General features: G+C 32.4%; 125 protein-coding genes (2 of these 125 cut by a window edge). 29 read left to right on the top strand and 96 right to left on the bottom strand.

Annotated features, from left to right (window positions below; all coding sequences use genetic code 11):
• From rfbD to JC605_RS19335, 36 genes are all read right to left on the bottom strand, one after another.
• Window positions 1-116: the beginning of a dTDP-4-dehydrorhamnose reductase gene (rfbD, locus tag JC605_RS19160; protein WP_198857738.1), read on the bottom strand. 730 nt of this gene lie to the left of the window's left edge; the window shows 116 of its 846 coding nt (coding positions 1-116); it begins with the start codon at window positions 114-116; the stop codon falls past the left edge of the window.
• Window positions 116-664 (bottom strand): dTDP-4-dehydrorhamnose 3,5-epimerase, encoded by a 549-nt coding sequence (gene rfbC, locus JC605_RS19165; RefSeq protein ID WP_198857739.1) that lies wholly within the window; start codon window positions 662-664, stop codon window positions 116-118. The genes rfbD and rfbC overlap by 1 nt, the downstream gene beginning before the upstream one ends.
• 22 nt (window positions 665-686) lie before the next feature.
• Window positions 687-1,811: a DegT/DnrJ/EryC1/StrS aminotransferase family protein gene (locus JC605_RS19170; protein ID WP_198857740.1), complete on the bottom strand. Its 1,125-nt coding sequence runs from the start codon at window positions 1,809-1,811 to the stop codon at window positions 687-689.
• Window positions 1,804-2,229 (bottom strand): WxcM-like domain-containing protein, encoded by a 426-nt coding sequence (locus JC605_RS19175; RefSeq protein ID WP_198857741.1) that lies wholly within the window; start codon window positions 2,227-2,229, stop codon window positions 1,804-1,806. The genes JC605_RS19170 and JC605_RS19175 overlap by 8 nt, the downstream gene beginning before the upstream one ends.
• The gene (locus JC605_RS19180) at window positions 2,226-3,191 is read right to left on the bottom strand and encodes a glycosyltransferase family 4 protein (RefSeq protein WP_198857742.1); all 966 of its coding nucleotides are present in this window, start codon (window positions 3,189-3,191) and stop codon (window positions 2,226-2,228) included. The genes JC605_RS19175 and JC605_RS19180 overlap by 4 nt, the downstream gene beginning before the upstream one ends.
• Entirely contained in the window at window positions 3,191-4,087 is an 897-nt protein-coding gene (locus tag JC605_RS19185; RefSeq protein ID WP_198857743.1) for an NAD-dependent epimerase/dehydratase family protein, read from the bottom strand. Before JC605_RS19185 ends, JC605_RS19180 begins: the two co-directional genes overlap by 1 nt.
• Window positions 4,088-4,089: 2 nt before the next feature.
• Window positions 4,090-4,923, bottom strand: coding sequence for a glycosyltransferase (locus tag JC605_RS19190; RefSeq protein WP_370569068.1), 834 nt, complete (start codon window positions 4,921-4,923; stop codon window positions 4,090-4,092).
• A 49-nt stretch (window positions 4,924-4,972) separates the two neighbouring features.
• Window positions 4,973-5,719: a glycosyltransferase family 2 protein gene (locus JC605_RS19195; RefSeq protein WP_198857745.1), complete on the bottom strand. Its 747-nt coding sequence runs from the start codon at window positions 5,717-5,719 to the stop codon at window positions 4,973-4,975.
• A gap of 32 nt (window positions 5,720-5,751) precedes the next feature.
• A complete protein-coding gene (locus JC605_RS19200) occupies window positions 5,752-6,639 on the bottom strand; it encodes a glycosyltransferase family A protein (RefSeq protein ID WP_198857746.1) in 888 nt (295 codons plus the stop codon).
• Between the two features lie 14 nt (window positions 6,640-6,653).
• On the bottom strand, window positions 6,654-7,973 hold the full coding sequence (locus JC605_RS19205) for a hypothetical protein (protein WP_198857747.1): 1,320 nt from the start codon (window positions 7,971-7,973) through the stop codon (window positions 6,654-6,656).
• Between the two features lie 58 nt (window positions 7,974-8,031).
• Window positions 8,032-9,054, bottom strand: coding sequence for a glycosyltransferase (locus JC605_RS19210; RefSeq protein WP_198857748.1), 1,023 nt, complete (start codon window positions 9,052-9,054; stop codon window positions 8,032-8,034).
• A 36-nt stretch (window positions 9,055-9,090) separates the two neighbouring features.
• Window positions 9,091-10,119 (bottom strand): hypothetical protein, encoded by a 1,029-nt coding sequence (locus JC605_RS19215; RefSeq protein ID WP_198857749.1) that lies wholly within the window; start codon window positions 10,117-10,119, stop codon window positions 9,091-9,093.
• Window positions 10,116-11,522: a lipopolysaccharide biosynthesis protein gene (locus tag JC605_RS19220; protein WP_198857750.1), complete on the bottom strand. Its 1,407-nt coding sequence runs from the start codon at window positions 11,520-11,522 to the stop codon at window positions 10,116-10,118. The genes JC605_RS19215 and JC605_RS19220 overlap by 4 nt, the downstream gene beginning before the upstream one ends.
• A 739-nt stretch (window positions 11,523-12,261) precedes the next feature.
• Window positions 12,262-13,293: an exo-alpha-sialidase gene (locus JC605_RS19225; RefSeq protein WP_198857751.1), complete on the bottom strand. Its 1,032-nt coding sequence runs from the start codon at window positions 13,291-13,293 to the stop codon at window positions 12,262-12,264.
• Window positions 13,294-13,302: 9 nt separating this feature from the next.
• On the bottom strand, window positions 13,303-14,343 hold the full coding sequence (pseI, locus tag JC605_RS19230; protein WP_198857752.1) for a pseudaminic acid synthase: 1,041 nt from the start codon (window positions 14,341-14,343) through the stop codon (window positions 13,303-13,305).
• Window positions 14,344-14,527: 184 nt separating this feature from the next.
• On the bottom strand, window positions 14,528-14,761 hold the full coding sequence (locus JC605_RS19235) for an acyl carrier protein (RefSeq protein ID WP_198857753.1): 234 nt from the start codon (window positions 14,759-14,761) through the stop codon (window positions 14,528-14,530).
• Window positions 14,762-14,778: 17 nt separating this feature from the next.
• The gene (locus JC605_RS19240) at window positions 14,779-15,801 is read right to left on the bottom strand and encodes a 3-oxoacyl-ACP synthase III family protein (protein ID WP_198857754.1); all 1,023 of its coding nucleotides are present in this window, start codon (window positions 15,799-15,801) and stop codon (window positions 14,779-14,781) included.
• A 101-nt stretch (window positions 15,802-15,902) separates the two neighbouring features.
• A complete protein-coding gene (pseH, locus tag JC605_RS19245) occupies window positions 15,903-16,469 on the bottom strand; it encodes a UDP-4-amino-4,6-dideoxy-N-acetyl-beta-L-altrosamine N-acetyltransferase (protein WP_198857755.1) in 567 nt (188 codons plus the stop codon).
• Window positions 16,469-17,026, bottom strand: coding sequence for a GNAT family N-acetyltransferase (locus tag JC605_RS19250; protein WP_198857756.1), 558 nt, complete (start codon window positions 17,024-17,026; stop codon window positions 16,469-16,471). The genes pseH and JC605_RS19250 overlap by 1 nt, the downstream gene beginning before the upstream one ends.
• Window positions 17,013-17,675, bottom strand: coding sequence for an SGNH/GDSL hydrolase family protein (locus tag JC605_RS19255; protein WP_198857757.1), 663 nt, complete (start codon window positions 17,673-17,675; stop codon window positions 17,013-17,015). The genes JC605_RS19250 and JC605_RS19255 overlap by 14 nt, the downstream gene beginning before the upstream one ends.
• 19 nt (window positions 17,676-17,694) lie before the next feature.
• On the bottom strand, window positions 17,695-18,159 hold the full coding sequence (locus JC605_RS19260) for a YhcH/YjgK/YiaL family protein (protein ID WP_198857758.1): 465 nt from the start codon (window positions 18,157-18,159) through the stop codon (window positions 17,695-17,697).
• Between the two features lie 3 nt (window positions 18,160-18,162).
• The gene (locus tag JC605_RS19265) at window positions 18,163-19,929 is read right to left on the bottom strand and encodes a cytidylyltransferase domain-containing protein (protein WP_198857759.1); all 1,767 of its coding nucleotides are present in this window, start codon (window positions 19,927-19,929) and stop codon (window positions 18,163-18,165) included.
• A 6-nt stretch (window positions 19,930-19,935) separates the two neighbouring features.
• Window positions 19,936-21,093 (bottom strand): UDP-4-amino-4,6-dideoxy-N-acetyl-beta-L-altrosamine transaminase, encoded by a 1,158-nt coding sequence (pseC, locus tag JC605_RS19270; RefSeq protein ID WP_198857760.1) that lies wholly within the window; start codon window positions 21,091-21,093, stop codon window positions 19,936-19,938.
• A complete protein-coding gene (gene pseB, locus JC605_RS19275) occupies window positions 21,093-22,103 on the bottom strand; it encodes a UDP-N-acetylglucosamine 4,6-dehydratase (inverting) (RefSeq protein ID WP_198857761.1) in 1,011 nt (336 codons plus the stop codon). The genes pseC and pseB overlap by 1 nt, the downstream gene beginning before the upstream one ends.
• Before the next feature lie 33 nt (window positions 22,104-22,136).
• On the bottom strand, window positions 22,137-23,198 hold the full coding sequence (locus tag JC605_RS19280) for a lipopolysaccharide biosynthesis protein (protein ID WP_198857762.1): 1,062 nt from the start codon (window positions 23,196-23,198) through the stop codon (window positions 22,137-22,139).
• 7 nt (window positions 23,199-23,205) lie between these two features.
• Entirely contained in the window at window positions 23,206-25,629 is a 2,424-nt protein-coding gene (locus JC605_RS19285) for an SLBB domain-containing protein (protein WP_198857763.1), read from the bottom strand.
• A gap of 50 nt (window positions 25,630-25,679) precedes the next feature.
• Window positions 25,680-26,726 (bottom strand): dTDP-glucose 4,6-dehydratase, encoded by a 1,047-nt coding sequence (gene rfbB, locus JC605_RS19290; protein ID WP_198857764.1) that lies wholly within the window; start codon window positions 26,724-26,726, stop codon window positions 25,680-25,682.
• Window positions 26,727-26,744: 18 nt separating this feature from the next.
• Window positions 26,745-27,752 (bottom strand): mannose-1-phosphate guanylyltransferase, encoded by a 1,008-nt coding sequence (locus tag JC605_RS19295; protein ID WP_198857765.1) that lies wholly within the window; start codon window positions 27,750-27,752, stop codon window positions 26,745-26,747.
• A 27-nt stretch (window positions 27,753-27,779) separates the two neighbouring features.
• On the bottom strand, window positions 27,780-29,063 hold the full coding sequence (locus tag JC605_RS19300; RefSeq protein ID WP_370569071.1) for a nucleotide sugar dehydrogenase: 1,284 nt from the start codon (window positions 29,061-29,063) through the stop codon (window positions 27,780-27,782).
• Window positions 29,064-29,347: 284 nt separating this feature from the next.
• Window positions 29,348-29,812 carry a UpxY family transcription antiterminator gene (locus JC605_RS19305; protein WP_198857767.1) on the bottom strand — a complete coding sequence of 155 codons (465 nt, stop codon included), beginning with the start codon at window positions 29,810-29,812 and terminating at the stop codon, window positions 29,348-29,350.
• A gap of 61 nt (window positions 29,813-29,873) precedes the next feature.
• On the bottom strand, window positions 29,874-31,265 hold the full coding sequence (locus tag JC605_RS19310) for a UDP-glucose 6-dehydrogenase (RefSeq protein WP_198857768.1): 1,392 nt from the start codon (window positions 31,263-31,265) through the stop codon (window positions 29,874-29,876).
• 27 nt (window positions 31,266-31,292) lie between these two features.
• Entirely contained in the window at window positions 31,293-32,276 is a 984-nt protein-coding gene (locus tag JC605_RS19315) for an SDR family oxidoreductase (protein WP_198857769.1), read from the bottom strand.
• 10 nt (window positions 32,277-32,286) lie between these two features.
• A complete protein-coding gene (locus JC605_RS19320; RefSeq protein WP_198857770.1) occupies window positions 32,287-34,734 on the bottom strand; it encodes a polysaccharide biosynthesis tyrosine autokinase in 2,448 nt (815 codons plus the stop codon).
• A gap of 15 nt (window positions 34,735-34,749) precedes the next feature.
• Window positions 34,750-35,541: a polysaccharide biosynthesis/export family protein gene (locus JC605_RS19325; RefSeq protein WP_198857771.1), complete on the bottom strand. Its 792-nt coding sequence runs from the start codon at window positions 35,539-35,541 to the stop codon at window positions 34,750-34,752.
• 72 nt (window positions 35,542-35,613) lie between these two features.
• Complete coding sequence (gene recR / locus JC605_RS19330) at window positions 35,614-36,234, bottom strand: recombination mediator RecR (RefSeq protein WP_198857772.1); 621 nt, start codon at window positions 36,232-36,234, stop codon at window positions 35,614-35,616.
• Window positions 36,235-36,364: 130 nt separating this feature from the next.
• Window positions 36,365-36,730 carry a CoA-binding protein gene (locus tag JC605_RS19335; RefSeq protein ID WP_198857773.1) on the bottom strand — a complete coding sequence of 122 codons (366 nt, stop codon included), beginning with the start codon at window positions 36,728-36,730 and terminating at the stop codon, window positions 36,365-36,367.
• 152 nt (window positions 36,731-36,882) lie between these two features.
• Between JC605_RS19335 and JC605_RS19340 the strand changes: the two genes are divergently transcribed.
• On the top strand, window positions 36,883-37,509 hold the full coding sequence (locus JC605_RS19340) for a MarC family NAAT transporter (protein WP_198857774.1): 627 nt from the start codon (window positions 36,883-36,885) through the stop codon (window positions 37,507-37,509).
• A gap of 77 nt (window positions 37,510-37,586) precedes the next feature.
• On the opposite strand, the gene ctlX is transcribed toward JC605_RS19340, so the two are convergent.
• The 37 genes from ctlX to rpsL form a co-directional block, all read right to left on the bottom strand.
• A complete protein-coding gene (gene ctlX, locus JC605_RS19345) occupies window positions 37,587-38,522 on the bottom strand; it encodes a citrulline utilization hydrolase CtlX (protein ID WP_198857775.1) in 936 nt (311 codons plus the stop codon).
• A gap of 70 nt (window positions 38,523-38,592) precedes the next feature.
• The gene (locus tag JC605_RS19350) at window positions 38,593-39,507 is read right to left on the bottom strand and encodes a dimethylarginine dimethylaminohydrolase family protein (protein WP_198857776.1); all 915 of its coding nucleotides are present in this window, start codon (window positions 39,505-39,507) and stop codon (window positions 38,593-38,595) included.
• 62 nt (window positions 39,508-39,569) lie between these two features.
• Window positions 39,570-40,847: a citrate synthase gene (locus tag JC605_RS19355; protein ID WP_111379752.1), complete on the bottom strand. Its 1,278-nt coding sequence runs from the start codon at window positions 40,845-40,847 to the stop codon at window positions 39,570-39,572.
• 153 nt (window positions 40,848-41,000) lie between these two features.
• Window positions 41,001-42,293 carry a phosphopyruvate hydratase gene (gene eno, locus JC605_RS19360; RefSeq protein WP_198857777.1) on the bottom strand — a complete coding sequence of 431 codons (1,293 nt, stop codon included), beginning with the start codon at window positions 42,291-42,293 and terminating at the stop codon, window positions 41,001-41,003.
• 111 nt (window positions 42,294-42,404) lie between these two features.
• Window positions 42,405-43,514 (bottom strand): glutamine-hydrolyzing carbamoyl-phosphate synthase small subunit, encoded by a 1,110-nt coding sequence (gene carA / locus JC605_RS19365; RefSeq protein WP_198857778.1) that lies wholly within the window; start codon window positions 43,512-43,514, stop codon window positions 42,405-42,407.
• 247 nt (window positions 43,515-43,761) lie between these two features.
• Window positions 43,762-44,253 carry a 50S ribosomal protein L17 gene (rplQ, locus tag JC605_RS19370; RefSeq protein WP_198857779.1) on the bottom strand — a complete coding sequence of 164 codons (492 nt, stop codon included), beginning with the start codon at window positions 44,251-44,253 and terminating at the stop codon, window positions 43,762-43,764.
• A 62-nt stretch (window positions 44,254-44,315) separates the two neighbouring features.
• Entirely contained in the window at window positions 44,316-45,308 is a 993-nt protein-coding gene (locus JC605_RS19375; RefSeq protein ID WP_008464329.1) for a DNA-directed RNA polymerase subunit alpha, read from the bottom strand.
• A gap of 21 nt (window positions 45,309-45,329) precedes the next feature.
• Window positions 45,330-45,935: a 30S ribosomal protein S4 gene (rpsD, locus tag JC605_RS19380; RefSeq protein ID WP_008464326.1), complete on the bottom strand. Its 606-nt coding sequence runs from the start codon at window positions 45,933-45,935 to the stop codon at window positions 45,330-45,332.
• A gap of 91 nt (window positions 45,936-46,026) precedes the next feature.
• The gene (gene rpsK, locus JC605_RS19385; protein ID WP_026727866.1) at window positions 46,027-46,410 is read right to left on the bottom strand and encodes a 30S ribosomal protein S11; all 384 of its coding nucleotides are present in this window, start codon (window positions 46,408-46,410) and stop codon (window positions 46,027-46,029) included.
• Window positions 46,411-46,418: 8 nt separating this feature from the next.
• The gene (gene rpsM, locus JC605_RS19390) at window positions 46,419-46,793 is read right to left on the bottom strand and encodes a 30S ribosomal protein S13 (protein WP_008464322.1); all 375 of its coding nucleotides are present in this window, start codon (window positions 46,791-46,793) and stop codon (window positions 46,419-46,421) included.
• Between the two features lie 2 nt (window positions 46,794-46,795).
• Window positions 46,796-46,912: a type B 50S ribosomal protein L36 gene (ykgO, locus tag JC605_RS19395; RefSeq protein WP_002987490.1), complete on the bottom strand. Its 117-nt coding sequence runs from the start codon at window positions 46,910-46,912 to the stop codon at window positions 46,796-46,798.
• A gap of 12 nt (window positions 46,913-46,924) precedes the next feature.
• The gene (infA, locus tag JC605_RS19400) at window positions 46,925-47,140 is read right to left on the bottom strand and encodes a translation initiation factor IF-1 (protein ID WP_007136545.1); all 216 of its coding nucleotides are present in this window, start codon (window positions 47,138-47,140) and stop codon (window positions 46,925-46,927) included.
• A gap of 7 nt (window positions 47,141-47,147) precedes the next feature.
• On the bottom strand, window positions 47,148-48,494 hold the full coding sequence (gene secY / locus JC605_RS19405; RefSeq protein ID WP_008464318.1) for a preprotein translocase subunit SecY: 1,347 nt from the start codon (window positions 48,492-48,494) through the stop codon (window positions 47,148-47,150).
• A gap of 13 nt (window positions 48,495-48,507) precedes the next feature.
• Window positions 48,508-48,960 (bottom strand): 50S ribosomal protein L15, encoded by a 453-nt coding sequence (gene rplO, locus JC605_RS19410; protein ID WP_179002200.1) that lies wholly within the window; start codon window positions 48,958-48,960, stop codon window positions 48,508-48,510.
• 11 nt (window positions 48,961-48,971) lie between these two features.
• Window positions 48,972-49,154: a 50S ribosomal protein L30 gene (gene rpmD, locus JC605_RS19415; protein ID WP_008464315.1), complete on the bottom strand. Its 183-nt coding sequence runs from the start codon at window positions 49,152-49,154 to the stop codon at window positions 48,972-48,974.
• Between the two features lie 10 nt (window positions 49,155-49,164).
• Window positions 49,165-49,689 (bottom strand): 30S ribosomal protein S5, encoded by a 525-nt coding sequence (gene rpsE / locus JC605_RS19420; protein ID WP_085949269.1) that lies wholly within the window; start codon window positions 49,687-49,689, stop codon window positions 49,165-49,167.
• Window positions 49,690-49,692: 3 nt separating this feature from the next.
• Window positions 49,693-50,043, bottom strand: coding sequence for a 50S ribosomal protein L18 (gene rplR, locus JC605_RS19425; RefSeq protein ID WP_035650451.1), 351 nt, complete (start codon window positions 50,041-50,043; stop codon window positions 49,693-49,695).
• A gap of 11 nt (window positions 50,044-50,054) precedes the next feature.
• The gene (gene rplF, locus JC605_RS19430) at window positions 50,055-50,597 is read right to left on the bottom strand and encodes a 50S ribosomal protein L6 (protein WP_198857780.1); all 543 of its coding nucleotides are present in this window, start codon (window positions 50,595-50,597) and stop codon (window positions 50,055-50,057) included.
• Window positions 50,598-50,615: 18 nt separating this feature from the next.
• The gene (gene rpsH, locus JC605_RS19435) at window positions 50,616-51,014 is read right to left on the bottom strand and encodes a 30S ribosomal protein S8 (RefSeq protein WP_008464306.1); all 399 of its coding nucleotides are present in this window, start codon (window positions 51,012-51,014) and stop codon (window positions 50,616-50,618) included.
• Between the two features lie 105 nt (window positions 51,015-51,119).
• Window positions 51,120-51,389 (bottom strand): 30S ribosomal protein S14, encoded by a 270-nt coding sequence (gene rpsN, locus JC605_RS19440; protein ID WP_008464305.1) that lies wholly within the window; start codon window positions 51,387-51,389, stop codon window positions 51,120-51,122.
• Between the two features lie 3 nt (window positions 51,390-51,392).
• Entirely contained in the window at window positions 51,393-51,944 is a 552-nt protein-coding gene (rplE, locus tag JC605_RS19445; RefSeq protein WP_017495015.1) for a 50S ribosomal protein L5, read from the bottom strand.
• Between the two features lie 2 nt (window positions 51,945-51,946).
• A complete protein-coding gene (gene rplX / locus JC605_RS19450) occupies window positions 51,947-52,261 on the bottom strand; it encodes a 50S ribosomal protein L24 (protein ID WP_008464300.1) in 315 nt (104 codons plus the stop codon).
• Window positions 52,262-52,272: 11 nt separating this feature from the next.
• Window positions 52,273-52,641 (bottom strand): 50S ribosomal protein L14, encoded by a 369-nt coding sequence (gene rplN, locus JC605_RS19455; protein WP_007803649.1) that lies wholly within the window; start codon window positions 52,639-52,641, stop codon window positions 52,273-52,275.
• Between the two features lie 2 nt (window positions 52,642-52,643).
• Complete coding sequence (rpsQ, locus tag JC605_RS19460) at window positions 52,644-52,904, bottom strand: 30S ribosomal protein S17 (RefSeq protein WP_008464298.1); 261 nt, start codon at window positions 52,902-52,904, stop codon at window positions 52,644-52,646.
• A 17-nt stretch (window positions 52,905-52,921) separates the two neighbouring features.
• Window positions 52,922-53,113 carry a 50S ribosomal protein L29 gene (gene rpmC, locus JC605_RS19465; protein ID WP_008464297.1) on the bottom strand — a complete coding sequence of 64 codons (192 nt, stop codon included), beginning with the start codon at window positions 53,111-53,113 and terminating at the stop codon, window positions 52,922-52,924.
• A 12-nt stretch (window positions 53,114-53,125) separates the two neighbouring features.
• On the bottom strand, window positions 53,126-53,551 hold the full coding sequence (gene rplP / locus JC605_RS19470; protein ID WP_008464295.1) for a 50S ribosomal protein L16: 426 nt from the start codon (window positions 53,549-53,551) through the stop codon (window positions 53,126-53,128).
• 19 nt (window positions 53,552-53,570) lie between these two features.
• Entirely contained in the window at window positions 53,571-54,329 is a 759-nt protein-coding gene (gene rpsC / locus JC605_RS19475) for a 30S ribosomal protein S3 (protein WP_008464292.1), read from the bottom strand.
• 5 nt (window positions 54,330-54,334) lie between these two features.
• Window positions 54,335-54,748, bottom strand: a complete 414-nt coding sequence (gene rplV, locus JC605_RS19480; RefSeq protein ID WP_007803631.1) for a 50S ribosomal protein L22 — start codon at window positions 54,746-54,748, stop codon at window positions 54,335-54,337.
• A 6-nt stretch (window positions 54,749-54,754) separates the two neighbouring features.
• Window positions 54,755-55,033, bottom strand: coding sequence for a 30S ribosomal protein S19 (gene rpsS / locus JC605_RS19485; RefSeq protein ID WP_008464288.1), 279 nt, complete (start codon window positions 55,031-55,033; stop codon window positions 54,755-54,757).
• A 6-nt stretch (window positions 55,034-55,039) separates the two neighbouring features.
• Window positions 55,040-55,864, bottom strand: coding sequence for a 50S ribosomal protein L2 (gene rplB, locus JC605_RS19490; protein ID WP_008464287.1), 825 nt, complete (start codon window positions 55,862-55,864; stop codon window positions 55,040-55,042).
• A gap of 9 nt (window positions 55,865-55,873) precedes the next feature.
• Entirely contained in the window at window positions 55,874-56,164 is a 291-nt protein-coding gene (gene rplW, locus JC605_RS19495; RefSeq protein WP_198857781.1) for a 50S ribosomal protein L23, read from the bottom strand.
• Between the two features lie 7 nt (window positions 56,165-56,171).
• A complete protein-coding gene (gene rplD / locus JC605_RS19500; RefSeq protein ID WP_198857782.1) occupies window positions 56,172-56,801 on the bottom strand; it encodes a 50S ribosomal protein L4 in 630 nt (209 codons plus the stop codon).
• Window positions 56,801-57,418 carry a 50S ribosomal protein L3 gene (gene rplC, locus JC605_RS19505; protein WP_144217592.1) on the bottom strand — a complete coding sequence of 206 codons (618 nt, stop codon included), beginning with the start codon at window positions 57,416-57,418 and terminating at the stop codon, window positions 56,801-56,803. Before rplC ends, rplD begins: the two co-directional genes overlap by 1 nt.
• A gap of 406 nt (window positions 57,419-57,824) precedes the next feature.
• Window positions 57,825-58,130, bottom strand: coding sequence for a 30S ribosomal protein S10 (gene rpsJ / locus JC605_RS19510; RefSeq protein ID WP_007803605.1), 306 nt, complete (start codon window positions 58,128-58,130; stop codon window positions 57,825-57,827).
• A gap of 10 nt (window positions 58,131-58,140) precedes the next feature.
• The gene (fusA, locus tag JC605_RS19515; RefSeq protein WP_111364460.1) at window positions 58,141-60,297 is read right to left on the bottom strand and encodes an elongation factor G; all 2,157 of its coding nucleotides are present in this window, start codon (window positions 60,295-60,297) and stop codon (window positions 58,141-58,143) included.
• An 11-nt stretch (window positions 60,298-60,308) separates the two neighbouring features.
• Window positions 60,309-60,785, bottom strand: a complete 477-nt coding sequence (gene rpsG / locus JC605_RS19520; protein WP_026727879.1) for a 30S ribosomal protein S7 — start codon at window positions 60,783-60,785, stop codon at window positions 60,309-60,311.
• Window positions 60,786-60,809: 24 nt separating this feature from the next.
• A complete protein-coding gene (rpsL, locus tag JC605_RS19525) occupies window positions 60,810-61,193 on the bottom strand; it encodes a 30S ribosomal protein S12 (RefSeq protein WP_007136570.1) in 384 nt (127 codons plus the stop codon).
• Between the two features lie 183 nt (window positions 61,194-61,376).
• Here rpsL and JC605_RS19530 point away from each other — a divergent pair, with 183 nt between their 5' ends.
• The 6 genes from JC605_RS19530 to JC605_RS19555 all read left to right on the top strand — a co-directional run bounded on the left by JC605_RS19530 (window position 61,377) and on the right by JC605_RS19555 (window position 70,800).
• Window positions 61,377-63,077: a hypothetical protein gene (locus JC605_RS19530; RefSeq protein WP_233074174.1), complete on the top strand. Its 1,701-nt coding sequence runs from the start codon at window positions 61,377-61,379 to the stop codon at window positions 63,075-63,077.
• 84 nt (window positions 63,078-63,161) lie between these two features.
• A complete protein-coding gene (locus tag JC605_RS19535) occupies window positions 63,162-66,416 on the top strand; it encodes a SusC/RagA family TonB-linked outer membrane protein (RefSeq protein WP_198857783.1) in 3,255 nt (1,084 codons plus the stop codon).
• 3 nt (window positions 66,417-66,419) lie between these two features.
• The gene (locus JC605_RS19540; RefSeq protein ID WP_198857784.1) at window positions 66,420-67,886 is read left to right on the top strand and encodes a SusD/RagB family nutrient-binding outer membrane lipoprotein; all 1,467 of its coding nucleotides are present in this window, start codon (window positions 66,420-66,422) and stop codon (window positions 67,884-67,886) included.
• Window positions 67,887-67,908: 22 nt separating this feature from the next.
• Complete coding sequence (locus JC605_RS19545) at window positions 67,909-69,129, top strand: hypothetical protein (protein ID WP_198857785.1); 1,221 nt, start codon at window positions 67,909-67,911, stop codon at window positions 69,127-69,129.
• A 79-nt stretch (window positions 69,130-69,208) separates the two neighbouring features.
• Window positions 69,209-69,943, top strand: coding sequence for a 23S rRNA (guanosine(2251)-2'-O)-methyltransferase RlmB (rlmB, locus tag JC605_RS19550; RefSeq protein WP_198857786.1), 735 nt, complete (start codon window positions 69,209-69,211; stop codon window positions 69,941-69,943).
• 53 nt (window positions 69,944-69,996) lie between these two features.
• The gene (locus JC605_RS19555) at window positions 69,997-70,800 is read left to right on the top strand and encodes a DUF2490 domain-containing protein (RefSeq protein ID WP_198857787.1); all 804 of its coding nucleotides are present in this window, start codon (window positions 69,997-69,999) and stop codon (window positions 70,798-70,800) included.
• 2 nt (window positions 70,801-70,802) lie between these two features.
• Here JC605_RS19555 and JC605_RS19560 read toward each other — a convergent pair whose 3' ends face one another.
• Together JC605_RS19560 and JC605_RS19565 are read right to left on the bottom strand one after the other, a co-directional pair.
• On the bottom strand, window positions 70,803-71,300 hold the full coding sequence (locus tag JC605_RS19560) for a hypothetical protein (RefSeq protein ID WP_198857854.1): 498 nt from the start codon (window positions 71,298-71,300) through the stop codon (window positions 70,803-70,805).
• A gap of 62 nt (window positions 71,301-71,362) precedes the next feature.
• A complete protein-coding gene (locus JC605_RS19565) occupies window positions 71,363-72,130 on the bottom strand; it encodes a rhomboid family intramembrane serine protease (protein WP_198857788.1) in 768 nt (255 codons plus the stop codon).
• 173 nt (window positions 72,131-72,303) lie between these two features.
• On the opposite strand from JC605_RS19565, the gene JC605_RS19570 reads away from it, so the two are divergent.
• Entirely contained in the window at window positions 72,304-73,581 is a 1,278-nt protein-coding gene (locus JC605_RS19570; protein WP_198857789.1) for a replication-associated recombination protein A, read from the top strand.
• Window positions 73,582-73,595: 14 nt separating this feature from the next.
• Here JC605_RS19570 and JC605_RS19575 read toward each other — a convergent pair whose 3' ends face one another.
• The 3 genes from JC605_RS19575 to radC are packed head-to-tail and all read right to left on the bottom strand — an operon-like array spanning window position 73,596 to window position 75,769.
• Complete coding sequence (locus JC605_RS19575; RefSeq protein ID WP_198857790.1) at window positions 73,596-74,387, bottom strand: hypothetical protein; 792 nt, start codon at window positions 74,385-74,387, stop codon at window positions 73,596-73,598.
• Between the two features lie 2 nt (window positions 74,388-74,389).
• Entirely contained in the window at window positions 74,390-75,076 is a 687-nt protein-coding gene (locus tag JC605_RS19580; RefSeq protein ID WP_198857791.1) for a YjjG family noncanonical pyrimidine nucleotidase, read from the bottom strand.
• A gap of 3 nt (window positions 75,077-75,079) precedes the next feature.
• On the bottom strand, window positions 75,080-75,769 hold the full coding sequence (gene radC, locus JC605_RS19585) for a DNA repair protein RadC (protein WP_198857792.1): 690 nt from the start codon (window positions 75,767-75,769) through the stop codon (window positions 75,080-75,082).
• 108 nt (window positions 75,770-75,877) lie between these two features.
• Between radC and JC605_RS19590 the strand changes: the two genes are divergently transcribed.
• Window positions 75,878-76,507, top strand: a complete 630-nt coding sequence (locus JC605_RS19590) for a DUF1287 domain-containing protein (protein ID WP_198857793.1) — start codon at window positions 75,878-75,880, stop codon at window positions 76,505-76,507.
• 74 nt (window positions 76,508-76,581) lie between these two features.
• Here the strand turns inward: JC605_RS19590 and murC are convergent, their stop codons facing one another.
• The 7 genes from murC to hpt all read right to left on the bottom strand — a co-directional run bounded on the left by murC (window position 76,582) and on the right by hpt (window position 85,083).
• Window positions 76,582-77,937: a UDP-N-acetylmuramate--L-alanine ligase gene (gene murC, locus JC605_RS19595; protein ID WP_198857794.1), complete on the bottom strand. Its 1,356-nt coding sequence runs from the start codon at window positions 77,935-77,937 to the stop codon at window positions 76,582-76,584.
• 14 nt (window positions 77,938-77,951) lie between these two features.
• Complete coding sequence (locus tag JC605_RS19600; RefSeq protein WP_198857795.1) at window positions 77,952-78,638, bottom strand: lipopolysaccharide assembly protein LapB; 687 nt, start codon at window positions 78,636-78,638, stop codon at window positions 77,952-77,954.
• Between the two features lie 375 nt (window positions 78,639-79,013).
• Window positions 79,014-81,158, bottom strand: a complete 2,145-nt coding sequence (locus JC605_RS19605; RefSeq protein ID WP_198857796.1) for a S46 family peptidase — start codon at window positions 81,156-81,158, stop codon at window positions 79,014-79,016.
• Between the two features lie 174 nt (window positions 81,159-81,332).
• The gene (gene obgE / locus JC605_RS19610) at window positions 81,333-82,334 is read right to left on the bottom strand and encodes a GTPase ObgE (protein ID WP_198857797.1); all 1,002 of its coding nucleotides are present in this window, start codon (window positions 82,332-82,334) and stop codon (window positions 81,333-81,335) included.
• 102 nt (window positions 82,335-82,436) lie between these two features.
• Entirely contained in the window at window positions 82,437-83,711 is a 1,275-nt protein-coding gene (locus JC605_RS19615; protein WP_198857798.1) for a hemolysin family protein, read from the bottom strand.
• Between the two features lie 202 nt (window positions 83,712-83,913).
• Window positions 83,914-84,486 (bottom strand): adenylate kinase, encoded by a 573-nt coding sequence (locus JC605_RS23785; RefSeq protein ID WP_233074176.1) that lies wholly within the window; start codon window positions 84,484-84,486, stop codon window positions 83,914-83,916.
• A gap of 66 nt (window positions 84,487-84,552) precedes the next feature.
• Window positions 84,553-85,083 carry a hypoxanthine phosphoribosyltransferase gene (gene hpt, locus JC605_RS23790; protein WP_233074177.1) on the bottom strand — a complete coding sequence of 177 codons (531 nt, stop codon included), beginning with the start codon at window positions 85,081-85,083 and terminating at the stop codon, window positions 84,553-84,555.
• A gap of 187 nt (window positions 85,084-85,270) precedes the next feature.
• On the opposite strand from hpt, the gene JC605_RS19625 reads away from it, so the two are divergent.
• The 7 genes from JC605_RS19625 (at window position 85,271) to JC605_RS19655 (ending at window position 94,302) form a co-directional block, all read left to right on the top strand.
• Window positions 85,271-86,554 carry a sorbosone dehydrogenase family protein gene (locus tag JC605_RS19625; protein WP_198857799.1) on the top strand — a complete coding sequence of 428 codons (1,284 nt, stop codon included), beginning with the start codon at window positions 85,271-85,273 and terminating at the stop codon, window positions 86,552-86,554.
• Window positions 86,555-86,766: 212 nt separating this feature from the next.
• Window positions 86,767-88,866, top strand: a complete 2,100-nt coding sequence (locus tag JC605_RS19630; RefSeq protein WP_198857800.1) for a TonB-dependent receptor — start codon at window positions 86,767-86,769, stop codon at window positions 88,864-88,866.
• A 23-nt stretch (window positions 88,867-88,889) separates the two neighbouring features.
• Window positions 88,890-89,441: a hypothetical protein gene (locus JC605_RS19635; RefSeq protein WP_198857801.1), complete on the top strand. Its 552-nt coding sequence runs from the start codon at window positions 88,890-88,892 to the stop codon at window positions 89,439-89,441.
• A gap of 190 nt (window positions 89,442-89,631) precedes the next feature.
• Window positions 89,632-90,780, top strand: a complete 1,149-nt coding sequence (locus tag JC605_RS19640; protein WP_198857802.1) for a 5-(carboxyamino)imidazole ribonucleotide synthase — start codon at window positions 89,632-89,634, stop codon at window positions 90,778-90,780.
• Window positions 90,781-90,864: 84 nt separating this feature from the next.
• Window positions 90,865-91,350, top strand: a complete 486-nt coding sequence (gene purE, locus JC605_RS19645) for a 5-(carboxyamino)imidazole ribonucleotide mutase (protein ID WP_198857803.1) — start codon at window positions 90,865-90,867, stop codon at window positions 91,348-91,350.
• Window positions 91,351-91,471: 121 nt separating this feature from the next.
• Window positions 91,472-93,499: a M3 family metallopeptidase gene (locus tag JC605_RS19650; protein WP_198857804.1), complete on the top strand. Its 2,028-nt coding sequence runs from the start codon at window positions 91,472-91,474 to the stop codon at window positions 93,497-93,499.
• 143 nt (window positions 93,500-93,642) lie between these two features.
• Window positions 93,643-94,302 carry a vancomycin high temperature exclusion protein gene (locus JC605_RS19655; RefSeq protein WP_198857805.1) on the top strand — a complete coding sequence of 220 codons (660 nt, stop codon included), beginning with the start codon at window positions 93,643-93,645 and terminating at the stop codon, window positions 94,300-94,302.
• 10 nt (window positions 94,303-94,312) lie between these two features.
• On the opposite strand, the gene JC605_RS19660 is transcribed toward JC605_RS19655, so the two are convergent.
• From JC605_RS19660 to JC605_RS19690, 8 genes are all read right to left on the bottom strand, one after another.
• Window positions 94,313-95,035 carry a hypothetical protein gene (locus JC605_RS19660; protein WP_198857806.1) on the bottom strand — a complete coding sequence of 241 codons (723 nt, stop codon included), beginning with the start codon at window positions 95,033-95,035 and terminating at the stop codon, window positions 94,313-94,315.
• Between the two features lie 109 nt (window positions 95,036-95,144).
• Window positions 95,145-95,855 carry a hypothetical protein gene (locus JC605_RS19665; protein ID WP_198857807.1) on the bottom strand — a complete coding sequence of 237 codons (711 nt, stop codon included), beginning with the start codon at window positions 95,853-95,855 and terminating at the stop codon, window positions 95,145-95,147.
• A 114-nt stretch (window positions 95,856-95,969) separates the two neighbouring features.
• The gene (locus tag JC605_RS19670; protein ID WP_198857808.1) at window positions 95,970-96,188 is read right to left on the bottom strand and encodes a hypothetical protein; all 219 of its coding nucleotides are present in this window, start codon (window positions 96,186-96,188) and stop codon (window positions 95,970-95,972) included.
• Between the two features lie 379 nt (window positions 96,189-96,567).
• Window positions 96,568-97,215, bottom strand: coding sequence for an AraC family transcriptional regulator (locus JC605_RS19675; protein ID WP_198857809.1), 648 nt, complete (start codon window positions 97,213-97,215; stop codon window positions 96,568-96,570).
• Between the two features lie 41 nt (window positions 97,216-97,256).
• A complete protein-coding gene (locus JC605_RS23850) occupies window positions 97,257-97,388 on the bottom strand; it encodes a hypothetical protein (protein WP_255562401.1) in 132 nt (43 codons plus the stop codon).
• A gap of 246 nt (window positions 97,389-97,634) precedes the next feature.
• Entirely contained in the window at window positions 97,635-98,897 is a 1,263-nt protein-coding gene (locus tag JC605_RS19680) for a sodium:proton antiporter (RefSeq protein WP_198857810.1), read from the bottom strand.
• 198 nt (window positions 98,898-99,095) lie between these two features.
• Window positions 99,096-100,583 carry a hypothetical protein gene (locus JC605_RS19685; protein ID WP_198857811.1) on the bottom strand — a complete coding sequence of 496 codons (1,488 nt, stop codon included), beginning with the start codon at window positions 100,581-100,583 and terminating at the stop codon, window positions 99,096-99,098.
• A 150-nt stretch (window positions 100,584-100,733) separates the two neighbouring features.
• Entirely contained in the window at window positions 100,734-101,147 is a 414-nt protein-coding gene (locus tag JC605_RS19690; RefSeq protein WP_198857812.1) for a DUF1842 domain-containing protein, read from the bottom strand.
• 329 nt (window positions 101,148-101,476) lie between these two features.
• Between JC605_RS19690 and JC605_RS19695 the strand changes: the two genes are divergently transcribed.
• The 7 genes from JC605_RS19695 to JC605_RS19725 all read left to right on the top strand — a co-directional run bounded on the left by JC605_RS19695 (window position 101,477) and on the right by JC605_RS19725 (window position 105,628).
• Window positions 101,477-101,980, top strand: a complete 504-nt coding sequence (locus JC605_RS19695; protein ID WP_177211992.1) for a GbsR/MarR family transcriptional regulator — start codon at window positions 101,477-101,479, stop codon at window positions 101,978-101,980.
• A 60-nt stretch (window positions 101,981-102,040) separates the two neighbouring features.
• A complete protein-coding gene (locus tag JC605_RS19700; RefSeq protein WP_198857813.1) occupies window positions 102,041-102,778 on the top strand; it encodes a YqjF family protein in 738 nt (245 codons plus the stop codon).
• Between the two features lie 19 nt (window positions 102,779-102,797).
• The gene (locus JC605_RS19705; RefSeq protein WP_198857814.1) at window positions 102,798-103,151 is read left to right on the top strand and encodes a hypothetical protein; all 354 of its coding nucleotides are present in this window, start codon (window positions 102,798-102,800) and stop codon (window positions 103,149-103,151) included.
• 12 nt (window positions 103,152-103,163) lie between these two features.
• Window positions 103,164-103,550, top strand: a complete 387-nt coding sequence (locus JC605_RS19710; RefSeq protein WP_066033505.1) for a hypothetical protein — start codon at window positions 103,164-103,166, stop codon at window positions 103,548-103,550.
• A 109-nt stretch (window positions 103,551-103,659) separates the two neighbouring features.
• Entirely contained in the window at window positions 103,660-104,568 is a 909-nt protein-coding gene (locus JC605_RS19715) for a TIGR01777 family oxidoreductase (RefSeq protein ID WP_198857815.1), read from the top strand.
• Window positions 104,569-104,711: 143 nt separating this feature from the next.
• Entirely contained in the window at window positions 104,712-105,167 is a 456-nt protein-coding gene (locus JC605_RS19720; protein WP_198857816.1) for an SRPBCC family protein, read from the top strand.
• A gap of 65 nt (window positions 105,168-105,232) precedes the next feature.
• Complete coding sequence (locus tag JC605_RS19725; RefSeq protein ID WP_198857817.1) at window positions 105,233-105,628, top strand: DUF1090 family protein; 396 nt, start codon at window positions 105,233-105,235, stop codon at window positions 105,626-105,628.
• 361 nt (window positions 105,629-105,989) lie between these two features.
• On the opposite strand, the gene JC605_RS19730 is transcribed toward JC605_RS19725, so the two are convergent.
• Window positions 105,990-106,802: a hypothetical protein gene (locus JC605_RS19730; protein ID WP_177211985.1), complete on the bottom strand. Its 813-nt coding sequence runs from the start codon at window positions 106,800-106,802 to the stop codon at window positions 105,990-105,992.
• Between the two features lie 196 nt (window positions 106,803-106,998).
• Here JC605_RS19730 and gcvP point away from each other — a divergent pair, with 196 nt between their 5' ends.
• The 6 genes from gcvP to JC605_RS19760 all read left to right on the top strand — a co-directional run bounded on the left by gcvP (window position 106,999) and on the right by JC605_RS19760 (window position 114,514).
• On the top strand, window positions 106,999-109,848 hold the full coding sequence (gcvP, locus tag JC605_RS19735) for an aminomethyl-transferring glycine dehydrogenase (RefSeq protein ID WP_198857818.1): 2,850 nt from the start codon (window positions 106,999-107,001) through the stop codon (window positions 109,846-109,848).
• Window positions 109,849-110,262: 414 nt separating this feature from the next.
• Window positions 110,263-111,321, top strand: coding sequence for a 3-oxoacyl-ACP synthase III family protein (locus tag JC605_RS19740; RefSeq protein ID WP_198857819.1), 1,059 nt, complete (start codon window positions 110,263-110,265; stop codon window positions 111,319-111,321).
• Window positions 111,322-111,462: 141 nt separating this feature from the next.
• A complete protein-coding gene (locus JC605_RS19745; RefSeq protein WP_198857820.1) occupies window positions 111,463-111,984 on the top strand; it encodes a methyltransferase in 522 nt (173 codons plus the stop codon).
• 94 nt (window positions 111,985-112,078) lie between these two features.
• Window positions 112,079-112,927 carry a glycosyltransferase family 2 protein gene (locus JC605_RS19750; RefSeq protein WP_198857821.1) on the top strand — a complete coding sequence of 283 codons (849 nt, stop codon included), beginning with the start codon at window positions 112,079-112,081 and terminating at the stop codon, window positions 112,925-112,927.
• A 79-nt stretch (window positions 112,928-113,006) separates the two neighbouring features.
• Window positions 113,007-113,753 carry an ABC transporter permease gene (locus tag JC605_RS19755; protein WP_198857822.1) on the top strand — a complete coding sequence of 249 codons (747 nt, stop codon included), beginning with the start codon at window positions 113,007-113,009 and terminating at the stop codon, window positions 113,751-113,753.
• Window positions 113,753-114,514, top strand: coding sequence for an ABC transporter ATP-binding protein (locus tag JC605_RS19760; protein ID WP_198857823.1), 762 nt, complete (start codon window positions 113,753-113,755; stop codon window positions 114,512-114,514). Before JC605_RS19755 ends, JC605_RS19760 begins: the two co-directional genes overlap by 1 nt.
• Window positions 114,515-114,585: 71 nt before the next feature.
• Here the strand turns inward: JC605_RS19760 and JC605_RS19765 are convergent, their stop codons facing one another.
• Complete coding sequence (locus JC605_RS19765; protein ID WP_198857824.1) at window positions 114,586-115,122, bottom strand: hypothetical protein; 537 nt, start codon at window positions 115,120-115,122, stop codon at window positions 114,586-114,588.
• 15 nt (window positions 115,123-115,137) lie between these two features.
• Window positions 115,138-115,343, bottom strand: the 3' end of a protein-coding gene (locus JC605_RS19770; protein ID WP_198857825.1) for a SprT-like domain-containing protein. 397 nt of this gene lie beyond the right edge of the window; 206 of the gene's 603 nt are visible here — the last part of the coding sequence; its start codon lies off the right edge, out of view — the gene reads right to left on this strand; it ends in the stop codon at window positions 115,138-115,140.

Below are 115,343 nucleotides of genomic sequence, written 5' to 3' on the forward strand. Positions count from 1 at the left end.
AATGTAATTTTTGTTCTATCGGCAAAAACCCATTCATATTCTGGATATTTTGATGATAAAACTGAAAGTTCTGATCCTAATTGACCATTTGCACCCGTTACAAGAATTTTTTTCATTAAAATAAGCTATTACAGTTTTCAATAAACGGCAAAATCTGATCTTTATCAGAAACGATTGCATTGTTCAAATCCATTCCCCAATCAATATTTAAAGATGGATCATCATATTTGATTCCTCCTTCAGAAGCTTTATTATAAAATTGATCACATTTATACATTACTGATGCGGTTTCGCTAATAACCGAAAATCCATGGGCAAATCCTTGAGGAACTAACAATTGCTTTTTATTTTCAGATGAAAGTAAAATACTAAAAGATTTTCCGTAAGTAGGTGAATCTTTTCTTAAATCTACAGCAACATCAATAATTTCACCTTCTAAAACACGCACTAATTTCGTTTGTGCAAAAGGCGGATTTTGATAATGTAAGCCTCTTAATGTACCATATTTTGAAAATGACTGGTTATCTTGAACAAAATCAATATTAATACCTAAATCTTCAAATTTCGTTTTACTGTAAGATTCAAAAAAATAACCTCTTTCGTCTCCGAAAACAGTTGGTTCAATAATAACTAAATCTTTAATATAGGTTTCTTCAACTTTCATATAAATTGGGTAAATGTTTTTTTTAATTATGAAAAAAAGCGTTGATTACTTCTTTTATTCTTTGTTTATTTTTAATTGTTAAATCTGCTCCAGATGGAAGACATAATCCATTTTCAAATATCTTTTCTGATATTTTATTGCCGTAATAAGGATAGCTTTCAAAAATTGGTTGCAAATGCATTGGTTTCCAAATAGGACGTGTCTCAATGTTTGCTTCCTCAAAGGCTTGCAATAAATCATTCTTAACTTCGCTTGATTTTAGCAAAATCGTGTTCAGCCAATAATTTGAAAAATAATCTTCATTTTTTACCTCAAAAAGCTCTACCTCTTCAATACTTGAAAAAAGCTCTTGATAAAACATATGATTATTCCTTCTTGAATCTATTTTTTTCTGAAAAATTTTCATTTGTCCTAAACCAATCCCAGCGCAAATATTGCTCATTCTGTAATTATATCCAATTTCGCTATGTTGATAATGAATCGCATTATCTTTTGACTGAGTGGCATAAAAAATGGCTTTTTCCTTTACTTCTTTTGAATTAGATATTAGGGCACCGCCACTCGAGGTCGTAATTATTTTATTGCCATTAAATGATAATACTCCAAATTCACCAAAAGTACCGCATTTTTTTTCCTTATAACAACTTCCTAATGCTTCGGCGCTATCTTCGATAATAGGAATTCTATAGCGATCAGCTATAGCATGAATATCATCTACTTTATATGGCATACCATACAAATGAACTGCAATTATTGCTTTAGGTTTATTACCTCTTTTAATTCGGTCTTTTATCGCTATTTCAAGATTATCAGGGCATATATTCCAAGTTTCAGGTTCACTATCAACAAAAATAGGAGTAGCGCCTTGATATAAAATCGGATTCGCAGATGCTGAAAATGTCAAACTTTGACAAATAACCTCATCTCCTGGTTTTACTCCTAATAAAATTAATGACAAATGAATTGCAGATGTTCCTGAATTTAACGCTGCAACGAATGAATCTTCTCCGAAATAATTCTGAAGTTCAATTTCAAAATCATTTACATTTGGTCCTCCCGAGGTAATCCAGTTAGATTGTAATGCTTTCTCAATATATTCTATTTCAAAACCACTTTGTTGCGATAAGGATAAATAAATTCTACCCATTTAAATTCCAATAATCAGCAGGATATCGTGCATCATCTTCTTTTACATTTGATAATGGCAAAGTAGAAAATGATATTAATTTTGAATCTTTTTCTAAGGATTCTACTGCATTTGCATAACCTGCAGGAACATGAACAATTTTACTGTCAAACTCAGAAACTTCAACTGTTTCAATCGTCAAATCTTTAGAAGGATTCTCCCAATTATCAATTTTTACAAAATGAATTTTAAAAGATCCGCTTACGCAATAAAAATTCTTTGAATCTAATTTATGTCCCTGCCAAGCACGAATAGGGTTTTCTTCCGAATTAGTTATGATATAAAATCTTTCAATATCATTAAAACTAAAATCATTAACATATGAAATAGTACCTCGATGATCTGAAAAATTTCCTCCCTGAATTACTTCTGGACTCATACTTGTAATTTTAAGTTGCTTTTATTTATTAAATAAAATTTTAAAGAATATACTAAAAGCAATGGAACAATTATAATCGCAAATAATATATAATCGCTTATTTTTTGATAAAGTGATACTACTAAAATAGAAACTCCAATTTGTGCCAATGCATAATATAACGAAACTAATCTATGCTGTATTTTGTATTCATTGCTAAGAATTTGATACAAATGTAAACGATGTGCTTCGAATATATTTTGTTTTAAATAAAGCCTATGCAAAATGGTACAAACTGCATCAACACCATAAACAGCTAAAAACAAAAGCCAAATAACCGAGTTTGTACTTAAAATTAATTTTAAAACTAAATAAATAATCCAAAATGCAATTGCAATACTACCAACATCGCCTGCAAAACATTTTGCTTTTTTTCTATAATTAAAAAACAAAAAGACAAGACTTGCAATCATTCCATATTTTATGAAACTGCCATCTGTAAATAGTTGAATTTTGGCATTAACATATAATAAAGATCCAAGTACAGCCAAAGTATAGAGTCCTGTTATTCCGTTAATACCGTCCATGAAATTGTAAGCGTTTATTAATCCAATTGCAAGCACATAAGATATAACAACTCCCCAAATTGGCATAAGAGTAAACAAGTTGAGATCTAAGAAGATCAATGTGATAGCAAGAAAATGAATTGAAATTCTAATCTTATTTGAAAGACTTTGAATATCATCCCAAAAGCTTACTAAACTTACCAATGTAATTCCTGCAAAGAAAAAATAATTGCTTTCGATATGCTGAAAAAAATAAAGCAAAGCTGAAAACCAAAAAATTATACCACCTCCTCGAAGTGTTATTTCTGTATGTGAACTTCGCTGATTTGGTTTATCGATAATATTAAAACGATCCGCAACTTTGAAATAAAGAAGCATTAAGATCATTAAAATGAAACCTAATATTGTGTATTGCATTATTTTATAAAACTTTTTATTGTTTTTTCCAATCCTTCTTTTGTCGTATTTGGTAATTTTTCAATTCCAATTGCTTTTTTTATCTTCTCATTTGAAACTCTATAATTTTCCGTTAGTTTTTGAATTGTTTCAGAATTTAGTGGGAATTTAATAACATCCCCTACTCTAGCTATGCCGTTTATAACAGGCTTAGGAACAGAAATATTTAAATTAGTTTTATCTAAAACGGTAGATATAATCTTCACGAGTTCATTTGTAGAAAGTACATCATCGTCTGAAAAATTATACACTCCTGATTTTATCTTTTTATTTTGAAGAATTTCCTTAATCATAAAATTAAGATTATCAATTCCTAAAAAAGATCTTTCATTATGAAATGCTCCTAATGGATAAGGAACTCTTTTTTTTACGACATTATAAAGCAAATTTAAGTTTCCTTTATTCCCTGGACCATGAATCATACAAGGTCTAATAATAAACACTCGTTTTCCTTCAGGAATTTTCTTTGATAAAATATATTCTTCTGCTTTTAATTTTGATTGTCCATAAGGAGTCTTTGGATTCGCTATAACATCTTCATTTAAAATATCATCAACCATGTCTGCAACAGCCTTTACACTACTAAAATAGATAAAATCGTTAATCTCACTTTCTAAAAAAGCATCAAATAATTCTTTTGTTAAATCAGTATTAATTTTAAAATACTCAGATGCGTTGCTTATATTTTTTGTGTCATGAGCTTTTCCTGCAAGATGAATAATTGCATCTCCATTCAAATTTGTTTTCCAAGCTGAATTACGTAATGTTAAGCTAAAAGGATCAAAAGAATTAAATACCAAATAATCTAACAAATTTTTACCAACAAAACCTGAAGCACCAGTTATGAGAAGTTTCATAATTAATTATTATTTCTTAAAACTTTAAAATAAATTAATTTATATAAGCTAAATGGTAAAACTCGCAAAGGAATCTTAAAACAAACAACTTTAAAAAATTCAAAATAACTGAAAAATCCTAAATTTAGAAACTTCCTGTACAATTTCATTTCATTCTTGGCATAATCAAGCCCCCACCTTCTTCTAATTGCTTTTGAACGATCAGCACCTAATCTAAACCACAAAAGATTGTCATCCACATTTCCAAATTTAAACCCTTCTAAATATGCACGAACAAAAAAATCATAATCCTCTGGAAAAATTTGACTGTCATAACCATTTAAAACAGAATAAACCTCTTTACGGAATAAAATAGTAGGATGCGAGAATGGGCTTCTTACTTTCATAAACTTGACCATTTCATTATGCTCAAGAGGAACTTTTCGTACAGAAACTATATCGTTTATGTCATTTCCAAATTCAATTATTTGAGCTCCTATTATATCTAAATTTTCTTTTACAATAAATTCAATTTGTTTCTCAAACCTGTTTTTAAAACAGATATCATCAGAATCCATTCTTGCCACAAACTCATAAGAAGCTTTGGAAATACCAATATTTAAAGCATTTGCTAACCCCTTATTTTGTTCTAATCTAATAATCTTAAAAATTTCATTATTTTCATATTGACTCAATAAGTTTTCAATCTCTAAACTAACAACTCCATCAACAACGATTATAATTTCAGATGGAAGATAACTTTGTTGCAAAAGACTGTCGATCGCATCTTCAAAAAATGAAATACTATCATTTTTATAAACAGACATTACAACGCTAATTTTATGTTCTTTTATCACTATTTAGCTTTATTTATTAGTACAATTAATCTGTATAGACTAATAATACTCATTTTTTTATTTTCTTTGAAATTATTCTTTTTGATACTTGAAAAAAAAGTTCCATTCTATATTGAATTCTAAATAGCAATGAATTAGTACTCTTGCCTTCAGCAAAAGACGAGTTTTTAAGATGCCTACGATACTGAACTAATTTGTCGTCAATAAATTTAACATTCCCAAAGCTTTCTGCTAGTACACCTATCCAAGTATCATGAAGTATCATCTGAGTTGGAAAAGGCAAAGCGATATTTAATACATCTCTATTAAAAGCCATACAACAACCATGATAAACTGGTTTACTAATATTTTGAAATAATCCTCTAGGTAATTTTATTGGTTTAAAAAATGAATTTGAAACCATTTCGTCCATTTCATTTATAACACTGCAATTGCTCATAACAGCAGAATGTTTATTCATATATGGCATCATTATCTCAATTTTATTATTCTCCCATATATCATCCTGATCAGCTAAAAAAATAAACTGTCCTTTACTATGTTTTAATGCATTTTCATAATTTGCTGATACAAGATAGTGTGGATAGGTTTTTTTTCTTCTGCTTTCATTTTTTTGATGTCTTAGAAGAACAATTCTTACATCTTTAAAAGATTCTATTATTTCAATAGTATCATCAATTGAGCCATCGTCTGAAATAATTAGCTCATCATTTTCTCCCAATTGCTTCAAAATTGAAGAAATTTGTCTTTTTATATATTTACCTCCATTATAAGAAGCCATACATACAGAAATCATCCTACTATCGTTTAGTTTAATATTTACAATGACTATTTTCTCAAAATTTTTCGAGCTACGCTAATCAACTTTAATTTTTTTAATGACATTTTTATAAATTCACGCACTTTACGTTTCTTCATGAAAAATTCATATTGTTTTATCTCAGAATCGTATTTTACTGGGTTTTCATACAATATTTTCTTTAACACTCTATAAAATTCGTCACTATATGATAATGATTCTGTTTCATTATCAAGCAAACTCCTCCCGTGAACTCTAATAAGTCCGTAAGCCCTATCATCATCTAGATACTGAAATTTGGCATCTTCTAATATGCATCTCATCCAGAAATTCCAATCTTCTTTTTGTTTCAAATTTTCGTTAAAAAACCCAACTTTTTCAATTAAACTCGATCTCACAATCGGAGCCAAAACGGTAATCCTATTATCATTTAAAAAAATCGGAAACATTTTTTTAAGTCCCCCATTTAATGTAAATACCGTTCCGTTATTATTTAATTTCCGTGATAAATATCTTTTATTGGTATTTCCATCTAAAAAGAAAAAACATTTAGAATAAGAAATTTGAATATCTGGAGTATTAGTAAAATGCTCTAAATGCAGATTCATTTTTTCGGGAGAAATAATATCATCAGCATCAAGGAACAGTAGAAATTCACCTTTCGCTTTTTTTAAACCAGTGTTTCGAGTTGCAGGTAGTCCTTTATTAATATCATGTCTCTCGTAAATCAAACGAGATTCGTCTTTCATTAATGATTCTACAACAGTTTTTGTTTCATCAGATGAACAATCGTCTATTACAATTGCCTCCCATTTTTGATAAAAAGAAGATTGGAGACTTCTAATAGTTTCTGTTATAAACCTAGCGTAATTATAACTAGGAATTATGACTGATACTAATCCTTTTTCTTTATTCATTTTTACAATAATTTTCAGTTATCATCTATGATTACCGATTGTTTATTTAACACAACATTAAATTTTTGATTCAACCAAAATCCACCGAAAAGCACATTTAAAAAAATCAAATCGGTAAGACCTTTAAAATTCAAAATAAGAATGAATACAAATACAGACATTACAAACAAGAATTTTATTCTTTTATTGGTAAAAGAAATTGCACATTTATATAAAACCATAAATTGCAATAAAAAGAAAAGAAGGCTTCCAACTATTCCAAAATAATACAGCAAACGCAAAAAACCAATATCTGTTCCCATATAATATCCTTCTGCATCATTCATTTGGTTATTATAAAATTTTCCATCTCCTAATAAATATGTTATTGTAGACTCAGGAAGTTTATACATCTCTTTCATTTGTTCTGTTGAATCTGTAGTTATATTACCATCATCAAGGTAATTGTAAAACATTTCAAAACCAAATTCAGATGCTACTTTTAAAGTATCAATTACTTTTTGATCAATCACAAAAAAAAGTGGTACAATCAATATTGGTATAATAATAAAATAAGATAGAAATGATCTTATTTTTGCAGAACAATTTAAGCCAAATCTAGAAGGCAAAAATAATAAAATGAGTGCGACAGCTCCTCCTAACATTGTCGTCCTAGACATCATCATTCCTAAAAGGAGTATCAATAAAAAAGAGAATGAAAGTAATCTTAATTGAGCTTTATTTTTACAATAAGGAATTAAAAAAGGAATTAAAATTAATGTGTAGCCACAGATTATTCCTGCTCCAAAATAATAACTGGCAAACCCTACTAATCTGAATTCTCTAAAAGCTTCTCCCGTTGGAGGGTCGTTTAAATTTATACTCGTAAATAAGTCATGTACTGGTGGCGAAATAAACATTAAAAACGCAATTATGACTTGTAATACTACACTAGCAACAATATAAATTGATACATTTTGAAATTTAACTTCACCATAAATGCGTCGTTGCATTACAGTAATAACATACCCTCCTCCTAACCATTGAAATACAAAAAATGGATACTTTACAAATTCCAAATCCCTTGTATGTCTTACCAAAATTATGAAGAGAGAAAAGACAGCCATAAAAAAACAGAGCGAAATTACTTGTAAAAAATTTTTCGATAAAAAGACCCTTCTTTTCAAGAGTACTTCTGAAATAAAATTTAAAAGTAAAATACCAATCCCAATTCCGCTTATTAATACCCTCGTGCCTGCTGGCATTCCTGGAAATAAAACTGAATAAATATAGAAGAAGACAAGAAAAAATGTAGTCATTTTCTCTGCAAATCTATTTTTTAAAAAATGACGCATAAACAATCTATCCTTTCAAAAATTTCGAGCTAATAATTTAAAGTAGCAATATCAAAAATTAGCTTAATTTATTAAAAAAATGTTCAAGAGTACGAATTGGTTTAATTTTTAATAAGTTTAGAAAAGCTAAAAATTTAATTCTTTTTCTATTCTTATTTTTTATAACACAAAGCATTGTTAACGCATAATAAGAATCAAAAACTTTTCTAAAAACATTTAATTTTCCAATAAAATTATCTTCTAATGATTTTTTCCATAAAGAAAAGCTCTTTAATTCTTTTTCAGAATAATTCCACTCACTTAATATCATTTTAAGGTGTAATTCTTTATACTCCTGCACAAAACCACATTTAAGATTTTTTGAAATTGCAAGATTAACTGATCCTCTTTTAAGATCTTTACCCACAATACTTATATTTTCACCATGCCATCTATATTTCAACAAAGGTTCTGGTAAATTTACAATTTGCCCATTTAAAGATATTCTTAACCAAAGTTCATAATCTTCTATATTGATCATTTTTTCATCATATTTACCAAGATTCTGAATTTTCTCTTTTCTAAAGAGAACAGTAGGATGACCAATTGGACAGGTAAACAAAAGTGCTCGAGCAATTTCTTCAGAATTTAAAGGAATTATTACTTTTCTTTGAATTTCATTTCCTTCTCCGTCTATTATGGAGTAATTTGTACCGCATAAATCAACTTCAGGATGAGAAATCATATAATCAATTTGTTTTTCTATTCTCTCAGGCAAAGAAATGTCATCAGCATCCATTCTAGCTATAAAGCTTCCTTTTGCTTCATCTATTCCTTTATTTAAAGTTTTTATTAGCTTTAAATTTTCCTCATTTCGAATTATTCTTACACGTTTATCTTCTTCTGCAAGCATTGATAAAATTGAAGATGTACCATCAGTAGAACAATCGTCTAGCAACAAAATTTCTAAATTTGAATAGGTTTGATTTATTATTGAACGCACAGCTTCTTCCACATATAATTCAGCATTATAACATGGTAGTACTACTGTTACTAAAGGTTTTTCATCTAAACTTTTTCTTTCAAAAAATTCTGTTGGCATTTTTACTTTTCTTTTTTGTTCTTTATTAATATTATTTTATGTAATTAATGAATGGTATAGTTCTTCACTTGTTTGAATATAATCGAATCCGAATAGATTGTTCAAATAATTATTATTCTCATTGGTTAAAACATCTCCATTTAGAATTGCAAATAAAACATCCTGAATTAGATCATATTCATCCCAATGTTTTCCAATTTCAACCATGGCTAATTTATTCTCATTACTTTCTTCACCATTTTCATCACGTAAAATTGTTTTTTGACGAAATAATTCGACTCTTTTATTTAAATATAATCCATAAGCGATATAAGATCCAACACAGTTTGAAATTATATAATCTGACAACTCTATTATTGATTTTAATCTATTCAAAAAACATGCATCATTAATATGTCCCGCCGTAGTAACCTTATAACCTTTCGCAATATATTCATCAGCTCTCCCCAATTGAATATCTTTAAAGTAAAGACAGACAATTACAGAATCAAATCCTTTTCTTTTCTTTTCAATAATTTCGAGAAATTCTTTAGTGTCAAAATCACTCAAAACCCCATCAATTGAATGAAAGGGAAAAACTAACAAAGTTTTACCTAATTTTTCCTTTAAGTTCTTATGATCTTTTTCATTTAAGATGTTTTGAGCATAATGTATATAGGGTCCTATTTTTATAGCCTTCTTTAAGGGATATTGATTAGTAATAAATTTTTCTCGATAATCACTAAATGTTAAAATTTTTTCAGCACTAGTAAAATGTTTATGAACAAAACTTGAAAAAATAAAACCGTGTTCTTGGGCAATATTACTTGGCAAACGCCTTTTATTAATGTATTGTAGCAATATATGATAAAATCCATACAATTGAATATCCCCATTCGGATGAAAGTATCCATTTGGAATATTCTCGGACAATTTTTCAAATTCAAATATTGAGAGATTTTTACGACGAGTACTTTCCTTTAAAAGAAAATTATTCTTGTCTAAATTTTTGCGCTTGATTAAAGAATACAAAATTTCTCTTGTTCCTCTATAACTCAATAATTTACTCATTAAAATATCTTTCATGTGAATTTGAAATTAGTTCTTTTAAAAAAATAAAATGGTAAAGCTACTATATAACAGAAAGTAATTAAAATTTTATAGATAACGGACAAATCAACTACAAATAGTACAATTACAAATGACACTACTGTAAATATGAACCATATTTTTGGCCTAAATTCTGCTACTGCAACTTCTTTATAATCTTTTAGAAAAAATGTTCCGTATCCCATAATTAAATAGCAGAAAAACAGCACAAAAGCAGGGCTTTTAATTCCATAAATCGGTATTAACAAAATATTAAGTAAAACACATACCAAACCAGCGCCAAAAGTTACTTTCCACAAATTGCGTGTTCTTTCTCTATAAAATAAAATGGTTGCAACACCAAAATACATAGGTCTATAGTTATGGGCCATAATGAAAATGGCAGCTAAAAAATAAGTTGATTTAAGTTCCTCATTTTTTACCATAATTTCAAAAATTTCCTTTAGCCAAAAACATGCGAGAGAAGATAAAATCACCAAAACAAACTGTAATGCCCAAGTTAATTTTCTAAGTGAATCATAGTTTTTCAATTTTATTTGCTCAGAAAGAATGGGTGAAGCTGCTGTATTCATAGCCCCGACAGCCATTGCCATTAGACCTCCAAAAGATGCAGCAAATCCATAATATCCAATTTGAGATGTACTTATCAAAAAAAATTTTAATAATAAAGTATCTGACGAACTCAATAAGTAACTACCATAAAAATGAGGAAGCATTGGTAATGAAACCGAAAGTCCTCTTCTTATTACTACTTTTTTAAACTTGTAAATTGGTCTAATTTTTAAAATGAATCTCAGTGGATACCAATACGAAAAATGCAATAGTAACATTGAAATACAGTTTGCTATAAACCAACCCATGTAATGAAGATCTAAAATAACAATTGTATAGTAATTCAAAATAATTGTTATAAATGAAATTAAAATTGTTCTTGTTACTATCTGTTTTGGTTTTTGATTGAGTTGATAATATAATTGCCCAATAGTATCTGCAGGACCAAAACAAACAATAGGTACAATATTTAATAAAATAATCCAATATAGATTTTCACTTGCTTCTTTTGGAATAATAAAATAGATTATTATTGCCAGTAAAAAAGAATAGAAAATCATCCAAATATTTAAAAACCCATAAAATTGTCCCCACCTTTTTTTAAAGTGATTTGTATGCTGAAAAAAAACGTTTGTCAATGGTAATTGAAGTCCTAGCATTGATAAAACACTTATTAGTCCTAAACTGGAATTCATTATTGATTGTACCCCATAATCTTCTGGTGTTAATACTCTCGTAAAGATTGGTAACATCAAAAGAGCAATAATTTTAGGTACAAAAGGTCCTAGCCCATAAATTAGACTATGGGATATTAATTTTTTAAACATAAAGTTTTATAATTTAGGGCTTAGGCGGTACAATCTAATAGATATTAAAAACAACTACCACCTTATTTTTATATCCAATACTTATGTAAATCTTCTAAATTAATTTACTTATTTATTAAGTTTGGACTTACTCCAAAGCTGATAGAGTAACTTGGAAAATTGCAATCTCTAACATATTTATCGGCAGATATTATAACGTTATCATCTATTATCGAATCAACTATAGCTTTGCTATTTGACGACATAAAAACTTGGCTTTCAAATTTTGGAGAAAACACCTTTATTGTTTCCAACAGTACATGTTGACTAAAAAAGTGCTTTTTAAAATTTTCCACTTTCTATCATTGGAGAAAGTGGATGATCTAAACTAAATATCTCAGGTAATTCGACTTCATTAAAAAAAGCAAGAGTTAAAATCTTATTAAGGCAATAAATTTTTCGCAAACTATTCTTTTTTCATTTGCCGGTTTAAATATTGCATGGCATAAAATAATATAAAAAATACATCATTATTCTTAGTAATACGGATTAAAAAATCCCTGTTCATCTTTATGTAATACTTATTTTTATTACATATATTACTAAAACAATATTCTTTTCTTAATGCTCAATTATGTTCCTTCTTCTTGTTTAATCGATTTAAAGATTTTTGACTGTAAACGATAAATCTAAAATGTATTAATCAAAATCACATAATAACATAGATCATCGAGTTTCATAGATAATAATAGCTGTTTTTTTAATTGAGGTTCAGTTTCGCCAAATTAATCTTGGAAAGATAAATTGACGTCCCTATTTTATTCCCATGTGCAGAATAATAACTCATCCATAAATACCCGTCTTTAATAACCATTCCTGGATATGAACAATCACCACTACTCTTTATAGTCATTAGTTTTTTATAAGTATTTGTTTTAAAATTATAATAACTCAAAATTAGCTTAAAAGATTCCCTACCGCCAACAAGAATACCATCTTTATAAAATACAAATTCTGGTCCTCCAAAATCTACAACAGGAATCGTACCAAACCAGTCCCATGAATTTCCTGAATCTGTAGATTTACCAATCATTCCATTTGAAGAGTTTCTTCTTACAACTGCATAAAAAGTACCTGTACTATCTACTTTCATAGATGTTTCTGATGGGTCTCCATCAAGTTTCTGTGCTGAATTTGTGATATTAAAGTTCGATCCATCAGAACTTTTGTAGAAATCAAAAAGACCATCCAAACCATAAGCAAAAGTATAAGCTTTATTTTTATACCAAGTAATTTTCCAAGGCCAAGCCTCATTACCAGTTATTTTTGCCGTATAACCAATCTTTTTATCTAATACAACATCTTCTAAATTTTGCCATCCCCCCGTATTTCCATTAAAAACAGATTTATAGTCCGTGAAAGCTACTAAATTTTTATTAACATATTTAGAAGCATGAACATATGCCATCAATTTGTTTTTATTGATTGTAAAAGAAGCATTTCGCAAATCAAGTCCTTCGATACTAAATTCTTTAATAAGATCCCATTTTACACCATCAGTGCTATTTAAAATTTTTACAACTCCATCCTTTCCTAACCCGTGTCTATCTGATTCTCGATAAGATAAAAACCATTGATTTTCAAAAAAAATCAAATCGGTAAAAGCATTATTCAAACCTTCATTGAATGTAATCCTTTGAGTAATAATTTTATCTGTATCATCTTCATCTTGTGCTGTACAAGAAAAACAAAAAGTCAAAACAAGTAAAAAATTCAGTAGTTTTAATTTCATATAATTCAATTATTTAACAATATAATCCTCTTTTAATGCGTCACCTTTTTCTAAATTAACATTAATTTTTTTACCCAAAATAGCATTAAAATGTTTAGGGTGCATTCCAAAACCTGGTCGTATCGATCTTACGTTTTCTTCAGTAATTATCTCACCTGCTTTTATATCTTTTACTACGTACAAAGATCTTGAAAAATCTTTTCCCTTAGCTTGTTTATCTGTTAAGGAATAATCAACAATACCAATCGCACTTTCTGCTTCTCTAACGGCTTTTACCATAGCGCCGAATTCTTCTTCATTCATAGAAAAAGAGGCATCTGGTCCTCCTATTGCTCGATCAAGGATAAAATGTTTCTCGATTATTTTAGCACCAAAAGCTGTAGCAACTATAGGTACTGTTGCCCCCATAGTATGATCAGATAATCCACTAATAATATTGTATCTTTCTGCTAAATCTTTTACCATACTCATATTTGCTTCTTCTATAGGAGCAGGATAACTAGAAGTACATTTTAATAATGCTATATCATTATTTCCCATTCTTCGACAAGCATCTAATGCCAACTCTATATCTTCTTGTTCTGCAATACCAGTCGAAATGATAATGGGCTTACCTTTAGAAGCCGCATATTCAATTAATGGAATATCTGTTATTTCAAACGAAGCAATTTTATAAGCAGGCGTATTTAGACTTTCTAAAAATTCTATTGAAGATTTATCAAAAGGTGATGAAAAACAAATTAATCCTTCTTTTTCTGCTTCTTCAAAAATAGTTTTATGCCACTCCCAAGGTGTATAAGCTTCTTTATATAAATCATGCAAATTCTTTCCATCCCATATTGATCCTTTAATCATAAAATCATCTTTTTGGGAATCAAGAGTTATAGTATCTGCGGTATATGTTTGTAACTTTATACAATCTGCACCTGCTCTTTTCGCGGCTCTTACAGTTTCTAAAGCTACTTCTAAACTTCCATTATGATTTGCTGATAATTCAGCAATTATAAATACTGGCGAATTTGCATTTATAGAAATGTTCTTAATTTTCATTCTCTTAATTTTTAATTATTACATCATCAGCTGATAAACCAACTCCAAATCCTAGTAATAAAATTTTACAGTGTTCTCTTTATCTTACTATTTCCTATTAATTTACAAAGACACCTTTATATCAATTCACAAAACAGAAAAAATTATTATAAATCAGTTATTTACAATAAAATCGCAAGAATAATTATTGTGTTTTTAACAATACATAATCATACAGTTCTTGCACAGTTTTCTTTGCTCGGTAATCGCTTTCAGAAATATCAACACCGTACTCATCCTTAATCATAACCATTATAGTCATTCCTGTCAATGAATCGTAGCTATCTAATTGTCTAAATTCAGTAGACATTTCTAAAACAATATCATCAGCATCAACAAATTGTTGTTTAACATTTGAAACAAAAATTTCTTTTTCCATATTTTTATATTTTAAATTTAGCAAATTTCAATTACTACTCCTGCCATTGACAAACCCACTCCAAAACCACAGAGCAAGACTTGCTGATTTGTTTTAAATCTATTTTCTTTTATTACTCGACTAAGCGCAATAGGAATTGTTGAAGAAACGGTATTACCTATATCACTCATTGAAACATAGAATTTATCTGAATCAATACCGCATCTTTTTCTAATGAAATCAAGCATAAAAGCATTTGCTTGGTGAAAAATTACCATATCAATTTCTGACAAAGAAAGACAATTCGTTTCTAGTGTCTCAACAACTAATTTTGGAACTTCGAATGCTGTAAAATTAAAAATTTCTTTACCATTCATATAAAGATAATCATCGTTGGATACAAAATTTTCTTCTTCGTCATAGAAATCTTTTTGCTTTTCCCTATCTATCTTAATTCCACTATTTTTTACGATCAAATGGTCAAATCCACTACCATCGGTTCCGTATTTAAAGTTTTTGATTTTTGCCGAAAAAAAATCATTATTAGGCTCCGATGTAATCAATGTAGCCGTTGCGCCATCTCCAAAAATTGTTCGGTTAGACTTATCTTTTGGATGAATAATCTTTGAATACATTTCAGAAGTAAGCAAAATCACATTTTTAGCTTGCCCAGTAGAAACAAGACCTTTTGCAAGACCCAAACCGTATATATATCCAGAACAACCCAAATTGACATCTATTGCACCACATTTCTTTGATAATCCAGCTTTATCTTGAATGATACAAGCGGTTGTTGGAAGGAGGTAATCTGGTGTTTGAGTACAAAGAATAAGATAATCTATTCTTGATTTATCAAAATTATAATCATGTATAAAATTCTCTAGGGCCTTTATTGCCATATCGCTTGATGATTCATCTTCATCTGCTATATGCCTACTAACTATTCCCGTTTTTTGGGAAATTTTTTCAACTGACCACTCAGGAAACATAGAAGAAAGCTCTGAATTATCCAAAACTTTTTCTGGCAAATAATGCGAAATTCCATTTATAAATGCTTCCATATATTTATTTATTTTTTCTAAAGACAATAAAATAATGTACTCGTAAAAATCTTAAATTACTAAATACGTTAGTAAAAAAATCACAAACGCTTTAATTAACATTAAATTATTGAATTTACTGTTAATTCTAAAAGTCTTTCAATTTTTTTATTTTTTATAACTTTTTCCCTCCAAACATTTTCAGTTAGTTCTCTGAAAAAATATTCATCATCACTATTTTCCGAACTTTTGAACTCCGATATTACTTTTGAGAAACTAAAAAGATCACTAAATGAGTTTGCTGATTTATTAGCAGTTAGAGCATATCCTTTTAAAGTTTTCATTTTTAGATTCAGATAAATATATTCTAATACATAATAATAAAATTCAACACCAATATTCTTGTGATGATAATCTGGAGCTATATAATACCCCCACTCGGCTTCATCATCTTCTATTGCGGTTAATGAAAAAGTACCAACTGGCAGATTATTTCTTTTTACTAGGAAGTACAATTTAGATTTGTCTGTTTTTAATCTTTCAACAAAATTAAAATGATTATCTAACTCAACTAAATCAGTACTATACATCCATCTTCTTACTTCATAATTATTTCTCCAATTAAATACCAATAATAATTCTTCATTATTTAAATCGGTAAAATTTACATAAGTATATTTACATCCCATCACAATTTATTAAATTTACTATGTATAATAACATCTTTAAAATTTCCATAATAGAAACAATGATTCTTTAATACTGCCTCTTTAAAAAAATTAGATTGCTCAAGTATTGGATAAAGCTGTGGCCTCACGTCAAAAGCGTACGTGTAAATTTTAAATAAATCTAAATCACTAAATGCAACTTTTTCAATTAAACTTAGAAAATTCAACAGAAAAGAACTATAAAATTCCTTTTCTAAACTTGTGTTCATTAAAAATGATATCTCAGCATTTTTATCAATCCAATTAATATGGACCAACCCTCCATAACCAACAAACTCTTCATTTCTTAAAAAAGAAAATAAAATTTGGTTTGGTTTTTCTTGCTCAAAAAGCTTAGACACGATATTATTGAAATAATTTTCCTGACTTTCAACTGTTAATGGTTTATCTTGACGCAAATGATAAATTTGTTCATTACGCCATTTCATTATAAGCAAACGATCTTCATAACGAATTGGCACAATTGAAAAATCTTGGTTTGTAAAAACTTGCTGGTTTAATACTTTATAGTTTCCCATTTATCTTAGACTTAGAATTTAGATGATCTAAAATCACATTTTCTAATTTTACAAAAATTAACTGATGTCCTTTTTCATTTAAATGATGAAAATCTGAAATTATTCCATCTAAAGGGAAATCATCATTTTCTATAAATTTTGTATGTGATTTTAATATCTGATTGTATTCATGGGCATTTTTTTTAATGCCTGGGATTAACTTTTCATATTGTTCTGCTATTTGCAAAATTCCGAGTGAATACAACGGAATACTTTCAAAATCACTTTTAATTCTTAACAAAGAATCTAAAAATACTTCTTTTGGAGTATATGTACAGTTCCTAATCTTTCTTAATTTTTTCTCAAATAATTTTGTAACTTTTCGAAGCCGAAATTTATCAATTAATAGTTTTTCCATTAAACTAAAAGATCTCGGTGCACAATCTACAATCCCACATTGTAAAAAAACTAAATCAGGTTTAAATTGTTTATAATAAAAACATTGCCCCAATAGGTCAGAAATCTTGGCTCCTCCGATAGCTATATCAACAATCAATAATTCAGGAAATCTATTTCGAAGCATAAAAAGATAAGTATCTTCATACGTTACTTCGCCAGAATCGAATTTCCGTGGTAGAGACAGAGAATCTGTTAAAAATAAAATTCTCATTATAATTTGTATGATTTTTTTAGAGACATTCTTTACTAGATACCGACATTTTAACCACTACTTTCTTCACATCTGAATGCCCCTCATACAATGCCATATGTGCAAAATTATTAGGAATGATACAAAAATAGCCTTTTGGGATTGAAAACTTCTTTATATAATCTGATGTATAAAGCGCAAAATCATTCAACTCATCATAAGCCTGATACTCTTTTACTTCACTAAAAACATCTGCAAATGCAACTATATCTTCTCCTTCCAAAGAAATATGGATATCCATTAATTGTTTGTGAGCTTCTAGAATATTTCTATTAAAAGAAGGAGATATCTCTTTACTATATATTGGAATTAAAGTAATACTTTCAGAAGATATCTTTTCATTTAAAACATTTAAATCTTTATTTTTTAAGAGATTAAGCACCCTATCAATTTCAGGATATAACTTAGAATAATTTACTAAATTTTCAAATTTATCAATTATCATTTATTAACTAATTTTTGTTTTACTATTCAGAGTATCAATTAATACTTGATCTGTTTTATATTTTAATTGAATGTGATTATTTATTTCAGGAAGTTCAGGTTTTTTGTCTAGCAGATCAAAAATATCACTAATAGTATAATCTGGATTAGTTTTAAAATTATCTACAATTTTATTAAATAAAATTATATCTTCATTATAATCCAAAGTTAATCTATAATTTCTAACAAGATTTTTAGGTAAGTCTACCAAATTAACTCTAAAATATTCTAAATTATTCATAAAATACCATGTCATGTATTCTGAATATTCTGCAGATGGAAAATGTTTTTTTACTTTTTCTAATGCTTGAACATTTATAATTTCTAAGTTAGTACCTACTGCTACATCTCTTGCAGTTGTATAATCAGCCCCATACTCGAAATGAGATTTAAGTAAAATTTTTAAAATTTCATTATCAATGAAAGGACAATCTGCTGTAACTCTAATAACAATATCCACTTTAAGTTTTCTTGCTATGTCCAAATATCTCTGAATTACATCTTCCGGGTCACCTTGATGAAAAATGACTGATTCATTATAAGTAAAGTCCTTAAGTGGCAAATCAGATTCTAAATCTGAGGTAGCTAAAATTACATTATTGACATTTTCAAATTTACATGCATTTTTAATACATAACTCAACCGAAGTAAGATCTCCAATTTTTAATAGTGCTTTTTCTTTAAGTCTGGTTGATTTCAATCTACAAGCAATAATTGTTGCAATATTTGCTTTCTTAAAATCTTCTCTTTGTAGTGTTTCCCCTTTATTTTTAGAAACTGAAAGAATATGAAAATCGGAAATCAAATCTTTAATTTGTTTTGAGTTTAATCCATTTTTTCCTGATCTCTTAAATTCAAAATCTTCTTCTATTGATAAGTACTCACCCTTTTCTTTAGCTCCTTTCAATATAGGCTTCATAATAGATTTTTCTAAATATAAAAGCTCTCTATTATTAATAAATTCAGCATTTAAAAGTTCTTCATAATTATTAACAATTTCAATCATTTTTGTAAACTGAGTAACTCCTAGACTAGAGTACATATCATATTTAGTTTCAGCATTTTCAAGTAATACATGCTTCTCGACTATGTCTGCTCCTGATGCGATTGCCAAGGCAGGTAACCATACTGCATAATCCGACTCACGATCAATATGATCAGCAAAAACTATTCTTTTAGAAAATGCATTTTTAACTTTATTAATTTTTGAAATCCCTGAATCTTGCAATAATGTAGGATATCCTTGAAATCCAACTTCAATCAAGATTTCTTCAGGATTTAAACTTTCCTCATATTTCTTTAAAAAATACGCTATTTCGTCTAAATCAAGAGAGGCTACATTAATTATAAGTTTCTTATTTGAAAGATCAACTTTAGATAAGGCATTTAATACGGCATAATTAAATAGTACTGAAACCTGCAATTTAATGCCATAAACTTTAGAATGATTCTCTTCTAAGATCTGTACTCCATATTCATCAAATATATCTAGCCATACATCTTTGGTTTCTTTAGCCAGATTAATAATCTCATCCCATTCAAGTGAATCAAATAATAATTCTTGATAAACTGAATACCACTCAAAATCTTTTGTTGCTAATTTATCTGGATGTAATGGCTGAAATTTAATTCCAAAATTATCTTTAAAAGATGAAAATTGTGAAATTAACTCCTTAACATATTTTATATTTCCTCCATGAGTATTTGCTACTTCAATTATTGTATATGCCATAAAAATTTATACGTTTTTAGAATGAAATAAATTAACTTTTTCGATTACAAATTCTTGTTCTTCGATAGTTAATGTTGGGTACATAGGTAAACTAATACATTTTGAATAATACTCCTCAGCATTTGACAAATCGATATAATTGTCCCCTAATTCCTTATAATAAGGCAGTTGATGAACTGGGATGTAATGAATTTGAGCATAAATCTTATTTTGATGCAAATAATCATACAAGTCTTTTCTATCATCAACTTCAATTACGAAAAGATGGTGTGCATTTAAAAAGTTTTCTGGTAAAGTTTGATATTTTAACTTTCCTCTAAAAGCCTTTTTGTATCTTTCTGCTATTTCATTTCTTTTTTCAACTCCTTTTTCGTTTCTTGCTAATTGAGATATGCCTAAAGCTGCTTGAAAATCTGTTATTCGATAATTAAATCCTAAAGTTTGCATTTCATAAAACCAACCTCCATGATTTTCTGACATATTTTCTTTCGTTATTCCATGAGAACGCAATAACAACAGTTCTTTATAGATTTTTTCAGAATTGGTAGTAACCATCCCTCCTTCTCCACAAGCAATATGTTTTACAGGATGAAATGAAAAGACAGCTGCATCGGCATATATTCCATTTCCGCAAAACTGCTTTTCCTTTTTCGAATCAACAAAGTATCCGCCAGGTGCATGACAAGCATCCTCTAAAATCCAAAGATCATGCTCACTTGCTAGTTTTCTAAAATCTTCTAAATTCACAGGCAATCCGGCAAAATCTACAGGAATTATTCCTTTAAAAAAACCTTTAGGCTTACTTTCAATTAACTCTTTTGTTTTTTCAAGAGATAATATATAGGTATCTCGGTCAATATCTGCAAACCAGACTTCAGCACCTACAAATCTTGCGCAATTTGCAGACGCGGCAAAAGTAATTGGAGTAGTAATTACTCTATCTCCTTCTTTTAATCCAAGGGCCATAGCTGCGATATGAAGTCCCGCCGTTGCATTATTGACAGCTACAGCATACTTCGCGCCAACAGATTCAGAAAATTTTTCTTCAAATTCCTTTACTTTTGGGCCTTGAGTTAAAAAATCTGATTTTAAAGTTTCAATTACAGAATTAATATCTTCTTCTGTAATATCCTGTCTTCCATAAGGAATAATTTTATTTTCCATTATACTTCAAAATTTGCATCAACATGTTCTTTTATCAAACCTCTCAAACTATCAACAGTCTCCCAATCGTCATTTGTACCAGAATTATAATAGAACCCTTCCTTAACTTTTTTTGCTTCAAAATGATTTAAATAATCATCAAGTTTAAAATTAGGGATCGATGGTAAAATCGTATAGTACTTACCTAGGTCATATGTATAAAAAGAATCTGATGCAGTAATCATTTCCTCATGTATCTTTTCACCTGGTCTAATTCCTACTATTTCAATTGGACAGTTTGGAGCTACCGCTTCTGCTACATCTGTAATTTTATATGAAGGAATTTTAGGTATGAAAATTTCACCTCCCCACGCATGTTCCATCGCATGCATCACCATATCTACACCTCCTTGAAGCGAAATATTAAATCGTGTCATTGCAATATCTGTGATAGGTAATTTTCCTTCTTTCTTTTTATTAATAAAAAAAGGAATTACAGAACCATTAGACCCCATCACATTACCATATCTTACAACTGAAAATTTAATTGGGTTAAATCCTTTAATATTATTTGCCGCTACAAATAATTTATCTGAAGTTAGTTTTGTTGCTCCATAAAGATTAATTGGTGCACATGCTTTGTCGGTAGACAATGCAACAACATTTTGAACATTTGTTTGCATTGCAGCGTGAATAACATTTTGTGCACCTCCAATATTCGTTTTAATACATTCATCTGGATTATATTCAGCTAAATGCACATGTTTCATTGCCGCAGCATGTATTACATAATCAACCCCTTGAAAAGCTCTTATTAATCTTTGTTCATCCCTAACATCGCCCAAAAAAAATCTAATTTGAGGATATTTATCTAATGGATATTCTTGAGCCATTTGAAATTGCTTTTGCTCATCACGAGAAAAAATAATTAGCTTCTTAATTGTCGGATAAATTTCAAATATATGTTTAGTCAGTGCCTTTCCTAATGACCCCGTTCCTCCAGTAATTAATATTGTTTTATTATTTAACATAATTGTTATTATTGATGTTTACTATAAAATTTTTTAAACTAATTGTTTAATGATGCGTTTAACGATTAAGAAAGCAATGGCAAGAAAACCAAATAAAAAACCACCTAAAATAATTCCTTTTAACTTGCCAAATCTTTCTTTTTCTAATGGCAAAATTGGCTTATCTATAACTTGAATTAAAGGAGTTTCTCTTCTTAACGTAACTTTTGCAAGCTCAGTCTGTTTCACTAATTCAGTTAATATAGCAGTATTTGCCTGCACATCTACCTGTCTACGAACCGATGGAGCTCGTCGGACATTTAAAGCAGGATTCAAATTAAAAGTATTATCATTAGCAGCAGCGACACCAGTTATTGCACCATTAAGCTCATTTCGAATGGAATCTGTTTGATGTTCCAAAATATCCATATTCATTCTTGCCTTCTTGCTTTTTGTATCGACATAAAATTTTCCTACTTGTTTCGCTAAAGCTTCACAGAAATATTTAGAAAATAATTCATTCGTCGAAGAGACTTCCATTGTAATTATTGATACTTTTTTGTCTTTAACAGCTACAATTAAACCTGATTTTGAAAGCTTTGTATAAATAGATCCTAAAATGCTATCCTGCACCCTAGTAAATTTTTCTCGTTGTTGATTTGGCAAAAACTGTACGTTTTTCAAATTAGGTTTTTCATTCCACTTTTCTCTCCATTTATTATTTTGAATATACATCTCGGCCAAAGAAATTGTTTTACCATCTATTATAACAGGACTCAACAATGTTTTTTCAACCATAGATCTTGACTTAAAAAGTTCCGTTAAATTAGCTCCTGTAAATATTCCTCCTGCGTTCCCTCCTAAATCAATCCCTAATGTACTCGCAAGTCCTAATGCACCACCTAATCCTCCACCTTTTTCATCTTCTAAAGCAAAAGATAATGTGGCCTTGTATATAGGCTTTTTAGTTATAGAATACACTATCCCTAAAGAAGCACCAATAATTCCTGATACTAAAATAATTTTCCATTTAGAGAGCAAATAAGCATACCATTCTGAAGCGCTTGCTAGTAATTCTTTTAGCGAAATTTCGTCGTTGGCTATAGTTTTATTCATTATAAAATTATTTAAAAGCAGTTACAATCAATAATGCCAAACTAGTCAATACACTTCCTATACTAACCCATTCCCCTGTACTCATCTTTTTAGTTTCAGGTTTTTCAGGAACAACTATCTGCGAATCTGGTTCTACATTTGGATAAAATCTAAAAAATAAAAATGATTTAGTGACATCAGCTTTTCCATTTGGATAAATAATATATGCTTTTTTCTTCCAACCTTTACTATCAACTCCTCCAACAGAATTAATATAATATTTAAAGCCTTTTCCACTTCGATATGGAATTTCAGATGTTAACAATACGTTTCCTGTTACTTTTACCCCTTCATTATAAACTGCAACCTCAATTTCATCACCAGGGAATAGTGTCACGTTGGAATAATGATTTTTATTCTTTACTATTTTTTCCCAGTTAATTGGAATTGTCGAAAACTTTAATTCATTTTCAAGTTTATTTATTAATTTATTATTTAGGGTATCCGTTTTTAAATTCAAATCAACACTTTTTAATTTTTCAATTTGATCTTCCTTAATTGGTCTAAGAATTTTCATCCCCTCCAAATTGGCCACAGAGGTAAGTCCGCCAGCTCTCATTACAACATTATAAACAGTTTCTTTTTTATTTGCTAAAACATATTTCCCAGGATATGTAACAGCTCCTTTTATAACTACCATTTGCGGTTTTTCATAAACAGCTATTCTTCGAATATTAACTACATCAAAAGGTTTTAAAATAAAATTCTTGGCTTGTTCATTATTATCTGCGGTAATTTCAAATTGGACTAATTCAATACGTTTTGGATCTGAATCATCGATAAAGTCAGACTTTATCATTCTAGCAATTTCAACTCTTTTAGATGCTGACCCTGTCAAACCGCCAACTTGCACAATTAAATCGTTAAGAGTCAAATTTTCTAAATAATCATATTCTCCTGGATTTTTTACTTCTCCATCAATAGTAACTTTATATTCTTCTCTAAAATCTAAAATAGAATAAACAGTAACTATGTCTTCTCTTTTTAATTCAATATCTGCATTTAAATCGCCAGACAATGCAGAATCTAGATCTACATTAATAATCTCTGTCGTTAGGTCATTTTTTAGACGAACTATTCTTGCTCTTTTACTATAGGCATCTTCTTTCAGTCCCTCAGCTCTAGTAATAAGATCAGACACTCGCATCCCCTCAGTAAAAGAATAATAATCTGGTCTAAAAACAGCACCTTCTATTTTAATTCTATTTTCAAAACGATTTAAAATTTTTGTAATCCTGAAAACATCTCCTGATTGAGGAAGATATGAATTATATTCGCTTTCATTTATATCATGCACTTTAAATTCTTTGCCCGTTTTTTGTAATACATTTACTGAAGCTGTATAAGCAAATTCATTGAAACCTGAAGCAAAATTTAATAAATCGGAAAAAGTTTCTCCTTTCTTCATTTCAAAAATACCGGGACGCTTAACTTCTCCTTCTACAGTAACTCGCTGACTATATGCTGGAATTCTTATTACATCATTTTCTTTTAGAGTAACATTGTCAGATTGATCTCCTTTTACTAAAAATCTATAGATATCAATATTCTTATATACTTTATTATTTCTAATTAATTCAATATTTCTATAACTTCCATTTTTTCCTGGACCACCCGCTAAATGTAGAGCGTTATAAACTGTAGCTAGAGAAGAAATTGAGTAATTTCCAGGTTGTTTACCTCCTACTATAGTTATTTTGATTGTTCTTATTTGACTTAAGCTAACGCTTACCTGAGATTGCCCAGAACGAACAGTACTATATACTTTTGCAATAGCAGCTTTTATTTTTTGGGTAGCAGCTTCAATAGACATTCCAGATACTGAAATCTGTCCCACATATTGAATAGCAACTTTCCCTTCAAGAGAGACTGGTATTGACGCATTGTACTCTTGAACACCATAAACACTCACTTGCAATTCGTCGCCTGGTCCTAATACATAATTTACAGGAGTTGCCATTTTTAAATCAGGCTCAAAATTTAACGTAGGATTATCAAACAATTCGGAACCAAAAATTAAAACATTTGCAGAGTCTTTAACCTTTTCATTTTTAATTTTATCTTGTTTTCTTCCAAATTCAACCTTATCTTCTTGTTTTTTTGGTTTTTCGTCAGTACCCTTGTTTTGTTTTGCTAAATACTCGTTAAGTTTGGTTTTCAATTTATCGTATTCAGTCTGGCTCATTCCTCTTGATAGGGCCATTGGCTCAACTTGTTCTATTGTAGTATTGTTACTTTTAAGTTGTGCACTAATTTTAGACAAGTCATCATCAGATAAATAATCAACTTTAATTGTACTTAAGTCTTTACTTTTTAAAATATCTTGTGCTTTAACATTATATGAAAATAGAAAAGTAAAAAACAAAATAAGAACGTATATTATTTTTTTCATGTTGATTTTATTTAATCTTAAAAAATAAATTTAAGTAAGAATAATTTAATTTATGAGTATTGTTTTTTGTAGTATTCTTTATATGTGCCAGATGTAACATTCTGTAACCATTCTTCATTATTTAAGTACCAATTGATTGTTCTTTCTAAGCCTTCTTCAAAAGTTACAGATGGTTTCCATCCAAGTTCTTTATTTATTTTAGAAGCATCAATAGCATATCTCAAATCATGACCTGGTCTGTCTTTTACATAGGTAATCAATTCCCTAGAAGTACCTTTGGCTCTTCCTAATTTTTCATCCATAATTTGACAAAGTAATTTTACCAAATCTATATTTTTCCATTCGTTGAAACCGCCAATATTATATGTTTCATGATTTTTTCCCTTATGAAAAACTAAATCTATTGCAGCAGCATGATCTTCAACAAATAACCAATCTCTTGTATAATTACCATCGCCATAAACAGGTAAAGGCTTATTGTTTATAATGTTATTTATAAATAAGGGAATTAATTTTTCTGGAAAATGATAAGATCCATAATTATTTGAGCAGTTAGTTAAAACATATGGCAATCCATAAGTTTCACCATAAGCTCTAACAAAATGATCTGAACTTGCCTTTGAAGCAGAATAAGGAGAATTAGGATTGTAAGGTGTTGTTTCTGTAAATAATCCTTCTTCTCCTAAAGTTCCGTAAACTTCATCTGTACTAATATGATAGAATCTTTTATTTGCGAAGTTATTTTTCCATTGATTTTTAGCTGCATTTAACAAATTCATTGTGCCAATAACGTTTGTTTTTACAAATGCTAAGGGATCTTCTATTGAACGATCTACATGAGATTCTGCCGCTAAATGTAAAACGCCATCAAAATTATGTAGAGAAAATAGTTCGTTTATAAAAGCTTCATCTACAATATCTCCCTTAATAAAATTATAGTTAGGCTTATTTTCAATATCTTTAATGTTTTCCAGATTTCCAGCATATGTCAAGGCATCCAAATTATAAATTTGATATTCTGGATATTTATTTACAAAACGTCTCACTACATGTGATCCTATAAATCCTGCACCGCCAGTTATAAGAATTTTTTTCATTTTATATTTTTGATTTCTTTATTTTAATAATTCCGAATTTTGTCTTTCTAATTCGTTGTATATATCTTTTACATCTTGCGAATTTTCTTTTTGCAAAATTAAATTAGCAGATTCTGTATGCACAAAAATGGTATTTCTTAATCCTAAGAAAGTAGTATGGCTGTCACATCCAATAACCATATTTCCGTTTGAATCTATTGGATGACCTTTTGAAACAAGATATTCATATACTGACTCAAAAGAGCCCAAATCCGACCATGAAAAAGAAGCTGGCACTACTTTTATTTTTTTGCTTCGTTCCATTACAGCATAATCAATACTTATAGATGGAATTTGCAATGATAAATCTAAATCCAAAAATCCTTCTTTAGATGCCTCCCAAACTATTTTAGATTTTTCATAAACATCCGGCTGAAATTGTTTTAATTCATTCAACAAAACATCTGCTTTAAAACAAAACATTCCACTGTTCCAAAGGAAATTACCTCTTGAGATAAACTCCTTCGCCGTGGTTTCATTTGGTTTTTCACGAAATGATAATACTTCATCACCTTTGGATTCTATATAACCATAGCCTGTTTCTGGTTTTGTTGGAATGATTCCAAAAGTAACTATAAATCCGTCATTAGCTTTTGAAATTGCTTCTTGAATTGCTGCATTATAATCCTCCATTTTATCAATAATATGATCAGAAGGGGTAATAATTAGTATATCGTCTGGCTTTGAAGCAAAGGCAGCAAAGGCAATAGCTGCAGCAGTATTTCTTGGTGTTGCTTCTACAATATTAATGTACGAAGTTTTAGTTTTTTCCATTACTTTACCGCTTAAATGATGATTGTCAACGTTACCAACAACCATTACTTTATCTGCCAAGTGACTATTACGTTCAACAGTCATTTCAAATAAAGATTTACCTTCAAATATTTCTAGATATTGTTTAGGCTGGCTTTTACGTGAAAGTGGCCATAATCTGCTACCTACACCTCCTGTTAAAACCACATGTACTATTGAATTTTTTGTTTCCATTTTCTCTAAAATAAAAAAAGGTTAGACCTATAATCTATTATCAGCTATAGTCCCTAAAACTCCTTTAACATCATATAATAAACTATTCTTTTTTTGCAGTTTAGCAAAATCTAATTCTAAAAATTCAGAATGTGAAACTCCTAGAACTATAGCGTCAAATTTATTATCTGGAATAGAGTTAAATGTTACTAAATTGTATTCTTTTATTACATCATGTGCATTTGCAAGGGGATCAAATATACTCACCAATATTCCGTATTCTTTCAAAGCTCTTACCACGTCAACAATTTTAGTATTTCTTACATCTGGGCAATTCTCTTTAAAAGTAATGCCCAGCATTAATAATTCAGCGCCATTAACAGAAATACCTTTTTTTATCATCAACTTTACGATTTGCGAAGCGACATATTCCCCCATGCTATCGTTTAAACGTCTTCCTGCTAAAATTATTTCAGGATGATAACCAAATTCTTGCGCTCTCTGTGCTAAATAGTAAGGATCAACACCAATACAGTGTCCACCTACAAGTCCTGGCTTAAAAGGCAAAAAATTCCATTTTGTCGATGCCGCTGCAAGTACCTCTTGGGTATCAATATTCATTAAATTGAATATTTTAGCCAATTCATTAACAAAAGCAATATTAATATCACGCTGAGAGTTTTCAATAACTTTTGCTGCTTCTGCAACTTTTATTGTAGGTGCCAAATGTGTCCCTGCCGTAATTACAGACTTATATAGTTCATCGACTTTTAAACCTATTTCAGGAGTTGAGCCCGAAGTAACTTTTAATATCTTTTCGACTGTGTGTTCTTTGTCACCAGGATTTATCCTTTCTGGAGAATATCCTGCAAAAAAGTCTTCGTTAAATTTTAAGCCTGAAACTTTTTCTAAAACGGGAACACATTGCTCTTCTGTTACTCCCGGATAGACAGTCGATTCATAAATAACGACATCTCCTTTTTTCAAAACTTTTCCAACCGTTTCACTTGATTTATACAAGGGAGTCAAATCAGGTCTATTATTTTTATCGACAGGGGTTGGAACAGTGATTATATAATAATTACATTCTTTAATATCATCTATTGATGTAGTACAATACAATCCTTTTTCTCCATCTAAACTATCTACTAAAACTTCATTTAAGACATCATCTTCTACTTCTAAAGTACTATCTGTTCCAGATCTTAAAGACTCTACTCGTGATTCATTTATATCAAATCCCACTACTGGGTATTTTGTAGCAAATAATCGAGCTAATGGTAGTCCCACATAACCTAAACCTATAACTGCAATTTTTACTTTAGCTTTCAAATTCATATTTTTTAATTTATTTCTGGTCAATAAAACTCATGGCTTCGCCGTTCTCAGTCACAAAATTCTGACTCAGATACCTAAATTAATCATTTTCGGCAAATATAACATAATAAGTCTAGTTATTCAATACGGTTTCCCGTAATACTTACAAAACGAATTACTAAAAAAAAACTAATTTTTCCAACAATCTATTAATCAGACTGTAAATAAATACATAATAAAAAACAGAAGAAAAAAATCATAAAATGACTTTCTCTTCTGTTGCATCTTAATTTTTTAAATCATTTATACTTTATCTTCAAAACACATCCTAATGTTTCTAGCACTAGCACATAATAATTACTAGATACCTGCTGAACTATTGCATTCTGATTGCTAAATACGCCTGATTCTAATTTGATTTTATCTCCAACCTGAATACTAGAAATTGAAATATCACTTAGGTTTGGAGCCGTTAAACTCTTTTTAATAATTTCAATCTCTTGATCTTTTACAATTGCGGGTTTTCCCAACCAAAATAGGTACCTAACTACTCCCTGAACTTGAAAGACTAAATTACGATCTGAATCAGCTAATTGAACAAAAACATAGGAACTAAAAAGAGGTGTTTCAACTTTTTTCTTACGATCTGACCATTGCTTTACTTGTGTTACTAATGGACAATAACACTCTATTCCCTGTTGAATAAGTCTATCTGCAACTTTCTTTTCCCATTTAGGTTTTGTATAAACTACGTACCAATTCATTTTTTTTATTTATGATGACGCAGTTTTTACTACTTCATTTTACAATAATCACAAAACCAATTTATGATCCTATACCATTATAAACGAATCCAATTGATTCTAATTGTTTAGCATTTAAAATATTTCTTCCATCGAATATAAAAGCTGGTTTATGCATCGAATCATAAATCTTCTTCCAATCGTACATCGTAAATTCATCCCATTCAGTTAAAATTGCAATTGCATGCGCATCTTTACATGCTTCATAGGCATTATCAAACACATTTAATGCACTTCTATTTTCTTCACCTGTTCTTGTTTCTAAATAATCTAAATCACTTAACATCTTGTTTTTAGAAACTTTAGGATCGTAAACTGAAATTTTTGCTTGCTCGTTTATTAAATCGTCAGCAACATAAATTGCTGCAGATTCTCTTGTATCGTTTGTATCTTTTTTGAAGGCCCAACCCAAAAAGGCAATTTTCTTATCAGCTACTGTATTATATAATGTCTGAACAATTTTATTTGAAAATCTTCTTTTTTGATGATCGTTCATAATAATTACTTGTTCCCAATAATCTGCAACTTCATTTAATCCATATGATTTTGCGATATAAACTAAATTTAGAATGTCTTTTTGAAAACAAGAACCTCCAAATCCTACAGAAGCTTTTAAGAATTTTGGCCCTATTCTGCTATCCATACCAATTGCTTTCGCAACTTCATTTACGTCTGCACCTGTTTTCTCACAAAGCTCTGACATTGCATTGATTGAAGAAATTCGTTGTGCTAAAAATGCATTTGCTGTAAGTTTAGATAATTCTGAAGACCAAACATTTGTTGTCAAAATTCTATCTTTACTTACCCAATTTGCATAGACATCAACTAATGAATTAATTGCTTCTTCTCCTTCTTGATTTGTGTCTCCACCAATTAAAATTCGATCTGGATTTAACAAATCGGCGACCGCAGTTCCTTCTGCCAAAAATTCTGGATTAGATAAAATTTGAAATTGAACACCATTCCCTGTATTATCCAATATACTTTTAATTGCTTCAGCCGTTCTAACAGGCAAAGTCGATTTTTCAACTACAATTTTATTTTGTTTGGCAACTCTTGCAATTTGCCTTGCACACAATTCAATATACTTTAAATCAGCAGCCATCCCTTTTCCTTTTCCATAAGTCTTAGTTGGAGTATTTACTGAAATAAATATCATTTGAGCCTCATCTATTGCTTTATCAACATCAGTAGAGAAAAATAGATTTCTACCTCTTGCTTCAGATACAATTTCAGAAAGACCAGGTTCATATATTGGAATATTTTCAGGGTTCGGATCGTTCCAATCTGCTATCCTTTGTTCATTTAAATCAACAACTGTAACCTGAATATGTGGACATTTTTGAGCAATAACCGCCATTGTAGGTCCACCAACATATCCTGCACCAATGCAGCAAATTTTTGTAATTTTCATTTGATCTATTTTATCTTGATCTTAAGTTTATTTTAAATTATGCCAATACCATTCAACAGCTTCTTTTAATCCGTCTTGCAAAGAATATTTTGGATTATAACCCAGATTTCTTTTTGCTTTTTCGATGCTTGCTAAAGAATGAGGGATATCTCCCGCTCTATTTTCGCCGTAAATAACTGGCACATCCTTTATTTTTGGATCAAAGTCTGATAAAAACTTTTTTAAATAGCCAACTAAGTCATTTAATGTATTTCTATCTCCAAATGCTGTATTATAAACAGTATTAACAGCCTCTGGATTTTGACAAGTCATAGCCAACTCATTCATTTGTATAACATTATCGATATAAGTAAAATCGCGTGAATAATTTCCATCGCCGTTAATTACGGGACTTTCATGATTCATAAATTGTTTTACAAACTTTGGAATTACAGCTGCATATGCTCCGTTAGGATCTTGTTTTCTTCCAAAAACATTAAAATAACGAAGTCCGATTGTTTCTAACCCATATGTTTTACTAAAAATCTCTGCGTACAATTCGTTTACATATTTTGTAATTGCATAAGGAGACAATGGTTTTCCTATAACATTTTCTACCTTTGGCAATCCTTGAGAATCTCCGTAAGTCGACGAACTTGCTGCATATACAAATCGTTTTACTTTAGCATCTCGTGCAGCAGTAAGCATATTTAAAAACCCAGAAACATTTACATCATTTGTAGTAATCGGATCTTTGATTGATCGAGGCACAGAACCTAAAGCTGCCTGATGTAAAACGTAATCTACTCCTTGAACCGCCAAATTACAATCTGTTAAACTTCTAATATCAGCCTCAATTAATTTAAAATCAGGATTATCTAAAAAATCTTTTAAATTATGACGATGACCTGTAGAAAAATTGTCTAGACAAACAATCTTATAACCTAAGTCTAAAAAATACTCAGTCAAATTTGAGCCAATAAATCCAGCTCCTCCTGTAATCAAGATCGTACTTTTTATCTCATTTTTCATTTGTCAAAATTTAGCTTTTTCTAATTCGATTTACAAACGCTTTCCAAAATCCTTCTTTGATCTCTTCCTCATGATAACCATTCGAATATGCTCCATAACCGTAACCATATCCATAACCTGTACCATATTTTGCCTTATTTTCATAACCATTCAACACAATACTCACGTTACTTAACTCTCCGCGTTTAAGTCTTGTATTCAACAACGTTATCATATCTTTCTTAGTATAATTCTGTCTCACAATATACAATGTCACATCTGCAAATTGAACCAATTCTAATGAATCTGCGACCAAACCAACAGGTGGAGTATCCAAAACTATATAATCATATTTCTGCTTCAATTCGTCAATCAATTCCCTCATACCATCGCTTAAAATTAACTCTGAAGGATTTGGAGGTATTGGACCCGAGAGGATTACATCTAAATTTGGAATAGCTGTCGAATTGGTAATTTCTTCTAAACTATTTTGTTTTATTAGATAGTTGACAACTCCTAAAGGGTTTTTTAATTGAAATTCATCTGCCAACCTTGGTTTTCTTAAATCTAGACCTACAATTACTGTTTTCTTTTCACTTAAAGCAAAAACAGTCGCTATATTTATAGAACAGAAAGTTTTTCCTTCCCCACTAATTGAAGAAGTAATCATTAAAGTTTTTGATCCGGTAAGCTGTTGTTTTTTATATAAAAACTGAAGCGAAGAACGTATTCCTCTAAAAGATTCAGAAAGTGCTGATTTTGGTTTCTCAAAAACCGCCAAACTGCTCGAATTCACATTAAGACCAATTACTCCTAATAAAGGAATTTGAGTTAATTTAGTTATATCCTCAGTATTCTGAATCGAATTATTAATAAAAAAAATCACAAGGATAAAAAGCAAGGGAATTAAAATCCCAATAAACAATGCCAGTATATAATTCATTGAGGTTTTGGGCCCGATCAATCCTCCTCCAATATCTTTTGCGGGATCAATAAAATGAATATCAGATAAATTAGATGCCCTTACAATTTCTGCTTCATTTCTTTTTTGAAGAAATTCAGTATAGATATTGTCATTCAAATCATATTTTCTTTTAATCTTCAATAATTCTTGCTGTTCGGCTGGAAGTTTTTTAACAGTACTTTCGGCTTGACCAATTTTCGCGTTTAATAGCGATAAATCATATATTAAAGCTGCTTTTGCGGTAACAATATTCTCTTGAAGAACATTTTTTACTGCAGCCATTTGATTGTCAAAATCTTTAAATATTTTTTCACTTTTTACTGCATAAGCCATTTCAGATCTTTGTGTAGAAAGTGCAATAAGTTTTGACACATTTGCAACAACATTCGGATCTTCAATTCCTGCAACAGAAGGGGCTGGTAATCTAGAATAATCATCACTACTATTTAAATATGATCTTAATGAATTATAATAAGCTATTTTTCTTGTAACTTGATCTTTTTCAACATCAAAATTCATTATTTTCTCTGAAACTCTAGAACCTCCATCTTCTATTTCATAAATCTTTTTATCTTTTTGGAAAGATTTTAATTCGTTACCGGTTTGCTTAAGTTGTGATTCCATTGCTACTAGTGTACTATCAATAAATCTGATAGTATTCGTAGCAAATTGATTTTTTCCATCAAGTTGTATCTTAATAAGCATTCTAACAGTTGCGTTCAAATAATCAACCATTCTTGCCTTATTAGTACCCTGCATAGACAAAGTCAATAATGATCCACTACTTTTTCCTGAATCTACATTTACACCTCTATAACGAGAGACTGTTCCATCAAAATCATTAAATCTAATAAAGTATTCTTTTCCTTTATAAAAACCTGGATTATCTGTTATTTGAATTTTCCAATTTAAAAATGGAAGATTAACACGTTCTCCTACTTTATATTTTTTAACAAACATTATAGGTTGTACTGACGTATTATTATAAGAATTATTGCTGTAAGTTATTAACGAAACAGAATTAACCTCAAATGGAATCCTTATTTCATACTCGTTTTCATTTAAAAATTTTACACTAATTAATGTATTTACAAGCTGTCCTTTTGTTTTATCAATATCGACATAAAATGGCACAACTCCATAAGAATCTATTAAATTATACTTTCCTTGTTCTAAATAATCAATATAAAATTGAAGTTTATCAACAACCAACTCATTATGAGACCTTGATTGAAGAATTGTAGAAATACCATTTACTTGATCAGAAACCCCTCCCCAATTGAAAACCAAACTTGTATTTGAGGTAAAAAAAGGATTACTTTCTTCTTTAATAGAAATCATTGTCTGCATTCCGTAAATTTTTTCTTTACGAACGTTTATCTGATAAGCAATTGTAAATGTAATAATCAAACTTATAAGAAACCATTTCCAGTATCCCACAATTTTCAACAGAAACCCTTTAAAATCAAAATGAGAATGATTTTCAAAAATGGCGAAGTCTTTAATGTCTAACATTTTAAAAATCTATTTTTACTTTATAATTAGGTAAACTGTTGTTGCCAAAGATAATAATGTAATTATTGTTCCTATAGATTGTATCCCTGTTTGGCCCGTTCCCCAAGTTTTTTGTCTTAAGGGTTTTACATAGATGTAATCATTTGGCTGTAAATAATAATAAGGTGACTTCATTACATTCACATCAGTAAGATCAATATCATGCATTTGTACACCTGTTGGTGTCTGACGAATTATGGTTACTTCTTTTCTATTACCAACCGTAGTAATATCTCCTGCATTTGCAACAGCATCCAAAATAGTTACATTATCCTTAAATAGTGTTTTTGTTCCTGTCATTCCAACCTCTCCATTAATAGTATATCTAAAACCAGCTAATTTAACTGTAACAAAAATATTGGCTTCGCTCTTAAAATATTCTTCAAGTAATTTCTTTTCAATTTTCACACGAACCTCTTCAAGAGTATAGCCAATTACATTTATTTCTCCCAAAATTGGCATCCTAATATTACCATGATCATCAATTGTAAATCCATCAAAGTATAAACTGGATTCAGTTTTTCCTGCCTGACTACTTTCACCTTCTGTTGTATTAAAAATAGAAACCAATTTTGAATCAATAGCTTTTATATTGATTTTTAAAACATCGTTTACTTGCAATCTATAGGGTTTTGCTTCTACCGCTGCAATTGCTGTTTGTTCTCCTGAATTATTTTTATCTTGAAGGTAAACCAAATCTTTAATTGGAATACATGAGGTAAATAATGCTGAAATTAATAAGAATAGAAAAAAACTTTTTTTTGTCATTCGTTCAATTTTATCGCAAATATGGCTTTTCCTTTAATGTTCGGAAAAACCTAACTTTTATTTGGGGTTAAGTTAATTATTTTTAAATGTTTTTTCAAAAGGTACTCTATGCAAGATGCTTCGTCCTAGTGTTATTTCATCTGCATACTCTAATTCATCTCCTACTGATATCCCTCTAGCAATTGTCGAAATTATAATCTTAGTGTCTGCAATCTGTTTATATATATAAAAATTTGTCGTATCCCCTTCCATTGTTGAGCTTAATGCAAAAATAATCTCTGACACATTTCCAGATTTCACTTTTGTTACCAAACTAGAAATATTCAACTGATTAGGACCAACTCCTTCAATAGGCGAAATTTTCCCACCAAGCACATGATATATCCCTTTGAACTGGCCCGTATTTTCAATTGCCATAACATCTCGAATATCTTCTACAATACATATTGTTTCATGATTTCTAACTGGATTAGCGCAAATCTCGCAAATCTTAGTATCAGAAATATTATGGCAACTTTCACAAAACTTAATATCCTCACGCATATTCATCAATGCTTGAGATAAAAAAGCAGTCTGTTCTTTCGGTTGTTTTAGCAAATGAAGAACTAGCCGAAGTGCTGTACGTTTACCTATACCAGGTAATTGCGACATTTCGCCTACTGCTTTTTCAATTAATTTTGATGAAAATTCCATGACGACAAAAGTAATACTTTTAATGGTTTAGCCTACATTACAGCCATTAAATTCAAAGCTTTATGCTATTGCTGTTTTATTACGAAACCCCTTTCTTTTCGAGACTAAAAGAAAAGTAACAAACAATAATTTAGTATTGATTTGTAGTCAACAAAACTAATGTACAAGCTACTTCAACTTGAATATCATTAAGCTCTAATAATTGATACAATTCAGGATTTTCTGTCCCAGGATTAAAGATTACTCTTTTAGGATGCGATTCAATAATGTAATTATAATAATCTCTCTGACGAACAGGATTTAAATATAGAGTAATAGTATCAATATTTTTAACTGGTATTGCTTTAGTTTGAATTTTTACTCCAGCAACTTCGCCAGCTTTTTGACCGATTGCTAATACAGAATGTCCTTTTCCTACCAACATATTTACCGCTTTATAAGAATAACGCTCTGGATTTGTCGACGCTCCTATAACCAATGTTTTTTTACTTTTCATAGTTTTAATTTAGATTGCAAAAGTAATCAAAAAGAACGATTTAACTTAATGCCTTATAAGCCAGAATTGACACCAATAAAAATATTATTATAACATAATTTCACCTAAAAGCATCAAAAAATAACTACATTTACTTCACGAACCAATACAACATGGAATTATTTATTTACTTATTTGCCGCTTTATTCTCGGTACTTAATCCAATCGGAACTGTACCAATTTTTGTTGGACTAACTCAACATGACTCTCAAAAAGAAAGATCCCGAATCTCACTTTGGACAGCCATCAATGTTTTTATCATACTATTGGTTTCTTATTTTATTGGCCAATATGTTCTAACTTTTTTCGGAATTAGCATTGACGCCTTAAGAATTGCTGGCGGAATTGTAATTGTAAACTCTGGCTTTTCTTTGCTTTCTGGTAAGTTCAACAAGAAAAGAGGAATCAACAAAAAAATTGAAAATGAAGCCCAGCATAGAAACGATATTGCCCTCACTCCGCTTGCAATTCCAATGCTTGCTGGACCTGGATCAATGTCTCTTTTAATTGCTTTTTACCAAGAGCACCACGAATTAAACGAAATCATAATTTCTTCGTTAGCTATTTTTGCAATTGCAGTAGCTATTTTTGCTATTCTAAAAAGTGCACATTATTTAGCTAGAATATTAGGTGCCTCAGGAATTGTTGCAATTTCTAGAATTGTTGGCTTTATAGTTATTTCGATTGGTATTCAGTATATTGTAAGTGCCATTATAAATATTATTAAAGGAAATTTTTAATTCTGATATTATTTTCTAAAAAGAAAGGGATGAAATTTAAATAATTTCATCCCTTTCTTTTCATCTATTCATTTTATTTAAGCCCTTGGCAAGAAAACTTCTGCCATCATACATCTGGCACTTCCTCCACCGCAAGCTTCAATTGTATCTAAACTCGAACTTAAAATTTCAGCGTGATTTTCTAATTGCGAAATTTGTTTCGGAGTTAAGCTTTGATGTGCCGATGCGCTCATTACAATGTATCTCTTATCATCTTTTCCTCTAACCTCCAGCATATTTCCCGCAAAATTATTCACTTGATCTTCTGTAATTAAAATAATTTCTTTTTTGTCATCTTTTAAGTTATCCAAAACCATTTTGCGTTCTTTTTTATCATCAATAGAATCTGCGCATATTACGGCAAAGGTTTCACCTAAACACATCATTACATTAGTGTGATAAATTAACTTACGTTCTCCATCTACTGTTTGAAAAGCTTCAAAAATTACAGGTGCATAGTCAAAATCTTCACAGAACTCTATAAACAATTCTTCATCTGCTCTTGGCGATAATGCACAATACGCTTTTCCGTTTGCTCTATCTAATAATAAACTTCCTGTTCCTTCTAAGAAAATGCCATCTTCTTCAGCAGAAGTATAATCCATGATATTTGCAATTTCGAATCCTTTTTCTTCCAAAGTATCCAAAATATCTTCACGACGTTCTTGACGGCGATTTTCAGCAAACATCGGATAAAGCGCAACGTCTCCATTTTCATGAAATGAAACCCAATTGTTCGGAAAAATACTATCCGGAGTATCAGTCTCTAAATTGTCGTCGACAACCGTTACATCTACTCCAACCGCTCTAAGTTTTTCTACAAAAGCATCAAATTCTTGTTGCGCTTTTGCATTTACGGTACTTGGTAAAAGTCCGTCCAATACTTTTTGATAATAATTATTTACAGCCGTCTGTTCATTCATTCTGAATGCAACTGGGCGAATCATCACGATAGCATTAGTAGTTTGTTTCATTTTTTATTTTTTTGTTTCAAGTTTCAGGTTTCAAGTTTTTCTAGAAGCCTGAAATTTAAAATTGTTTTTTTTAGTCTCTAATTAATGGAAGCGTCGAACATCTTAACAAACCTTCTTGCTTTGAAATTTCAGCATATGGAATTTCTTCAACGATAAAACCATTTTCACGAAGCCAGTTATTTAATCTCGTGAAATTCTTTTCAGAAACTACCACATTTTCATCAATTGAAAACACATTCGAAAACATATTATACATTTCGTTTCTTTCGATATGAAATAGATTTTCTTTCCCAAAAAGTTTCACTAAATAAAGATAATCTGCTTCTTCACGGAAACCTCTTTTATAGATAATTCCTTTGTCTTTTCCTACAGGCTGAAAACAGCAGTCTAGATGTAAAGCATTGTCTCTTGCTTCCAATTTAGATTTTACTAAATCAAATTCCTTTACAATCTTATTAGGGAATAATGATTTAATATAGTTTACACCATGCATATTTGTTCTTGCAGTAATATAATCTTTGTAATCGCTTCCTTTATAAGTTCCGATAAAAATATGATCATTCCAAAGCATCACATCTCCTCCTTCGATATGAACTTCTTCTGGAGGACGAACTACTTTTAATGGATCAATCTGATCAATTACATATTGAATAGCATCTAATTCACGTTCTCTATCTGGAAGAATATTCGATTTTACAAAGATATCATCAATTACAAACCCAATATCCCTAGCAAAAATCTGATTGTAATTTTCAATCATCTCTGGACGATAAACAGTTACATCATATTTCTGAAAAACAGAATTAAAAGCTTCCATTTCAGCAACCATATCTTTTTCTACAGGGTAAGTTCCTGCTTTAATATGTTCCAATGATTTAGGATCATAAGCCTCATCTATAGTTGGAGTCGGTCCATTATGAACAGCAGAACCCAGAACTACAGCACGAAGTCGAGACGTTTCGTTCTTTACATTTAATTGCAACATAACTCTATTGTATTTTGAGCAAATATAAAAAAAGCTTCACAGTTAAGTGAAGCTTTCGTTTTTTATTTATTAGACTTAAACTCTCGTAAAGGATGTCCTGTATAAATTTGTCGTGGTCTTCCAATTGGTTCTTTGTTTTCACGCATTTCTTTCCACTGTGCAATCCAACCTGGTAATCTTCCAATTGCAAACATAACAGTAAACATATCTGTTGGAATTCCTAAAGCTCTGTAAATAATTCCAGAATAGAAATCAACGTTTGGATATAAGTTTCTTGATTTGAAGTACTCATCTTCAAGAGCTGCTTTTTCTAATTTTCTTGCAATATCTAAAATCGGATCTTCAACACCTAAAGTCTCTAATACTTCTGTTGCAGCTTTTTTGATGATTTTAGCTCTTGGGTCAAAGTTTTTGTAAACTCTGTGTCCGAATCCCATTAAACGGAATGGATCATTTTTATCTTTCGCTTTCGCTAAGAACTTATCTGTATCACCACCGTCTTTATTGATTTCTTCAAGCATTTCAAGTACTGCTTGGTTAGCTCCACCATGAAGTGGTCCCCATAAAGCAGAAACTCCTGCAGAAACTGAAGCAAATAAACCTGCATGAGAAGAACCTACCATTCTTACAGTTGAAGTAGAACAGTTTTGCTCGTGATCTGCATGAAGAATGAATAATTTATCTAAGGCATTTACAATTACAGGATTTGCAGCGTAAGGTCCTGTAGGCAATTTAAACATTAATTGCATAAAGCTTTCTACATAACCCTTTGTATTATCGTAGTAATTTAAAGGATAACCCATAGATTTTCTGTAAGTCCATGTAGCAATCACTAAAAATTTCGCCATTGTTTTACAAATAGCTTCGTACATTTCTTTTTCGTTATCAACATTAACCGCTTTAGGATTAAAAGCTGTTAAAGCGCTCGTTAAAGCAGATAACACTCCCATTGGATGAGCCGTTTTAGGGAAACCGTCAATGATATTTTTCATTTCTTCGTTTACCAAAGAATGTTTTTTGATACCATTTTCAAAATCTTCTAATTGTTTAGCTGTAGGTAATTCACCGAAAATCAAAAGATATGATACTTCTAAGAAACTGGCTTTTTCAGCAAGGTCTTCAATAGAATATCCTCTGTAACGTAAAATTCCTTCTTCTCCGTCTAGGAAAGTGATTTCACTTGTACAAGATCCTGAATTTTTATAACCTGGATCAAGGGTAATATAACCTGTTAAATCACGTAATTTGTTGATATCGATAGCTGATTCGTTTTCACTCCCTGTGATTACCGGAAGTTCAACCTTTTTACCATCTATTTCTAATGTAGCTATTTTTGACATAATATACTGGAAATAATTCTTTAAATAATAATTTATCAAATCTAATGAATTTAAGACTAATTTAAAAAAGAATACTGCTATGAATTTGTTAAAAGTCCAAAAAAAAACCATCCGCCGCGGCGGATGGTTTTTTCCAATATATAATTTCAGAAATTATTTGATTTTAAAAGCATTTAAACCAGGAAAATAAGCAGTATTTCCAAGCTCTTCTTCAATTCTCAATAATTGGTTGTATTTAGCCATACGATCTGAACGAGAAGCAGAACCAGTTTTAATTTGACCACAGTTTAAAGCCACAGCTAAGTCTGCAATTGTATTATCTTCAGTTTCTCCAGAACGGTGAGACATTACAGATGTATAACCAGCATTTTTCGCCATGTTTACAGCAGCAATAGTTTCAGTTAAAGTACCAATTTGGTTTACTTTTACTAAGATTGAGTTAGCAATTCCTTTTTCGATACCAGTTGATAAACGAGCAACGTTAGTTACAAACAAATCATCTCCTACTAATTGTACTTTATCTCCGATTTTTTCAGTTAAAGCTTTCCATCCATCCCAATCATCTTCGTACATACCGTCTTCGATAGAGATAATTGGATATTTAGCAGCAAGTTCAGCTAAGTATTGAGCTTGTTCTTCAGAAGTTCTGATTTTTCCAGTTTCTCCTTCAAATTTAGTGTAATCGTATTTTCCGTTTACATAAAACTCAGAAGCAGCACAGTCAAGAGCGATCATAATTTCGTCTCCGAAAGAATATCCAGCTTTTTCAACAGCTAATTTTATAGTATCTAAAGCGTCCTCAGTTCCACCAGCTAAATTTGGAGCAAAACCTCCTTCATCACCAACAGCAGTACTTAAACCTCTATCATGTAATACTTTTTTCAAGTTGTGGAAAATTTCAGTTCCCATTTGCATTGCATGTGTAAAAGAAGTCGCTTTTACTGGGAAAATCATAAACTCTTGGAATGCGATCGGCGCATCAGAGTGAGAACCTCCATTGATGATGTTCATCATTGGAACCGGTAACGTATTAGCAGAAACACCACCTACGTATCTGTATAATGGCAAGCCAAGTTCATTAGCAGCAGCTTTAGCAGCAGCCAAAGAAACCCCTAAAATAGCATTAGCTCCTAATTTAGATTTATTTGGAGTACCATCTAAATCAATCATTAATTGGTCAATTGTGTTTTGTTCGAAAACAGAAGTCCCAACTAATTCTTCAGCAATAATAGTATTTACATTATTCACTGCATTCAAAACACCTTTACCTAGGTAAGCTTTACCTCCATCACGTAATTCAACAGCTTCGTGCTCTCCTGTAGATGCTCCAGATGGAACAGCAGCTCTACCTAAAACTCCATTTTCAGTTACTACATCAACTTCAATAGTTGGGTTACCTCTAGAATCAAGAATTTGTCTTGCGTGAACTTTAATTATAATACTCATTATTTTTGTTTTTTATTAATAAATTATATTTTTTTTTCGAAATTATAAAAATATTTAATACTATAAACGCATTTTAGACATTAAACACCTTTATTTATTAACTACATCGTTTTAGACCTTACTGCTTTTAATATTCTCTACGAATTGGTCAAACAAATATGACGAATCGTGTGGTCCTGGACTAGCCTCTGGGTGATATTGAACTGAAAAACAATTTTTATTCTTCATTCTCATTCCCGCAACAGTTCCATCATTTAAGTGAACATGAGTTATTTCAAGCTCTGGATGATTCTCTAATTGTTCTCTCTTAACAGCAAATCCGTGATTTTGAGAAGTTATTTCGCCTTTACCTGTGATGATATTTTTAACAGGGTGATTAATTCCACGGTGTCCATTAAACATCTTATAGGTTTCAACACCATTTGCCAAACCGATTACCTGATGTCCTAAACAGATTCCGAACAAAGGCTTGTTATCTGCTAATATCTCCTTTGCTACTTGAATCGCTCCAAACAATGGATCTGGATCCCCTGGCCCATTTGACAAGAAATATCCATCTGGATTAAATTCAGACATATCTTTGTAGGTTGAATCAAATGGATATACTTTAATATAACAATCTCTTTTAGCAAGGTTTCTTAAAATGTTCTTTTTAATTCCAAGATCTAAAGCTGAGATTTTGTAAGTAGCACTTTCATCTCCAAAGAAATATGGTTCTTTAGTAGAAACCTTAGAAGCTAATTCTAAACCTTCCATATTTGGAACATTCGCCAATTCTTTCTTTAAATCTTCAACTGGAGTTCCATCTGTGCAAATTACAGCATTCATCGCTCCATTGTCACGAATGTAACTTACAAGTGCACGAGTATCAACATCAGAAATACAGATTAAATTTTGTTTAGCAAAATAATCTTCCAAGCTTCCTGAAGCATTCTCTCTAGAATAATTAAAACTAAAGTTTTTACAAACTAAACCGGCAATTTTAATACTATCAGATTCAACTTCAGAATCATTAACACCATAGTTTCCGATATGTGTATTTGTAGCAACCATAATTTGACCGAAATAAGAAGGATCAGTAAAAATTTCCTGATACCCTGTCATTCCAGTATTAAAACAAACTTCACCGAAAGTTTTACCGCTAATTCCGATAGATTTTCCGTGAAAGATTGTTCCATCACTAAGTAATAAAATGGCGCTTTGTCGTGTTGTGTATTTCATTATTTAATTTGAATTGTTTTTTTAATCAAGATATAAAACCAATATAAAGGTTTTAAGTGTAATTAGATATTTTGCAAATTTACTTCTTTAAAATAGCCCTTCCAAGATTTTTTAAAACTTTCATTCGTAAAAATAAAACCTATCATTTTAAATAAGTTACATTTCTTCCGTTTCAAAAAAATCAAAAAAAAAGGATAAACTAAAAATTAGTTTATCCTTGATTTCTATAGAATGATTACTTTCATAATTATTCAGAAGCTTCAGTAGTCGTTTCTGTTTCAGCAGCAGGAGCTTCTGGAGCAGCAGTTTCAGCTTTTTTAGCTTTACCACCACGACGGCTTTTAGCTTTTTTAACTTCTTTTTTACCTCCGTTGTAAAGTTCATTGAAGTCAACAAGTTCGATCATCGCCATATCAGCGTTATCTCCCAAACGATTTCCAACTTTAATGATACGAGTGTATCCTCCTGGACGGTCACCTACTTTAGCAGCCACATCTCTGAACAAATCAGTTACAGCGTATTTGTTACGTAAGTAAGCAAAAACAATACGACGATTGTGAGTCGTATCTTCTTTTGATTTAGTGATTAAAGGCTCAACGAATTGTTTAAGCGCTTTAGCTTTAGCAACAGTAGTGTTAATACGTTTGTGCTCGATAAGAGAACAAGCCATATTAGCCAACATAGCTTTTCTATGTCCAGTCTGTCTGCTTAAGTGGTTGAATTTTTTTCCGTGTCTCATGACGTGTTTTTTTTATCTTCATCTTGCTACAATCCACTATGGAGAGCAAAATATGAAGTAAATTATTCTTTATCTAATTTGTATTTAGCTAAATCCATTCCGAAAGTCAAATTTTTAACTGCAACAAGTTCATCAAGTTCAGTTAAAGATTTTTTACCGAAATTACGGAATTTCATTAGGTCATTTTTATTGAACGATACTAAATCACCAAGTGTATCAACTTCAGCCGCTTTCAAGCAATTTAATGCTCTCACAGATAAATCCATATCAACAAGCTTAGTTTTAAGCAATTGTCTCATATGCAATGACTCTTCATCATACGATTCTGTTTGTGCAATTTCGTCAGCCTCAAGTGTAATTCTTTCGTCAGAAAACAACATGAAATGGTGAATTAAAACTTTAGCAGCTTCAGTAAGAGCATCTTTAGGATTAATAGATCCATCAGTTTTAATTTCAAAAACTAATTTTTCATAATCTGTTTTTTGCTCTACACGGAAATTTTCGATTGCATATTTTACATTTTTTACCGGAGTAAAAATAGAATCTGTAAAAATTGTTCCAATTGCAGCATTCTGTTTTTTGTTCTCTTCAGCAGGAACGTATCCTCTACCTTTCTCGATTGTTAAATCGAAGTTCAATTTGATTTTAGAATCTAAATTACAGATAACAAGGTCTGGATTCAAAACTTGAAAACCTGAGATAAATTTTTGAAAATCACCTGCTGTTAGTTGATCTTTACCAGAAACAGAAATAGTAACTGATTCATTATCTATATCTTCGATCTGACGTTTGAAACGTACTTGTTTTAGATTAAGGATAATTTCGGTAACATCCTCTACAACACCTGAAATAGTAGAAAACTCATGATCTACACCTTCGATACGAACAGATGTAATTGCATAACCTTCTAACGCTGAAAGCAAAACTCTTCTAAGTGCATTACCAACTGTCAATCCGTAACCAGGTTCTAAAGGTCTAAACTCAAATTTACCTTCAAAATCGGTTGAATCGATCATGATAACTTTATCGGGCTTTTGAAAATTAAATATTGCCATAAATTTCGACTAAGTCAATTATTATTTGTTGTACAACTCTACGATTAATTGTTCTTTAATGTTTTCTGGAATTTGAAGTCTTGCAGGAACAGAAACAAAAGTTCCTTCTTTAAGATCATTGTTCCAAGTAATCCATTCATAAACATGACTTGAATTTGATAAAGAACGTTCGATAGCTTCTAAAGATTTAGATTTTTCACGAACTGCAACTTTATCACCAGGCTTAAGGTGGTAAGAAGGAATATTAACAACCTCTCCATTTACAGTAATGTGTCTGTGAGAAACGATTTGACGCGCACCTCTTCTAGATGGAGCAATTCCCATTCTAAAAACAACATTATCTAATCTTGCTTCGCATAATTGTAATAAAACTTCACCAGTAACCCCTTTAGTTGCTGATGCTTTTTCGAATAAATTTCTGAATTGTTTTTCTAAAATTCCATAAGAATATTTAGCTTTTTGCTTTTCCATTAATTGAACAGCGTACTCAGATTTTTTTCCTCTTTTTTTAGCCATCCCGTGTTGTCCAGGTGGGTAATTTCTTTTTTCGAAAGATTTATCATCTCCGAAGATTGCCTCGCCAAATTTACGAGCGATTTTGGTTTTAGGACCAGTATATCTTGCCATTTTAAAAAAAATTTAAGGTAGAAATTATGAATTCAGGTCTAATCCTTCGATAATCTATGTTCTACCTTGGTTATACTATAAAAATAAAAAATTAAACTCTACGTCTTTTTGGAGGACGACATCCGTTGTGTGGCATTGGAGTAACATCAATAATTTCAGTAACTTCAATTCCACCGTTATGAATAGAACGGATAGCAGACTCACGTCCGTTACCTGGTCCTTTTACATAAACTTTCACTTTTTTAAGTCCTGCCTCAAGTGCTACTTTAGCGCAATCTTCCGCTGCCATTTGAGCTGCATAAGGAGTGTTCTTTTTAGAACCTCTGAAACCCATTTTACCAGCTGAAGACCAAGAGATAACTTCACCTTTCTTATTAGTCAAAGAAATAATAATGTTATTAAAAGTGGCAGAAATATGAGCCTCACCCGTTGATTCAACGATAACTTTACGTTTTTTTGCAGTTGCTTTAGCCATATTACTTATTATTTAGTTGCTTTTTTCTTGTTAGCAACAGTTTTTCTTTTACCTTTTCTTGTTCTTGAGTTGTTTTTAGTTCTTTGTCCTCTTAATGGAAGACCAGATCTATGACGAATACCTCTGTAACATCCAATATCCATTAAACGCTTAATGTTTAAAGAAATTTCAGAACGTAATTCTCCTTCAATTTTGTAAAATGAAACAGCTTCACGAATCGCTCCGATCTCATCATCATTCCAATCTTGAACTTTTTTATCTTGGCTAACTTGAGCTTTTTCTAAAATCTCAATAGCTCTACTTTTTCCTAATCCGAAAATATAGGTAAGTGCGATAACACCTCTTTTGTTTTTTGGGATATCTACCCCTGCTATTCTTGCCATAATTATCCTTGTCTTTGTTTAAATCTAGGATTCTTTTTGTTTATTACGTACAGTCTCCCTTTTCTACGCACGATAATGCACTCGGCACTTCTCTTTTTTACTGATGCTCTAACTTTCATAGTGAATATCCTTTAATATCGATAAGTAATTCTTGCTTTTGACAAATCATAAGGACTCATTTCTAGTTTCACTTTATCACCAGGTAATAACTTGATGTAATGCATTCGCATTTTTCCAGAAATATGAGCAATTACAATATGTCCATTTTCTAACTCTACACGGAACATCGCATTTGACAATGCTTCAATGATTGATCCGTCTTGTTCTATTGCTGATTGTTTTGCCATAAATATATTAAGCTACCGCTTTTCTATTTTTACCAGTCTTCATTAAACCATCATAATGTTTATTTAACAAGTATGAATTGATCTGCTGAATAGTATCTATTGCAACACCAACCATAATTATTAATGAGGTACCTCCAAAAAACATTGCCCAAGATTGTTGTACATCCATAATACTTACAACAATAGCTGGGAACACAGCAATCAAAGCAAGGAATAAAGATCCTGGGAAAGTTATTAAAGACATCACTTTATCAAGGAAATCAGAAGTTTCTGCTCCTGGACGTACGCCTGGAATAAAACCACCGCTTCTTTTTAAATCATCAGCCATTTTGTTAGTAGGAACGGTGATTGCAGTATAAAAGAATGTAAATACAATAATTAAAGTTGCAAAAACAAAATTATACCAGAAACCAAACATATTACTAAATGCACCAACAATAGATTGTGATGTATCTGATTTAGACAATCCAGCCACTGCTGCAGGGATAAACATAATTGCTTGCGCAAAAATAATTGGCATTACTCCAGAAGCATTAAGCTTTAGAGGAATCCATTGTCTATTACCTCCTGCCAAATCTTGTTCGTAATCTCCAGTTGTTGTACGACGAGCGTATTGTACTGGAATTTTACGTACTGCCATTGTAAGCAATACACAAGAAATGATAACTAATAGCCACACAATAATTTCAATAACTAATAACATTGGACCTCCATTGTTATTGGTAACACGTGTTGTAAACTCTTGAATAAAAGCTTGCGGTAAACGTGCTAAAATACCAACCATAATTAACAATGAAATACCATTTCCAATACCTTTATCTGTAATTTTCTCACCAAGCCACATAGCAAAAATTGTACCTGTAACTAAAATGATAACTGACGAGAACAAAAATTCAGGTGAATTAAAGCCTAGCAAAAATGCATTACTAGGCAATGTTCTGTATAAATTATAGATATAAGTTGGACCTTGAACCAATGTGATAGCGATTGTCAACCAACGAGTGATTTGATTAATCTTTTTTCTACCACTTTCCCCATCATTTTGAAGTTTTTGTAAATATGGAATCGCAATTCCCATTAACTGAACAACAATAGACGCAGAAATATAAGGCATGATACCTAAAGCAAATACTGAAGCCTTAGAGAAAGCACCCCCGGTGAACATGTCTAGAATAGATCCTAGACCATTTTTAGTTTGTCCCGCTAAACCAGTCAATTGCGTTGCGTCAATTCCAGGAAGCGTAACGTGTGCTCCAAAACGATATACTAAAAGTAATCCTAATGTAATTAAGATTCTATTCTTTAGTTCTTCGATTTTCCAAACATTACTTATTGATTCAATAAATTTCTTCATCTTAATAGATAAGTTATATAGTTACAGCTTCTCCACCAGCAGCTTCAATAGCAGCTTTTGCAGTAGCAGTAAATTTGTGGGCAGTTACTTTTAATTTTGCTTTCAATTCTCCTCTACCTAAAATCTTAACGATTTCATTTTTAGTAGCTAGACGATTTGCTACGAATTCTGCCATAGAAACAGAATCAGTAATTGCACCGTTATCAACTAATAATTGAAGAGTATCTAAATTAACACCTTCGTATTCTTTACGATTGATGTTTTTGAAACCAAACTTAGGTACACGTCTTTGAAGTGGCATCTGCCCTCCTTCAAAACCAATCTTTTTAGAATAACCAGAACGAGATTTTGCTCCTTTGTGTCCACGTGCAGCGGTACCACCTTTTCCAGAACCTTCTCCTCTACCTAATCTTTTATTTTGATTGTGTGTAGATCCCTCAGCAGGTTGTAAGTTACTTAAATTCATAACAGTATTTGTTATTTAGCTTCTTCAACAGAAACTAAGTGTTTAACTTTGTTTATCATCCCAAGGATAGCAGGATTTGACTCATGCTCCACAACTTGTCCAATTTTACGTAGACCTAAAGCTTCCAAACCTCTCTTTTGAGAAAGAGGGCAGTTGATTTTGCTTCTTACTTGTTTTACTAATAATTTAGCCATAATTTCCTAATTAACCTTTAAAAACTTTCTCTAAAGAAACACCTCTTTGTTTTGCAACAGTATGAGCGCTTCTCATTTGCAATAAAGCATCAAAAGTTGCTTTTACTACGTTATGTGGATTTGACGATCCTTGAGATTTAGACAATACATCGTGAATACCTACTGACTCAAGAACTGAACGAACAGCTCCACCAGCAATAACCCCAGTACCATGAGAGGCTGGAATTAAGAATACACGTGCACCACCAAATTTACCTTTTTGTTCGTGAGGAACAGATTGTCCATTCAAAGGAATTCTAACTAAATTTTTCTTAGCATCTTCTACTGCTTTCGCAATTGCTTCAGAAACGTCTTTAGATTTTCCTAATCCGTGACCAACTACTCCATTTTCATCACCTACAACTACAATAGCAGAAAAACCAAAAGCTCTACCTCCTTTTGTAACTTTAGTAACACGATTAACACTAACTAGACGATCTTTTAATTCAAGACCACTAGGTTTTACCAATTCTACATTTTTGTATTTAGACATAATATATTAGAATTTAAGTCCAGCGGCTCTTGCGCCTTCTGCTAATGATTTAATACGACCGTGATACAAATACCCACCTCTATCGAAAGTGATAGTATCAATCCCGGCTTTTAACGCTTTCTCCGCAACTAGTTTTCCAACAGCAGCAGCTACTTCAACGTTAGTACCTTTTCCTATTTCTTTTTCTCTAGAAGATGCAGCTAAGATAGTAACTCCATTTACATCATCAATGATTTGAGCGTAAATTTCTTTATTACTTCTAAATACAGAAAGTCTTGGTCTTGCAGCAGAACCACTAACCGATTTTCTAATTCTGAATTTAATTCTCTGTCTTCTTTCAGATTTTGTTAATGACATAATCTTATATTTTAAGCTGATTTACCTGCTTTTCTTCTTAATACTTCACCCACAAATTTAACACCTTTTCCTTTGTATGGCTCTGGCTTACGGAATCCTCTGATTTTCGCAGCAACTTGACCTAAAAGTTGTTTATCAAATGATGTTAATTTTACGATAGGGTTCTTACCTTTTTCAGATATTGTTTCTAAACTTACTTCAGGAGCAATTTCTAAAACAATATTGTGAGAATATCCAAGAGCTAAATCTAATTTTTGACCTTGGTTTGAAGCTCTATAACCAACTCCAACTAATTCTAGTTCTTTTGTGAAACCTTCAGAAACACCAACAATCATATTATTGATCAAAGATCTAAATAATCCGTGTTTTGCTCTATGGTCTTTATGATCAGACGATCTTTCAACTAAAACTTGATCGCCTTCAACTTTTACAGCTACGTCCGAAAACTCCTGAACTAGTTGACCTTTTTTTCCTTTTACTGTAATAATACCGTCTTTAACTTCAACAGTTACACCAGCAGGGATTACAATTGGGCTTTTACCTATTCTTGACATCTTATCTAGTGTTTAAAATTAGTATACGTAACAAATTACCTCACCACCTACATTTAATTGCTTAGCTTGTTTTCCAGTCATCAAACCTTTTGATGTAGAAACAATAGCAATTCCTAATCCGTTAAGGATTCTAGGTAATTTGGCAGCACCTGCGTACTTACGTAAACCAGGTTTACTAATTCTTTGGATATCTTTGATTACAGGCTCTTTAGTATCTTTATCATACTTCAAAGCAATTTTGATAGAACCTTGTACTGTGTTCTGCTCAAATTTGTAACTTAAGATGTAACCTTGATCAAATAAGATCTTAGTTATCTCTTTTTTTAGATTAGAAGCTGGAATTTCAACAACTTTGTGGTTTGCAGCCACAGCGTTACGAACTCTAGTCAAATAATCTGCAATAGGATCTGTATACATATGTATTTGATTGCGATTATGGTTTTCGGGAAACACTCGTTTCCCGAACCTTTAATCAATTAAAAATTATTTTTTGGTTTGCAAAAGTAATAACTTATTGCGAGATTACCAAGAAGCCTTTTTAACTCCTGGAATTAACCCATTGTTAGCCATTTCACGGAAAGTTACACGTGAAATACCGAATTGACGGATATAACCTCTAGGTCTACCTGTTAATTTACAACGGTTGTGTAAACGAACTGGTGAAGCATTTTTAGGCAATCTTTGTAAACCTTCGTAGTCTCCAGCTTCTAATAAAGCTTTTCTCTTCTCAGCATACTTAGCTACCGTTTTCTCTCTTTTCACCTCGCGGGCTTTCATTGATTCTTTAGCCATGTCTTAATTCTTTTTAAAAGGTAATCCTAATTCAGCCAATAATGACTTTGCTTCCTTATCAGTTTTTGCAGTAGTAACAAAAGTAATATCCATTCCTGAAATTTTGTTTACTTTATCAATATCAATTTCTGGGAAAATGATTTGCTCTAAAACTCCAAGATTGTAGTTACCTCTTCCGTCGAAACCAGTAGCTTTAATACCGCTGAAATCTCTAACACGTGGCAAAGCTGAAGTAATAAGTCTATCTAAAAACTCATACATTCTTTCTCCGCGTAAAGTAACTTTTGCTCCAATAGGCATTCCTTTTCTCAATTTAAAAGACGCAACGTCTTTCTTAGAGATTGTAGAAACTGCTTTTTGTCCAGTGATCTTTGTTAACTCATCAACCGCATAGTCAATAAGTTTTTTATCAGATACAGCTGCACCAACTCCACGGCTCAAAACGATTTTTTCAAGTTTTGGAACTTGCATTACGTTTGTATATCCGAACTCTTCTTTAAGAGCAGAGATTACTCTACTCTTATATTCTTCTTTTAGTCTAGGTGTATATGCCATTACTATAGTACTTGATTAGATTTTTTTGAAAATCTTACTTTCTTATCTCCTTCTACTCTAATACCTACTCTAGTTGTCTCCTTAGTTTTAGGATCAATTAAAGCAATGTTAGAAATTTGAATAGAAGCCTCTTTCTTAACGATACCACCTTGAGGGTTTTTAGCACTTGGTTTAGTGTGTTTTGAAACCAAGTTCACACCTTCAACTATCGCTTTGTTTTTTTCACGGTAAACACGTAAAACTTTACCTTCAGCACCTTTATGGTCTCCAGCAATAACTCTTACGATATCTCCTGATTTTATTTTTAGCTTTATCATCTTAAAACGAATTAAAGCACTTCTGGTGCTAATGATACAATTTTCATGAATTGTTTTTCACGAAGTTCTCTTGCTACCGGACCAAAAACACGAGTTCCTCTCATTTCCCCTGCAGCATTCAAAAGAACACATGCATTGTCATCGAAACGGATATAAGAACCATCGGCTCTTCTCACTTCTTTTTTAGTACGCACAACAACTGCAGTTGAAACAGCTCCTTTCTTAACGTTTCCGTTTGGAGTTGCATCTTTGATAGAAACTACAATTTTGTCACCAACAGAGGCATATCTTCTTTTAGTACCTCCTAAAACACGAATAGTTAAAACTTCTTTAGCTCCCGTGTTATCTGCTACTTTTAGTCTTGATTCTTGTTGTACCATAATTATTTAGCTCTTTCTAAGATTTCAACTAATCTCCAACATTTTGTTTTACTTAAAGGACGCGTCTCGCTAATTCTTACAGTATCACCAATGTTACAGTCGTTTTTTTCGTCGTGTGCAACATATTTTTTTGTTTTCAACACGAACTTACCGTATAATGGGTGTTTTACTTTTCTTACTTCAGAAATAACGATAGATTTATCCATCTTATTTGAAGTAACAACACCTATTCTTTCTTTTCTTAAATTTCTTTTTTCTTCCATCTTTCAGCAGAATACAATTATTGTAACTCTCTTTTAGTTAACTCTGTAGCTAATCTTGCAACTGTTCTTCTAACGCTTCTAATTTGAAGTGGGTTAGCAATTGGAGAGATAGCATGAGCCATTTTTAGGTCAGCATATACTTTCTTAGTTTGACTAAGCTTTTCTTGCAACTCCGCTGCAGAAAGATCTTTTATTTCTGATTGTTTCATAATAAATATAAATTATGCTTCGAAATCTCTAGCAACGACGAACTTAGTTTTTACTGGAAGCTTTTGAGCTGCAAGACGTAACGCCTCTTTTGCAACTGACAAAGGAACTCCTCCAACTTCAAACATAATTCTTCCTGGTTTAACAACAGCAGCCCAATACTCAACTGCTCCTTTACCTTTACCCATACGTACTTCAAGAGGTTTCTTAGTAATAGGTTTGTCTGGGAAAATTTTAATCCATAATTGTCCCTCTCTTTTCATGTAACGAGTTGCAGCGATACGTGCAGCTTCGATTTGACGAGAAGTTAAGAACATTCCATCTTCATGTACAGATTTAATACCAAACATTCCATTTGAAAGCTCATGCCCTCTTTGAGAGTTACCTTTCATTCTACCTTTTTGTACCTTACGGTATTTTGTTCTTTTAGGCTGTAACATTTTTCTTTAGTTTAAAAATTTACTTTCTTTTACGAGCGTCTGGTTTTCCACCTTTGTTAAAGTTAGATTTGCCTCTAGGAGCATCTCCACCTTTTCCACCACCTGTACCAGATTGTTTTTTATCCATTCCAGCAAGTGGAGAAAGTTCTCTCTTACCGTAAACTTCACCTTTCATGATCCATACTTTAATCCCCATTCTACCATAAGTAGTGTGAGCTTCAGCAAGAGCATAATCAATGTCAGCTCTGAAAGTTGATAGAGGAATTCTACCTTCTTTGAAACCTTCCGAACGCGCCATCTCAGCTCCATTCAAACGACCAGAAATCAAAACTTTGATACCTTCAGCGTTCATACGCATAGAAGCAGCAATAGCCATTTTGATTGCACGTCTGTAAGAAATACGGCTTTCGATTTGACGAGCGATGCTTGTCGCCACAAGATAAGCATCTAACTCAGGTCTTTTGATTTCAAAGATGTTGATTTGAACCTCTTTGTCTGTAACTTTCTTAAGTTCTTCTTTTAACTTGTCTACCTCTTGTCCACCTTTTCCGATAATGATACCAGGTCTAGCAGTAGTGATAGTAACGGTTACAAGTTTCAAAGTTCTCTCGATGATTACTTTTGATACACTAGCTTTTGATAAACGAGCATGGATATACTTTCTGATTTTGTGATCTTCGGCTAATTTATCACCGTAATCATTTCCACCATACCAGTTTGAGTCCCATCCTCTGATGATACCAAGTCTATTTCCAATTGGATTTGTCTTTTGTCCCATGCTGCTTAAGAATTGCTTTGTGTGTTATTGATAGCTCCAAGCACGATTGTTACGTGATTAGAACGTTTTCTGATTCTGTGTGCACGACCTTGTGGAGCTGGACGAAGTCTTTTTAACATCATTCCACCATCTACTCTGATCTCTTTAACAAATAATCCAGCTTCTTCTAAATTACCTTCACTATTTTTTTGCTCCCAGTTATTGATTGCAGATAATAATAGTTTTTCTAATTTTCTTGAAGCTTCTTTAGAACTGAATCTTAAAATGTTAAGTGCTCTTTCTACCTTCTGACCTCTTACCAAGTCCGCTACTAAGCGCATTTTTCTAGGTGAAGTAGGGCAGTTATTCAATTTTGCGAAAGCGATAGACTTATTAGCCTCTTTTCTCGCATCTGCTGTTTCTCTTTTACGAACTCCCATTGCTTCTTATTTTTTACCTTTATTTTTTGCTCCAGCATGACCTCTAAAAGATCTAGTTGGTGAAAACTCTCCTAATTTGTGACCTACCATGTTTTCTGTTACGTAAACTGGTACAAATTGACGGCCGTTATGAACTGCGATAGTTTGTCCAACGAAATCTGGAGTAATCATTGAAGCTCTAGACCAAGTCTTAACAACTGCATTTTTACCACTTTCTACGTTTTCTTGAACTTTCTTGTCTAATTTATAATGAACGAAAGGTCCTTTTTTTAATGAACGTGCCATATCTTATTATTTCTTTCTACGTTCTACGATATACTTGTTACTCGGGTTTTTCTTAGAACGAGTTCTGTAACCTTTAGCTGGCAATCCGTTTCTTGAACGTGGGTGCCCTCCAGAAGAACGTCCTTCACCACCTCCCATAGGGTGATCAACTGGGTTCATCGCTACTGGTCTAGTTCTAGGTCTTCTTCCTAACCATCTTGTTCTACCTGCTTTTCCAGATACAACTAATTGGTGGTCAGAATTAGAAACAGCTCCAATTGTAGCCGAACAAGTTAACAAGATTAATCTTGTCTCACCAGATGGCATTTTAATTGTTGCATATTTCCCGTCTCTTGCCATTAACTGAGCAAAAGTTCCAGCTGAACGAGCAATAACAGCTCCTTGTCCTGGACGTAACTCAATACAAGATATAACAGTTCCAAGAGGAATTCTGCTTAAAGGTAATGTATTACCAATCTCTGGTTGAGATTCTGGTCCAGAAACTAATTTCTGACCAACTTTCAATCCATTTTGAGCGATAATATAAGTTTTCTCTCCATCAGCATAAGCTAACAAAGCGATGAACGCAGTACGATTTGGATCGTATTCGATTGATTTCACTGTAGCTGGAATTCCATCTTTAGTTCTTTTGAAATCGATGATACGATATCTCTGCTTGTGACCACCACCCGTATAACGCATGGTCATCTTTCCTTGACTATTTCTACCTCCAGAGTTTTTTATCGGCGCTATCAAAGAGCGTTCCGGCTTATCAGTTGTAATGGCGTCATAACCATTCACAACTCTAAATCGCTGACCTGGGGTAATAGGTTTTAATTTTCTTACTGACATTTTTCTATCTTAGATATTGTTGTAAAAATCAATTGTTTCTCCTTCTTGTACTTGTACAATTGCTTTTTTATAAGCATTTGTCTTTCCACTGATTAAACCACTTTTAGTGTATTTAGTAGATCTATCTGGTCTCACATTCATTGTGTTAACAGAAACGATAGTTACTCCATAAGCAGCCTCAACAGCTTTCTTAATCTCAACTTTGTTTGCTTTTTTGTTAACAACGAATCCGAAGCGGTTTAGAACTTCACTTTCTTTGGTTACTTTTTCCGTTACTATAGGCTTAATAATGATGCTCATATTCCTATTATTTACTTAAATTTTCTTCAATTAACTCTAAAGAACCCTCTAAAAGCACCAAATTATTAGCGTTTAATATTGCGTAAGTGCTTAATTCTGAGCTAGTTACAACATTTGAAGCCTTTAAATTACGTGACGACAAATATACGTTTTTATTTGACTCACCCAACACAAATAGAGATTTTTTACTCTCTAACCCTAAAGCTTTCAAAACGTTAATGAAATTTTTAGTGTTTGGCGTTTCAAAATTAAAGTCTTCTAAAACTACAATATTTGACTCTTTTGCTTTGATTGAGAAAGCTGATTTTCTAGCCAATCTCTTCAATCCCTTATTCAATTTGAATGAATAACTTCTTGGTCTTGGTCCGAAAACTGTTCCACCACCTTTAAACAATGGATTCTTAACACTTCCTGCACGAGCAGTACCAGTTCCTTTTTGTTTTTTAATCTTACGCGTACTTCCAGTTACTTCAGCTCTTTCTTTAGCTTTATGAGTACCTTGTCTTTGATTAGCAAGATATTGCTTAACATCAAGATATACAGCGTGATTGTTTGGCTCAATTGCGAATACTGAATCAGAAAGTTGAACTTTTCTTCCAGTATCTTTTCCGTTGAAATCTAATACTTTTACTTCCATTACTTCTGAATGATTACATAAGAGTTTTTGTGCCCAGGAATACATCCTTTAACAACAAGTAGATTCTTTTCAGCAACTACTTTTAAAACTCTAAGGTTTTGAACTTTTACATTTTCTCCTCCCATTCTTCCAGCCATACGCATTCCTTTGAATACTCTAGATGGATAAGAAGAAGCTCCTACAGAACCTGGCGCTCTTAAACGGTTGTGCTGACCATGAGTAGCTTGTCCAACACCACCAAAACCGTGACGTTTAACAACACCTTGGAAACCTTTACCTTTAGACACACCTTGTACATCTACAAATTCTCCTTCTTCAAAAATAGTAACATCAATAAGATCTCCTAATTTTTGTTCAGTTGCAAAATCTTGGAATTCAACGACTTTTTTCTTAGCAACAGTTCCAGCTTTTTTAAAGTGACCTAAAGCCGCTTTAGTAGAATGTTTCTCGTTTTTGTCATCGAAACCAAGTTGCAACGCTTCATACCCGTCAACCTCGTTGGTTCTGACTTGGGTAACAACGCATGGCCCAGCTTCGATTACTGTACAAGGAATGTTTTTCCCGTTTTCGTCGAAAATACTAGTCATGCCGATTTTCTTACCAATTAACCCAGACATAAATATTAATTATTAATTACTAAAATTCCCTTCAATTTGAAAATAACAGAAATTTCCAAACAGGGAGTGCAAAAGTAGACATTAAAATTGAATATACCAAACAGTTACAAAAATTAAATCGCTCATAATCAAAATCCAAGCTCAAAAGCAACACTAAAAACAACTTAGATTATTCAAAATTTCAACCTATTTTTTCCAACACACAAACAAACTACACTTAACAATTAACCAACAAAATCATAACAAAAAAATCCTGCATCACTTTAAAACAAAGGCCTTTAAAGAAATTCATTAGAAAAATTCAAAACTAAAACTTCACAAAACCAACCAACTAAAGGCATTTTTAAAAACAAAAAAAAGCGAGACATTTCTGACTCGCTTTTTATATAAAAAAATATAAAAAAAATTATACTTTTATCTCTACTTCAACACCACTTGGCAATTCAAGTTTCATTAAAGCATCAATTGTTTTAGATGAAGATGAATAAATATCAATCAATCTCTTGTATGACATTACTTCAAATTGCTCTCTCGCTTTTTTGTTAACGTGCGGAGAACGCAATACAGTGAAAAGTTTTTTGTGAGTTGGCAACGGAATTGGACCTGTTACAACCGCTCCAGTAGTTTTTACTGTTTTTACGATCTTTTCAGCAGATTTATCTACTAACATGTGATCGTAAGATTTTAGTTTTATTCTGATTTTTTGACTCATTTTCTTAAAATTAAGCGTTACCTTTTGCTTTTTTGATTACCTCTTCTGAAATATTAGAAGGTGTTTCTGCATAGTGAGAGAACTCCATTGTTGAAGTAGCTCTACCAGAAGATAATGTTCTTAATGTAGTTACATAACCAAACATTTCTGATAAAGGCACATCAGCTTTGATAGTCTTAGCACCATTTCTATCACCCATGTCATTAACCTGACCTCTACGACGGTTCAAGTCACCTACGATATCACCCATGTTTTCTTCAGGAGTAATAACTTCGATTTTCATGATTGGCTCAAGAATAACAGCTCCAGCAGCACGTCCAGATTCTTTATAACCCATTCTAGCAGCTAATTCAAAAGAAAGAGCATCAGAATCCACAGGGTGGAATGATCCGTCTAATAAAGTTACTTTTAAACTATCAACAGCATATCCAGCTAACGGACCTGTTTTCATAGCCTCACGGAAACCTTTTTCAACAGCAGGGATATATTCTTTAGGAACGTTACCACCTTTTACTTCATTTACGAACTGTAATCCAACTGGAACTTTACCATCAACTTCATCAGCAGGCTCGATTCTAAATACGATATCACCGAATTTACCACGACCTCCAGATTGTTTTTTGTAAGTTTCTCTATGCTGAGCAGATTTAGTAAACGCCTCTTTGTATTCTACTTGTGGCTCACCTTGGTTAACCTCTACTTTAAACTCACGTTTCATACGATCAACTAAGATATCTAAGTGAAGCTCACCCATACCAGAAATAATAGTTTGACCTGAAGCCTCATCAGTTCTTACAGTAAACGTTGGATCCTCTTCAGCCAATTTAGCCAAAGCCATACCCATTTTATCAACGTCAGCTTTAGTTTTAGGCTCAATAGCAATACCAATTACTGGCTCTGGGAATTTCATAGATTCCAAGATAATTGGACTCTTTTCATCACACAAAGTATCTCCAGTTTTGATATCTTTAAATCCTACAGCAGCTCCAATATCTCCAGCCTCAATAAATTCGATTGGATTTTGTTTGTTAGCGTGCATTTGGTAAATACGAGAAATTCTCTCTTTGTTACCAGAACGAGTATTTAAAACATAAGAACCAGCATCTAAACGTCCAGAATAAGCACGGAAGAAAGCTAAACGACCTACGAATGGGTCAGTAGCAATTTTAAATGCTAAAGCAGCAAACGGCTCTTTTACATCTGGGCGACGTAAGATTTTAGTTTGATCCTCTTCTAATAATTCAGCATCGTCAGGGTGAATTCCTTCAATACCTTCTTTATCTAATGGAGATGGTAAATACTTACAAACAGCATCTAACATAAATTGAACTCCTTTGTTTTTGAAAGAAGAACCAGCAAGCATAGGAATGATTGCCATATCGATAGTTGCAGCTCTTAACGCATTGTTGATTTCTTCCTCTGTAATAGAGTTTTCATCTTCCATGTATTTATCCAAAAGATTCTCGTCGTAAGTTGCGATCTCTTCGATAAGGATAGAACGGTAGTGTTTTACATCATCAACCATATCAGCTGGGATATCAACGATATCAAAAGTAGCTCCCTGAGTTTCATCATGCCATACAATAGCTTGATTTTTCACTAAGTCAACAATACCTTTAAAATCTGCTTCATCACCAATAGGTAAAGTAATTGCAACCGCATTCGATTTCAACATATCTTTAACCTGTCCGCATACAGCTAAAAAGTTAGCACCTTGACGGTCCATTTTATTTACGAATCCCATACGAGGAACTCTATATTGATCAGCAAGTCTCCAGTTAGTTTCTGATTGAGGCTCAACACCATCAACAGCACTAAATAAGAAAACTAAACCATCAAGTACACGTAAAGAACGGTTCACCTCTACAGTAAAGTCAACGTGTCCAGGAGTATCAATAATATTAAAGTGGTATGGTAATGATTCTGGAATAACTTTACCTTGTACAGTTGGAAAGTTCCAAGTACAAGTTGTAGCAGCAGAAGTAATTGTAATACCTCTTTCTTGCTCTTGAGCCATCCAGTCCATTGTTGCAGCACCATCGTGCACCTCACCAATTTTGTGTGACTTTCCAGTATAAAAAAGAATACGCTCAGTTGTTGTTGTTTTACCAGCATCAATGTGAGCAGCGATTCCGATATTTCTTGTATATTTTAAATCTCTAGCCATTTCTTTACGAATTAAAATCTAAAGTGAGAGAATGCTTTATTAGCTTCTGCCATTTTGTGAGTATCCATTCTTTTCTTAACCGCAGCACCTTCTTCTTTAGCAGCAGCTAAACACTCAGAAGCTAAACGTTGTGCCATAGATTTTTCATTTCTTCTTCTAGAATAAAGTATTAACCACTTCATTGCCATAGAAATTTTTCTGTCTGGACGAATTTGCATTGGGATTTGGAATGTAGCTCCACCAACTCTACGGCTACGTACTTCTACGTGAGGCATAACGTTAGTTAAAGCATCTTTCCAGATCTCTAATGAAGTTTTCTCATCATTTTGCTTTTTAGTTTCGATGATATCAATTGCATCATAAAATACTTTAAAAGCTGTAGATTTCTTACCATCCCACATTAAGTTGTTCACAAAACGTGTAACTAATTGGTCATTAAACCTTGGATCCGGTAAAAGTGGTCTTTTCTTTGCCGCTCTTTTTCTCATGTCTTTTTCTTAAAAGTTTTTAAATTACTTTTTTGCTTCTTTTGGGCGTTTAGCACCGTACTTAGATCTTCTTTGCGTTCTTCCTGCAACTCCTGACGTGTCAAGCGCTCCACGAACGATATGATATCTAACACCTGGTAAATCTTTTACCCTTCCACCTCGCACTAATACTATCGAGTGCTCTTGTAGATTATGTCCTTCTCCTGGGATGTAAGCATTCACCTCATTACCATTTGTCAAACGTACACGCGCAACTTTACGCATTGCAGAGTTTGGTTTTTTTGGTGTAGTAGTGTAAACACGCGTACAAACCCCTCTTCTTTGAGGACAAGAATCTAAAGCAACCGATTTACTCTTCTTAGTGATCTGAGTTCTTCCTGTTCTTACTAATTGTTGAATTGTTGGCATAATTAATACTAAAAATTATTATGTTTATTAAATTCCCGCTTTTTACGGGGTTGCAAATGTATAAAATATTTTTCAGTATACAAACGTTAAATCATTAATTTTCAACAACATTATTTATATCTATGATTTAACAAAGAAACATTAGATATTTGCTTTACATTTAACTAACAAAACAATTGCTTTTTGAAACAATTTTATTACATACTCATTTTTCTCTTATCGGCTAATTGTTTTGCGCAATCTTTCTACCTTAATATAAACGGAATTAATAAAAAACAGAATCAAACCATTGACTCGATTTCTTACACAAAAAAACATCCAAATATTAAATCAATAAACAGCGAAATTACGACAGTAATAAACAGACTTGCAAAACAAGGCTATATTGACTCTAAAGTACTGGAAAACAAAAGAACAAACGACACCATATATAACGTTTTAATAGATCTAAAAAACAGAATAAAAGAAGTACATATATATATAGGTATAAATAATTTTTCTCATGAGTCAAAAAAAACAGAAAATGACAGCATAATTATACCTTATTCAGAACTTGAAAATTTCTTAAATCAAGAAATATCAGAGAATGAAAAAGCAGGTTTTGCATTTTCTAAAATCAAACTACAAAATATCAAAAAAAAGAATTCGATAATTTACGCTGACTTAAATTTTAATTCCGAAAAAAAACGAACCCTAAATTCCATTATTATAAATTATACCAATCCTGCTTTAAAAGATTATTTTCCGAAAGGAGCAGTAAAACAACTAAACAAAAAATACCTAAACAAAACTTTCAATCAAGAAACTGTCAAAAAACTTCATGATGACATCAATAGCTTTGAGTTTGTTTCTCAACCTAAATACCCAGAAATTTTATTTACACCAGACTCAACCAAAGTCTATACCTATCTTGACAAAAGGAAAGCAAACAATTTTGATGGCTATATTGGTTTTTCTAATGACGAAAACAAAAAGCTAATATTAAATGGCTACCTAGATATTTCATTAACCAATATACTTCGAGCTGGCGAAAAATTTTCCTTATACTGGAAAAGCGACGGAAATCAACAAAAAACTTTCAACACAAAGCTTGAGATTCCATATCTATTTCAATCACCACTTGGAATAAAGGCACAATTAAACATTTTTAAACAAGACAGTACTTTTCAGAATACAAAAACAGATATTAATCTCGGCTATTATTTAAACTACAATTCTAAAATCTATCTTGGTTATCAGTCAACCGAATCGAGCGATATTCAAAACGCCAACAATTCTACAATTAGCGATTTCAATAACTCCTATCTGACATCCACATATGAATACAAAAGAATAGATCCAAATAATAACTTAATGCCTGGAAAAGCTTTTTTAAGCACAATCGTAGGTTTTGGAAAACGAGAAACAAATAATGATCCTGAGACCGCAGATCCAAGCAAACAATTCTACCTAAATTTAAATGCAACATATAATTTTGAACTAAATAGCAAAAATTACATTAACATAAATTCTCAAAATTTTTACTTAGACAGTAAAAATTACATTTCGAACGAATTATTTCGATTTGGCGGAATGAACTCAATTAGAGGATTTTCAGAAAATAGTCTTCAAGCAAACTTTTATTCAGCAATTCTTACAGAATATCGATATATGTTTTCAAAAAGCGCATACATTCATTCAATTACGGATTACGCTATATATCAAGACTTAACCAATATTTCAAATCCTAAAAAAATTAAGAATTTAATAGGAATCGGGATAGGTGCAGGAATACAAACAAAAAACGGAATTTTACGAATTATTCTCACGAATGGTCAGGAAAATCAGCAAGAAATACAATTATATAACACTATCGTAAACATATGTTATAATGTTAAATTTTAAAGTTTACCAAAAAAAGATTTTTATTTATTAGGAAAGTTAACAAATTATTAAGAGTTTTGCGATACTAATTCAAAATATTTAAAAATGAAACTAAAGTTCAATGGATTCTTAGTGCTTTTATTAGTACTAGTTGCGCAACTTTCTTTTGCGCAAGAAAGAGCTGTTTCGGGAACAGTTTCTGACAATGCAGGGATGCCTCTACCAGGTGTTAGTGTATTAGTTAAAGGAACCAAAGCTGGAACGCAAACCGATTTTGATGGTAAATATACTATCAAAGCATCATCAAGCCAAGTATTGGTATTTAGCTACATTGGGATGAAAACTCAAGAAATAGCTGCAACTTCATCAACAGTTAACGTAAAATTGGCTGGAGATGCTCAAGAACTTGAAAGCGTTGTAGTAACAACAGCTTTAGGTGTTAAAAGAGAGAAAAAATCTCTTGGTTATGCAACACAAGAGGTAAAAGGAGGAGATTTAAGAAATGGTACTTCTAGTGGTAACTTCTTAAACGAACTTTCTGGTAAAGTTGCCGGTGTTAACATTACAAGAAACACTAACTTTGGAGGTTCTACAAGTGCAATTTCTAGAGGGGTTAAAGCTATTGGTCAAAGTAATGAGATGTTAATCGTTATTGATGGTATGCCAATCAACAACGCTAACAACACAAACGACGGAACAACAGCTCAATCATCAGGATCTAGAGGATTTGACTACGGTAATAACGCGATGGACATTAATCCAGAAGATATCGAAAGTGTGAACGTATTAAAAGGTGCTGCGGCTTCTGCATTATACGGATACTTAGCTGGTAACGGGGTTTTAATGATTACAACTAAAAAAGGTAAAGCTAGAAAAGGATTAGGAATCACTGTTTCTTCTGAAGTAGTAACTGGTAGTCCTGACAAAAGCACTTTCGTTAAATACCAAAAAAATTATGGAGCTGGATACGGTGCTTCTTTTGACACTACACAAGATATTAATGGTGACGGTGTAAATGATAGAGTAGTTCTTATGGGAGATGATGCTTCTGTAGGTAACCGTTTTGATCCTTCATTGAATGTTTACCAATGGGATGCATTCTCTGCATACCCAGGAAATGCTAACTACGGAAAAGCAACTCCATGGCAAGCTGCTGCAAACGATCCTTTCACTTTCTTCAAAAACTCACTTTCTTTAGTGAACAGTATCTCTTTTGAAGATGGAAATGAAAAAACAAATGTTGTATTTAACTATACAAATACTGACCAAACTGGTGTTTTAATTAATAGTGAATTAAGAAAAAATAACTTCAGTTTAAAATTAAACCACCAATTTACAGACAGATTGTCTTTAAGTACTTTTGCTAACTTTTCTGCACAACAAACAGTTGGTAGAAACATGACAGGATACAGCGACAACTTAGTTTCTGGTTTCCGTCAATGGTGGCAAACAAACGTTGATATTAAACAATTACAACAAGCATACAACAATTCAGGCGGACAAAACATCACTTGGAACAGAACTTCTGTTGACGATGGATCTCCTGCATACTGGAACAACCCTTACTTTGAGCGTTACCAAAACTACCAAAACGATAGTAGAAATCGTTTTATCGGTTATGCAAACTTAACGTACAAAATTACAGACTGGCTTTCTGCAACTGGAAAAATCTCTACAGATACTTATTCTGAGATTCGTGAAGAAAGAGTTGCTGTAGGATCTGTTGCAAAAACTTTTGGTATCAATGCTCTTGACGAGACTTCAGGATACCAACGTTACAATGGTAACTTCTCTGAACAAAACTATGACTTGATTCTTACTTACAACAAAAAATTCGGAGAAGATTTTAGTTTAAGTGGAGTAGCTGGGGGAACAATAAGAAACACTTATTTCAACCAAATTACAGCTTCTACTCAAGGAGGTTTAATTATCCCTGGTATTTACAGTTTATCAAACTCTAAAGCTGCAAGCCCATACCCATACGAAAGAGAAACTAAAGCTTCTGTTAACAGTTACTACATTTCAGCTTCTTTAGGATATTTAGATACATATTTCATCGATGCAACTGCTCGTAGAGATGCTTTCTCAAACTTGCCTGCAAGCGACAATAGCATCCCAAGTTATTCTGTTTCTGGTAGCTGGGTTTTCTCTAAAAACATTGATGCTAGCTGGTTAAGTTTTGGTAAATTAAGAGGAGGTTACTCTGAAAGCCCACTAGGAACACCTGCATTAGCATTGGTTGATACTTATACAAAATACGATCCGTTCAACAATAACCAAATGTATTCTGTAAACTCTATTAAAAACAATCCAGATCTTAAACCTATTAAAACTAATACACAAGAGATCGGTCTTGAGATGCAATTCTTAAACAGAAGAGTTGGATTTGACGTGAGTTTATACAAAAACGTGAATGACGGAGAAGCTGTAAGAGTACCTTACTCAACTGCTACAGGTTACACTTCTAAATATGTTAACGCTGCTACAGTAGAAAACAAAGGTATCGAGGTTCAATTCAACGTTACTCCTATTAAAACAAACAGTTTTTCTTGGGATGTTAATGTGAACTGGTCTAAAAACGAAAACATGGTTACAGCTTTGGCTGATGGTGTAAGTAACTTACAAGTATCTTCTTTCCCTGGTACAGTAACTTTAAATGCTGTTGTTGGACAACCATTTGGTGTATTGAAAGGAACAGATTACACTTATGATGCTAACGGACAAAGAATCGTTAACCCAGCAACTGGTAGATATGTAATCAATACTTCTACAAACAATATTATTGGAAACATCAATCCTGATTGGATTGGAGGTATCCGCAACAAATTCGCATACAAAAACCTATCTTTCAGCTTCTTAATCGATGTTAAACACGGAGGAGATGTTTTCTCTACTGACCAATGGTACGGAGTTGGAACTGGTTTAACTGATGAAACAGGTGGAAACAATGACCTTGGAAATCCAAAAAGAAACAGTTTAGTAAATGGTGGTGGTGTTATCCTTCCAGGTGTATACGCTGATGGAACTCCAAACACAACAAGAACTGCTTACTCTACAGGTGGAGCTATTACAAATGCTTACACTAACGGACCAAGAAGTCAATTTGTTTACGATGCTGGATTTATCAAATTAAGAGAGGTAAACATTACTTATACTTTACCATCTTCATTAGTTCAAAAAATGAAATTAGTTGATGCTAGAATTTCACTTATCGGATCTAACTTATGGATCATCCAAAAGAATCTTCCAGATGCAGACCCAGAAAGTGGATTAGGATCTAACGTAGGATCTCAAGGACTTTCTATCGGTTCTTTACCAACAACTAGAAATATTGGTTGTAACTTAACAATAAAATTCTAAGCTATGAAAAATAGACTAATAATATTAATATCGTTCATTGCCTTATTTTCATCTTGCTCTGATGATTTTGGGAACATGAACCAAGACACAAAAAACCCTACCACTACTTCTCCTGAATTTTTATTTACAAATGCAGAGAAATTCATGATGGATCAGGTTACTAGCACATCTGTTAACTTCAACGTATTCAGATTATATGCTCAGCAATGGACAGAAGTACAATACCCACAAGAAACTCAATATGACCTTACTGGACGTACAATTCCAGATCGTCACTGGGCTACTTACTACCGTGATGTACTAAGAGATTTTAAAGAAGCTAAAACACTTTTGCTAGAGCAAAAAGCAAGCTACACTGGAACTGCTGATGGTTTAGTGGTAATTGAAAATAAACTTGCAATTATCGACATTTTAACTTCTTACTGCTACGGTATCTTAGTTGATACTTTTGGAGATGTTCCTTATACAGAAGCTTTAGATATTGAAAATCATCCACAACCTAAATATGATGATGCTCAAACTATCTACAGAGATTTACTTACTGTATTAACTAATGCATCTCATAAATTAGATCAATCTGCTGACAGTTATGGTAGTGCTGACCTTATTTACGGTGGTAACACTGCAAAATGGGCTAAGTTTGCTAACTCTCTTCGTTTCAGAATGGCTATCATGATGGATGACGTTGATCACGCTTATGCTAGCACACAAGCTTTAGCAGCTAAAGAAGATGGATTAATCACATCTAGTGCTGATGGCGCTTACATGCCTTACGCTACAAATACAACAAATAACAACCCGTTATATCTTGACTTAGTAGCTAGTGGACGTAATGACTTCGTTCCTGCTGATACATTTGTTAACAAATTGAATGCTCTTTCTGACCCAAGAAGATCTAAATACTTCACTGAGTACCCAGAAGGATCAGGACAATACAAAGGTGGTGTATACGGAACAGTTAATATTTACGGAAACTTCTCTCACATTACTGAAACTATTAAAGATCCAGTTTATCCAGGTGTAATTTTTACATATTCTGAAGTTGAATTCTTATTAGCTGAAGCTGTAGAAAGAGGTATCGCTGTTGGAGGTACTGCTGAATCTCACTATAATGCTGCTGTAACTGCATCTTTACAAGATTGGGGTGTAGCTGCTGGTGATATCGCTGCTTACTTAACAAGATCTGACGTAGCTTATGCTACTGCAACAGGAACTTGGAAACAAAAAATTGGAGAACAATCTTGGATTGCTTACTATAATAGAGGTTTTGAAGCTTGGACTTCTTACAGAAGATTAGACTTCCCTGCTTTAGTTGCGCCACCTGTAACATTTGGTGACATCACTGAAGTTCCAAAACGCTACTCTTATCCAGGAATCGAGCAGACATTAAACGCTGCAAACTTAGAAGCTGCAGTTGCAAAATTGGGTAACAATGCTGTAACTACTAAACTTTTCTGGGACAAACACTAATATTATATTTAACAGTACAAATATGAAAAAATACATTAAACAGATAGCTGCATTTGCATTTATTGCAACTTTAGCTTCATGTTCTGCAGATGACAATATGGAATTTGCAACTACAGGAGGTAATGCAGTTCCAACAACGACTAGTATAAGTCGTTTGGATAACAACTACAACCTGCCACTTAACACATACACTAAAGAAGGTGTAACTGTGACTAAAGTTGAAATTTTCAAAAATGCTGCAAAAACACCTCCAACAGATCCTATCGTATTTGGAGACAAAGTAGCAGATGCAACTTTAAGTGAAGGAAAAGCTACTTTCAATACTTCTACATTAGGAAGTTTCGATAAATTCCCAGTAACTGAAGGTGGTGTAACAACTTTAACTGGAAAAACAGGAACGTTTGAATTAGCAATTCTTGCAACTTATTCTGATGGAACAACATCAAGAGCTCCTTTTTCTTTAGTAGTTGGAAAAGCAATTACTTGGCAAGTAGTAAACGCTGATGGAGATCTTGTAAACAGTACTTCAAGTGGTATCTCTTCAATCAAATTTAATGATCCAGCTGCTTATGAAGTGCATATCGCTCCACTTACTAAAGCTGCTACAACAATCACAAGTATTGTTGGACAATGGTCTAAAAATGATACTGGTACATTTACTAATTTACCTGGAACATTGCCTGCTACTAAACAGACTATAGATTTGAATAGTTATCCATATTCTACTTATGGTGGAATTGTTGCTGGAGATAAAATTACTTACAAATTTATTATAACTTCAGGTACTCAAACAGATGAGATTACTACAACAGTAACTTTTGCTGATCAAGTATTTGGTGCTTCTCACAATGGAAACATTTCTGATAGTGAGTCAACATTCAGTTTCAAAACTGGAGACCATGAAGCTTCTGAAATTGATTTCGTTAGCCCATTTGGTTTCGCTACATCAGAAGGAGTTAGTATCGATTTCGTAAAAGACAATACTGTAAACTACTCAACTGCTAACTTATTTGCTGCTGAGAATGCTTACAACGCAGGTACTAAAGTTACATCTTTAACTAATTTGGCAGTTGGTGATGTTATTGTTTACAAAATCACAAGATCAGTAAACTTTGGAACTGAATCAGATCCAGATTTCCAAGATGTTCTTTACACTGGAATCATCAAAATTACTGACAAAGTTCAAGGAACTACAAGTCAAGAATTGAAATTCTCATACAAAGAAGGAGTTTTAGCTGACTAATTCTTCTTTTAACAATGAAACTAAACCATCCCAAATTGGGATGGTTTTTTTTTATATAAACATTACCTATATTTGTCCAATGGAAAAAGAACATCAAATATTTGGCATTAGAGCCATCATAGAAGCGATTCAAGCAGGAAAAGAAGTGGATAAAGTTTTCATTCAGAAAGACATTTCTGGTGAACTTATGAAAGATTTAATGAAGGTAATGAAACGTGCAAACGTAAACTTCTCTTATGTTCCTGTAGAAAAATTAAATCGTCTTACACCAAATAATCACCAAGGTGCAGTAGCAACCATCTCTCCTATTGGTTTTATTGATTTAGAGCATTTAGTAGAATCTACAATTGAGTCTGGCAGCAAGCCTCTTTTTCTAATATTAGATCAAATATCAGATGCTAGAAATTTTGGCGCTATTATTAGAACAGCAGAATGTACTGGAGTTAATGGAATCATTATACAAAAAGCAGGTTCAGCTCCTGTAAACGGTGATACTGTTAAAACTTCAGCTGGAGCTGTATTCAATGTGCCTATCTGCAAAGTTGAACATATAAAAGATGCTATCTTCTATTTGCAAGGTTCTGGAATTAAAACAGTAGCAGCAACTGAAAAAACAGATCAAAACATATATGACATATCATTATCAGAACCATTAGCTATTATTATGGGATCTGAAGACCGAGGAATAAATCCTTCAGTTTTAAAAATAGTAGACGAAAAAGCTAAGCTACCAATGTTCGGCTCAATAGGATCCTTAAATGTATCTGTTGCCTGTGGTGCTTTTCTATACGAAGCTGTTAGACAAAGAATCTAAAAAATACATTGAGAGATTAAGATGCGAATGAAATAATTAAATACCTTTAATTAATGCTTTCAAAATCTAATTCAAAATCAAAAATTACAATATTCCGATGCCTGTTTGTAATTCTATTAATTACAAACAGCTACGGACAAAATACTACGTATAATCAGTTTTGGAATGAATTACAGTTCAATCAGACTTTAAGCAAAAAGTGGGCAACCGAAATTGATTTTGCTGCAGCTTATAGCAGTTCCGAATCATCTCCAAATTTATTCGAAAACACTATTCAAAGATCCATTAGAGGTTGGGGACATTATTACTTTTCTCCCAGATGGAAACTCTCCGCCTTTGTTGCCTATTTCAGCAATAGAGATGTTCCCGAAATTGGTCAGTTCGAATCTCCCGAATGGCGCTTTGCTCTTCAAGGCATTTATTATTTTCACAAAACAGGCTACACTTTAAGTACAAGAATGCGTACTGAATATCGTCATATTAAAAATGATGATGATCAATATGAAAACGTTTTTAGATATCGACAACAGATTAAATATATACAGCCCATTAACAGTAAATTTTTAAGAAGCGGAGTCGTATATGTGATTGCATCAGATGAACTCTATTTTAAATCTGGAGCAAATGTTACTGGAGAAAGTTTTTTTGATCGAAATCGATTCAATATTGGTGCCGGCTATTTATTTACAGATGATTTTCAGGTTGAATTAACGTATTGCAACGAATATCTTCCAAGAAATAATGGAAACCAAACAACCAACGCCGCTTCGCTTACTATAAGTTTCAATAATTTTTTTCGAAACCTTAAAAAGAAAATTGAAGCCAAAAAACATCCTGAAGTAAAAGACGAAGAATAAAATTAGTTTTCTTCTTTCTTCAAAAAGCATTTAAGCTGTTCAACAATAGCATTTTTATGAAGCTTAAAATTATAGCTTCGCACAAATTCAGTTCCCTGCATATTGATATCTGCACTTACAGCCTCGTAATTAGAAAACGCATCGAGATCTTTATCGTCAATCAAATAAAGTACCTGCATTATAGAATCGTTACGTCGATATTGAGTATCGTAATGTGCTAGCTTATATGTTTTGTTATCTGCTAGAAGAATTATTAAATCGTCCTTAATTTTTTTCCCTTCTTTCTTATCAGGAAAAGGCGTGGGCTGCAGTGCTACGAAATAATGTTCTTTGTCTGTAACAATATTAATTTTCAGCGATTTTGATTTTGTAGTGTAAAAAGCTGCTGGCTCAAAATAGTAGATCATACTGCCATCTGCCTGCACCCTATTCTTTATTTCACATTGAGCAACGCCTTTCGCATTAAAAACAAAAAACAAAAATAAAACGACAAACTTCATTTTCATAATGCTAAAAATAAATTGTTAGTCTAACAAATTTACTCTTTTTATTTCAAAGAAAATTACTGGTCGGTTTCTTCTTCTTGCTCAGCTTTTTTAATTACAATATAATTTACAGGATGGCTTGACGAAAAATACTGAATTTGTTCCTCTTCGTCTTCATGAGAAAAAGTAACGAAATTTCCGTTTTCATCAAAATGTTTCATAAAAGGATCAAGACTAGGATCAAAATCTGGACGTTGCCAATCGTAAACAATTGGTTTTGCATATTCGGGCGCTTTGTAAAATAAAGTCAAAACAAAACCTGTAATAAGTCCCGCTAAATGCCCTTCCCAAGAAATAGATTGATCAACATCGGGAAAAACATACCATATCATTCCGCCATAAAGCAAAATCACAGTTAAGGATAATGCAACCAATCTATAATATTTAGTCTGAATACCTTTAAAAAAAATAAAACTAACCAAAACATAAATTAATCCGCTTGCCCCAATATGAAAATTCTCTCTTCCTACTACCCAAGTAATCAATCCTGAAAATATTATTCCATAACTTATAACTCCAAAAGTTTGTTTTGGATAAAAAAACTGCATTGCCGCCAATAGTATTACAAGCGGAATACTATTATTGTATAAATGATCTAAATTTTCATGAATAAATGGACTGAAGAAAACACCTCGCAGTCCAATAAAATCGCGAGGGTAAATTCCGAATCGGTAAAAATCAAAATCAAAGCGAATCTGAAGCCAATATATTATCCATAAAAAAAGGACAAAAAACAATGGAAGTCCAATAACCGAATTTGAAAACTTAAAATTAGTGTCGCTCATATTTTTAGAAAATAACATCTAACAGAACTCAAAAAACTATCCAAAAATAATTTACTGATATTTTGTCATACCAAGATAAAGAATTGTCTCAAATCAGAACAATCGATCTCTCCATGAACTGTTTTAACTTTTGAATGAATGAAATTTAAATCTTAAAATAGTAATTTTGTAATATGGAAGCACCTTTAGCAGAGCGTATTCGTCCGCAAAAATTAGAAGATTATATAAGCCAACAACATTTGGTTGGTCCAACCGGTTCTTTAACACAGCAAATTTCAAAAGGGATAATTCCTTCATTGATTTTCTGGGGACCTCCAGGAACAGGAAAAACAACTTTGGCACAAATTATTGCGCAAGAATCAAAGAGACCGTTTTATATTCTAAGTGCCATAAATTCTGGTGTAAAAGATATTCGCGATGTTATTGAAAAAGCAAAACAAAGTGGCGGACTTTTTACGGCTAAAAATCCGATTCTATTTATAGACGAGATCCACAGGTTTAGTAAATCACAACAAGATTCACTTTTAGCTGCTGTCGAGAAAGGTTGGATAACATTGGTCGGTGCTACAACCGAAAACCCCAGTTTTGAAGTAATTCCTGCATTATTGTCACGTTGTCAAGTTTATATACTAAATGCTTTTACAAAAGCCGATTTAGAAGCTCTTTTGCAGCGTGCAATGAAAACTGATGCCTATTTATTGACAAAAAAAATAAATTTAAAAGAAACAGAAGCATTATTGCGTATTTCTGGTGGTGACGGAAGAAAACTCTTAAATGTATTTGAACTCGTCATTAATGCTTCTGCTGGTGATGAAATTACAATTACTAACGATCGCGTTTTTGAACTTGTACAACAAAACACGGTTCTTTATGATAAAACTGGCGAACAACATTACGATATAGTTTCTGCGTTTATTAAATCTATACGAGGCAGTGATCCTAATGGAGCCGTTTATTGGTTGGCCAGAATGATTGAAGGCGGCGAAGAAGTAAAATTTATTGCTAGAAGAATGCTAATTCTCGCAAGCGAAGATATTGGTAATGCTAATCCAACTGCACTGATAATGGCTAATAATACTTTTCAGGCTGTTACAACAATCGGATATCCAGAAAGCCGAATCATATTAAGTCAGTGTGCAATTTATTTGGCTACTTCGCCAAAAAGCAATGCTTCTTATATGGCAATTGGCAATGCTCAACAGTTAGTAAAGCAAACTGGCGATTTGCCTGTTCCTATTCATTTACGAAATGCTCCTACCAAATTAATGAAGGAATTAGGTTATGGAGACGAATATAAATATTCTCACGATTATGCCAATAATTTTGCAGAACAAGAATTTTTGCCAGATGCTATAAAAGAAACGGTTCTTTACAATCCTGGAAACAATTCTAGAGAGAATAGTACCCGCGAATTTCTAAAGAACCGTTGGAAAGATAAATACGGCTATTAAACCGTATTTTGTATTTAGAATTTAACTACAATTTTTTCTGAAACTAATTTGTCATTCTGATAAGACTCAAAATACCATTGTCCATCTTCTTTCAAAATCAAAGAACCTTGAACATTATCTTTTATCGCGATGTAAACATTTGGTTGAGAAGTCTTAAGAAGCTTCATAACTACTTTTGGAGTTTTATCTATTAATTGATAACCAGATTCTGTTGGTTGGGCATATAATAAATTAGGATCTTTTAAATCTGGTGAAACAGTCGCTGCTACTGGATTTGCTTGCGCTACTTTTACTGCAGCCGCTGCAGGAGCAACTGTCGCAGCCGCCAAAGTTTCGGCAGTATTTTTTTGTGTCACAACAGTTCTAGATGGCACTACAGACTTGCCACTATATTTATAGTGCAATCCATAAATCGATTTAAAAGCGTTATCTAGCGCTTCTTTATACGCAACTTCATATTCTTTCTCCTTACTTTTACCCACTTCAGATGTGTAAACTACTTGTCCGTAACAATCTTTTAATTCAATAAAAAGTTTAGTGACCAAAAAAGCATTGTCTTTTTTTACATCTATATATAAAACCTGACAACGATCTGTAAGTCCATCTGGTAATTGCTCGTTTGTATAATAAGCTTCAAAACCTCCTTTTAATAAATTTGATTTGGTTAATGTAGCCAAACGATATTGATTATCTGTTTTTATAAAATCATATCTTAGAGGTACAATTACAGCTCTGTAATCATTAACAGACTGCGCAAATCCAACAACTGAACATAAAAGAGCAGTAAGTAAAATTTTAATTTTCATAATTATAAATAGTTTTTTAGTTCTAATAAATGGTTAATTTGTTTATAATTTCCCGAAATATCTAATTTTTTCTCATTAAAAAAAATAGCATCCAAACCAGCATTCAACGCTCCATTTACATCTGCTTCAAAATCGTCTCCGATCATAATGCTGTTTTCTTTTGAAGTTTTTGCCAATTTTAATGCATAATCAAATATAATACTATTTGGTTTTTTAACCCCAGCTAATTCTGAATTTGTGATTGTACTGAAATAACCACCAAGCGAAGCATTATTAATTTTCTTTTCTTGAACTTGAGCAAATCCATTTGTAATGATGTGAAGTTTATATTTTGGCTTCAAATATTCCAAAACTTCAATCGCACCATCAAAAAGATAATTGTTATCAGTAAGAAACTCAATATAATCATTTGCAATTTCCAGAATATTCTCATCTGAAACTACATAATTCAAAGCATCAAAGGATAACTTCAAACGATTATAACGCAATTCCTGATGCGTAATTTTGTCATTCTGATACAATCTCCAACATTCTTGATTGATCGGAATATATTCTTTAATAAAATCTTGAGTTGCGATTTCTTGGTATTTATTTTTAAAAATACGATCAAAAGCCATTTCTGAGTTTTTATCAAAATCCCAAAGCGTATGATCTAAATCAAAAAAGATGTCGGTAATATTGGTGTTCATGTATTAAAAAATTCCTTCATCTACAAAACTATAATATTTTGATTCAGTAATAATAACATGATCTAAAACTTTAACATCTAATATATCTCCTGCTGTTTTAATTTTCTTAGTAATTTGTTTGTCGGCATCACTTGGAACTAAACTACCCGAAGGATGATTATGACACAAAATCAAGGCTGTAGCGCCATTCTCTAGTGCTAATTTAAAAACCAATCGTATATCTACAACTGTTCCAGCAATACCTCCTTTACTTAATTGGGATTTAGAAATCACTTTGTTTGAATTATTAAGAAAAAGTACCCAAAATTCTTCATGCGGAAGTTCTCCAATAATGGGTTGCATAATATCAAAAACAGCTTTACTTGAAGTTATTTTTTTTGGTTTCGCAACATCTTCTATACGTTGCCTCCTACCCAACTCTAAAGCAGAAACAATTGAAACAGCTTTTGCTTCGCCAATACCTTTAAATTGCATTAATTGAGAAATTGTCATTTTTCCTAAAGCAGTTAGATTTTTGGCTGTAGCTAAAATTCGCTTACTTAAAGCGACAGCAGATTCATTGCGGCTTCCAGAACCAATTAAGATAGCCATTAATTCAGCATCACTTAAAGCATCTTTTCCTTTGAGCATTAATTTTTCACGCGGTTTATCATCATCGGACCAATTTTTTATAGCGAAATGCCCTCCTTCCATAATAATAATTTTAAGAAGCGAAGATATTTAAAAAAAAGAAGAAAAATCTCTCAATTTTTATCAGTCCTTCTTAAATTTTAGTATCTTTAAAAACTAAATTACCTAAAAATGAAACCATTAATTTACTGCCTTCTTTTATTATTTTTTATATCATGTCACCAAAAAGAAAACAAAAGCGCAGCTGTTTCAAATTATACCGAACCTAAAACTTTTGCCGAAAAATTATCTCAAGCCGCAATTTCAATAATTGATCCCTCGATTGATTACGATCCTGCTTATTTCAAAATTGATTACCCAAATGGTGATGTTCCAAAAAACAAGGGAGTTTGCACAGATGTTATAATACGATCGTATCGAGTTCTAAATATCGATTTACAAAAAGAAGTTCATCAAGATATGGTTGAAAATTTTTCTCTTTATCCAAACTTAAAAAAATGGGGAATGACAAAAACCGATACCAATATTGATCATAGAAGAGTCCCGAACCTAGAGGTGTTTTTTGAAAGAAAAGGAACCAAATTACCTGTAACTCAAAACGCAAAAGATTACAAAACTGGAGAATTAGTAACTTGGATGATTAATGATAAACTTCCGCATATTGGAATTGTAACTAATAAAAAATCAGATGACGGAAAACGTAATTTAATTGTTCATAACGTCGGCAGCGGACAAGTTTTAGAAGATTGTTTATTTAAATACAAAATTGTTGGACATTTTAAATATGAAAATTCTAATTAGATAATTAGACTAAAAAAAAATGTGCCAACTACAAAAGCATTGGCACATTATCTAATTTTCAAATTGACTAATTTCTAATTAATCAAACCTTTTACATCATCAAAATTTAAACCTCCGTAATTTCCTGAACTCATTAATAAAAGTGCAGAATTTTCTAAATTTAAATTGAACAAATATTCTTTAAACTCAGTTGGATTGGTATAAATAATTAAATCTTTTCTATTGAATGACGTAGCAATTTGCTCATAAGTAACTTCTTCTAGTTGTTTAATTTTAACCGCATCTGGAGAATAGAAAACAACTGCAACATCAGCATATTCTAAAGCACCTTCATATTCTTTTAAAAACTCAGCATTTAAACTACTATAAGTATGCAATTCTAAACAAGCAACTAGAGTTCTATTAGGATATTGCTCTTTTACCGCTTTTGTTGTTGCGGCAACTTTACTTGGCGAATGCGCAAAATCTTTGTAAGCCACTTTTCCTTTTCCTTCTGCAATTTTCTCTAAACGTTTAGAAGCACCTTTAAAGCTAGCAATCGCTTCGTAGAAATCGGCCTCATCAACCCCCATATTTTGACAGATCCATTTTGCTCCTGCCAAATTATTTAAATTGTGTGCGCCAAAAACTTCAATTGGCATATCGCCTTCTGGAGTTTTTAATAAAGTTACTCCATCATTTACCGAATATTCTGGAGTCGAATAAGCAATTTTTCGAATCGGATTTGTTGCTGCTTCGGCAACACGTTTTACTTCTGGATCATTTTCGTTATAAACTAAAATTCCGCCATTTGTAATTTTTTCAATGAAAATTTCAAATTGCTCCACATAGTTTTCATACGTTGGAAAAACATTAATATGATCCCAAGCAATTCCAGAAATTAAGGCAATGTTTGGTTGATATAAATGAAATTTCGGACGTCTGTCAATTGGAGAAGATAAATATTCGTCGCCTTCTAAAACCATAAAATCATTTTCTTCAGTCAAATGAACCATTGTATCAAAACCTTCCAACTGTGCTCCTACCATATAATCGACTGCAATGTTGTGATAATGCATTACATGAAGAATCATAGAAGTTATCGTAGTCTTTCCATGAGAACCACCTATTACAACACGAGTTTTATTTTTAGATTGTTCGTATAAAAACTCAGGATACGAATAAATTTTTAAACCCAATTCCTGTGCTTTTAATAATTCAGGATTATCCGCTTTAGCATGCATTCCAAGAATAATAGCATCAATATCTGAAGTGATTTTTTCTGGAAACCAACCTAATTCAGCAGGAAGAATTCCTTTCTTTTCTAATCTTGATTTTGAAGGTTCAAAAATAGCATCGTCACTTCCTGTAACCTGATATCCTTTGTTATGCAATGCTAATGCTAAATTGTGCATTGCGCTTCCGCCAATGGCAATGAAATGTGTTTTCATTTAGAATCTTTATTTTATGCTTCGAATTTTCGTTTTAAATCCTGCGCTTTTTTTGTGTCTTTTAGTTTGTTCAAATATAAATTATATAATTTTTGAAATGTGACTTTTGAATTGCCAATTTCATGTGCTTTCTTATAATTTTTTTCGGCAAGATCATATCTTTTAAAATACTCTTCAATTCTTCCTCTTGACAGATAGCCATCAATTGGAGAAAACTGTGCTAATTCGTTAGAATATATAATTGCTTTTGATTCGCTTCCGCCTAAAATTCCAGGCAATTGCAAATAAATTTCAATCAATGCCCAACGCGCCTGAACATGTTTTGGATTAAGCTCGATGGCTTTCTCAAAAGCTTCTTTCATATCGCCCACCATAGAAAATGCTTTAATTTTATTCACTTCTACAGCATGCATCGCCAAACATCCTCCGTATTTAAAAAAATAATCTGCCACTGTGGGTTTCAATTCTTTTAGTTTTTTAAAATATTCCGCACCTTTTACCCAAGATTTTTGATGTGCTTCTATTTCTCCAAGATATTCCAGTGACTTTATATCTGACGGATTTGTTTTAAGGACAAATTCAAATATGAGTTTAGCTTCATCGTAATTTTTTGCGCGGAATAATTTCTCTGCTTTCTCAAAATTAGATTGTGACCAACAGTACATTGGAACAATCAAAAAGAAAATTAGCAGCTTTTTCATATTTCAAAAATAAGGAAATATAAAATGCTATTTGCTTTTGAATATAAATTAGTAATTTGTACGAAAAACACATTCAATCTTATTCCAACTTTTTTACATAAATCCCCATTCAGCTTCAAAAATACAATTACAACAATGAAAAACACTCGTGCTTTCATTCAGTATAAAATGTAAAACAATTTAAAATTTCTTACTTGAGAAAATCCAAATTTTGAAATCATCAAATGTATCTTTTGTCAGTCTAAGTAAAGTCGAACACACGGATTCAAAAGGCTTCGACTCCTATCAGCCTTGTATACTTTACACAAACTAAAAAAATAAAAAACCCGACAGCTTAAAAAACTGTCGGGTTTTATTTTATAAAAGAATTTGAGATTATTTAGCAATCGTCAATTCATCAATAATGTTTTTAGCTCCTGCATATTTGTCGATAATCCAAAGTACATAACGAATATCTACGTTGATTGTTCTTTGCAATTTAGAATCGAAAATTACGTCTCCAGCCATAGCCTCAATGTTACCGTCAAAAGCGATACCGATTAATTCTCCTTTTCCGTTAAGAACTGGCGAACCAGAGTTTCCTCCTGTAATATCATTATCTGTCAAGAAATTGATTGGCATATAACCTGCTTTGTCAGCATATTGCCCGTAATCTTTTTTCTTGTTTAACTCTAACAAACGAGCTGGCAAGTCAAATTCCTGATCTCCTGCTTTATACTTTTTAACCATACTTTCCATTGTAGTATAGTTGTTAATCTTAGCATCGTTACGAGGATCAGCAGGTAAAGCGCGAACTTTTCCGTAAGTCAACCTCAACGTAGAGTTTGCATCAGGATATTTAATTGCGTTCAATTTAGATTCTCTTAAACCTTCTACCAATTTACGGTATGCAGTTGCGAAACCATCATCAGCTTTTGCTTGATCGTCTGTTTTAGAACGGTATTTTGTCAATAAATCATTAGAAATAATATACAACGGATCGTGTGTAATGGCTACTGGTTTAGGATCTGCTAAAAATCCTAATACTTTTTCTTTAGTTGAAAAATAACTCTGTTCTGTAGCTTTTGCCACATCTGCAGTAAAGTCACCATTGTTAGCTGTTTTCATTTTTGCAATTTCTGGAGCAAGTCCATACTCAGCAGCTTTCTCAGCATATAAGTTTAATTGAGCTGTTAAAATGTCTTTTTCTAAAGGAGCATAAAACTCACCATAAATCTTCTCAATCATTTCATTGATTTTAGGAAGCATTTCTGCTTTCTTAGCATCATTCTCTTTGTAGTAAGCAATTAATGCATTTCCTAAATTAGCAGGTCCTGTTGCGTAGCTAGAAGTACGTAAAAGTTGAGTCAAATAATTATCGTGACGCGCTTTTAAGTTTGTTTCTCTGTAATAATCGTTAATAGTCGGAATTACATTCTCGTACTTTTCTTTGTTTGCAGGTTTACTTGCCCACTCGTAGAATTTATCTTCTTGTTCTGCTTTAGCATCTAAAGTTCCAGCTTTTGTTAAAGCGTCGATCATACCTTGACGGTTTTTCCAGTAGTTAGCAGTCGAAGCATATTTAGAAGCATACTGTAAACGAACAGTTGCATCTTTATCCATATACTTTTTCATTACATCCATTCCAGTTTTTGCACCTTCAACCCAAGCAGGATAAGCATATTTAATGTTTTGCTCGATTCCTCCAGCTGGCATCCAACGGTTTGTTCTACCTGGATATCCTAAGATCATTGCAAAGTCATTTTCTTTAACTCCTTTTAAACTTACAGGTAAATAGTGTTTTGGTTTTAATGGCACATTATCTTTAGAATATGCTGCAGGATTTCCGTCTTTGTCAGCATAAACTCTAAACATAGAGAAATCTCCAGTTTGACGAGGCCACTCCCAGTTGTCTGTATCTCCACCAAATTTACCAACACTTTCAGGAGGAGTTCCAACTAAACGAACGTCTGTGTAATCTTGGTAAACAAAATAGTAATATTCATTTCCTTGAAAGAAAGGACGAACAGAAACTGTGTATTTTCCATTTTCGCTATTTTCCTTTTCAATCAAAGCGATTTCTTGCTGAATGATTGTGTTTCTTTCAGTTTCTGTCATTGTATCGTTTACTTTAGACAGGATTCTTTTTGAAACATCATCCATACGAACAAAGAAACGAACGTATAAAGATTTTGGTTTTAGTTCTTCTGAACGATTTTTTGCCCAAAAACCATTTTTCAAATGATTTTGTTCTGCAGTTGAAAGTTCTGCAATTGAACTATAGCCACAGTGGTGATTAGTAAGAACCAAACCGCTGTTTGAAACGATTTCAGCTGTACATCCTCCATTGAATTGTACAATTGCATCTTTTAAGCTATGATTATTGATACTGTAAATTTCTTCGGCTGTCAATTGCAAGCCCATTTTTTCCATATCTCTATGGTTCAATCTTTCGATAAACATCAAAAACCACATTCCTTCATCGGCTCTCATTGGGAAAGCCACAAGGCACATGGTCAAGAATAAAATTACTTTTTTCATGTTATTTTGTTTAAGTGATGCGAATATAAGCCATTTTAGCAATTATCTCAACCCAAACAATCTTAAAATTAAAAATGATATTAGATTTTTAGCAGTTTATTACGAATTTAACATTATAAAACAAAAAAGGTGCCCTGAGAACAGAACACCTTTTTGATATCTAAGTAAGCTTTACTATTCGTTAAGCATTTTCCAAAGTCTGTCTTTTAAATCTGTCAAACCTTGTTGTGCTACAGATGAAATAAACATATAAGGAACGCCTTTAAAAGAAAGATCTAATTCTGTTTTCAGTTCAGCTTTCAATTCATCATCCAACATATCACATTTTGAAATTACCACAAGACGTTCTTTGTCTAGCATTTCAGGATTATACTTTGTTAATTCGTTAACCAAAATATCATATTCTCCTTTAATGTCTGCTGTATCAACAGGAATTAAAAACAATAAAGTGGAGTTACGTTCAATATGACGCAAGAAGTAATGACCAAGACCTTTTCCTTCTGCCGCGCCTTCAATAATTCCAGGAATATCAGCAATTACAAAAGATTGAAAATCTCTGTAAGCCACGATTCCTAGATTCGGTTTTAAAGTCGTAAACGGATAATCGGCAATTTTTGGTTTTGCCGAAGTCAATACAGACAATAAAGTAGATTTTCCTGCGTTAGGAAAACCAACCAAACCAACATCAGCCAAAACTTTAAGTTCCAAAATCACATCCATTTCAATACCAAGCAAACCTGGCTGTGCATAACGAGGCGTTTGGTTTGTAGAGCTTCTAAAATGCCAGTTTCCTAAACCTCCTTTTCCTCCTCTTGCAAGAATTTGTTTTTCTCCGTGTTCTGTAATTTCAAAAAGCGTTTCTCCAGTTTCTTTGTCTTTTACAACAGTTCCTAATGGCACTTCAATGATTTTATCTTCTCCGTCTGCACCTGTACTTCTGTCAGAACCTCCGTCTCCACCGTGACCTGCTTTAATATGACGCGCAAACTTCAAATGAAATAATGTCCAAAGTCCTTTATTCCCAACTAAATATACATGTCCACCACGGCCTCCATCGCCACCATCTGGACCTCCTTTTTCAATAAATTTCTCTCTATGTAAATGCGTAGAACCTTTTCCTCCCTTTCCGGAAGAAACATATATCTTAACGTAATCTACAAAATTTCCTTCTGTCATTTTCTTTATTTATGTAAAGTTTCAAGTTTCAGGTTTCAAGTTTCAAGTTGTTTAATATATAACCTGAAACTTGAAACCTGAAACCTGAAACAAATTTTCTCTCTACTCTTTTAATGCTTTCACAAGCACTTTATCAATCTTAACACCGTCCATGTCGATTACTTCTAGAACGAATTTTTGCCAAACTAATTTTTCTCCTTCTTTTGGAATATGAGAAAGCTCGGTCATAATCATTCCGCTTACGGTATTTACTTCATAATCGTTTGTTAACTCATCCAATTCGAAGTAAGTCAAGAAGTCGTGCAATGAATAATGTCCATCAACTAACCACGAACCATCTTCTCTTTCTATAAGCTGGAATTCGTCTTTATAAAATTCTGCAGCATCACCAACTAAAGCTTCCAAAATATCATTAAGAGTAATCAGTCCCTGAAAAACTCCATATTCGTCTGAAACTAAAGCATAGTGGACACCCGTTTTTTTGAAATTTTCTAAAGCTTTGTATGCCGTTGTTTGCTCCATTAAATAGGGCGCGTCAGACATAATTGCCGCTAAATCAAAATTATCGCTTTCGATGTTAGCAAAAATATTTTTAAGTGTTACGACTCCAACAATATCATCGTAATTATCATTGTAAACAGGATAGACTGCGTGAAGGTCTTGAACAACCAATTCTTTGATTTTTTCTTTATCGGCTTTTAATGGTAACATATCAACCGACTTGCGATGTGTCATTAAAGAGTTTACTTTTCTGTCTCCAATATGAAAAACACGCTCCACAATATCTTGTTCAATTTCTTGAACCTCTCCTACTTCTGTTCCTTCTTTAATGATGGCTTTAATTTCTTCCTCCGTAACTTTTCCGTCAGCGGTTGGTTTTATTTGGAAAACATTCAATAAGAAATCTGTCGATGTAGTAAGCAACCAAATAAATGGAGCTGTAATAATCGAAATCACTTTCATTGGCATTGCAACCATTTTTGCAATTGCTTCTGGATAATTTAATCCGATTCGTTTAGGAAGTAATTCTCCCAAAACCAATGAGAAGAAAGTTAAAACTACAACTACAATTCCCACCGCAATAGAATGTGCATAAGGTTTAAGAACTTCAAATCCTGCTACAAAAAGCTCAACATCTGCAGTAATTTTGTCACCAGAATAAATACCTGTCAAAATTCCGATAAGGGTAATTCCGATTTGTACTGTCGATAAAAACTTATTTGGGGAATTAGCTAAATCTAGTGCCGTTTTTGCACTATTATTGCCTTTTTTCGCAGCTGTTTCAAGCCTGTTTTTACGGGCCGAAATCAAAGCAATTTCAGACATGGAGAAAACTCCGTTTAATAGAATTAGAAAAAATATAATTAGTATTTCCAATTGATAGTGGATTCGTTATAAAATGGTCTCGTTAAATGTAATTTGTAATCTTAAAAAATGGCTGTGAATTAAAAAACTAATTTTTCTAACTCAAAAACATTGATCATCAAAAACATTTGAAAAGCCCGTTTTAGAGTTAGAAAAATAGTTTTTTTTTGCGTCCTGATAGCTATCAGGATTCACGTACAGCTGGAATAAGTTTCTACAAATTATCTATAACTGACGTTAATCGCTCTGTAATTTGTTCGATAGTTCCGATACCGTCTACGGCATGAAACTTACCTTGTTCTTTATAATATCCAATAAGAGGAGCTGTTTTCTCATTGTACTCTTGGTATCTTACACGAATTTTTTCTTCGTCTTGATCGTCAACTCTTCCGCTTGTTTTTCCTCTCTCTAATAGACGCTTTACCAAAATTTCGTCATCAGCTTCTAAAGCGATTGTTGCTGTTACGCTAGATCCGATCGTTGGCAAAAACTGGTCTAAAGCTTCTGCTTGATTGATTGTTCTTGGGTAACCGTCGAACAAGAATCCTGCAGTATCTGGATGTTTTTTTACCTCATCAATTAACATTGCAGTTGTTACTTCGCAAGGAACCAACTCTCCGTTGTCCATAAAAACTCTTGCTTGTTTTCCTAGTTCAGTATCATTTTTTAAATTGAAACGAAAAATATCTCCTGTTGAAAGGTGTGTTAAATTGTATTTTTCTTTTAAAAATTCTGCCTGAGTTCCTTTTCCTGCACCAGGCTTTCCAAATAAAACGATGTTAATCATAATTGAAATGAGTGTTGTTACTTCTGTCTTTCAGAAGTTTTAAAATGAATATATAGTTGTGTTTTGTTATTCTGCTAATTTGTAAACTTCAGTAAGGTTTCTTCCTAAACCATCATAGTCTAAACCGTAACCTACAATAAATTTGTTCGGAATACGAATTCCGATATAATCTATCTTAATGTCTTTTTTATAAGCTTCTGGCTTAAAGAACAACGTTGCAATCTTAAAATGCTTTACATTTTGTGCTTTAAACAAATGCTTCAATTCTTCTACAGTATTTCCTGTGTCGACAATATCTTCGATCACGATTACAGTTCTTCCTGAAAGATCGTGACTGATACCTATTAATTCTTTAACCGATTCTGTGCTTTCTGTTCCTTCATACGAAGCCATTTTGATGAATGAGACTTCGCACGGTTTTTTATATTTTTTCAGAAAATCTGACACCACCATAAAAGCACCATTCAAGACTCCAATAAAAATTGGTGTATCATCACCAAAATCATCTTCTACCTGAGCGACCATTTTAGCCAAAGCAAAATCAATTTCTTTTGCCGAAATAAACGGAACAAATTGTTTATCGTGAAGTTGTATCATTATTTTTCTTTTTAAAATAATGGACAAAGATAAAGAATTAGAACTTAACAGCTTCTATCAAAACAAACTGTATTCGAGATATTTTTTAGGAATGTTAAATCTCAGTTAATCTTTACAAATATTTTTTTGTCACTCTACATATTTTAAGTAAATTGTTATGATCTAATTATTTAACTCCAAAAAACCAATGAAAAAACCTTTAACCCTAATCTCGATAACGTTATTAGCCTTTATGACTGCCTGTAATGGGCAAGTAAAAAAAGAAGAAAAAGAAGCCTTAGCCAACCATTCTGGCAATGTTGTAAAAACTGCTATCGGAGAAATTACGCTTCCCGCTCCTTACGCAACCGAATCTAAAACCAAAAATAGCAAAGTAATTGGATGGCCAGAAGGCAAAACGCCAAAAGCGCCTGAAGGTTTTACAGTAACTAAATTTGCTGACGGATTTGAGAATCCACGATGGAGTTATATAGGTCCAAACAATGATATTTTTGTTGTTGAAAGTGGCACCAGAACAAGCAAAAACCAAATTATAGTTTTGCGCGACAATGATAAAGACGGAACATATGAAACTCGCGAAGTTTTTATTTCTGGTTTAAACAGACCTTTAGGAATGTTAATCCTAAAAGACTTTTTTTATATTGCCAATACTGACGGACTTTATCGTTATCCTTATAAAAACGCACCATTAAAATTAGAAACTCAAGGAACTAAAATTGTTGAACTACCAGCTGGCGGATACAACAATCACTGGACAAGAAGTTTGCTTGCTAATCCTGAAGGAACAAAAATTTATATTGGTGTTGGTTCAGGAAGCAATGTGGGAGAAAACGGAATGGATAAAGAAGTTCGCCGCGCTGCAATTTTAGAAATTAACCCTGATGGAACTGGCGAAAAAATTTATGCTGAAGGCCTTAGAAATCCAATGGGAATGGATTGGAATCCAGCCAACAAAAAAGAACTTTGGACAGCGGTGAATGAAAGAGATGAACTTGGAGATGATTTAGTTCCAGATTATATTACAAGTGTAAAAAGAGGCGGTTTTTACGGATGGCCTTATTCGTATTTTGGAAGTATTCCTGATCCAAGATGGAAAGGTAAAGGCGAACGAAAAGATTTGATAGAAAAAGCTATTGTTCCCGATGTTCCTGTTGGCGCTCATACCGCTTCTTTAGGATTGGCTTTTTACACGAAAGATGCTTTTCCTGCAAAATACAGAAATGGCGCTTTTGTAGGTCAGCATGGTTCTTGGAATCGATCTATAATTTCAGGCTATAAAGTTTTATTTGTTCCTTTTAAAGACGGAAAACCTTCAGGAAAACCAGAAGATTTTTTAACTGGTTTTATTTCTGACAATGATAAAGCTGAAGTTTACGGACGTCCAGTTGCAGTTACTGTAATGAAAGACGGATCGCTTTTGGTAAATGATGATAGCGGAAATACTATTTGGAAGGTTACAGCAAAGAAATAAATTCCAATTCCGAAAATTATCGGAACAAATTTTAAAAAGAAAATTTTAAACACATAGAGACATAGATTTTTGTTTAAAAAGATGTTATTAAGAAAATTAGTTTTCGCACATAGTTATTATGTGGCTTTTGACAAGTAAAACGCCTTTTTTGCCTCAATCAATGCTGTGTTTCTATGTGTTAAAATAAAACTGCCTTTTAATCAGCTCATTTTATGCCCTCCAAAAAATATTTTCTCCTTCTCTTTATTCTTTTTACTTCTAAAAGCATCTCAGCACAAGAAAAAATTCAAAATATTGATTCAGTTAAAACTCAAAAACTGAATGAAGTTTTAATAAGTCCGCTTCATATTAATCGTGATTTACAAAATAGTCCCGCTTCAATTGGTATTTTATCCGAAAAAGAATTACTTCGAAATAACACAACTGATATTAGTAATGTCATCAATACAATTCCTGGCGTTTTTATGCAGTCTTCCAATATTACCACAACCCGAATTTCGATTCGTGGAATTGGCGCGAGAACTCCTTATGGGACGAATAAAATTAGAGCTTTTTATGGAAGTATTCCATTAACTTCAGGAAACAGTGAGACTGTAATTGACGATATCGATCTTCAAAACATCAATCAGATTGAGATTATAAAGGGCCCGCTTTCTAGTGTTTATGGTGCTGGTTTGGGCGGTGCGATTTTGATTTCTCCTCAATCATTAAAAAGTGGCAATTATCAAGCTGAAATCAGTTCGGTTTTTGGCTCTTACGGATTATTGAAAAACAGAATAAGTTTTGATTTAAATGAAAATAATGCATCTTTAAATCTGAGTTATCACAATCTAAAAACTGATGGCTGGCGCGAAAACAGTGCCTATAATCGTGAAGGAGTTACACTTGGCGGAGAATTATTCAGAAAGAAAAACAGCAAACTGACTTATTTTTCGAATTACACCTATTTAAAAGCATATATTCCGAGTTCGATCAATAAAACCACTTTCGAAAATAATCCACAAGCGGGCGCGCCGACTTGGGTTGCTTCAAAAGGTTTTAAAGAATACAAATCGACTTTGGGCGGATTGGCTTACGATTTTAAAATCAATGATCATTTAAACAATTCGACTTCTGTTTTTATCAATTATAAAGACAGCAATGAACCGCGTCCTTTTGACATTTTGCGTCAATATACTTTTGCTTCGGGCGCTAGAACACAATTTTCGGGAGACTTTAAAATCGGAAAAATCAAAAATCAATTTATTGGCGGAATTGAATATTTCGCAGACAATTACAACGGAAATACTTTTCAAAATCTGTATCAGCAAAATAATGGAAACGGAAGTTTACAAGGCGATCAACTTACAGCAACGAATCAGAAAAGGCGTTTTTATAATATCTTTTCTCAAATCAGAACTTTGCTTTCTGACCAATTTGAAATTCAGGCGGGTTTAAATTATAATAAAACCAAATTTGAATTGCAGAATGACTTTCCCGCTTCCGCAAATAATCCAGTGGAGCAATATAGTTATGATGGCATTTTTTCGCCACAACTTTCTTTTTTGTTCAAGCCAAATGAAATCCAGACTTTTTACTTCTCTGCAAGCCGAGGATTTTCTCTTCCTGCAACCGAAGAAACTTTAACAAGCACAGGAAATATCAATTCAGACATTAAACCCGAAACAGGTTATAATTTTGAATTAGGAAGCAAACTTCATCTTTTCAGTAAAAAACTATATGCTGAAATTGCCGTTTACCGAATGGAAATTAAAGATTTATTGGTTGCCAAAAGAATTGGAGACGATCAATATGAAGGCGTAAATGCTGGAAAAACATTTCATGAAGGAATCGAAATTGCATTAAAACACAATTGGACAATCAATAGAACTTTCAATTTAAACTCTTACACTGGCGCTTCTATCGGAAATTATGAATTTAAAGAATTTGTCGACAACGGAAATGATTATTCTGGCAACAAATTAACTGGAGTTCCTGCCAATACTGCAAGTGCTGGTTTTAATTTGAATACCAATTCAGGTTTTTATTTTTCAGCAGATTTTCAGTTCACAGATAAAATTCCGATGAATGATTCAAATGCCAATTTTTCAGATTCTTATTCTTTACTAAATTTAAAAACAGGTTATCAATTTGAAATTTTGTCTGGATTAAAAGCGCATCTCGATGCAGGAATTAATAATGTTACAAACGAAAAATACGCTTCCATGATTTTGACCAATGCAACCGGAGTTGGAAATGCACAACCACGATTCTATTATCCAGGATTGCCTATAAACTATTACGGAATTATCTCATTAAATTACTTATTTTAGCATTGTACTAAATACAAAAAACAATGCCATCTGAATTGCAAAAAAAATTGGATTATGTAAATGCTTATAGAGAAAATCGTCTAAAAGCAGCGCAGGATGTTTTAGAAAACCCATCGCTTTTTAGTGAGTTAGTTTCGATTTGCTTTTCACCAGAAGATAAAAACAATCATAAAGCCTGCTGGATTTTAGAATTTGTTTCGTACGAAGAATTGCATTGGCTCCAGCCTCATTTAGATTTTTTCTGTTCGAATCTAAAAATTTTAAAAGACGAAAGTTCCATGCGTCCAATCGCAAAAGTGACGCAGCTTTTGGTAAAATCTCATTACAAAAAAAACGAAAATAGTATTTCTCTTTCCGAAAACAACTTACAAGATATTATTGAAGCTTCTTTTGATTGGTTGATAAACGATGTCAAAGTGGCAACAAAAGCCTATTCTATAAGAACTTTATATGTTTTAGGAAATCATTACGACTGGATTCACCCCGAACTAAAAGTGATTATTGACAAAGATTTCGGAGACCATTCAGCAGCCTATAAAGCCGTCGCCAAAGAAGTTTTGAAGAAAATAAAATAGTTTTTATAGCCACGAATTACACGAATTTTCACGAATTATTTTTTCAAATTCAACTAAAAAAATTAGTGAAAATTCGTGTAATTCGTGGCAAACAAAAAAAATCCTTTCTAATCCTTTTAATCTGTGGCAGAAAAACTAAATTTTGGCTAAAAAAAGATTAAAAAGTATCTTTGCAAAAACACAACACAAAATGAATTATTTTTCTTCTGATTTTAAATTAGGAATATTAGGCGGCGGACAATTAGGTAAAATGCTTTTGTTCGATACCAGAAAATTTGACATACAAACTTACGTTCTAGATCCAAGCGACGAAGCGCCAAGTAAAATTGCCTGTAACAAATTCTTTCAAGGCGATTTAATGGACTATGAAACGGTTTACAATTTCGGGAAACAAGTCGATGTTTTGACTTTTGAAATCGAATTGGTAAACCTGGAAGCTTTAACGCAATTAGAAAACGAAGGTTTAAAAATATATCCATCTCCAAAGACCTTAAAAGGAATTCAGAATAAAGGTGTTCAAAAAGATTTTTACGCTAAAAACAATATCCCAACAGCACCATTCGAAAGATTTGAAAATTTAGATCAACTAAAATCTAAAATCAACGATCTGAAATTACCTTTTGTATGGAAATGTACCGAATTTGGTTATGATGGAAATGGTGTAAAAATAGTTCGCCAAGCTTCAGATTTAGATGCATTGCCAAATGTAGAATGCATTGCAGAAACTATGGTTTCGTTCAAAAATGAATTGGCGGTAATTGTGGTTAGAAATCCATCAGGCGAAATGAAAACGTATCCAGTTGTCGAAATGGAATTTCACCCAGAAGCCAACCAAGTTGAATATGTAATTTGTCCGGCAAGAATCGATGATAAAGTAGCTAAAAAAGCCAGATCGATTGCTTTACAAGTTTCAGAGAATTTCAATCACGTTGGACTTTTGGCAGTTGAAATGTTCCAGACTCAGGACGACGAAATTTTAGTGAATGAAGTTGCTCCTCGCCCACATAATTCAGGACATTATTCTATCGAAGCAAGTTATACTTCACAATTCGAAAATCATTTACGTGCTATTTTAGATCTTCCGTTAGGAAACACAGACAGTAAAGTTGCCGGAATTATGGTAAATTTAGTCGGTGCCGAAGGTCATTCTGGAAATGTAGTGTATGAAAACATAGAAACCATTTTAGGATGGAATGGCGTGACGCCACATATTTACGGTAAAAAACAAACTCGCCCTTTTAGAAAAATGGGGCATGTGACAATCGTAAACGAAAATATGGCTGAGGCAAGAAGAATTGCACAGGAAGTTAAGGAAACTATTAAAGTGATTTCTCAGTAATCAGTTTTCAGCCGCAGTCACAGTTTACAGTTTCCAAAAACTTGAAACTTTAAACCTGAAACAAAACACAACAAAAATAAAAACATGAGCAAAGTAGCTATTATAATGGGAAGCATCTCAGACATGCCAGTTATGCAAGATGCAATCGACATATTAAAACAATTTAATGTAGAAGTTGAAGTAGATATTGTTTCGGCACACAGAACGCCAGAAAAATTATTCGATTTCAGCAAAAATGCACACAATCGCGGTATTTCGGTAATTATTGCCGGTGCGGGTGGTGCTGCGCATTTACCAGGAATGGTGGCTTCTATGTCTCCACTTCCGGTAATTGGAGTTCCAGTAAAATCAAGCAATTCAATCGATGGTTGGGATTCAGTTTTATCAATTCTGCAAATGCCAGGCGGCGTTCCTGTTGCAACGGTAGCTTTAAACGGCGCAAAAAATGCCGGAATTTTAGCCGCACAAATCATCGGAAGCCACGACAAAAAAGTTTTAGATACGATTATTTCTTATAAAGAAGAATTGAAAGCTACAGTTAATAAAGCGGCTGAAGGTTTGAAGAAATAATTCTCCCATAAATTCCTGCAAGGTTTTCAAAACCTTGTAGGTCTGATTATCATAATCAAAATAAAATACTTCTAAAACACCTACAAGGTTTTGAAAACCTTGCAGGATAAAAAACTGCAATATGAGTATCTTAACCCAATATTTCAATACCAAACATAACACAGCACCTTTTTCGCAGATAAAAATCGAAGATTATGTTCCTGCTTTCAATGAAGGAATTGCTTTGGCTAAAGCCGAAATTGATGCAATCGTAAACAATCCAGACGCACCGACTTTTGAAAATACCATTGTGGCAATGGATTTTTCTGGTGATGTTTTAGATCGTCTTTCGAGTATTTTCTTCAATTTGAATTCGGCTGAAACGAATGACGAAATGCAGAAAATTGCGCAGGAAGTTTCGCCTTTACTTTCAGAATTTGGAAATGACATTCGTTTGAATGCAGATTTATTTGCGAGAGTAAAAGCCGTTTACGATCAAAAAGAAAGTTTAAATCTGAATCCCGAACAAACAACTTTATTAGATAAAAAATACAAAAGCTTTTCGAGAAACGGAGCCAACTTGCCAGAAGACAAGAAAAACCAATTAAGAGAAATCGACAAAGAATTATCAAAATTGAGTTTACAGTTTGGCGAAAATGTTTTGGCAGAAACCAACAACTTCGAATTACATTTAACCGATGAGAAAGATTTATCTGGTTTGCCAGAAGGAACAATCGAAGCAGCTAGATTATTAGCCAAAAATCAGGAAAAAGAAGGCTGGATTTTCACTTTAGACCATCCAAGTTATATTCCGTTTTTGACTTATGCTGATAATCGCGAATTGCGTAAAAAAATGGCAATTGCTTTTGGCGCAAAAGGTTTTCAAAACAACGAATTTGACAATCAAGAAAATGTTCTAAAAATTGCCAAGCTTCGTCATGAAAGAGCCAATTTATTAGGTTATAAAACACACGCACATTTTGTTCTGGAAGAAAGAATGGCCGAAAGCCCAGAAAAAGTTTTTTCTTTCTTGAATGATTTATTGGCAAAAGCTAAACCAGCAGCTCAAAAAGAATTTGCTGAATTAACTGCTTTCGCGAAAGAACTAGATGGAATTGAGCAATTAGAAAAATGGGATGGTGCTTATTATTCTGAAAAATTAAAACAACAGCTTTTTAATTTAGATGATGAAAAACTGAAACCATATTTCCAATTAGAAAAAGTTTTAGACGGCGCTTTTACAGTTGCTAAAAAATTATACGGATTAACTTTTACGGAAGTTTTTGATATCGATAAATACCACGAAGAAGTTACAACTTACGAAGTAAGAGATGCCGAAAACAATTTGGTTTCGATTTTCTACGCTGATTTCTTCCCAAGAAAAGGAAAAAGAAATGGTGCTTGGATGACTTCATTCAAATCACAATATGTAAAAGACGGCGTAAACGAAAGACCACATATTTCTAACGTTTGTAATTTTACAAAACCAACGGAAACAAAACCTTCGTTATTGACTTTTAATGAAGTAACAACGTTATTCCACGAATTCGGACACGGATTACACGGAATGTTGGCCGACACAGTTTATCCAAGTTTATCGGGAACTTCTGTTTATTGGGATTTCGTAGAATTGCCAAGTCAGATTATGGAAAACTGGTGTTACGAACCGGAAGCATTGGCCTTGTTTGCGAATCACTATGAAACGGGAGAAATTATTCCGATTGAGTACGTTCAGAAAATCAAAGAAAGTGCGAGTTTCCAAGAAGGTTTAGCAACATTACGCCAATTAAGTTTTGGATTATTAGACATGGCTTGGCACGGACAAGATCCAACAAACATTACAGATCTTAAAACTTTCGAAACAGAACAATTTGCTAACACGCAATTATATCCAGATGTAAAAGAAAATGCGATGAGTACCGCTTTTTCACATATTTTTCAAGGTGGATATTCTTCTGGATATTACAGCTACAAATGGGCTGAAGTTCTAGATGCAGATGCTTTTGAATATTTCCATGAAAATGGAATTTTCAACGAAGAAATCGCTAAAAAATTCAAAGACAATGTACTTTCTAAAGGAGGAACAGAACATCCAATGGTTTTATACAAACGCTTTAGAGGTCAAGAACCTAAGCCAGAAGCTTTATTGAAAAGAGCTGGATTATTATAGAGTTTCTAAGATACTAAGCTCCTAAGTTGCTAAGTTTCCTAGAGAATTAAATTTTAAAACCGAAGTAGAAATGCTTCGGTTTTTTATTTGGTTTTACTTTAACTATCTTAGCCTTTTTAAATCTTAATCTTACAAAATACATTTTGAAAAAATATTTTAAAATAGCTCTTTATCTTGCCATTATAGGATTGGTCGCGATTGTTTCTATTAATTATTATGTGAAATCTTCGACCAAGAACCATATCTATTATTCAGTAAAAAAGTTTCCGAAAAACGATGTCGGAATTATCTTTGGCGCTGGAATTAACGGGAATCAACCAAGCAAGTATTTAAAGGACCGACTTGATGCCGGAATTATGCTTTGGAAAGCAAAACGTATCAATAAAATTCTACTTTCTGGAGATAATGGCCGTGATGAGTATGATGAATTGACGGTAATGAAAAATTACTGTTACAATCATGGCGTTGACACTACGAAAATCTTTATTGATTACGCGGGATTTGATACGTATTCAACAATGTATCGCGCCAAACATATTTTTAAGATTAAAAAAGCAACTTTAATTTCACAGGAATATCATTTAAACCGTGCCATTTATATTGGACAAAAACTAGGCATTAAATCTTCTGGATATTCTGCTAATAATGGAGAATATCTTGGATATAATTATGTTCGTTTTAGAGAGTCTCTTTCTATTTGTAAATCCTTTTTTGATGTTTTGCGAAATCGCGAACCTCATTTTCTAGGCGGAGAAATTAATATTAATGGAGAATCAAATTACTCTAAAGAAGATAAGCGATAAAATACTAAAATCAAGAAAGCAGCAAAGTTTTTAAATTTGTACCGCTTGGATATTTTTTTGCCCAAGTTTGTCCATTTGAACTCCAACCATTATTCATATCATAAGATACGGTTCTGGAATGATCTGCACTTGCAGTCAAATCAACCATTATTCCAGGATTTTCGGCAATTGAAACAACCGTATTGTTTTCAATGTTATTATTAGTAAACATTAAAAATGCTTTATTAACAGGTGCAATTTTAATATTCTGTCCGTAATAGGAGTTAAAAGTACAATTTCCATAATACTTCTCTTCACTATTATTGTAAATAGAAATTCCTGTTGAATATCTATTATTTGAGTTATTTTGGATTAATACATTATCAAAAGTATTTAAAGAATCAACAGAAACCTTACCTGAATTTTCAATAAGCATGCGTTGTTTTAATTCGATTTGATAACTTGAACCTGATACAGAACTTCTACCTGTGGCGCTTCCTTTCTGAGGTCCCAATTGAGGTATGTATATAACGCTATTTTCTTTAATTTCACTTGTCGATAAATAACTGCAAAGAGTATCTTCCCATTCAATCAAAACAGATTGCAAAAAATCTTTAGTTATACTCCAGCATAAAGGCACAAATAACGAAGGGTTATCGGTTTTACTAGCAAGAAAGCAACATAAAGTGTAATTTCCTTGGTTTAATATTTCTACCGTATCTTGAGAAAACGTAGTTATTAATGAATATTTCATCAGCTTTTTTTTAAATGTTGAAATGAGGTTTTTCCAATCCTATATACTAGATATAAAAATTACTCTTCACCAAATAATGATGAAGAGTAATAAAACTTATCAATACAAATTATTTGTTTTTATCACTTAGAGCTTTTTCATCTCTACTTGTGTTTTCAATTAACAGTTTTTTTAAATCTGTAAAAGCATCGAAATTTTTTAGCCACGTTCCTCCGCCAGCATCCCAGCCTGAGTCTATCGAATAATTAGTTTCGCGTGAAGTTACTCCTGTAAGATTAATAAAAGCTCCAGCCGACATTGCTTTAGTAATTACCGTTGCAGTTACAATTTGCTCTGTAGAAAAAATCAATGCAATTTTAGTAATTGGCGTAATCACTCTTGAAGATCCAGCTCCTAAAATTGGAAAAGCACATAAAATATTTGATTTACCATTTACCAATTGATTAATTCCAACTGTAAATTGCTGTGTATCTTTATTAAGAAAAGATACAGCACCATCATATCCGTCTGTACTAGATTCAATATTTCCAGAACCTTTTTCTATCGTTACTAATTCTCCTAAATCAGTTGCAATTGTGTTACTTGCTTCAATTTTAGTTTTAGGCGCAATTGTAGTGGTCGAATTGTATGCTTGAAACTCTTCTTCCCAAGTAATTTTTGTTTTCCCCAATAATTTTTCTGTTGGTAGATTAAACCAAACAGTAGGAGAACCATCACCAGTAGCCGCTACCGATTTAAATCCGTATAAAGAATATCCCTGATCTTTTAAAATTTTTACATCTGCCGGACTAATATTAATTGTTGTGGTAAAAGTTGCCATAATTTCATATTTGTTTGTATGTCCCTACTCATGGGCTTTTCGGGTTCCGCCCTGCATTATTTTCTGAATGCAAACAGTTCTTTTTTAAAGTGGGTATTGCTCCGCTAAAATGCATTAAGAACTTTTCTTTCCAAACTTTGCAGTACCATCTTTCGTAGCTCCAGTAGTACACGGATAGCTATCTCCACTAACTCTTGTCCCACTTCTAACTTCATAGGTATATCCAGATTTAACTTCTCCCCATGATAGAACGGCAGAAAAACCTTCTTTATCTAAAGTTCCGTCTCCGTCAGCGTCTTTGACACTATTTCTGTAAAAATGTAATTTGCTCATAATTTTCTTATTTGATTACTAATTTTAATTTAGGCTATCGGCTTTTTTCTTTGCCGATAACATTTTTCATATCTACTTTATTAGGATTTCAATACGTCTATTTATAACCTTTTAAAGCAAATTTGTAGCACTGAAAAAAAATCTTAAACTCAAACAAAATTTTGATGTAACAGTAATGTGTCTCTTGTAACTTATTGGATATATTGCATACCAGGTATTTCTGTTATCTTTTTTTATTTGAATTTGGACTCCTATCTTTCTTATCTGCAGAATAAGTTAACAAGCTTCTTAGATTCAATTTGTACAAACTCTGAATTCTAATAAGTCAAAATTACAAGCCTATCACTTATTTAACTTGTACAAAATCAGCCACTTATTATCAATTTGATTCATATTCCTTTTTTAATAAATTAATAAAGGGAAACAAAGTAGTTCTGCTTTCATATTTACTAGGACTGCAATTAAAATTTTGCTTGAAGACACGAGATAAATGGGCAACATCAAAAAAACCAGCAAGAAAAGCGGCTTCAGTTATTGATTTGTTTTGTAGCACTATTAATTCGGTGGCGTATTGAAGACGTATATCACGAAGGAGGCGTACTGGTGAGAACTTAAATAAGGATTTCACTTTCCGATTGAGATTTGAGGAACTCATAAAAAGTTTGTCTGATAGCATTTCTATAGAAAATGCTTCATTATCAAGATTATCAATAATAGTAATTAGCAATTTTGCAAACCATTTATTTTCATCCTTTAATTGAATTAGTTTATTAAAACATTCGTCGTTAAGGGGAATTTTCCAATCATGAGGATTAAAAACAATTACAAGTCCGTTTTTACGATATGCCAATGGAGAAATCCCAAATTCCTGCTTGAACTTACGGCTAAAATGAGTTACACCGCTAAAACCACAATAAAACGCTGTTTCTTCTATAGAATATCTGTTTTGACTCAGAATATGCTTTGCTAGATCCATTTTATAATGCAAAATGAGTTTCTTGGGCGAGAAACTCATTTCTTTTTTCATCTTACGGTTAAGTTGAGATTTGCTAATTTTTAATTGATTTGCTAATTGGTAAACGCCAAAAGATGCATCTGTTTTTTTTCTTGTATTATAACATGCACTTGACTTAAAAATGGCTCATTTAAAAAATAATTACTTAAATCAAATACACTTTTCTTTCTTTCGAATTCTTTCATGATTAATTTGTTTTTGGATAATATTTAGTGGTTATTTCTTTATTTGCTTAAAAAAGCGCAAACAAAAAATGTATCTTATATCTTTCAAAAAAAATATGAGGCATACGAATTTACACATAAAAGTATTGCAAACAATCACAAAAAGTAATCTAAAACTGTCAAATCAAACAAAACTAAATAATAGAGAAACAAAAAAGACCTACAAAGAATATTCTTTGTAGGTCTCTTTATTTTTATAACTTAATTTTACTCTTTCTCTAAAACTCTTTTTGCCAACTTTCCAACAGTTAATCCTTGAACTACAATTGAGAATAAAACAACAATATAAGTTACCTCAAGCAACAAGTTTTTATATTCGCTTTCTGGCATTGAAAGAACTAACGCAATAGAAACTCCACCGCGAATTCCTCCCCAAACCAAAACCATCAATGAACCTTTATTGTAAGCCGATTTAATTCCGAAGAACTTAAAGATATCGAAGAATTTCCAAGGTAAAACAATCGAAGTTAATCTTGAAAACAGTACAATAAAAATAGCTACAAAACCTGTTAATAGTTGTTTATTCAAATCTGGAAGCAATAGTAATTCAAATCCGATAAAAAGGAACAAAACAGCATTTAAGATTTCATCTATTAGCTCCCAAAACTTTCCTAAGTAGTCTTTAGTGACTTCGCTCATAGCCACTTTTTTACCATAATTTCCAATAATCAATCCGGCAACAACCATTGCTAGCGGACTCGAAACGTGTAAAGCCTGTGCCACCAAAAATCCTCCTGTTACTATGGAAAGTGTTATAAGAACAGAAACTTTATAATCGTCAATTTTTTTCATGACTCTTGAAGCTGTAAATCCGAAAACCGCTCCTAATAAAAGTCCACCGATTCCTTCTTCTATAAATAACAAAGAGATCGAGCTAAAAGTTGCATCAAATGTTGGATCGGTTGCCATTTTTAGAACAACAGCAAACATTACTACTGCTACTCCATCATTAAACAATGACTCACCAACAATTTTAGTTTCTATTCTTTTTGGAACTTTTGCTTCTTTTAAAACTCCTAAGACCACAATTGGATCAGTTGGAGAAATTAGAGTTCCAAAAACTAAACAAAATATGTAAGGTATTTTTATTCCTAAAAGTGGTGCGATATAAAAAAGAAGCATCGAAATTATCAAAGCCGATAAAACAACACTTACCGTAGAATAAATCATAATAGGCACTTTTTGTTCTTTCAGATCAGCCATATTTACGTGCAATGCTCCAGCGAATAAAAGAAAATTCAACATGGCTCCCATTAGGATTTCGTTGAAGTCGAATTCCTTTATCAGATCGAAAAAATGCTTAGTAGTTGCAGGAAAATATGAATCTCCCAAAAGGCGAATTCCAACCGAAACCAACATGGCAATAATCATGATTCCGATGGTTCCAGGAAGTTTTAAAAATCTTAAATTCAAATAGGCGAAGAAAGATGCCAATACAATTAGCACCGAAAATGTGTAGTATAATTCCATAAATTGTGATTTTTACAAAAATAGCTGTACCATTATTTAATCAAAAATTTCGTGCGTTGAATTAACATAACTTTATTATTCGTTAAATAACTTCGAACCATTACTATAAATAAACAAAAGCCAAAGTAGAATTAAATCTACTTTGGCTTTATAAAATCGAAATAGTATAATTTAGTCTTTAATATGAAAATTATTTTTTTACTTTTTCTCTTTAATAAATTTCTCTAACTGTTTAACTTTCAAAGCCTCTATTTCTTCTATACGTTTTGCTCTTGAGCTAGCAGAATTAGTAGCATTTTTACCAGTAAGTGCAACTGTAGGTTTGGTAAATAGTAAGTAATCTCCAAATAAATGACTTAAGAATAATGGAGATTTACCTGGTCTTTTGTCGTCAAAGTTTTCAGATTGATGGCAATAAAAACAACTAATTAAATTTGTATTATTAATTTGGTGTATATCATTTTGGAAAGTCTGCGTATAGGTTTCCATTGTAATATTTGCCAAATTAACCGAACCTCTTGCTAATGAATCTGGAAGTGCACTTGAAATATCTCTAGTGACAATTGCTTTGATTTGATCTTGAGAAGAAAATCCATCAAAATCTAACCAAATAGAGCCATTATAAAAATAATTATTAAAAACATCTTTCAGATTAGAAGCGACGCACTTATTAATATTATCAATATTATTAAAGTTAACTGGTTCTGTCTGACTTGTTGCCATAAATGAACCCGTGCCTAAATCTTTTGGAATACCATACTCATAAAGAATAAATGCCTTATTTGGAGTAATCGGCGAGGCTGTACTTTTTTGCCATTTAATCCCATTTATACCGGTACTTGTTCCTTTTTCATAAAACAACATTTCATTTGCAGCTGTTACAGAATTGTTTTTCTTATCGTAGACAGGCGCCATATCTTTATGCTCAAAAGTAGCCCAGATAAATTCAGGATGATTTTTTACAATTCCCACCACGTGCATACCTAATAATGCCACAGTTCTTGCAACATATTTCCCTTTACTGTTTAAAACAGCAGCTTTTGCTGTAAAATAATTTTTTTGCTGCTCTTTTGCAATTGCATCTATGTTAATCCAGGAAACTTTTAATTCTAATGCCCCAACAGGAAATGTTTCTGAATTCGAAACCGGTAATTTTCCGCTGTTGATCAACGCAGCAGTCGTAACAGCCTTGTCTTTTAGCAGATTGTTAACGTGAATTGAATAATAAACGGTATCTGCAGCATTGTTAAATTTTGGATTAGATCGTAAAACGCCACGGGAACCAGCCTGATTAATAGAACTCAGCGCTAATTTTATACCTAACTGTGGTGCTACATCTTCCATTTGAGGACTCACCAAAGTTAAAGAATCTAAAAAGAAAGGATTTCCGCTAGGCAAAGGTTTTGTTACCCACAAAAACTTTTGCCATGACCATTGATGAAAATCACAGTTTGTAGTCGTCTTGCTATCAAACGGACTTCCATCACCTTCTGCTGGAGCTGGAGTCTGCTCATGGGGAAACCAGCTAGACTCACATTCGCATGGTGCCGAAGATGCCGATGCATTAGCATATCCAGAAGATGAATCGTATTTGTTTATTATTTTTTCCTTATTTAGAAAAAAGAGTGTAACAGCTGCTATCAAAACAACAACTACTAAACCGATTATAACTTGTTTTCTTTTCATTTGTTTTTTTTGATTAAGTTTTTTTTGATTAAGTTTTTTTTAGGGAATTGAATGTAAAAGAGCCGCCTATTACAGACGGCTCCTCTAAATCCAAATTGTAAATAACACACGAAAATTTAATTCATCCGAGTTACTCACTTTTTGTTTTTTTTAAACCAACTCAGACTTTAATTCTTTTGCAGCTGCAACTGGTACATTTTCAACAGCGTGATTCCAATATCCGAAACCGCCTTTGCCATTCCAAGCATTATCAATTGCTAAATGAGCATTAAATTCTGCTAAGAAAGAACCAATCCCTGGAGGCGGAACAGATTGAACGTATTGTCCTTGTAAACTCACTACCTGCGTAAATTCGCCAAACCCAGTAGAAAATATCTTTCCTTTTACTTGAACTACAATGTGGCTATCTGCTCCTTTAACAGCTTGTGTAATTACTACTGTTCCTGAAACAGAATGTTGCGATGGAACAACGACTAAACTAAATGCTGCAATTGGAGCACCTGATGTTCCTACATTTCCGATTGTGCCTTTTGCTAAATAAGCACCTGCTAATAATTCTGACATAATTTGTTGTTTTTGGTTTCCTACTCATAAGGCTTTTCGGATCCGCCTCGTTTTTTATAGTGGGTTCTGCTCCACGCTTTTGTTAAAAAAACAGCTCAGAATTCATTTCAGATAAGTACTTAGGTTTATTTTATCAAATCAAAAGTGCAGATTCGAATAGTAGGCTTAAAATGAGAAATGAGACAGAGGCTTTTCTTACAGTAAACAAAGTAAAGGAGATTGTAAGAAAAAGAAATAAGTATAAATACCTGATTTTAAGAATATTCCTCTTTTTAAAATATCTTTCAATTATTTTTGAAAGTTTAAAAACTTTTACATACATTTGTTTCATGGAATTCAAAGAAGCAAAAAATAAGTTCGTACAAACCTGGGGAGCATTAGGTTCTCAATGGGGAATTAATAAAACGATGGCACAGATCCACGCTTTATTGATGGTTTCAAACGAACCTATTTCTATGGAAGACATTATGGAAGAATTGCAAATTTCTCGTGGAAACGCCAGCATGAATTTAAGAAGTTTAATGGATTGGGGAATTGTCTATAAGGAATTTAAAGCTGGAGAAAGAAAAGAATTCTTTACAGCTGAAAAAGATTTAGACGAATTAGCAGTTAAAATTTCTAGAGAAAGAAGTAAAAGAGAAATTAAACCAACGCTGAAAATCTTAAAAGAAGTTTCGACTATTGAAGCAAAAGATTCAGCAGAAGAAAAACACTTTGTAGATCAAACTACCAAATTATACGATTTTGTTTTGAAAGCAGATAATATGTTAGACAAAATGACTGAATTCAATGATAACTGGCTAGGAAAATTGGTCATGAAAATGATGAAGTAAAAAAATTTAATTTAAACTTTCATTTTTTTCTGAAAGTTTAAAACTTTAAAAACAATTGATATGAACTTCTTAAAAGCAGAATGGAAAAACTTAACGCTTGTCAATTATGAAATTGATGCTGAAATCTTAGAAAAATATCTTCCTACAGGAACTGAGATCGATATTTGGGACAACAAATGTTATGTCAGTCTAGTTGGATTTATGTTTAAAAACACAAGAGTTTTAGGATTGAAAGTTCCGTTTCATATCGATTTTGAAGAAGTGAATCTGAGATTTTATGTAAAACGTTTTGAAAACGGTATATGGAAACGTGGTGTAGTTTTCATTAAAGAAATTGTTCCTAAAAAAGCCATCACTTTTATCGCCAATACTTTGTATCAAGAACATTATGAAACTCAGAAAATGAGACATGAAATAATAGAAAATCAAAACACGAATACTTTTATCTATCAATGGAAGAATGACAAAGAATGGAACACAATTGAAATTGAAACCAAAAAAGATTTAAGTAAAATCGAAATCGATTCTGAAGCTGAATTCATTACAGAACATTACTTCGGCTATACAAAAATCGATGAAGAAACCACTTTTGAATATGAAGTGACACATCCAAGATGGGAACAATTTGAAGTTGTAAATCATAGAATTGATATTGATTTCGAAAAAAATTATGGAAGTGATTTTGGATTTCTTCAAACTCAAAAACCAACTTCCATTTTCTTAGCTCAAGGTTCAAAAATTACAGTGAAGAACAAAAGGAAATTGCAAATACTTCCTGTTCTGAAAGAGATGTATTAACCTCATAAATTGGGAAATCATGAATTTTAATATCATTGGGTATTTTATTTACCTCAGCATAACCATTTTCATTATCCTAAAAGTTGGAAAAATCTGCTACAAAAACGGAAATATTTTTGTTTTAGAACTAATTCCAAATCATGCGGATCTCTGCCAAAAAATTAATCAGGTTTTACTTTTAGCCTATTATCTTTTAAACATTGGCTATTGTGCAATGACTTTAATTTCCTGGCAAAAAATTATTTCTTCGTCTCAATTGGTCGAAATACTCTGCATCAAAACAGCTGTCATAATTTTTATTATCTCAATACTGCATTACCTCAACATTTTAATTATAACCAAATACGCTAAAAAAATAATTCACAACAACTAAAATTCAAATATTATGGAAACTACAAAAATCTTAATTGGTTACGGAATTTATTTACCAGTCGCTTTATTTTTAACTTATTATGTTTCTAAAACCCTTTTCAAAAATGGAAAAATCTTTATGTTAGATATATTTAAAGGCCGTGAAGAAATTGCTGAAGCTACAAACAAACTTTTTGAAACTGGATTCTATCTTTTAAATATTGGTTTTGCATTAATGATTCTGGAACTGCAATTAAACCAAGACAGTTATCAGGAATTAATTGAAAGACTGAGTTATAAAATTGGTGGATTTTCTATTTATCTTGGCATCATGTTGTTCTTTAATTTGTATTTCTTTTTTAGAGGAAAAAGAAAAGCTAAAGAAGCTCAGAGAGAAGAAAGATTAGTTTTTAAAGCTTAAAATTATTTGCCACGAATCGCACGAATTTTCACGAATTTAAAAAAGCATAAAGGCAATTTGAAAATTAATTCGTGAAAATTCGTGCGATTCGTGGCTAAAAAAAACTCAAATGAAAAAACTCATAATTGCAGCCGGAACAGGTTTTCTCGGACAAGTTTTAATTGATCATTTCAAAGATAAATTTGATGAAATTGTAATTCTCACCCGAGGAAAATCTAAAACAATTGACGGAATTAAGTATCTAAACTGGAATGCCAGAACTTTTACTGGCTGGGAAAAGGAATTAGAAAATGCTTCAGTCTTAATTAATCTCGCTGGAAAATCTGTTGATTGTCGTTATACGAAAGAGAACAAAAAAGAGATTCTTTGGTCACGAATTGACAGTACAAAAGTCTTAAACAAAGCGGTTTTGAATTGTAAAAACCCACCTAAACATTGGCTGAATTCTTCAACAGCAACTATTTATCGCTTTTCACTTGACAAACAAATGGATGAAATAGACGGCGAAATTGGAAATGATTTTTCTATAAATGTGGCGCTTTCTTGGGAAAAGGCATTCTTTAAAACCGAAACTCCAAAGACTTTAAAAACAGCTTTGCGAACTTCAATTGTTTTAGGTAAAAATGGCGGTGCTTTTGTTCCGTTAAAGACTTTGGCAAAAATAGGTTTTGGAGGAAAACAAGGAAGTGGTAATCAGTTTGTAAGCTGGATTCACGAAGACGATTTTGCCAATGCCGTTGATTTTATAATTGAAAAAGAAATGACTGGAGTTATAAATGTAGTTTCTCCTACTCCAATTCGAAATGTTGATTTTATGGAAAAACTTCGAAAAGCTGTTGGTTTTCCTTTTGGAATTCCGTTGAATAAATTCTTTTTGGAAATCGGATCTTTTTTCATTCGAACTGAAACCGAATTGGTTTTGAAAAGCAGGAATGTGATTCCGAAATGGCTTTTAGAAAATGGTTTTCGATTTAAGTTTGGAGATATTGATGAGGCATTTAAAAATTTATTGCGATAAAACAATGTGCATTTTTGTCATCCTGACGGAGGAAGGATCACACACGAAGCTCGACAAAGAATTGTCGATATAAATTGCGGAGTTCCTAGTGTGATCCCTCGTTCCTCGGGATGACAAGATTACACAAGGAAAAACTTAAACCAATGACAACAATAAATCTCATAAGTAAAATAAACGCTTCAAAACAAATCGTTTTTGATGTCTCAAGGAATATCGATATTCACCAACAATCTGCTAGTCCTTCAAAAGAAAAAGCGATTGCTGGAATAACATCTGGTCTAATAAATTTAAACGAAACGGTAACTTGGTGCGGTAAACATTTTGGATTTTATATCACTCACAAAAGCCGAATTACTGCAATGAATTTCTATGATTATTTTGTAGATGAAATGGAAAAAGGTAAATTCAAATTTTTCAAACATGAACATTTTTTTGAAGAAGAAAATGGTTTTACAATCATGAAAGATAAATTGCAATATGAAACTCCGTTTGGGATATTTGGAAAATTATTTGATGTTTTGCTTTTGAAAAAACATTTGACGAATTTTCTTTTGGAAAGAAATAAAATTTTAAAAGCGGTTTCAGAGAAGTACGTTTAGATAAATTATTTAACTTTATAAGTATTATTCTTAAAACGAATTAATTACAAATAAAAAATATACTTATGAAAGTAAAAACGATATTAGCTATACTTCTTTTTACCATTTCTTTTGTTGGATTTTCTCAAAGTAATTGCACCACTTTGAAAGGATGTGAAAGAAAATTATGTGAATTAAACACAAAACTAACTGCCGCAAAAAAAGCTGGAAATCAAAATCAGATAAAAGGTGTTGAAGAGGCTATTGCGCAAACCAAGAAAAACTGCACTACTAAAACAGTAAATAAAGATCTTGACAAAAAGGTTAAAGAGAAACAGCAAGAAGTAAATGAAAGAACAGCCGAGTTGAACAAGGCTATTAAAGACAATGAAAGCAAAGAAAAAATCGACAAAAAAAGGAAAAAACTAAATGAGGCTAAGGCTGATTTGAATAAGGCTTTGGCGGAACAGAAAACGAAATAATTTTTCTCACGCAGATTTTGCAGATTTGAGCAGATTTCAAAAAAACATTTTAATTGCCTACAGCTTTAGCTGGAGGATAAATTATGACAGATTGTTTCTTGGCGTTAGCCAAACTTTGTCATTTAGTTAAAACCCTTATTGAAGACTTTTTTTACCTCCAGCTAAAGCTGGAGGCAATCCAAAATTTAATAATTCATAAAATTTTCTTTTGAAAATGAATCTTCTCGTTTTACGGTTGCGTGAGGGATAGGAGCTGGCTACCGAAGTAGCGCGGATAGCCCGACCCCGATAATGCAGGCGGGCGAATAAGCGCAAAGTAATTTTGCCCGCTTGTATTATCGGGGGCACGCCCTAAATATTTTTATAGAAAAAGAATCATCAGCCACCAAAAAATCGGTACACTTTCTACCCAAAAAGAAGTATAATATTTGGAACGATTTGGATTGGCAAATGCAATAAATAACATCAGCATAATAACCATGATAAGATTTATAATTGCATCGTGATAATTGAATGTTGAAATAAAAACTTCTAAAAACCAAAACGGAATCAATAATAGAAATCCTAAAAGTTTAGTTTTCTTAACGCCAATTGTCTGTGGAACGGTTTGAAGGTGCGGGTCATCATTTGCGAGATCCAGAATTTCAAAAACCAAAATCAACACAAAAACCAATATAAATCGCTGAATACATTTGATAAAGAAATCTGTTGTAAATGGAATTTCGGCATTTATGAGAGGCAAAACCAAAGTTGCTCCAACCCAACAAAGCGCTACAATGTAAATTTTTACGCCAGCCCAATTCCTGGCATTTTTTCGGTTTGGAAAAAATGGTAATGTATAAAGTGCAGTTATGGCAAAAATTCCAACGGAGACAATTTGGGTAATTCGCTTTAAATGGAAAAAATAATATCCAACCAAAATCAGCGAAATAAAACTCAAAACGGCTATAATTTTTAGCTGCGTTCCTATTTGATTTTTCTTTACGCGAACCAGCGCATCATATTTTACGAAATTATATCCTACAATTGTGCCAAAAAAAACAAAAAGTGCCATCGGCTCATCATATTGAATATGAAATACATGAAACGTAATTCGTACAAGAGCGTAACAAGATAAAGCCACATGAATACTGCTATTTAGATAAAAATCTAAGATGCGTTTTGATACTATCATACCCCAAATCTAATATTTTATTAACAAACCAAGTATTTGATTATAAATTTGATAAAAAATGAAGTTAAAAATACCTATTAAATTAGTAATAATACTTAATTTTGCGCCACAAAAAAACAACACATTTACTTTTAAATGTGATTCGTACCATAAAATGGTGTACGAGCACATTAATTAAAAAAACTTAGATAGCTACATGAAAACAGATGCTTTTGCTTTAAGACACATTGGTCCAAGAGAAACTGATCTTCAGCATATGCTGAAAACTATTGGAGTTGACTCGATCGAGCGACTTGTTTATGAAACCCTTCCAGATGACATTCGTTTAAAAGCACCTTTGAATTTAGATCCTGCGATGACCGAGTACGAATTTGCAAATCACATTCAAGAATTAGGAAGAAAAAACAAAGTATTCAAATCTTATATTGGTTTGGGTTATCATCCAACTATCGTTCCTGCTCCAATCCAAAGAAACATCTTCGAAAATCCAGGATGGTATACAGCTTACACGCCTTACCAAGCAGAAATTGCTCAAGGTCGTTTGGAAGCAATATTGAATTTCCAAACTACTGTTATCGAATTAACAGGAATGGAAATCGCAAACGCATCTTTACTAGATGAAGGAACTGCTGCCGCAGAAGCAATGGCGTTATTATTTGACGTTCGTACAAGAGATCAAAAGAAAAACAATACTCATAAATTCTTCGTTTCTGAAGAAATTCTACCACAAACTTTGTCTGTTTTGCAAACACGTTCAACTCCAATTGGAATTGAATTGGTTATTGGAAACCACGAAACATTTGATTTTTCAAATGAATTTTTCGGAGCTATTTTACAATACCCAGGAAAATACGGTCAAGTAAATGATTATAGTGCTTTTGTTGCTAAGGCAAAAGAAAACGAAATTAAAGTTGCCTTTGCTGCTGATATTTTATCATTAGCTGCTTTAACTTCTCCAGGAGAAATGGGTGCTGCAGTTGTGGTTGGAACTACTCAACGTTTTGGTGTACCAATGGGTTACGGTGGTCCTCACGCAGCTTACTTTGCAACTAAAGACGAATACAAACGTTCTATGCCGGGTCGTATTATTGGAGTTTCTGTTGATACAAATGGAAATCGTGCTTTACGTATGGCTTTAGGAACTCGTGAACAACACATTAAACGTGAAAAAGCAACTTCTAACATTTGTACTGCTCAGGTTTTATTAGCAGTTATGGCTGGAATGTACGCGGTTTATCACGGACCAGAAGGTTTAAAATACATTGCAAATAAAGTTCATGCATCGGCGGTTACTACTGCTGAGGCTTTAAATAAAATTGGAGTTTCTCAAATTAACTCAGCTTATTTTGATACTATTTTGGTAAAAGCAGATGCTCAAAAAGTAAAAGCTATTGCTGAGAAAAACGAAGTAAACTTCTTCTATCCTGATGCTAACTCAGTTTCAATATCATTAAACGAAACAACTTCTATTGCCGACATCAACCAAATCGTTGCGATTTTTGCTGAAACTTTAGGAAAAGAAATTGTTACGGTTTCTGAATTAACTGAAACTAGTCAATTACCAGCTTCATTAGAAAGAACTTCTTCTTTCTTAACGCATGATGTTTTCAACAATCATCATTCAGAAAGCCAATTGATGCGTTACATCAAAAAATTAGAACGTAAAGATTTATCATTAAATCATTCGATGATTTCATTGGGTTCTTGTACGATGAAATTAAACGCAGCTTCTGAAATGTTGCCTCTTTCAATGCCAAACTGGAACAGCATTCACCCGTTTGCACCAGTTGAGCAAGCTGAAGGTTACATTACAATGCTTAAAAAATTAGAGCAACAATTAAATGTAATTACTGGTTTTGCTGGAACAACATTACAGCCAAACTCAGGAGCTCAAGGAGAGTATGCTGGTTTAATGGCGATTCGTGCTTACCACATGTCAAGAAACGAAGGTCACCGTAATGTATGTTTAATTCCTTCATCGGCTCACGGAACAAATCCTGCTTCTGCTGCGATGGCGGGAATGAAAATCATTGTTACTAAAACAACTCCAGAAGGAAATATTGACGTAGAAGATTTAAGAGAAAAAGCGATTGAGCACAAAGATGATTTATCTTGTTTAATGGTAACGTACCCTTCTACTCACGGAGTTTTCGAATCTTCAATTATTGAAATTACAAAATTAATCCACGATAATGGTGGTTTAGTATATATGGATGGTGCAAACATGAACGCGCAAGTTGGATTAACAAATCCTGCTACAATTGGCGCTGACGTTTGTCACTTAAACTTACACAAAACATTCGCTATTCCTCACGGTGGTGGTGGACCTGGAGTTGGACCAATTTGTGTGAACGAAAAATTAGTTCCGTTCTTGCCAACAAACCCAATCTTAAAAGTAGGTGGCGAACAAGCAATTACCGCAATTTCATCTGCTCCTTACGGATCTGCTTTAGTATGTTTAATTTCTTATGGCTACATTACAATGATGGGAGCTGAAGGATTAAAAAGTGCTACAGAACACGCAATCTTGAATGCCAACTATATGAAATCTCGTTTTGAAGGTCACTACCCAATTCTTTATACTGGAGAATGCGGAAGAGCGGCTCACGAAATGATTTTAGATTGCCGTGCATTTAAAGAAAACGGAATCGAAGTTGGTGATATCGCAAAACGTTTAATGGATTACGGTTTCCACGCTCCAACGGTTTCTTTTCCAGTTGCTGGAACTTTAATGATCGAACCAACTGAATCTGAAGATTTAGCTGAGTTAGATCGTTTCTGTGATGCACTTATTTCAATCAGAAAAGAGATTGAAGCTGCAACTGCTGATGACAAAAACAATGTATTGAAAAATGCACCTCATACATTAGCAATGTTAACTTCTGATGCTTGGGATTTCCCTTACTCAAGAGAAACAGCAGCTTATCCATTAGATTACATCGCAGATAATAAATTCTGGCCATCTGTTCGTCGTGTTGATGATGCTTATGGTGACAGAAACTTAGTTTGCAGCTGTGCTCCTATTGAAGCTTACATGGAAAGCTAAGAATTAGCTTTTATAAATATCCAAACCCGACAGATTTCAAAAACCTGTCGGGTTTATTTTTTGTTTTGGTTTTTAAGTTTCCATTTATGATTGCTACTTTAAACCTGAAACTTTAAACTTTCTTCAAACAAAAGACTAAAGAAGAAATCTGATTTAAAGAAACATAACTTTCCGCTAATATTTTGTGAAATTATTTCAATAAAATAAACATTACACCGAAAAAAAAATCAGTCCTAAAAACTATTTCAATCGTTTGAAATCTAGGAAATATTAAAAAATCATTAGAAAAAAAACAATATATCAACTTAAAAATCGTTTTTTCACAATTATATGCATGCATACTATTTTTTATGATAGTTATCATAATATTATTTATACATTAGCAATAAATTTATCGGATAATTAAGGGAAAAAATGAAAATAAAAATTATTGGTATTGGGAGCTATATTCCTAATCTAGAAGTAAAAAACACAGATTTTGATAAACATGTTTTTTTAAATGAGGATGGAACTCCTTTTGGTTATCCGAATGAAGTTGTAATTAAAAAATTTAAAGGCATCACTGGAATCCAAAACCGTCGTTATGCCGAACCTCAATATAATGCTTCTGATTTAGCTTTTTTTGCTGCACAAAAAGCAATTGCAAATGCAGGAATAGATGCCGAAACTCTAGACTATATTATTTTCGCCCATAATTTTGGTGACGTAAAAACAGGAACGCATCAAACAGATGTTTTACCAAGTTTAGCAACTCGAGTGAAAAACAAATTAGGAATCAAAAATCCTAAATGTGTAGCTTACGATATTCTTTTTGGATGCCCTGGATGGATTGAAGGCGTATTACAAGCGAACGCTTTTATCAAATCTGGAATGGCAAAAAGAGTTATGGTAATTGGAGCCGAGACTCTATCTAGAGTTGTTGATGATCATGATCGTGATTCTATGATTTACTCTGACGGAGCTGGAGTTTCAATTTTAGAAGCATCAACAGATGAAACTGGATTACTATCTTATGAGAGCGCCACTTTCGCCAATGATGAAGCCAATTATCTTTTCTTCGGAAAATCTTATAATCCAGATTTAGATCCAGACATTAAATACATCAAAATGTACGGACGTAAAATCTACGAATTTGCTTTAAGCAATGTTCCATGCGCCATGAAAAGTTGTTTAGATAAAAGCGGTATTTCAATTGACGAAGTCAAAAAAATCCTGATTCACCAAGCAAACGAAAAAATGGACGAAGCAATTATCGAACGTTTCTACAAACTTTACGATAAAACACCTCCAAAAGATATTATGCCAATGAGTATTCATGATTTAGGAAACAGTAGTGTTGCCACTGTTCCTACTTTATACGATTTGATTTTACAAGGAAAAATAGAAAATCACGAAATCAACAAAGGCGACGTTCTTATTTTTGCTTCGGTTGGAGCAGGAATGAACATTAATGCTTTTGTTTACCGATACTAGTCGCTGTTTTCAGTTTCATAGACTGAAAACTCTGATTGAGACTGAAAACTAAAAAAGTCCGCACTATAAGGTGCGGACTTTTTTAGTATATTTGCGACCTAATTAAAATCAAGAACGAGAGATTGTTCGTTCGCAATAACTATGTACGAAAAAACGTTTCCGAATAAAAGATTCAAACTTACCTTAGAGTTTTTACAAAAGCACGTTAGCACATCAGAGACTATTTTTGATTTTGGAGTTCCAAATCCGTTCTCTAAAATAATGGAAGAAAATGGATACACTGTAAAAAATACAAAAGGCGAAGATTTAGACAACAATCATAAGGCGCTACAAACAGAAGAATATACTGTTTTTACTGCATTTGAGATTTTCGAACATTTACTAAATCCATATACCATTTTGCAAAATGTAAAATGTGATAAATTACTAATTTCAATTCCGTTACGCTTATGGTTTTCGCCAGCATATCGTTCTAAAACAGATATGTGGGACAGACATTACCATGAATTTGAAGATTGGCAATTAGATTGGCTTTTAGAAAAAACAGGCTGGAAAATAACCGACCGATTACAATTTACACATCCAGTAAAAAAGTTTGGTTTAAGACCTTTATTAAGATACTTCACTCCAAGATATTATATTGTTGTAGCTGAAAGAGCTTAACTTCAAATTCTAATAAAAAATCTCAAATTCCAATTGAACTCGTTTCGATTGGAATTTGGAATTTATAAAAATTGGGATTTAAATTGAAAATTTTATGAAATATTACATCGTCATTCCCGCACACAACGAACAAGATCTTATTGGTCTTACTTTACAATCATTGGTCTCACAAACTGTTTTGCCTTCAAAAGTTGTGGTTGTAAATGACAATTCGACTGATAAAACAGAAGAAGTTGTATTGGGTTTTGCAAAAGAGAATCCGTACATCTCTGTTGTAAATAAAACTTCAGATGCGATTCATATGCCGGGGAGTAAAGTGATTCAAGCTTTTCAAAAAGGTTTTGAAACTTTAGATTCTAATTACGACATTATTGTAAAAATTGACGGCGATTTAATTTTTCCTCCAAATTATTTTGAAACCATTATTAAACATTTCGAATCAGATCCAAGGGTTGGAATGGCTGGCGGATTCTGCTACATAGATAAAAATGGCGAATGGATTTTGGAAAACCTTACTGATAAAGACCATATTCGCGGTGCTTTAAAAGCATACCGCGCAGCAACTTTTCAGCAGATTGGAGGTTTACGTCCTGCAATGGGTTGGGATACTGTCGACGAATTGCTTTGCAAGTATTACGATTGGAAAATTGTTACAGACGAATCTTTACATGTAAAACACTTAAAACCAACTGGTGCAAATTATAACAAAACAGCTCGTTATAAACAAGGCGAAGCTTTTTATACTTTAGGATATGGTTTTTGGATCACTTCAATTGCTTCTGCAAAATTGGCAATGATGAAGAAAAAACCTTTTCTATTTCTAGACTACATTAGAGGTTTTTGGAAAGCTAAAAAAGCTAAAACTCCTTTATTGGTAACACCAGAACAAGCTAAATTTATTAGAAATTATCGTTTCCAGAAAATGAAACAAAAGCTTTTTTAATCTTAAAAAAATTAAAAAACTGCCAAGCCGAAACGGTAAACTGTAAACTAATCCTTAATTTAGCCAATATTTAAAAATTATGATGCTAATCCGTTATTTATCCCAAATCGGGAAATATTTTTTAATGCTGAAGGAAATTTTCAATAAACAGACTAAATGGCCTGTTATGAAAAACCTAATTCTAAAAGAAATCGATGATCTTATTATTGATTCACTTGGAATTGTTTGCTTTATCTCTTTTTTCATCGGAGGAGTTGTTGCCATTCAAACAGCGTTAAACTTAACTAACCCTTTAATCCCAAAATATTTAATAGGTTTTGCTACACGCCAATCTGTAATCTTGGAGTTTGCTCCTACTTTTATTTCGGTAATTATGGCCGGAAAAATGGGATCATATATTACTTCAAGTATCGGAACAATGCGCGTTACAGAACAAATTGATGCTTTAGAGGTTATGGGAGTTAACTCTGTAAACTATCTTGTTTTTCCAAAAATAATCGCTTTACTAATGTATCCTTTTGTAATCGGGATTAGTATGTTTTTAGGAATTTTTGGCGGATGGATGGCTTGTGCTTATGGAGGATTTTCAACTGGTGCCGATTTTATAATGGGAGCTCAAAAAGATTTCATACCGTTCCATATTACTTATGCCTTTATTAAAACTTTAATCTTTGCCATGTTATTGGCAACAATTCCATCTTTTCACGGATATTATATGAAAGGTGGTGCATTAGAAGTTGGTAAGGCAAGTACAACATCATTCGTATGGACTTCAGTTTGTATCATTCTTTTTAATTATATATTAACTCAATTATTATTAGGATAATGATAGAAGTAAAAAATATAGAAAAATCATTTGGCGATAGTAAAGTTTTAAAAGGCGTTTCAACAATATTTGAAACAGGAAAAACCAACTTGATTATTGGACAAAGTGGATCTGGAAAAACAGTTCTATTAAAAACATTATTAGGAATTCATACGCCAGATTCAGGAACAATTGAATTTGACGGAAGAGTTTATTCTGATTTGGACAAAGACGAAAAACGTGACTTGAGAACCGAAATCGGAATGGTATTTCAGGGAAGTGCCTTATTTGACTCGATGACAGTTGAAGAAAATGTAGCTTTCCCGCTAAAAATGTTCACCAATAATAGCAAAGCACAAATTAAAGAAAGAGTTGACTTTGTTTTAGAAAGAGTAAATCTCGTTGACGCTCACAAAAAATTACCTTCTGAGATTTCTGGAGGTATGCAAAAACGTGTGGCTATTGCACGTGCTATTGTAAACAATCCGAAATATTTGTTTTGTGACGAACCTAACTCTGGTCTAGATCCGAATACTTCGACTTTGATTGACAACTTAATTCAGGAAATCACAAAAGAATACAACATTACAACCGTAATTAATACTCACGATATGAACTCTGTAATGGAGATTGGTGAGAATATTGTTTTCTTAAAGAAAGGTCTTAAAGCTTGGCAAGGAACTAAAGAGGAAATCTTTAGAACTGACAACAAAGACATCGTAAAGTTTGTTTATTCTTCAAACCTTTTCAAAAAAGTAAGAGAAGCCTATTTGAAAGGCTAAAAGCTTTCAAAATTTAAATGAAAAAATCCCAAATTCCAGTTGTTGCAAACTTTGAAATTTGGGATTTCTTTTTATTTAAAGTTAGGTGAATAAATCTCAAACTTTAATTTACCAGATTCCTCTAAAAATAATTTTAGCTCCTCTGAGTGTTTCTGTGAATTCAACTTAACTATTGATTCCTTTTCTAAATGATTTTCGTTTAAAAAAACAAAATCTTGAACAGCAAAATTATAGCTCACATCTGCACCTCCAGCGCTTAAGTACTCATTTCGCTGAAATGCTTTTTTATATAAAATAGAGAATATTTTATTCCCTTTTGCATTTATCTTTTTTGAATAGAAATTGAAATCTAAAAAAGACAATATCCTATAAAGTTCATTATCTTGAACTTTAAACCCAACTTTAGAAAATGTCAAAACCAATAAGGATATTCCAATCATTGAAAAAACAAATAACATAATAAAAAAGGCAACATTTAAATCTTTTATTTTGTGATTAATGAGTGTTTGCAAACCTACACATGAAAAATATAAGAAAAAAAATGTTGGCACTAAGAGTATTGCTTTTTGCTTAAACTCAAAATTGTCATTTAGTATTATTTTATTCATTATTCATTTAATTTTTTATTGAACATTGATTAATTCCACTTCCGCATTCGGATTAAAAAGATATGTTTTCCCTGAGCTTATTTCGATGCATTCAAAACGTTTGGTACGAACGGCCAATTTCTTGAAAACTTTTCCGTTTTTGATCCTAAAAACACTTCCATACGGAATTTCAAAAACATAGTTCTTATCATTATCCTTGTCATATTGTTTTAAAGCCAAAG

Source organism: Flavobacterium sp. IB48, from assembly GCF_016405855.1.
In the GTDB taxonomy this organism is placed as follows: Bacteria; Bacteroidota; Bacteroidia; order Flavobacteriales; family Flavobacteriaceae; genus Flavobacterium; species Flavobacterium ginsengisoli.

Bases quoted from the DNA above. Each gene is read 5' to 3' on its own strand.
- rfbC (WP_198857739.1), bottom strand. From the start codon at position 664: ATGAAAGTTGAAGAAACCTATATTAAAGATTTAGTTATTATTGAACCA.
- JC605_RS19170 (WP_198857740.1), bottom strand. From the start codon at position 1,811: ATGGGTAGAATTTATTTATCCTTATCGCAACAAAGTGGTTTTGAAATA.
- JC605_RS19175 (WP_198857741.1), bottom strand. From the start codon at position 2,229: ATGAGTCCAGAAGTAATTCAGGGAGGAAATTTTTCAGATCATCGAGGT.
- JC605_RS19180 (WP_198857742.1), bottom strand. From the start codon at position 3,191: ATGCAATACACAATATTAGGTTTCATTTTAATGATCTTAATGCTTCTT.
- JC605_RS19185 (WP_198857743.1), bottom strand. From the start codon at position 4,087: ATGAAACTTCTCATAACTGGTGCTTCAGGTTTTGTTGGTAAAAATTTG.
- JC605_RS19195 (WP_198857745.1), bottom strand. From the start codon at position 5,719: ATGATTTCTGTATGTATGGCTTCTTATAATGGAGGTAAATATATAAAA.
- JC605_RS19200 (WP_198857746.1), bottom strand. From the start codon at position 6,639: ATGAATAAAGAAAAAGGATTAGTATCAGTCATAATTCCTAGTTATAAT.
- JC605_RS19205 (WP_198857747.1), bottom strand. From the start codon at position 7,973: ATGCGTCATTTTTTAAAAAATAGATTTGCAGAGAAAATGACTACATTT.
- JC605_RS19210 (WP_198857748.1), bottom strand. From the start codon at position 9,054: ATGCCAACAGAATTTTTTGAAAGAAAAAGTTTAGATGAAAAACCTTTA.
- JC605_RS19215 (WP_198857749.1), bottom strand. From the start codon at position 10,119: ATGAAAGATATTTTAATGAGTAAATTATTGAGTTATAGAGGAACAAGA.
- JC605_RS19220 (WP_198857750.1), bottom strand. From the start codon at position 11,522: ATGTTTAAAAAATTAATATCCCATAGTCTAATTTATGGGCTAGGACCT.
- JC605_RS19225 (WP_198857751.1), bottom strand. From the start codon at position 13,293: ATGAAATTAAAACTACTGAATTTTTTACTTGTTTTGACTTTTTGTTTT.
- pseI (WP_198857752.1), bottom strand. From the start codon at position 14,343: ATGAAAATTAAGAACATTTCTATAAATGCAAATTCGCCAGTATTTATA.
- JC605_RS19235 (WP_198857753.1), bottom strand. From the start codon at position 14,761: ATGGAAAAAGAAATTTTTGTTTCAAATGTTAAACAACAATTTGTTGAT.
- JC605_RS19240 (WP_198857754.1), bottom strand. From the start codon at position 15,801: ATGGAAGCATTTATAAATGGAATTTCGCATTATTTGCCAGAAAAAGTT.
- pseH (WP_198857755.1), bottom strand. From the start codon at position 16,469: ATGGGATGTAAATATACTTATGTAAATTTTACCGATTTAAATAATGAA.
- JC605_RS19250 (WP_198857756.1), bottom strand. From the start codon at position 17,026: ATGGGAAACTATAAAGTATTAAACCAGCAAGTTTTTACAAACCAAGAT.
- JC605_RS19255 (WP_198857757.1), bottom strand. From the start codon at position 17,675: ATGAGAATTTTATTTTTAACAGATTCTCTGTCTCTACCACGGAAATTC.
- JC605_RS19260 (WP_198857758.1), bottom strand. From the start codon at position 18,159: ATGATAATTGATAAATTTGAAAATTTAGTAAATTATTCTAAGTTATAT.
- JC605_RS19265 (WP_198857759.1), bottom strand. From the start codon at position 19,929: ATGGCATATACAATAATTGAAGTAGCAAATACTCATGGAGGAAATATA.
- pseC (WP_198857760.1), bottom strand. From the start codon at position 21,093: ATGGAAAATAAAATTATTCCTTATGGAAGACAGGATATTACAGAAGAA.
- pseB (WP_198857761.1), bottom strand. From the start codon at position 22,103: ATGTTAAATAATAAAACAATATTAATTACTGGAGGAACGGGGTCATTA.
- JC605_RS19280 (WP_198857762.1), bottom strand. From the start codon at position 23,198: ATGAATAAAACTATAGCCAACGACGAAATTTCGCTAAAAGAATTACTA.
- JC605_RS19285 (WP_198857763.1), bottom strand. From the start codon at position 25,629: ATGAAAAAAATAATATACGTTCTTATTTTGTTTTTTACTTTTCTATTT.
- rfbB (WP_198857764.1), bottom strand. From the start codon at position 26,726: ATGAAAAAAATTCTTATAACTGGCGGTGCAGGATTTATAGGATCACAT.
- JC605_RS19295 (WP_198857765.1), bottom strand. From the start codon at position 27,752: ATGGAAACAAAAAATTCAATAGTACATGTGGTTTTAACAGGAGGTGTA.
- JC605_RS19305 (WP_198857767.1), bottom strand. From the start codon at position 29,812: ATGAATTGGTACGTAGTTTATACAAAACCTAAATGGGAAAAGAAAGTT.
- JC605_RS19310 (WP_198857768.1), bottom strand. From the start codon at position 31,265: ATGAAAATTACAAAAATTTGCTGCATTGGTGCAGGATATGTTGGTGGA.
- JC605_RS19315 (WP_198857769.1), bottom strand. From the start codon at position 32,276: ATGAAAAATGAGATAAAAAGTACGATCTTGATTACAGGAGGAGCTGGA.
- JC605_RS19320 (WP_198857770.1), bottom strand. From the start codon at position 34,734: ATGTTAGACATTAAAGACTTCGCCATTTTTGAAAATCATTCTCATTTT.
- JC605_RS19325 (WP_198857771.1), bottom strand. From the start codon at position 35,541: ATGACAAAAAAAAGTTTTTTTCTATTCTTATTAATTTCAGCATTATTT.
- recR (WP_198857772.1), bottom strand. From the start codon at position 36,234: ATGGAATTTTCATCAAAATTAATTGAAAAAGCAGTAGGCGAAATGTCG.
- JC605_RS19335 (WP_198857773.1), bottom strand. From the start codon at position 36,730: ATGAAAAGTAAAAAAACATTGGTTATAGGAGCGTCGACAAATCCAGAG.
- JC605_RS19340 (WP_198857774.1), top strand. From the start codon at position 36,883: ATGGAATTATTTATTTACTTATTTGCCGCTTTATTCTCGGTACTTAAT.
- ctlX (WP_198857775.1), bottom strand. From the start codon at position 38,522: ATGAAACAAACTACTAATGCTATCGTGATGATTCGCCCAGTTGCATTC.
- JC605_RS19350 (WP_198857776.1), bottom strand. From the start codon at position 39,507: ATGTTGCAATTAAATGTAAAGAACGAAACGTCTCGACTTCGTGCTGTA.
- JC605_RS19355 (WP_111379752.1), bottom strand. From the start codon at position 40,847: ATGTCAAAAATAGCTACATTAGAAATAGATGGTAAAAAGGTTGAACTT.
- eno (WP_198857777.1), bottom strand. From the start codon at position 42,293: ATGAGTATTATAATTAAAGTTCACGCAAGACAAATTCTTGATTCTAGA.
- carA (WP_198857778.1), bottom strand. From the start codon at position 43,514: ATGAAATACACAACACGACAAAGCGCCATTTTATTACTTAGTGATGGA.
- rplQ (WP_198857779.1), bottom strand. From the start codon at position 44,253: ATGAGACACGGAAAAAAATTCAACCACTTAAGCAGACAGACTGGACAT.
- JC605_RS19375 (WP_008464329.1), bottom strand. From the start codon at position 45,308: ATGGCAATATTTAATTTTCAAAAGCCCGATAAAGTTATCATGATCGAT.
- rpsD (WP_008464326.1), bottom strand. From the start codon at position 45,935: ATGGCAAGATATACTGGTCCTAAAACCAAAATCGCTCGTAAATTTGGC.
- rpsK (WP_026727866.1), bottom strand. From the start codon at position 46,410: ATGGCTAAAGCAACTGCAAAAAAACGTAAAGTTATCGTTGAATCAACG.
- rpsM (WP_008464322.1), bottom strand. From the start codon at position 46,793: ATGGCAAGAATAGCAGGGGTAGATATCCCAAAAAACAAAAGAGGTGTT.
- ykgO (WP_002987490.1), bottom strand. From the start codon at position 46,912: ATGAAAGTTAGAGCATCAGTAAAAAAGAGAAGTGCCGAGTGCATTATC.
- infA (WP_007136545.1), bottom strand. From the start codon at position 47,140: ATGGCAAAACAATCAGCAATAGAACAAGACGGATCAATCATTGAAGCA.
- secY (WP_008464318.1), bottom strand. From the start codon at position 48,494: ATGAAGAAATTTATTGAATCAATAAGTAATGTTTGGAAAATCGAAGAA.
- rplO (WP_179002200.1), bottom strand. From the start codon at position 48,960: ATGAATTTAAGTAACTTACAACCTGCTGAGGGATCTACACACAATCAA.
- rpmD (WP_008464315.1), bottom strand. From the start codon at position 49,154: ATGGCTAAATTATTAGTAAAACAAGTAAGAAGCAAAATCAACTGCCCT.
- rplR (WP_035650451.1), bottom strand. From the start codon at position 50,043: ATGTCATTAACAAAATCTGAAAGAAGACAGAGAATTAAATTCAGAATT.
- rplF (WP_198857780.1), bottom strand. From the start codon at position 50,597: ATGTCAAGAATAGGTAAAAGCCCAATTGTAATCCCTGCTGGTGTAACT.
- rpsH (WP_008464306.1), bottom strand. From the start codon at position 51,014: ATGTATACAGATCCTATTGCAGATTATTTGACTAGAGTTCGTAACGCT.
- rpsN (WP_008464305.1), bottom strand. From the start codon at position 51,389: ATGGCTAAAGAATCAATGAAAGCCCGCGAGGTGAAAAGAGAGAAAACG.
- rplE (WP_017495015.1), bottom strand. From the start codon at position 51,944: ATGGCATATACACCTAGACTAAAAGAAGAATATAAGAGTAGAGTAATC.
- rplX (WP_008464300.1), bottom strand. From the start codon at position 52,261: ATGATAAAGCTAAAAATAAAATCAGGAGATATCGTAAGAGTTATTGCT.
- rplN (WP_007803649.1), bottom strand. From the start codon at position 52,641: ATGGTACAACAAGAATCAAGACTAAAAGTAGCAGATAACACGGGAGCT.
- rpsQ (WP_008464298.1), bottom strand. From the start codon at position 52,904: ATGGAAGAAAAAAGAAATTTAAGAAAAGAAAGAATAGGTGTTGTTACT.
- rpmC (WP_008464297.1), bottom strand. From the start codon at position 53,113: ATGAAACAATCAGAAATAAAAGATCTTTCTGCAGCGGAGTTGCAAGAA.
- rplP (WP_008464295.1), bottom strand. From the start codon at position 53,551: ATGTTACAGCCTAAAAGAACAAAATACCGTAAGGTACAAAAAGGTAGA.
- rpsC (WP_008464292.1), bottom strand. From the start codon at position 54,329: ATGGGACAAAAGACAAATCCAATTGGAAATAGACTTGGTATCATCAGA.
- rplV (WP_007803631.1), bottom strand. From the start codon at position 54,748: ATGGGAGTTCGTAAAAGAGAAACAGCAGATGCGAGAAAAGAGGCTAAT.
- rpsS (WP_008464288.1), bottom strand. From the start codon at position 55,033: ATGGCACGTTCATTAAAAAAAGGACCTTTCGTTCATTATAAATTAGAC.
- rplB (WP_008464287.1), bottom strand. From the start codon at position 55,864: ATGTCAGTAAGAAAATTAAAACCTATTACCCCAGGTCAGCGATTTAGA.
- rplW (WP_198857781.1), bottom strand. From the start codon at position 56,164: ATGAGCATCATTATTAAGCCTATAGTAACGGAAAAAGTAACCAAAGAA.
- rplD (WP_198857782.1), bottom strand. From the start codon at position 56,801: ATGGAAGTAAAAGTATTAGATTTCAACGGAAAAGATACTGGAAGAAAA.
- rplC (WP_144217592.1), bottom strand. From the start codon at position 57,418: ATGTCTGGGTTAATTGGTAAGAAAATCGGCATGACTAGTATTTTCGAC.
- rpsJ (WP_007803605.1), bottom strand. From the start codon at position 58,130: ATGAGTCAAAAAATCAGAATAAAACTAAAATCTTACGATCACATGTTA.
- fusA (WP_111364460.1), bottom strand. From the start codon at position 60,297: ATGGCTAGAGATTTAAAATATACAAGAAATATCGGAATCGCTGCTCAC.
- rpsG (WP_026727879.1), bottom strand. From the start codon at position 60,785: ATGAGAAAAAGAGCGGCAAAGAAAAGACCACTTTTACCGGATCCAAGG.
- rpsL (WP_007136570.1), bottom strand. From the start codon at position 61,193: ATGCCAACAATTCAACAATTAGTAAGAACAGGAAGAACTCAGATCACT.
- JC605_RS19535 (WP_198857783.1), top strand. From the start codon at position 63,162: ATGAAACTAAAGTTCAATGGATTCTTAGTGCTTTTATTAGTACTAGTT.
- JC605_RS19540 (WP_198857784.1), top strand. From the start codon at position 66,420: ATGAAAAATAGACTAATAATATTAATATCGTTCATTGCCTTATTTTCA.
- JC605_RS19545 (WP_198857785.1), top strand. From the start codon at position 67,909: ATGAAAAAATACATTAAACAGATAGCTGCATTTGCATTTATTGCAACT.
- rlmB (WP_198857786.1), top strand. From the start codon at position 69,209: ATGGAAAAAGAACATCAAATATTTGGCATTAGAGCCATCATAGAAGCG.
- JC605_RS19555 (WP_198857787.1), top strand. From the start codon at position 69,997: ATGCTTTCAAAATCTAATTCAAAATCAAAAATTACAATATTCCGATGC.
- JC605_RS19560 (WP_198857854.1), bottom strand. From the start codon at position 71,300: ATGAAGTTTGTCGTTTTATTTTTGTTTTTTGTTTTTAATGCGAAAGGC.
- JC605_RS19565 (WP_198857788.1), bottom strand. From the start codon at position 72,130: ATGAGCGACACTAATTTTAAGTTTTCAAATTCGGTTATTGGACTTCCA.
- JC605_RS19570 (WP_198857789.1), top strand. From the start codon at position 72,304: ATGGAAGCACCTTTAGCAGAGCGTATTCGTCCGCAAAAATTAGAAGAT.
- JC605_RS19575 (WP_198857790.1), bottom strand. From the start codon at position 74,387: ATGAAAATTAAAATTTTACTTACTGCTCTTTTATGTTCAGTTGTTGGA.
- JC605_RS19580 (WP_198857791.1), bottom strand. From the start codon at position 75,076: ATGAACACCAATATTACCGACATCTTTTTTGATTTAGATCATACGCTT.
- radC (WP_198857792.1), bottom strand. From the start codon at position 75,769: ATGGAAGGAGGGCATTTCGCTATAAAAAATTGGTCCGATGATGATAAA.
- JC605_RS19590 (WP_198857793.1), top strand. From the start codon at position 75,878: ATGAAACCATTAATTTACTGCCTTCTTTTATTATTTTTTATATCATGT.
- murC (WP_198857794.1), bottom strand. From the start codon at position 77,937: ATGAAAACACATTTCATTGCCATTGGCGGAAGCGCAATGCACAATTTA.
- JC605_RS19600 (WP_198857795.1), bottom strand. From the start codon at position 78,638: ATGAAAAAGCTGCTAATTTTCTTTTTGATTGTTCCAATGTACTGTTGG.
- JC605_RS19605 (WP_198857796.1), bottom strand. From the start codon at position 81,158: ATGAAAAAAGTAATTTTATTCTTGACCATGTGCCTTGTGGCTTTCCCA.
- obgE (WP_198857797.1), bottom strand. From the start codon at position 82,334: ATGACAGAAGGAAATTTTGTAGATTACGTTAAGATATATGTTTCTTCC.
- JC605_RS23785 (WP_233074176.1), bottom strand. From the start codon at position 84,486: ATGATTAACATCGTTTTATTTGGAAAGCCTGGTGCAGGAAAAGGAACT.
- hpt (WP_233074177.1), bottom strand. From the start codon at position 85,083: ATGATACAACTTCACGATAAACAATTTGTTCCGTTTATTTCGGCAAAA.
- JC605_RS19625 (WP_198857799.1), top strand. From the start codon at position 85,271: ATGAAAAAACCTTTAACCCTAATCTCGATAACGTTATTAGCCTTTATG.
- JC605_RS19630 (WP_198857800.1), top strand. From the start codon at position 86,767: ATGCCCTCCAAAAAATATTTTCTCCTTCTCTTTATTCTTTTTACTTCT.
- JC605_RS19635 (WP_198857801.1), top strand. From the start codon at position 88,890: ATGCCATCTGAATTGCAAAAAAAATTGGATTATGTAAATGCTTATAGA.
- JC605_RS19640 (WP_198857802.1), top strand. From the start codon at position 89,632: ATGAATTATTTTTCTTCTGATTTTAAATTAGGAATATTAGGCGGCGGA.
- purE (WP_198857803.1), top strand. From the start codon at position 90,865: ATGAGCAAAGTAGCTATTATAATGGGAAGCATCTCAGACATGCCAGTT.
- JC605_RS19650 (WP_198857804.1), top strand. From the start codon at position 91,472: ATGAGTATCTTAACCCAATATTTCAATACCAAACATAACACAGCACCT.
- JC605_RS19660 (WP_198857806.1), bottom strand. From the start codon at position 95,035: ATGAAATATTCATTAATAACTACGTTTTCTCAAGATACGGTAGAAATA.
- JC605_RS19665 (WP_198857807.1), bottom strand. From the start codon at position 95,855: ATGGCAACTTTTACCACAACAATTAATATTAGTCCGGCAGATGTAAAA.
- JC605_RS19670 (WP_198857808.1), bottom strand. From the start codon at position 96,188: ATGAGCAAATTACATTTTTACAGAAATAGTGTCAAAGACGCTGACGGA.
- JC605_RS19675 (WP_198857809.1), bottom strand. From the start codon at position 97,215: ATGAAAAAAGAAATGAGTTTCTCGCCCAAGAAACTCATTTTGCATTAT.
- JC605_RS23850 (WP_255562401.1), bottom strand. From the start codon at position 97,388: ATGAAAGAATTCGAAAGAAAGAAAAGTGTATTTGATTTAAGTAATTAT.
- JC605_RS19680 (WP_198857810.1), bottom strand. From the start codon at position 98,897: ATGGAATTATACTACACATTTTCGGTGCTAATTGTATTGGCATCTTTC.
- JC605_RS19685 (WP_198857811.1), bottom strand. From the start codon at position 100,583: ATGAAAAGAAAACAAGTTATAATCGGTTTAGTAGTTGTTGTTTTGATA.
- JC605_RS19690 (WP_198857812.1), bottom strand. From the start codon at position 101,147: ATGTCAGAATTATTAGCAGGTGCTTATTTAGCAAAAGGCACAATCGGA.
- JC605_RS19695 (WP_177211992.1), top strand. From the start codon at position 101,477: ATGGAATTCAAAGAAGCAAAAAATAAGTTCGTACAAACCTGGGGAGCA.
- JC605_RS19700 (WP_198857813.1), top strand. From the start codon at position 102,041: ATGAACTTCTTAAAAGCAGAATGGAAAAACTTAACGCTTGTCAATTAT.
- JC605_RS19705 (WP_198857814.1), top strand. From the start codon at position 102,798: ATGAATTTTAATATCATTGGGTATTTTATTTACCTCAGCATAACCATT.
- JC605_RS19710 (WP_066033505.1), top strand. From the start codon at position 103,164: ATGGAAACTACAAAAATCTTAATTGGTTACGGAATTTATTTACCAGTC.
- JC605_RS19715 (WP_198857815.1), top strand. From the start codon at position 103,660: ATGAAAAAACTCATAATTGCAGCCGGAACAGGTTTTCTCGGACAAGTT.
- JC605_RS19720 (WP_198857816.1), top strand. From the start codon at position 104,712: ATGACAACAATAAATCTCATAAGTAAAATAAACGCTTCAAAACAAATC.
- JC605_RS19725 (WP_198857817.1), top strand. From the start codon at position 105,233: ATGAAAGTAAAAACGATATTAGCTATACTTCTTTTTACCATTTCTTTT.
- JC605_RS19730 (WP_177211985.1), bottom strand. From the start codon at position 106,802: ATGATAGTATCAAAACGCATCTTAGATTTTTATCTAAATAGCAGTATT.
- gcvP (WP_198857818.1), top strand. From the start codon at position 106,999: ATGAAAACAGATGCTTTTGCTTTAAGACACATTGGTCCAAGAGAAACT.
- JC605_RS19740 (WP_198857819.1), top strand. From the start codon at position 110,263: ATGAAAATAAAAATTATTGGTATTGGGAGCTATATTCCTAATCTAGAA.
- JC605_RS19745 (WP_198857820.1), top strand. From the start codon at position 111,463: ATGTACGAAAAAACGTTTCCGAATAAAAGATTCAAACTTACCTTAGAG.
- JC605_RS19750 (WP_198857821.1), top strand. From the start codon at position 112,079: ATGAAATATTACATCGTCATTCCCGCACACAACGAACAAGATCTTATT.
- JC605_RS19755 (WP_198857822.1), top strand. From the start codon at position 113,007: ATGATGCTAATCCGTTATTTATCCCAAATCGGGAAATATTTTTTAATG.
- JC605_RS19760 (WP_198857823.1), top strand. From the start codon at position 113,753: ATGATAGAAGTAAAAAATATAGAAAAATCATTTGGCGATAGTAAAGTT.
- JC605_RS19765 (WP_198857824.1), bottom strand. From the start codon at position 115,122: ATGAATAAAATAATACTAAATGACAATTTTGAGTTTAAGCAAAAAGCA.